We start from the raw sequence: 112,205 nt of genomic DNA on the forward strand, positions 1-112,205 counted from the left end.
TATTTTGATCAATGGTTGGCGCAAGGGTTAATTAATTAACTAAATATGTAGCAGCATATCTTCAACAATCTCGGAGCTTATCTGTAGCAAAGATAAGCTCCCTTATTTGTGAAAAGGGATTTAGTTCCTGGATAATATATGAAATAATTGTAATTATGTATGTGGTAATAGTATCGATTTACACACTCCCATTAACTACTTAAGGAGGTATTATGAAGAATATTTTATTAAGTATATCAGTAATTATTAATCTGTTTTATTTAATCAATGTACTTGCTGGTTTCGGAATTAGGCTGTCTAATCTAATGAATGTCATATTGGGGCTCATATTTGTAGTAAGTATTTTGGGATCTATAATTTTCCTAATACGATCTAAACAAAATACTGATTATCACCCTTTTTTGTCACTAACAGTACTTACATTAAGTTTAGCTTCTTTTGGATGGTTTGCTTTTATTAATTATTTTTCATTAATAATGGGAGTGTAAGATTTTATAAGGTTGGTATTTTGAAGTTGAGTCTTCAAGAAACTCGGAGCGAACACAGAATATAATATAAGCGTTCAATGGTGGTATTGAGGAAGAAAATGAAAGGGGGATGTGATTATTTCACGTATTATTCTATCAACAAAAACATTGTTCAATAGTAAAATTCGCATTGCCCTTATCTGTTATTGTATAGCAATATTCTTTCTCTCTATGTTTTTAATGGGGAGTTACACGAACTTTAGTTTGTTGTTACTCGCTATGTTTATCGTGATGTTCTACGATTTAGTGAGAGAAGAAAAACACCCAGGATTGGTTTTTCTATTTTCCTTTATTAAATTGTTACTAATTAATGTGGTTGGTTATATTATTTTAGATCATAATTCAAGTGGCATTCTCCCCTTAAGTTTTAGTTCGTACGATTCAAATGTCTTTTATCCTTCTATTTTTTTATATTTAATCGGTATCCCGTTACTTGTATCCTACGCTGTTAAAAAAAATCTTGTTATTTAGACAGATGTTATTGCGTTATAGAGAGCTATTCATAAACAATGGTGTGTAACTATGCGGATGAAAGAATTGAACTAACGGAGCAGTTTCGGTTAAATAACCCTACAAAATGGTGCACAGAATGTCGGATGATTAGAGTAAACTCCTGTTATTCTATTGATGAAAGGAGGTCATATTAATGGATTTGCTTAAGGACATGAATACTGCAATGAAGTATATTGAAGATAACCTTACTAACGAAATAGACTACAAAGTAGTGGCAAGTTTAGCTTATTGTTCCGAATATCATTTTAAGAGAATGTTTTCTTTTCTTGCAGGAATGACGTTATCAGAATATATACGCCGTAGACGACTTAGTTTGGCAGCATTTGAGCTTCAAAATAGTAATGTAAAAGTAATTGATGTTGCGATGAAATATGGATACAAATCACCGGACTCCTTCACGAGAGCTTTTCTCAATTTACATGGCGTCACACCAACAGAAGCAAGAAACAAAGGTCAGCATTTAAAAGCATATCCATTTATGACCTTCCAATTATCAATTAGAGGAGGAACTGAAATGAACTATCGAATCGAACAACAAGAAGCATTTAACATCGTTGGTATTATGAAACGAGTTCCAATTGTTTTTGAAGGAGAAAATCCGGAAATAGCTGGGATGTGGCAATCCTTGACTATGGATAAAATAGAACTATTAAAAAAACTATCAAATGTTGAACCTAAAGGGATGATTCAAGCATCAAGTAACTTTTCAGAAGGGCGTATGGAAGAAAAAGGGGAACTTGATCAATATATAGGAGTAGCAACAACCCAAGAATGCCCCGGAAATTTTACTAAACTTGAAGTACCTGCATTAACCTGGGCGATATTTGAATCAACCGGACCATTCCCTAATACATTACAAGAAACATGGGGAAAGATTTATTCAGACTGGTTTCCATCTTCCACCTATCAAGTAACAGAAGGACCCGAAATCGTGTCGATTAAAAGCAAAGATTTAACTTCTACCTCTGTAAAAAGTGAGATTTGGATTCCCGTTAAGAAGAATAATTAATAAAACATTACTGAGCTGTTTTAGACAGCTCTTTTTCTGATGAAAAAATGCAAAAGTTCTCGTAGTGATTTTTGTATTTATGTCTTTAAAGGTTTTTGGAATATTGGTAGCAACGTTTATCTAAAAAATATATTTTGATATCAAGACTTCCACAATCTCGGAGCGGATTGTTGAATAACTCTAGCATAAACTTCCTATTTCCTGGACATAATAAAATCAAGATTACTAGATTCGTAACTTGGGGGAGTGAAGAGAATGTTGTTATCGCTTGTTTGGGAAAAGTATAATCTTGATAAGAAAATTGAAGGATATTCTCCATTAACGCTCAAGACTTACTATTTTCAGTACAATCAGCTCTTATGTCACTTTGGTAATGTTGATATGAATGTGATTACGACAGATCAGCTTAAATCATATTTATTGAAAATGGGGAGTCATTTAAAGCCTTCTAGCTTAGGGCATCGTATCCGGTGTATACGATCGTTGTTTAAATGGACTTATGATGAGGGATTTATTCAGAAAAATCCAGCTGCTAAATTGAAAGAACCTAAGCTTGGTAAAAGGATACCAAAGTTTCTTACTGAAATAGAAATTGAACTCTTGAGAGAGGGTTGTCAGAACACGATGGAAAAAGCTTTGTTTGAATTCTTTTACTCAACTGGTTGTCGTATTGGTGAAGTTGTGAAGCTCAATCGCGAAGATATTAACCTTCATACTAATTCAGTCATTGTTCATGGAAAAGGGGATAAGGAGAGAGAAGTGTATTTTAACACTCGCTGCTCAATCTGGTTGAAACGCTATCTTGATGAGCGTGATGATTTTGAACCTTGCTTATTTATAACTGAGAGAAGGCCAAAAAGACGGATGAGTATTGACCTTATTCGTTATATCATTAAACGAATTTCTAGAAATGCAGGGTTAAAAAAAGAGATTCACCCTCATCAATTGAGACATAGCTACGCGACGCATATGATTAACAACGGTGCTCCTCTTGAGGTAATCCAGAGTTTGATGGGGCACGAGAAAAGTGAAACAACCAAATTGTACGCCCAGCTTAGTGGGAAATTACGGTACGATTTCTATACGAAGTATTTCTGAGAAGCTCATTCCATTTGGAAGGGATTTTTATTAGGAAAAACAATTCTGATTGAAAATCAATATCTTGATAACGTAGCACCAGAAGGTCATCTAAAAGAGCTTACTTAATATTGAGCGAATGGGCATAAGTGCCATTATAATGATTTTTCAAGTTAGCATTTTCGTCTTAAAAGCAATGATTCATTTCTTCTTTTATTCAGCAATATATAAATATAATGACATCAAACCAGCCTTCTTTCATACAATACTTTTGGGGTGGGAAAAATGCCAAGAGTGAAATACACAAGTAAAGACATTGACTTAATGGCAAGGATGATGAGAGCAGAAGCCGAGGGTGAAGGAAAGCAAGGCATGCTATATGTAGGGAATGTCATTGTGAATCGTGCAAAAGCGAATTGTTTAGATTTCCAAGATGTGAGAACTATTCCTCAAGTTATTTATCAAGTCCAGGGAGGGAATTATTCTTTTGAAGCAGTTCAAAAGGGGAATGTCTTCTATAACAGAGCAAGATCGGCTGAGAAAAGGTTAGCGAAAAAGAATTTGGATTATTGGAGAGAACACCCAGGGAAATATTCTCTATGGTATTTCAATCCATATGGTCCATGTCCTCCTACATGGTACGGTCAGCCTTTCGCTGGTCAATATAAAAATCATTGTTATTATGAACCAGCACCTGGAACATGTGGCAGCGTTTATATTGGAGGGTAATTTAATTGGTTCGGAAGTTAAGCAAAAAGTATTATTATAGAAATTCTAAAAAAGCGGGTGCCGATGGCATCCGCTTTTATCACTCGTTTTTCATAGAAGGTGCTGTAAAGACCCATGTGTTCAAAAGACTATAGTTAATTCCCATACCGAATAGAGTAGCAATCAATTTGGCGTTGAAGAGGGACAAGTTTAGCTGTTGCAGTCCAATTTTTATAACGAGCGTTGAAAATACGATCGTTATAAGGTTCACCGCTACAAAACGACTGAATTCCTTTCTATTTCTTTTACCAGTTTGTTGAAAAGTCCACTTGCGATTAACCATATAGCTGTTCACGACACCTGAACTGTATGAAATGCTTTGAGCAATCCAATAAGTCATTCCGATACTTGAGAATAAGAAAAAAACAATTAGATCGACGAAAGTGTTGATGATCCCAGTAATTCCAAATTTCACGAGTTTATTTGACTTATTTTTGGGTAATAACGGCTTGATCAGCATTTCGAAGCTGTTCCTTTCTTCCGTACATTTCACGTACGATGTAAACCGGGCGATCTTTTGCTTCTTCATATATACGCCCAATGTATTCTCCCATCACACCTAATATCATGAGAACGAATCCGAAGAAGATTAACTGGATCACGATTAAGGAGGACCATCCCATAACCGTAGACTCAGTAAATAGCTTTTGATAGATAACAAGGAACATATAGAGGAAACCAGTAATGGATAGAAGAACACCAGCATATGTGGCTAATTTCAATGGCTTATAAGAAAAGGACGTGATCCCGTCTAATGAAAGCTTTAACATCTTTTTTAGAGGGTACTTTGATTCTCCGTATACCCGTTCATCCCGTTCATACTCAACAGCTGTTTGTTTAAACCCCACCCAGCTAACAAGTCCCCTAACAAATCGATTTTTTTCATGGAGCTGATTCATTTGGTCGCATACCCTACGATCAATTAAACGAAAATCTCCTGTATCTACTGGAATATCAACGTCCGTTAAACTACGTAACGTACGATAGAATAGAGAAGCTGTTACTCGTTTAAAGAACGTTTCGCCTTTCCGTTTTGTTCTTTTTGCATAGACGACTTCATATCCTTCTTTCCATTTATGAATCATCTGCTTAATAAGCTCAGGTGGATCCTGTAAATCCGCATCAATGACGACAACTGCGTCACCGCTAGCATAATCCATGCCAGCAGTAATTGCTATTTGATGACCAAAGTTACGAGAAAGATCGATTACTTTCACCTTTTTATCCCACTCACTATAATCTTTCACAATCTCAAGACTACGATCCTGACTCCCATCATTTACAAATATAAGCTCGTAAGATTCTCCAATCTCATTCATTACTTTCTTCAGTCTTCTGTAGGCCTCGACGATGACTTCTTCTTCGTTATACATCGGAATAATAATCGAATATCTTATACGTTTATTCATTTGTATTTCCTCCTTCAGAAGCTGTTAGTTTATACAACTTTGTTGAGCCACCCCGAGGACCGCTGTTTGTGTTCTCATCGTTCGAAACAGTTGAATTCCATTCTTCTTCAGGAATCTCTTCTCCATTCGTAGTAATCCATTCTGCGAGTTCAGAACTTCCGCCTCTTCCTCCTTGATCTGATAGTAAGAAGAAGCTGACTTCTCCGTTTGAGATTAATTCTTTCATTTCATCGACAGAATATACAGGATCTGTTCCAGAGAATCCGCCTGTAGTAATGACGGCTTCTTCTTCGTCAATAATGTAAGGAGCTGCCACTTGATAACTAGTTGTAGCAAATAAATATGTTTCACTTGTATTTTCTGACCTTAAATAAGTAAGAGTTTTTTCGTCAATCTCGATGTCCTCCATTCCTCCAGGAGAGCCCATTTGGGGAGGATTATCCTGTGCCGAATCTTGGAGAGACTCATCAAGCTGAATGTGACTCTGAGCGGCTACTCCATCTCCAACACTTTGCTCTGTGTTAGGTCCAGCTTCGGGTAGCGCGCTATTTCCACCATATACAATTGGTGTTGTTGCCCAATACAATGGACCAATGAATAATATAAGCAACATGGCAATACTGATAGCTGATGTATGAAGCGATTTACGGTATTTCAAAATGGTTAATAGGAGGGTGGAAAGTATGCCTAAGATAAGAACACTTAATGACCATCCTGCACCAATAACCTCATCATAAGGCTTCATAATAACCCATTGGAATAGTGAGGTGAGTCCAATAGAAATTGGTAGAAGCCAAGCTTTCCAGTTGCTTTCATTGCGATAATATTCAAAGAGTTGAACCCCGCCAGTACCGAAGAGAGCTGCAATCGGTGGAGCTAACATTATGAGATAATACTGGTGGAAAAAGCCTGCTATGCTAAAGAAAATACCGACTGGGATGAGCCATGATAACCAAAAGATTGTTTCAATCTGCTTCATAGTTGTCTCTCTCAATCGGAAACCAATCAATAAACCGATGCTAGATAGAATTGCAAACGGTAGTAGCCAACTAGCTTGACCAGACAGTTCAGATTGGAAGAGTCGTAGTGGACCTTCTTCACCAGTTCCAAACATATTTCCTTGTGAGCCTCCGGGTTGACCACCTTGTGTTGCTTGCGCAGCATCTCCTTGATTTCCATTCTGGTTAGATGGAGGGCCTTGTTGGATTCTACCATTGTTGACGATAACCTGATCACTAGCACCCTCTGGAGCATTCAATCCTGTAGGCGTATTATTTCCGGTGGTGCCACCATCGCCAGGCGTCCCATTCTGGTCACCTGTTAGTCTAGAGAGCCCGTTATATCCAAATGCCAGTTCTAGTACAGAGTTTGTATCACTACTTCCAATGTAAGGTCGCTCATCTTCGGGAATCGCATCAACAATGACGGCCCATGAGAGCGAAACAGCAAGTAATATGGCTGTTGCACTTGCAAGAACTTTTGCTTTTTTCTTCCAATTGGTTTTGGCTGCTAGGAGATAGAAGAGGTAAAAAGCAGGCAATACCATATAAGCTTGAAGCATTTTCATATTAAAACCGATACCAATAATTGCAAATGCACCGATCAAGCTCCATGTGCTATTATTTTTCACCCCTTTAAATAAGAAATAAGTTGCAAGTAAAAGAGTAAAAACAAGCATGCTATCAATATTGTTTGTTCGACTAACAGCAACTGCAATAGGGGTTGTTGCCATCGCTAGGGCTGATAGTCGAGCTGCTGTCGTTCCATAAGAAGGTTTAATGAGAAAATAAAGCAGAAGGACTGATCCAACCCCAGCAAGCGCCTGTGGAAGAATCACGCTCCAACCATGTAATCCAAAAATCTCCGCGCTCACCGTTTGGATCCAGAATGTCAATGGTGGTTTATCTACGGTTACTGATCCGGCAGAATCAAGTGAAGCAAAGAAGAAATTATGGAAGCTTTCCATCATACTTCCCACAGTCATAGTGTAATAGGTATTAACATATTCATCCTTCCAAATATTAAAAGCGTTTAGAAATGCCGATAGTATGAAGATAAAGACAAGGGGGACATCCAATCGAGATCTTAATTTGTTTATCAACGTTTATCACTCCATTTTTTATTCATTCGTTGTTTGTAGCTATAAATGTATTGTGCATGATGAAACTGATGTAGACTTTAAAACTAGCTGAAAGTTAGCTGAAAGCTGTATTTCTTTTTAAGTAAAGACCTTATAATGAAAAACAAAGAATGAGTTCTATGATTTCTGTCTAGAAAGTAGGTAACAAAATGAATGTAACTGCCATTAGAGTCTTATTAGTTGATGATGAAAAACATATTTTGCAGTTTTTAGAAATGGGTCTTACGAACGAAGGATATGAGGTGAAGACAGCTGCCGAAGGAATGAGTGCGGTGACGTTGGTGAAGGAGTTCAAACCACATATCACGATTCTTGATGTCATGATGCCAGGTATCGGTGGATTCGAGGTATGCAAGATGATTCGCAAAAGCGGTGTTCAAACGTCAGTTATTATGTTAACTGCAAAAGATGAAGTGGAAGATCGTGTGAAAGGTTTAAGTCTAGGCGCAGATGATTACGTAGTTAAACCATTTAGTTTCGAAGAGCTATTGGCGAGAATTCAGGCACGACTTCGTAATCAGTTTCCTGATCTATTTGGCGAAGTGGTTTATGGTTCTTTTAAGATTGATGATCGTCGTAAGGAATTATTTTATCAGAACACACTTTTGGGGCTTTCACCCACTGAATATGAATTACTAAAATACCTTATTCTTAATCATGGCATGGTTCTTAGTAAACTTATGATTCTAGATAAAGTATGGGGATATACTTTTCAAGGCGAGGATAATATTGTAGAAGTTTATATTAGAGCACTAAGAGATAAGCTTCAAGATAAAGAACACAAGCTGATTCGGACGATAAGAGGGTCAGGGTATAGGTTGGATATCCAATGAAGAAGGTTAATGGCCAATTTTTTAAACGATTATTTGCGCCGCAATCGTTAAGGTATCAGCTATTAATAAGAATGTTGTTTATACTATCGTTTATTTTAATGGTCATTGGTTTACTCCAGTTTATTATCATGAAGGATTTTCTCTATGAAAATGAAGCGGCAAGTTTACGATCAAAGCTAATGACCATACCTATTGAAGCCCTATTAACAGAAGATATTCTTACAAAACCCCCTAATGCTGGTGATCCTGGTTTCCTTTCAAGAGAAGAGTTTTCATTAGCTATATTAGATGAGGAATATACCAATTTGTTATCAGAAGAGGGACTAGCGGTACCAGAAATCTCAGAAAGTGAGCGTATGAAGCTCCGGAACGATTTTGATAGTCATCTGCCAAGTGACCCGCTTCTCGTTGAGGATTCGAATGGAACAGAGCAGATAGTCGTATTTAGACCAATTCCTCCTGATTTTCCTACTAATAAGGATGGATTTTTGCAAATGGGGATTAGTACTGCTTCACTTCAACTAATCTTGTGGAGGCAGCTTCTAACGTTTATGGTGCTTTCATTAGTTGCATTACTTGCGGGGCTCGGTATTTACTTATCTGTCATTCGTAAAACACTTAACCCTCTTTCGACAATTGTTGATCAAGTGAAGAGTATTAGTGCGTCAAATCTTACGAATAGAGTCCCTGATTATCAAGGGCAAGAAGAAATAGATCGCTTAAGTAGGTCTTTTAATGAGATGTTAGAGCGATTAGACATCTCTTTTGAACATGAGAAAGAATTAAAAGACCAAATGAGACAATTTATTGCGGACGCTTCCCATGAATTAAGAACCCCTCTAACATCCATTTATGGTTACATTGAAGTTCTTTTAAGAGGAGCTTCTGAGAAGCCTGAACAGTTAGCTATAATTCTAAATAGCATGCATGGTGAAACGAAAAGAGTGATTACTCTTGTTGAAGAACTTTTATTATTAGCCAAGTTAGATCGAGCTCCTGAACTTCACTTAAAAGAGACCAATTTAACAAAGCTCGTGCGGAATATGATTCCTAACCTAACTTTACTAGCTGACAAGCGAACCGTTCATTTCGATCTTACAGAAGGGTTAAAAGTAATGGCGGACCCTGATAAAATCAAGCAGGTTATATTAAATATCTTTCATAACGCCGTTCATCATACAGATCATAGTGATGGAAGCATTCAGTTATCACTAATAGTAGAAAAAGATAAAGCTCTTATAAGTATAAAAGATAACGGACCAGGAATAAATAAAGATAATCTTGCCCATGTATTTGATCGTTTCTATCGTGTAGATGACTCTAGAACGCGGAAATATGGTGGAGCCGGATTAGGTCTTTCTATTACGAAATCAATAGTGGAATCTCATAAAGGCTCAGTTGAAGTGGAGAGTTCAGTCGGCGAAGGAGCTACTTTTAAAGTGTATTTAAATATAAAAAAATAAAAAGGGTGATCAAGCATTGTAAAAAGCGCTTGATCACCTTTTCAGTTTTTATGGATGGAGATAAATAGGAAGGTTATTTAATATGTTGAAGGTCATCATTTAATTTCTTTGATTCATGCTTGAAGTAGAGATAGAAAGCTATCCACATCACGCTATAAAAAACGGATGATATAATGAGGAATATAAGAATGTTTATTGCTCCACCTTCGATCCAACCGATTCCATACGCTAGAATAAAGTAAACGACCGTTACTGTGCAAAAATGTAAAGCCGTTTGCTGTGGAAGTTTTAGTGAACGAATTTCAAAGTATAGGGGTGTCACGGTAAATAACCATCCACAGAAAATGGCACCTAAGGAGTTTGTCACAAAAAGACTTGAATCAAGTGTCGTTTGTTCTCCGAAAAAGATCACAGCGTACGTCAGCAAAACAGCCAGGAATCCCCCGAAAAATAGCCCTATCATACTTCTAAATAGAAATGTTTTCATTTATTTGTTCCTCCTATTCATTTTTAGAACGTCTTTCAATTTTCCTACATAGTGTCTTGAAGCATATTCTTTTTTGCCAGAGTGGAAGTGTACAGCAAGTGTTCCGTTAAAAGATGGCTCAAAATGATTGATTTCGTGCAGATTAGCAATAACGGATTTGGAGAGGCGTATAAATGTATTAAATGGAAGACTCTCTTCTAGCTTATATAATTTCTCCTTTACTTTAAAAACACCATCGGAAGTTGTCGCCATGACCTGATCCCCCTCTGAATGGAAGTAGTGCACATCGTTTGGTTTTATAATGTGCTGCTGCTCGCCTTTTTTACCTACAATGAACTCTGTTCTTTGTGCATTAAGATAATCGAGAATCTCTTTAATTGAATCATCCACTTCTTTGCAGTGAATCGTAACGCTAGTTTCTCGATACTTCCCGTCAACGTCGAGTGAAATTTTCACTTATTCACATCCTTTCTTTCGCGTCCTTCTTATGGTTTAGTATAGATCTGGAAAAGATGAATGTCATTAGAATGAAGGTAAGTGGTCATATCTTCAGGATAAGATGCATCTGGCGACGTTTCTGTTACGTAGCAATGACGGAGGTGACAAAGAAAAATTCATGCTGCTAAAAAAATGATTGCCAGCAAGATACTGTTTTGAAATAATTGGGAGTGAGGACAAAATGTGCGGAGGTTATATCATAGTGGGACATATTGTAGCAGCGATTTATGTAACGTTAGGGTTTTTATTATTTTCGTTTGCTTATTTTGATGGGTTTTATGTGACTTGGTTTGACGAGCTAGGTATTAGCATTATTGTATTTGGTATCGCGTTGCACCTAGTTATTTTTATAAGAGAAGATGAAAAGAAGAGAACTTACAATCAAAACCCAGAACAGGAAGTAGAAGATGATGAAGAATTTTAACCGTTTTACAGTTAACGAGCAAGGAGGAGATCGTTGAGGAGACCTATAGGCGTTTCACTCATAAGTTATTTCTATTTATTTGGAGCTGTTGTTTTACTGTTAACGTCAGTTTTTTATGATCCGAATGCGAATTCTATCGGAATAGCAGATCGATTTGGACTGCCGGATGCACCGGAAAGGTTAGTGAGAGTATGTACCGCTTTTCTTACTTTAGGGATGATTTATGGATATATGAGGCTGAAAAAGTGGGGATTCTGGATGATGATCACTTATTCCGTTGTTTTCGGATTCATTAGTTCAATCCTTGTTTCGAATCAATTTCAGCAACCCTTTTTGGGGAATATGCTTTTTTCAGTGGTTGTATTCGTTTATACCATATATGTAAGAAAAGATTTTCTACAACCGTTTAATCAGGGCGAGCAAGTTATGGAACAATAAAACTGAGGTAAATAAGCTAAAGAGAGTGGGCGGAAAGAGCCATGATTGTTTTTAATTTCATTTCACACTGGTCCTTACCGAACAATTTAGAAAAAGTTGGGACGAAAATAACGGATCAACTACAGGTGCAAAACGGGTTATTAAGAGAGATTAAAAACAAAATAAAAGAAGTAGATTAGCAGATTTTAATCTTATCTTGAGTAGTTCATTTATAGCTTAACAAGGGTAGATGATGCTATAAATGAATGTTAAATAGAGAAGGAATGGAGCATGCCGAAATGTAAAAATTGAGGTTACCAATCTGAGTGGATGGTGATGACAAAGAAAACAATTGGAATGAAACAGTTTATTTCAGGAATAACATGTCCAAACTGTCAGGAACCTCATTATTCTCAATTAAGAAAATCTCGCTATATTCCTTTCTTTATTCTTTTTCACATTTATTTAATCTTCTTTATTTTTTATAGTGAGAAATTCACGGTGTCTTTGTTTATTGGAGGTTGTGTCGTTTTCTTACTATTATTGTTCTTCCTCTTTCCGTATATGATTACTTTGATGTATCGGAAGCAACCGGATTAATATAGAATGCGTTTATAGGGTTGCAACAATAGCCTGTTTTTGATGGAGGAGTAATAAAAATACGCTTGTGATGGGCCCATTCAAAGGTGAATAGAAACGTACATAAAATACAGAACTCTTTTTAAAAAGAAAGGGGTCACCTTCTAATTTGATAAGATGCCCCCTTTCTAATCAGTTCTTCGCTTTTTTGTTCGCTCGATCTTCTTCCTCTGTTTCGAGCATGCCGTAATCGCCATTCATCGCCTGTTCATCTAAATCCGCACCATATTCATTCGTGAATTTGTTCCTATTGTTTTGATTTATTTCTTCTTTGCTTGGTGTCTTTTTGTCCATGATATTCACCTCCACTGAATAGGTTGGCTAATCATGGAAAAAGTATACCTCTTAAATGAGCCGGATAACCACTATTTCTGAAAAACAAAGGTACGTTCATTTGTGAGACTTGTTTTATAAACAACTAAGATTAAAAAAGTGCCTCGCCCTTATAGAAAAGGGTGAGGCGCTTTTGGGGAGATCCATTATTGATAATTAATGATTGCTGGATTTGGATCAAGTTGCAACACTTCGGATGGAGTTAGAACCGGTTTATCTTTGTTATAGAAAATTTTAAATCCGCCGTATTGAACAGGCTCATTTCGAACAAATTTACGGTAAAGCGACATTTTCGTTCCATAGTCGCCATATCCGTCAAAGTTTAGAGCAACCTCTACGTTATCTGTTGGCTTGATTGCCTGTTTGTTCGTCACAGCGTGATCAGTGAACTGGTGGACGAGAACAATCTTATCGGGTAAATCATTATCTTCAACAAATTTAGATACATAGTCGACAACTTCCTGTACTTCTGAGCCATCCACACTACCTAGATCGATACCTGGTGTTTGACCTTCTTCTACATGGAACTCCGTATCAATAGCAACGTGAACGTAAGGAAGCTTAAGCCATTTTTCAAGAAGCTTCACTTGATGAAGAGCAGTGTCACGACCCAGCTGAACATCTAGCATTAAAATGGCATTATGTTTCTTAGCAAGCTCTGCGTATTCGTCAATATCCTCTTCTGAGGTCATGTGATAATATTTACCATTCGGTCCTGGATCGCGCTGAGCAATCGTTGTGATTAACTCAATTGTTGGAATCGCTGGGCGGTTTGGATCAGCATCGGAATAAGCTTGTGTTTGTTCTTTTAATTTCTTCATCAGGGCTTCAGGTTCCATCTCACCGAGAATACCCATTTGAGTGGAGTTCGGTTGACCATAGTAAGCAACAAGGCGGTAATCTTTTAGAATACCATCCGTTTCATCAGTTGTGCCTTCCATTAATGTTTCTCCAACAGGTGTTTTTCTTGTGCGATCTTCACCGTGGGCTTCAACGACAGGCATTTTCGCTAATTCTTCTTCAGTCATGGTTTCCTCAAGCGGTTTAGCGTTCTCAGAAGGCTCCATGGCTTCGAAAGGTTGAGTGGTCTCTTCTTTTTGTTCCGTCTTGTCTTCGTTTTCTTTGCTTTCATCTTCATTCGTTGCTTGCTGATCAGTTTTTTCGTCAGTTTGCTCGTTTGTTGATGCGGTGTTCGAACAAGCGGCAACTAAAGCCACTAAAGCAACGAGAAGGAAAAGGAATAGCTTCCTCATGATGTTCACTTCCTTATGTAAGTTAATGAGATTCATAGTTTTGTCAAAACGACCCTCTCATTCTAACACATCCCGAGTAAAACCGAACGAATAGACGGGTAATAAGGTAAAATGAGGTAATCAGTACTATATTTCATTTCAAAAGCGATCGTCTACAAAGAAAAGCTGCCGTCCTTTTAAAGAGATGGCAGCTTTAAAGTAATATTGGCAGGTGAAACAATTTTACATGTAGAGGTTCATTCAATTTAGTCAATGGAACGGACGTACTCAGCGATTGCGGCAACTTCGCCTTCTTCGAATTGAGGCTTTGCTTCATATTCATGGCGCTCAATGGCGTCGTCGATGGTTTCAGCACTTCCATCGTGTAAATAAGGTGCTGTCGCAAAGACGCCAAGTAGCGTCGGAACATCAAACTGAGAAGGTGTTCTAGGATTTTGGAAGTGAGCTCTTGCATCGCCATCAGATGGTTGATCTGTTTCATTCGCTGTTCCAATATCATAGAGGAAATCGGTGTTATCAGTTGATAACTTTCCGTTTGCATCTAGAGCATTCGCACTATTTGTAAATTGCGATCCGCCATGGCAAGAAAGACAGTTACCAGCACCTTCAAAAAGTTCTTTCCCGAGTTCAGCTTGATCCGTTAAACTACCATCATCAGCTCGATAAGGACTTTCTGGAACGGGAAATGATTCTGGCTGATCCAGGTAAGCGAAGAGCGCATCATACATATGCTGCACGTCGTCAGGAAGCTCTTCTCCAGCATCGTAATCAAGCATACCGCCCATTTCTCCCTGAATCGTTAAGATATAATCCGTGAAATCATCTCGACTTCCATCCCATAGGAACAAACCGGTTTCGGTTGCTTTCACATTACTGGGCACGTTACGAGGTCCTTTCGGTGTCGTTAATGTTAACCCATTAATATCGCCATCAGCATGACAAGAAGCGCAGCTCATCCAGTTGTTTCCTGTGATATCTGTCGCATAATCATCGCTATTCCCACTATAAAAAATTTGTTTTCCTTCTCTCTCAAGAGGGGAGAGGGGGTCCTCTTTGATTAGTGCTAGATTATCACCAGATAGTTTCGCACGAGCATAAGCGCTATCGCCACCAGTATTGATTGTTGTGAGATCATGGCTCATCGCATTGTGAACGTAAAGCTCACTTCCATCCGGGGAGATGGCGATTCCTCTTGGATTATCACCAGGAATTCTTCTTAATACTTGAGTCGCATTACCGCCACGCGTAAGATCAAATACAACGAGGTCCTCACTACCTGCCATAACGACGTATGCTTTTTTACCTTCTGGGTCAAATGCAACATCGTATGGATTAGATACAATTAACGTTTCATTATCCACGTCTAACACATTTATTTCATCAAAAAGCTCTTTCCGTTGATCCACAAGCTCTTTATCTTCTTCGAGATCAATGACCGAGATCGCTGGAAAGACGGTTTCTTCAAAATTGATCGGTGTATCCACATTTGTCACAAGATGGGGAACCCATGCGGTTTTGCCGTCTGGCGCTATGACAAACTGTTCTAACTTGTTTGGGATTCCTTGACTCACTTTAGGATCGTTCTGATCTGGTGAATCTACTAGTTTGATGATGGAAGTAACGGCATCTTCATTCGTTTCAATCACACTTATTTTTCCTGACAAATAGTGAGGAACGTAAATTTTCTGCCCGTCTTTTGTCATTGTGAGCGTACGAGGACGTTCATCCACTTGAATGGTCTTTGTTGTTTTCTCTTCCTGTAAATCAATGACAGAGACAGAAGAAGAGCGGTAATTTGCAACATACAATGTTGTGCCGTCAGGACTTGTAACTAATCCAAATGGCTCATTAGCTGTTGGAATCGAGTCTGTCACTTTCTTTTTCTTCAGATCAATGACATCGATCTGATTGCTGTACATCGTACTAACATAGAGCGTTTTTCCATCAGGACTTAATGCGAGCTGTCTTGGTTCTTTCCCAACAGGAATTTCGTCCATGACTTCCTTCGTTGATGGATCGACAATCGAAACGGTATTGACATCTATGTTGGCAATATAAAGAACTTCGCCACTTTCATCAAGAAGCGTATTTGTACTTGTACTTGTTTGCTCCCTTATCACTTCAGGATCCTCACTGCACGCAGTGAGGATCAGAAGGAGGATAAATGAGAGTGGGAAGAAGAGCTTTTTCATCATCACATACACCCTAATTTGATTTGCTAATTTCCACCGGTACTAGGACTGGGGAAATGCCGTATTCTCCGTGACCTGCTTGAATTTGTGGAACCATGTCACCATCTGTATTTCCTGAATCATCATCCTTCTTATAGAAGTCTCCAGTATCCCAGAACTCACTTGCCTGCATTCCTTGATCAAGGGCTGGACCGTCAATGACTTGATTGTAGAAATCAGTATAGCGCTGGGTGATAATTTCACGTTCGAGATTTTCAGGAGCATCCTGATCAGATCCTGTATTATTTAGAGTTAATAAAGCGTTTCTCAAGACTGCTGATACGGCGCCGGCTGTTTTTGGGTTATATGACATAGCGTCATCAGATGTATAGTACGCTTTTGCTTCGTCATTCCATAGTTCATTATCCATTGTGACGTATAGCTGTCTCGCTGCGTCACGGTATTTCGCATCATCTGTTGCAAGGTAGGCCGCTGTTAAGCCGCGAATCGCACCAAGGTTAGCTTCAAGAGTCGTGTTGTTACTTGCTTTCTTTTCATTGAGGTCATAACTTGCTGCTGCAAGTCCTGAGTCCAGGATAAGCTCTTTCATAATGAAGTCTGCTTGCTTCGTAATCATCTCAATCGCACGTTTTCCTTCATCTGTTCCTAAACCTTCCGCGTCTTCTCCGCTTGCATAGCCGACTGGAAGACCATCAATTGCTCTTTGGAAAATACGCAGGGATTCAACTGTATAGCCTGCATCGAAAGTGTTCATCGTCTTTCCTTGGTCTTGACCGTTGTTTTCACTTACAAAGGTACCGACTTCTTGATTAAAATGCATGGCGTCAATATTATGAAAGACTGCAAGCATAATATCGCGATTCACGGTATAAGCATCATTCGAATCCTCATCATTAGCTGGATCGGCATCAAGGTTTGCTTCAGGTGCAGATGTAAATGGTTCTCCGTCAAACAGTGCCTGGAAAGATGGAGCAACCTGCTTGTTTTCTGAACGCTGATCGGTCATACCAAAGAATTCAGAAGTTGGCCATAGCATCGCCCATTGGTCTTCCAATAGAGAGTTTGTATCGGTTACTTCAAGGCTCTCTGCATCAGGAGCAACACCTTCAGTGTTTTCAGTTACGCTAACTTCGTGAGGTAAGTATACAAAACCATTTGTTGGATCGTAGTTACTGATATCTGAAGATGCTTCGTTATTAGTAGAATCATAGAATAAATCGTCATGGATAAAATTGATCTTATTCCAGATTTCTTCTGTTAAGATCATCCCCTGCATGCCATCAGCGGAACTTACACCAAGAGCAATATTCTCATCATCGTCATCCTTCGCTGTTTCACCAGCAAGTTCTTCATCACCATCAACTGTGTGGAATCCACCAAGAAAATCACCGGCCCATAGAGTCTGCTTCAGGAAAGTAGCGCCGTATGCAGAAGGAGTCAAGACTTTATCCATTCCATCGCGAGCCCAGCGGAGAGAGTCAAAGTTCACCTGATAGTTTGGAACATACGTATCATCATCGCCAGATGCGTATTCTTCTGTATCCACTTGTTCAACATAATGCGGATCTCCGCTAGAGTATTCAATCGTAGTCGGATACATATTGCGGAAAATTTCATCCTGTGGATAGCCTACTGAGTCTGCTAGAGAAAGGAATCTTTCTGAAAGCCATTCTTCAGGTTTTTGATTCGTTTCCTTTGAGGCTGATTTTACGACTGGACCATTTATCAGGTGGAGACCAAGCCCGGATTTTTCAACCACTTCATACATCGCTTCCTCAGAATACTCATATGATTCAATTCCGGCTGTATAATCGAAGGGAGTGGGACTATCGATATTCTTAGAGTCAAGAACATCAAGATCAAGTCCCAGGCTTTCAGCTAGCGGTTCACCTGAAAGTTCAAACTCCGCATAAGCAAACATATTTCCGAATGTATCAAAATGATAATCAGCTACTTCAACATTATAAGCTAATTTCTTTTCTTCTTCTTTCTTTGAGCTACTTGATTCTTCACTCGTAGTAGAAGAACAGCCAGCAATTAAAAGCGTTGAAGCTAATATAGCAGAAATCGTCTTTTTTTTATGTATCAATTCGAGCAACCCCTTTTGGATAGTAATGATAATCATTATCACTCATTAAGTATAAGAAAAGGTACATATTATGTAAACCCTTTATTAACAATTGATTGAAAAGTCAGTGCTGTTTTGGAAAATGCGTTGAAATGTCAAAAAGCAGTGGAACGAGTTCCACTGCTTTTTGGGTATTTATTGTGTTTTATTTCTAATATAATCTCGTATCATTCGTCTGTGGCTTCCAACCATCAGCTCTGGAAGATGGTCTGAAGAAAAGTATCCCAAAGCTATACTTTCTTCTGTGTGGGTGAGATCTCCAGCATACTCGTTTGTAACATAAGCCGTTGTGACAGAGTAGAATTCATCACCGTTATCTGCTTTCGTGAAAAATTCTTCACCAGAATAGAGTTTAAAAAGAGTGAGCTTTTGGATTGTTAAACCCGTTTCTTCAAAAGACTCTCTTACGGCTGTTTCTTCCGTTGATTCTCCTGGTTCCATCAATCCACCAGGTAACCCCCAGCGTTTTTGTTTTTCGTTACGTTGTTGGAGTAGAATTTCTCCATTTTCGTTTAAGATTATTGCGACGGCCCCGACTAAGATCAGTGGCCGATGACCAACAACGTCACGCAATTCCTTCACATAATTCATGCCTATCGCTCCTTTTCTTCTTATTATAAAGGAAGATCTCTTTTAGCGAAGATCATGATGGCAAGGGCATAAAGGACGGTACCCAGTAAGAAAAGGAACGTCATTGATGGCCAGATTTCTACAGAACCTCTGGCAATCTCAACTGGCCGAAATGTTGAAAAGAGAGAGAGATTTACCATCCAATCGAGTTTATCGCTCATTTTCCCGATTAAATCCATTCCATAGAAGACGATGGTGAGTAATCCAGAAAGTCCAAGTGCTTGTCGCTCATCATTTAATAAGGAAGAGAATAGAAACGAGTAGGCTGAGATGACGTAGAACAAAAGAATACCGACGAGATTAACCTTCATAAACGTCATGGCTTCAAACGGCTTATCATCAATTAATATTTCTGTTCCAATGACTCCTGCAAGAGCAGTTGTTAATCCGATAATAAGAAGTCCGGTGAGCAGCACAAGAGCTTGAGTGAAGGCAATTTTTTTTCGTGAGTTTGGTGTTGCGAGAATGTAAGCCATTGAGCCTCTTTCAATGTGACGAGCCATTAGCTGTGAAGCTGTCATTAAGCAAAAAATCGATAAAATGACTATATACAGCAATCCATAATATTCCCCTGCAATAAAGTCACTTACATGCTGAAATCCACCTTCCATTCCAAATGCAGCTAGAAAGCTTTCGGGCATAGACTCCATTAATTCATTCAAACCAGGTGCATCTGCAATCGAAGGATAGATGCCGATGATAAGAAGCAGGTAAAGTGCAGAGCCAATTGCATAGCTAGAGATGGACTTGGCATGGACTTTTAGCATCCTAGCATAGAGTGTCATATTCATGATTTCTCTGCCTCCCTGTCGTAATAAGTAAGAAAGACTTCTTCAAGGTTTTGTTCATGAATATCAATGTTCCGAATCTGATAATCTCCTAAAGCAGTAATAAATTGATTGTAGTCACCTTGAACCGCTATTTCTGCGCGGTTATCTATGACTGATATGACCTCGAGGTTACTTTCTTTGATACGCTTTGCTTCCGCTTCAGTAGCAAACGTAACATCAAAAAGACGACGCTGCTTTTGCTGCAGATCATGAATATTCTCGACGACAACAATTTTTCCATCTTTAATGATTGCAGCTCTGTCACACGTTCGTTCAATTTCAGAGAAGCTATGAGAAGACATTAGGAATGTAGTGCCTTTCTCTTTCTGCTCCATTACAATTTCAATGAATATTCGTTGCATGAGCGGGTCAAGACCAGAGGTTGGTTCGTCTAATATTATAACTTCAGGTTCATGCATAAAAGCAGCTACGATCCCCACTTTTTGTTTCATTCCTTTGGACATTTTACGAATAGGAGTTTTTGCATCGAATTGAAGCCTATCAATTAGCTGATCACGGTATGCGGTGTTTTTTAGATCTCTCATTCCGCCAACTAATTGAAGGAAACCGATGCCATCCATTCCATCAAGAAAGGCTATTTCACCAGGGAGGTATCCGATCTTCCTCTGGATTTTGGCAGCATCTTTCCACGTATCCATTCCATCTATCATTGCCGTGCCTTTTGAAGGCTTCATGAATCCCATTAAGTGACGTATCGTTGTCGATTTACCAGCACCGTTCGGGCCGAGAAATCCAAATACTTCCCCTCTAGGAATGGAGAACGTAACATCGAAAATCCCTTTTCCGTTTGGAAATTGTTTTGTTAACCCGTTTAATTCGATCATTGAGGTGTCCCCCTCAGTTAATTTTTGAACTATATCTTATTATATATTTCATTATTATCATAAATGACTCTATGATAATAAGCAACATTTATTGAACTCATATTTAATAAAAAGTTCAATAAATGATATACTAATGATGGTGATGAGAATGAATGGATTTGAATTACGTAAACAACAGAAGCGTAAAGATATAATGGCGTCAGCTTTTACGTTATTTAACAAAGAAGGTATAAAAAAGGTGAAGATTAGTGACATTGCTCGATTTGCTAATGTCTCTCAGGTCACGATTTATAATCATTTTACGAGTAAGGAAGTGCTTGTAAGAGCAGTGCTAAAAGACTATATGAACAATCAATTTAAAGCCTTTAAAGAGATTGTTCAACAGGATCATTCTTTCGCTGAAGTGATTGAATTGATTATTTTTGAAAAGCATAAGGCAGTCCAAAGCCTTAATCCATCGCTTCTAGCAGAAATGTTAACGACAGATGAAGAGCTAAAGGATTACGTAGAACGTTTTTATCGAACTCAGACACTTCCATTGTTTGTACAACTCTTAGAAAAGGCACGTGAACGAGGAGAAATTAATGCTTCACTTTCGATGGAGTCGATTATGCTATATCTCAATGCCTTAAAGACAGAGGTGCAGCGTATTCCAGCCGAAACATGGTCAGAGCGAAAGGACTTTCTCGACGATGTTCTTCAACTATTCTTTTATGGTTTAAGTGGTGGTCCAGTTTCTAGTAGGAATGAATCTGAATAATCATTCATAAACTGAAATGTGTGTAAATTTTCACAAAATTTTAATAGTTTGTTAATTTATCTAACACACACCTGTTGTATAATGAAGCCATACAGAGGGAAAGTTGGTGAATTTTGTTGAAAAAGCTGAAAAAGTTAACCTTTAAACAGCTCGTTGATCAAAATAAAGCAGAACTACTTAAAAATGAAAAAGAACTAGCTGAAATAGAAAAACGTATTGATAACAGACACGTTTAATTCAAAGGAAACAGTCGTCAAGCGACTGTTTTTTTTGCATAAATTAGGCTCATATTTGTTGTTTCTCCCTGTGCTAAACTATAGAAAGGAGGCGATCGAATGTCGAAATTAGTAAGTTTGAATGTAGGGAAACCTATTGAAACGAGCTACAAAGGGAAGTTGATCTCTACAGGTATCTACAAACAACCAGTGATTGAATCAGTTTATGTATCTAAATTACAAGTAGAAGGAGATGGACAAGCGGATCTTGTTCATCACGGAGGATCAGAGAAAGCCATTTGTGTTTACCCAATGGAGCATTATGCCTATTGGGAAGAACGTTTAAGATGTGAACTGAAGGCTGGTGCATTTGGTGAGAATTTTACAGTAGCTGGAATGGATGAGACAGAAGCACGTATCGGTGATATTTATCGAATTGGTGAGATTCAAGTACAGGTTAGCTTACCAAGGCAGCCATGCTTTAAACTTGCAAAGAAATTTGAAGTTGATAACATGCACTTATTTGTGATGGAAAATGGGTATAGTGGTTATTATCTCCGAGTGTTAGAAGAGGGAGAAGTTAAAGCTGGGGATGAAATAACCCTTGAGAGTCGTCCAGATCATGATGTAACTGTTGCTTTAGTCAATCGCGTTACGTACAATGATCGAAAAGATCGCGCTGGTCTCGAAAAGGTATTACTTGCAAAAGAACTGAATGAAAACTGGTATAACAAGCTAAGTAAACAGTTGAGCGCGCTTTAAGTTGCGCGCCATTATTTTTTAGCCATACGATAATAAAAGACGATCAGCATAATGATTGTAACGAATGTAACGGTGTATTTAACAATCTGCATCAGTTCCATTGATTTCTCCTAAAATAAAAGCTGGAACCGAGGGGATCCAGCTTATCTGAATGTTAAACAACTTTTTCTTTTAATGCTTTCCCAGGTTTAAAAGCGGGTGTCTTTGAAGCTTGGATGAGAATTTCTTCACCAGTTTGCGGGTTTCGTCCTTTTCTGGCAGAGCGTTCCCTTACTTCAAAATTACCAAATCCCACAAGCTGTACTTTTTCCCCTTTCGCAAGTGCCTCAGCAATCGTATCCATTAACGTGTCTACCACTCTCGCAGTATCTTTCTTTGACATTTCCGATCTTTCCGCAACTGTCGTTAGAAGTTCCGCTTTATTCATTATGTTTCATCCTTTCTAAATTTGCTAGTTTCAATGCTATGGCACTATTTTCGCCAGTACATCAGTGATTTATACATCATGAATAAAAGAATATAAAAAAGAGACTCTTAACGAATCTCCGTTGATTATAGGATATTAATAGTTGGATAGTTGTTTGTACTCTTTCTGAAGGTCCGTCAGTGTACATTGATACAGATGGTGGTCAGCGGTGGAATAGGCTCCTGCCTCAATAAGCTTCGAAATGTAGTAATTTCTACGTTGCTCTAGTGCTTTTCTGAGCTGATTGGTTTCCATGAGCACACCCTCCTTAACGATTTTTTATTCCCAGTATGTCCTGGGGCTATGCATTTTAATCAAAATTAGATGTGACAGATTGGACAAAGGACCAGTAGGATTCGTAGAGCGCCTTATACAGAAGTGAAGCTTTTTATAGAAATGAGGTGATGAGCAATGAATAAGGAGCAAATTATTTGTGCAATTGAAGCCATTCAATGGGATTACGAAGAAGCTCTTGTACCTGAATCTATTCACTATATTCAAAAAGATGACCTAGTGATGATCAAAAATGATAAATCAGCAAGTGTCTATGCGAATAAGGTTGTTCGCTTCAGTCAAACTCTTAACAAGGTTGAAGAAGCGATAGCGTATTTTCAAAACAGCCCCTTCTCCTGGTGGATTCAAACAAATTCTGAGTCTAGTGAACTTGAAAAACAGCTTATTAAATTGGGGATGAAGCACGCAGATACATACGTTGGATTAGCAAAGGAAGTAACAGAAGAAATTCCGTCATCATCAGAATATATCCATAAAGAAGTGACAACGAAAGAAGACGTTCTTGAGCATGTAGAGATCGCAGGGAAGGTTTGGGGTTATGACAATCAGGCGATGAAAGCTGCTATTAATGAAAGAGCTTCTTATCTTCAGTTCTCTGAGCGAAGAGGAGGCTATACGCTCTTGCTAGACGGAAAGTATCCAATCGGTTATTCGAATTATCGCTATAGTAAGGATGGGAAAACTCTTTATTTAAATGGAGCAGCGGTTCTGCCTGAATATAGAGGGAAAGGGATTTACAAAAACATGCTGAAGGCACGTTTATATAAAGCGAGTCAAAGAGGATGCGAGATAGCGGTGACGCAAGCGAGAGTCGGTACTTCTGAACCTATTTTACGAAAACTGGGGTTTAGGGAGTATGCGGAGTATAAGCAATATATCCGAGAATAGAAGCGCAAACAGTAGCCAATCTTTTATGAAGATGCTGTAAATCTCATTGTGTTTCTGTAAAAAGGTAGGATTGCGAATATAGAATCTGGAACACTCCAAGGTGAAGGGTTAATCCTTCACCTTCTTAAACTTTTGTTAAAAAGGAGCTGTTCTGTTGTTGAAAACCTTTGTTCTAGACACCAATATTCTCTTGCATGATGCTCACTTCCTTTTTCGATTTGGTGACAATCACGTTGTGGTTCCAGCGATTGTGATTGAAGAAATCGATTCTAAGAAGCGGTTGATGAATGAGGTAGGTCGTAATGCACGAGAATTTAGCAGAATGTACAAAAAACTGCGAGATAAAAACAAAGTCAAGCTCGATGAACCAATTCCACTTGAATCTGGAGGAACATTTCGAATTGAGTTAAATCATCGCTCTTTTGATAAACTAAGAAATGAGTTTAGTGAAGATTCCAATGATAACCGCATTATTGCAGTATCGATTAATTTAAGCACGGATGATACAGGAGATGTCGTTCTTGTTTCAAATGATATGTTAATGATTGCGAAAGCAGATGCCTTAAAAAAATCACTTGAGTTACCAGCTTTTTTTCCTGAACTATATGAGAATGATCGTCTTATTGAGCACGTCGATCGTCTTCACAGAGGCTATCATGAAATTCTAGTGCCTCCTGAAATCATTGACTCTCTTTATAAGAGCGGCGAACTCTCTATGAATATTCTGCGTGAGTATATGAACACAGAAGTTTATAGTCAGGATTTTATCCTGTTAAAAGATATTTTTGGAAGTAGTCATTCTGGGATTGGAAGAGTACTATTTCGAAATCAGAAAGTAGTAATCCAAGGGCTGAACCGAGAGAGTGAACATATTTGGGGAGTCCTACCGAAAAACGTCCAGCAGCGTATGTTAATGGAGCTGTTGATGGATAAAAGTGTTTCACTTGTTTGTGCAACTGGAAAGGCGGGAACGGGGAAAACGCTTCTTGCGCTTGCTGCAGGACTTAGTCAGACGGAAGACGAGCAACATTATCAAAAACTACTTGTTTCAAAGCCTGTGGTACCAGTTGGAAATGATATCGGCTTTTTGCCTGGAGAGAAAGAAGAGAAGATTAGACCCTGGATTCAACCAATCTATGATAATCTAGAATTTTTATTTGATGCCAGTAATGAAGAAGAGTTAACAAACATTTTAACTGGCTTGAGGACGCTAAAAGTCGAAGCGTTAACGTACATAAGAGGGAGGAGTATACCTCGTCAATTTGTGATTATTGATGAAGTTCAAAACTTATCTCCTCATGAAGTGAAAACGATTATAACAAGAGTAGGCGAGGGAACGAAGATTGTTCTAATCGGGGACCCCGAACAGATTGACCATCCTTACCTTGATTCAGTGAACAATGGTTTAACGTACGCTGTTGAACGGTTAAAGCAGGAAGATGAGGTAGGGATTGTCCACTTAACGAGTACAGAGCGAAGTAAGCTTGCTGAAAAAGCTGCTCGATTTCTTTAAGTAGTACGAAGGGACGATATTCTCATGAAATAAAATGGGAAATTAGACCATATGGAACTAGACAAACTGATCTTTTTTATCAGATAATTCAGTTAAAAGAGAGGGGCGCTAAACATGAGTGATGTTAGATTAATACCATTCGAGGTTAATGCAGTCGTTCAAGAAGCAGGAATTCTTCCAGATGGGATTGAAATGATTCAAGCACCAGCGGTATGGGAAGAATCTGAAAAAGGGAAAGGACGAATCATTGCGGTAATAGACACAGGTTGTCAAATTGATCATCCTGATCTTCAATCACGTATTATTGGAGGTAAGAACTTTACGCAAGATTTCGGTGGAGATGCAGATCGTTATGATGATAATAATGGCCACGGTACGCATGTCGCCGGAACGATTGCAGCAACGAACGGAGAAAAAGGGGTTCAAGGTGTTGCCCCAGATTCAAAGCTCTTGATCGTTAAAGTACTGAATGAATCCGGAAGTGGTTCATATCAATCTATCATCAATGGGATTCGGTATGCCATCGATTGGAAGGGGACAGAAGGCGAACGGGTAAATGTGATCTCGATGTCGCTCGGTGGACCATCTGATGTACCAGAACTTCACGATGTTATTAAAGATGCCGTGAATCAAAATATTTCAGTTGTGTGCGCCGCTGGTAATGAAGGAGACGATAGAGAAGACACATCTGAATTCGCTTATCCTGGTGCCTATAATGAGGTAATTGAAGTAGGAGCGGCCTCTTTCCAACGCACGCTCGCTCCATTTTCCAATACCAATAATGAGATTGACTTAATTGCACCAGGTGTAGATATTCTTTCAACTTATCCGGGTAGTGAATATGCTGTTCTTTCTGGAACCTCAATGGCTGCTCCGCACGTATCGGGGGCACTGGCGCTTCTCATGAATGTTTCTGAGAAGGAATTTAAGCGCACGCTTAGTGAAGCTGAAATTTATTCACAGCTTATCAAGAGAACCGTGCCAATCGGTTGTACAAAGCAAGCTGAAGGAAATGGCCTTCTCGCTTTAAATTTTATGAATCAGCTCGAATCGCTCTTTAATATTTATACAACCGCGTGGGATCAAACAGAAGTGAAATCAGAAAAAGTAACGAAATAACTTCACAAGTAAAGTGAAATCAATATTATCATTTACATCAAAAATCGTAGTGCGAATTAAGATTCGCACTACGATTTTTGTGTTATATAAATATGTTGATGCATGACAAAACCAATCTAAAGTGGTGAATCAGGTTCAAAAGAAGTGGACTTGAGAAAAAGTATGTAAAAGGATTCACTATGCAACAAAGCATTCATTTTTAATGTGAGCTGGGAGGATCTTCATAAGGTTAGGTGTTATTTACTTAATACATTTTAAGTACACACCCATGATAGATGCATAGGATAATTTATACATTGTGAAGGGATTGAGAAACTATGTACTATGATCCTTCTATGCATCCTTATCATCACTATCAACGTCCGCCAACTTATAACGAGGAGAGACAGCCTGGATACGAACCTTTGCCTCAAGTGACAAAGCAGGGGTTTACATCTCGATCTTCCAATAATGCTGGAAGTAGGGAATTTAAAGATTATGGACCGAAACCATTTGTCGCTAATATTAATGAAGCAACGAAGCAAAACGATACTTTTCGTACAGCTTTATGGACAGGTGAACATTTACAATTAACGTTAATGAGTATCGATGTTGGTGAAGACATTGGATTGGAAATGCACCCAAACGTTGACCAATTTTTGCGAATTGAACAAGGACAGGGAAAGGTGCAAATGGGGAAACGCAAAGATTCCTTGAATTATGAACGAGAGGTTTATGATGATTATGCTGTATTTATACCCGCTGGTACATGGCACAATCTAACAAATACTGGAGATGTACCGATTAAGCTTTACTCGATCTATGCTCCACCTAATCATCCTTTTGGAACGGTTCATGAGACAAAAGAGGAGGCTATAGCGGCGGAAGAAGGTGAGCATAATCGAAACTCAACTGTGTTTGGCAAAACGCCAGATGAATGGGTGAAATACACGGAATTCTTAGTAAATGAAGGGTTGGAAGATGTCGACAGAGGCATAAATGCAACACACATTCTTCAAGAGTTTATTCTAATGGGAGTGCTTGTTGGAAAGGGTTACTCTCCTGAAAAAGCCTATGAAATAGTGGAAGATTGGGAGCGAACTGGACAGTCCAAACTTCTTCAACAAAGCAACAATATGTAGAAATAGCTTAAAAAAATGAACAAGGTGCTCTACGGTCGTAGTTTGGTTAGGGTTCGAATTGGTTAACAGAAATTTTTCACCTCAGAAGAGCTTAAAAAACATTAGCTCTTCTGAGGTGAAATCATATTTGTGCTAATTGTATGTATAACTTCAAAAGAAATCATCATTTTCTTCCGTGTTTTGTGCGTCAGTCGTTCTATTTGCTTCTTGTATCTTTATTTTTTCAAGTTGTTCGATCATATGCTTGTAATCTAGCTGGCTAATATTAGGGTAATGATTGATTTTTCTTTTAATGTCATCTAACTCAGTTGGGAGTTTATTTCGATTGTTATTTGAAAACATAGCCGCAACGGTTCCTGTAATAACACCGATCGTTCCAATCCCGACCATCATTAATACCGCGGCAACCAGTTTGCCTGCAGCTGTTTCAGGATAGAGATCTCCATACCCCACCGTAGTGGTAGTCACAACTGCCCACCAAAGGGCATCACCATATGTCTCAAATTCTGGTTCAATCCATTTCATCGAAAGCGCTGAAATGAAGAGGAGTGAAATAACATAGATAAACGCACGATCAATTTTATATTTCGTTAGAAAGAGTTCAAAAACAGACGTGCGGTGATTAATGAGTGCGACTAATCGTATCACCCGTATAAAGCGGACAAGTCTTGCGGTCCGAAACAATTGATCGAGCGGAATAATAGCAATCAAATCCAGCGGATGCTGTTTGATAAAAGTCCATTTGTGATCACTTAAAAAAAGTCGCGTAGCATAATCAAGTAAGAATAAGAGCCAAATAAAAAAATCGAGCGCAGTGCCTTCGCGATCGGGTAAATCAATGACGAGTGAAAAAATAAGGAGAAGGGCGAGTACAAATTCATAAATCATTCCTAGAGATTGCTTTTGCAATGGATCACCTTCTTTGTCTATTTATCACTATTTCGCTATCAAGAAGAATCACCCTGCAAAAAAAAGAAGTCCTCCATAAATTGGGGGACTGAAGTTAAGCTTCTTTGATAAAAGCGAAAGAACTTTAGATTGGGATGAGGTCTCCATCCCAGGATTTCTTGCGAATGAAGTAGGCATCTTCAATGGTTGCTTCCGTTTCATGAAAATGATCGAAGGGTTTTGTGATATCAATGTATTTAATCATGTACTGTTTATTTAATCGTTTCATGTGAATAATCCGCTCCTGCTCAAGTTGAGCGATTTCGTTAAGAAGGATTTTCCCTTGCCACACACGTAAAGGAAGCTCTCTTTTCCAAAGAGAAATGGACCCATGAAAAAGAACTTCTCCTTCATGAAGCCAGATTAAATCGTCAGCAATATCTTCCCATTCATTTAACTCATGTGTCGCAATAAGAACAAGTCTTTTTTCGGCATATCTTGATAGAAGGGAGACGACGTTTTTTCGTTCACGACTATCGAGGTAGTTTAATGGTTCATCAAGTAACAAAATAGGAGGACAGTCAAGAATGGCTTGTGCAATACCGACACGCTGCTTCACTCCTTGAGAGAGAGCTTTTATTTTCTTTCTTTTACATTTGTGAATATGAAGGGCTTCCATCGTTTGATCAACGGCATCTTGATAAATGACCCCTTTTAATTCACACATATACCTAAGAAACCTCTTCATTCTCATCTCTTCATATAATTCGATACCTGTTGGAAGAAAGCCGATATTCTTACGAATAAAGGGGAGGGAGGTTTCCACTGTTCTCCCACCATATTCAATGATGCCTCTTTGGGGCCTTATTGCTGTCGCTAGAAGTTGAAGCAAGGTAGATTTACCAGCGCCGTTCTTACCAACTAGAATGGTGATCCCAGAACCAAGTGTTAATTCGGGAATAGCAAGTGTGAACTGTTTTCGAGTATATTTGATGTTTTGTAGTTGAATCATCGCCTAATCTCACAAATATTGAAGATGCAAACTCTTCCGATACGATAAGAAGAGCATGGCAACTCCAAGTCCAAGTATAATAAGGTAGGAGACAACAAAGAGTAAGTCTTGTTGAAGTGCTTCACCAGATAGTTCGAAAACAGTATAAGGTAACACAAGAAAAGTAAGCGCCCATCCAGCAAGTGAGGCGATAAATCCGGCAATTACCCCTTTATGGAACATGACAAAGGCAAGCAAACCTGTCAGAAAGAGAAGTGGCGCAAACCAATGCAAAAGAAACGTAGCGGGGTTAACCATCGTATTATCTTTCACAATATATAAGGTAGATAACAGGGCCAAACCAATGTTTACGACTAAGACAACAAGCAATTTACTTAAGAGAAGAAGTGCTGGAGGGAAAGGTGTAATCGATTCGACCATCCGCATTTCTTTGTTCCAAGTTTTATAACTATAAAGCACACCAAATAATAGATAAATGGGAACAACGATAGGAAATAAACTGTCTGCTTCCATGCTTCCAGCCGAAATCATCGTTAACATTGCAAAAATCAATACGCTAATCAGCCAGTAGGCCCAGTGATAAGAACGGAACTGATTAAGGCATTGCTTTGTTAGTGACGGTCTTGCAGGCTCAGGTTTTTCATCGAAATCAAATTCGATTTGAGAAGGTTTAAGTTCATCGAAAGAATCCTGTAACGAAAGAAGCAGCTTCTGTGTATCCTCTGAACGGGGTGACGTTGCCAGATATGACTTGATCGGCTGCTCTAGATCTTCTTCTAACTTTTCTAATTCAAGATCGATGTCTTGCATGGCTAACTTCCTCCTTTCGTTCTATTGAAGCTTTTAGTTTCTTCAAGGCGTGAAATAAGTTCGACTTTACTGTACCGAGTGGAAGTTCCAGAGCTTCGGCAATTTCTTGATACTTTAATTCCTGGTAAAACCGTAAATACACAATTTCTCTTTGCGTCTCAGAAAGCGTATCGAGCTGCTTGAGAAACTCCACACGTGATTCTTGCCTTTCAAATAGTTCCACTACTGATGGTTCTTGATCAGCTTGATCTGGAATGAAGTCGAGAATTTGCTTTTCTGACCTAAATCCTGCACTTTTCCAATAATCTCGGCATTGATTTGTGGCCACCTGGTAAAGCCAGGGCTTGATCTTTTCTGGGGTTTTCTTTGTTTTTAGTTGTTTAATTAATTTCAGGAAGGTTTCTTGGACAACATCTTCGGCCTTTCTTCTATCACGTAACATCCGTTCTAGATAACCAAGAAGCGGAGCATGATAACGATGAATAAGGGCTTCGAAAGCAGCCTGATTTCCACGTGCCATAGCGACTACTAGTTCCTCATCTGTCATAAACCATCCTCCTTTCTAGTCTGATGATCTTGCATCACTTCATCCCATATTTTCTGCCATTCTTCGTAAAGAATGAGAGTAGAAGGTTCTCGAAATAAGGTGAAATCTGCTGCGAATCCCGGGTCTACCCAGCGTTCACTATATATTCGATCTAGGACTTCTTTCACTTGCTTACTATCTCCATCAGCGATGGCTTCGTTGATCATTGTGAAAATCTGGTTAGCTTTGATTTCTTCCTCACTGTAGTCTTCCAGTGGGATATCATCTTGAATCGGGATAACAAGGTCGCGGATTTGACTGGCCTTTTTTTTATTTCCATTTTCTAATTCATAAATGTACGTATAAGCACTTTGGATGGCACTTGTTACTAGCTCGCCTTCCTCATACCCATAAATCTCAGTTCCATCATGGAATAGACTCACTTGAAAGAGCAATTTCATAAGATAAGTTTCATCCATTTGATAGAAAGTGGATTCGCTTAGGATATAGTTTTGATCAATAAAACCTTGTTGTCTCACGTAATTGGCCCAGCGAATATTCTCTACAGGAACGATAAAAAAATGACGCATAGGCTCTATTTTTTTCGCTAAATAGTGGTTGGTGTATAGAAGGCGTTTGTCCAATTCCTTCATGAGCTCAACAGCGCGATCCCGATTGTAACTGTCCGTTACGATTGACATTGGATAATAAGTAGAATCAACTTCAGTCAGATCTCCAGCATAAAGGTCTAATTTAGAAGTTTCCCCTTGAAGTTTATAGGTTTCAACATTTGTATTACGTTCGTCGATTGTGCCATATAAGGGTAGTGCCATACCTGAAACTTCGACATTAAAAGTGGCTCTATTCGAAATTCCAATATTCGTTTGTGATTCTCCGTTCATGTCATATAAATATTGATGCCCTGGCAATGGATACCAGGCTGTTTGAGAAGGCATAATCATTTGATCATTTCCTACATGGCCCGGATAGTATTCCTGACCATTATTAGATGCCCATAGTTTGTATGGTCCTTCATATTGAATACGAATAACAGGTTCTTTCATATTTTCAGGTAAAGTAACGGTCAGAAAATCATTCTCTTGAGTAAATGGAATTGGATGTTGATCAATCGTGACCTGGTTAACTGAAAATGTCTGATTCAATGTGAATTTCATAAACTCTTTTGTTTGAAATTCTGCTGATGGTAGAGTGAGAGATGCATCAATGAAAAGTGATTGATCTTCATGCTGAATGGATAAGTCAAACTGTTTTATTTCAAATCGTTCTGGTTGATAGAGCTCTTCTTCCTCTTTCATAAGAGTATTAGGAGAAGAAAGGGAAGGGAAAGACATGTAACTAGCTTGACCGTTTTGTTCGTCTGTTATCAATGGAGATTCTTGTTTAATCTTACTAAATTCATCAGTTCGCTCCTTCCAGAAAGAAGCATATGGAAGATACGAGATCACGACAATTCCTATACTGATCATGAGTGCAACCTTCCACAGCCACGTATATGGATGAGGTCTGCGTTTATTGAGAATGAAAATGATGAGTACCAGGAGAAAGGAAGAAACCGTTAAAACAAAAATGCGCTGTAACTGTAGTTCTTCTTTCATTAATTCAATTCCCCAGGTGCCATTAACAAGAACAGAATCGACAAATAAGTAGGTTAGATGGAACGCTTTAAGATAAAAGTGTCCGCCTTGATCAATAATGAAAATTTCCATGAATAGCGTACCAAACATCCAGGCGCAGAAGGCGATTAAGTAAACAAAGCGATTTTTAATAAGTACCGATAAAAGCATGCCAAGAGTTAAACTAATAAAGAACGCTACTTCGTATTGAGTCCCATAGAAACGCAGAATTGTGAACGTTTCTTCCACCGGAATGTTATCTCTCATAGCAAAGATAAAGTAGGTTCCACTCATCAGGACCGTATATATCGTCATATAGATGAGCGCGGACATCAATTTTGCTGATATGAATACGAAATTGGACACGGGAAATGATTGGTGCCACTCAAATGATTCATTCCCAACGTCTCGTCGTATTAAATAAACGCCAATCAGAATACTTAAGCCAATAACGAGAATAAATATAAGAGAGTGCGTTGTTTCATATGTTGTTCTGTAGAGGTTGCCATGTCCTCCTTTTTGATCTGCACTCATGCTAAAAAGTAACCAGATTAAATAAAAGAAAGGAAGAGGTGCGAAAACCCAGTTTTTATACAAAAAAGAAAGTTCAAGCTTAAACTGGATAAGCCATTTTCTCATAGTCCATCACGCCCAATCAGTGCCATGTACCCTTCTTCAAGGGTAGGATCCACGGCTTCGGCAAATTCAAATGGTGCTACTGGAGATATTGCTCGACACCTTAATCCTGTTGCTTTTCGTTTTGTAAGCGTCATTTGCAATCCATTTAATTGGTCCCAGTTAGTATCAAAGAGGTCGAACTCCCAAATAAGTCCATTCCCCTTACGTTGAAGCTCATCTGGTGTGCCTTGAAAAAGAATGCGCCCTTTATTTAGAACGATCAGTGTATCACAGCTTCCTTCAATGTCTTCTACAATATGCGTAGAAAGAATGACGGTTTTTCGGCTAGAAACATCAGCTAGTAAGTTGCGAAAGCGTAAGCGTTCTTCAGGATCAAGTCCAGCAGAAGGTTCGTCGAATATCATCACAGCGGGTTCTCCATAAAGCGCCTGGGCAATGCCAAGACGTTGCTGCATTCCATTTGAGAACGTCTTGATTTTTTGATTCCGTTGCTTTTCTAAATTAAGGGCATGAAGCAATCGTTTTTTTTCTCGCTCATGATCATAATGGTGGTCTCGTTTTAACTTCCCAACATAGTCCAAAAACTGTGATGCAGTAAGCTGTGGATACAGCTTGAAATGTTGAGGGAGGTAACCGATTTCTTTTCGAACATTTGAAGCTTCTCGGTTAAGTGAATAACCTTTAAGATAGATTTCTCCGGAAGAAGGCTTTGAGACCGCAGCTAGCATTCTCATAAATGTTGTTTTTCCAGCACCATTTGGGCCAATAAGCCCTACCATGCCTCCTTCGATGGACAAAGTGAGGTTATGTAGAATCTTCTCTTTTTTGAACTGTTTAGTTAGATGAGATACTTCAATCAAAATCGTTCATCCTTTTACTAGTATTCTATGGCTAAGACGATTATAGTCGATAAAAGGTTTTGTTAGGGTAAACAAAAATCCTCTGCACGATGCGTGCAGAGGATTGGTTTTAAAGAGGTAATACATAGAAGAGAACACAGAAGAAATGAGCAAGTGTTCCAGCTACCACGAAAAGATGCCAAACTGCATGATGGTATTTAAAAGCTCTCCAGACATAGAATACCGCTCCGATTGTGTAGAGAACACCCCCAACAATGAGAAGCATCATTCCGTTTGGAGCCAAGTTCTGCGTGAGTGGATTCCAGGCAAGAACGATCAGCCAGCCCATTAAGACGTAGAGAATGGTTGAGATAAATAGAAACTTTTTTACAAAATAAGCTTTGAATACTGTTCCAATAATTGCGAGTCCCCACACGATGCCAAATAGTGTCCAACCTAGCCAACCTTCAATTACAATAAACAAGAAGGGAGTGTAAGTACCAGCGATAAAGAAATAGATAGAAGAGTGATCAAGTATTTCGAAAAAGTCTTTCGCTTTCCCAGGTGGAAAGCTGTGAACGAGTGTAGAGGCCGTATAAAGCATCAGCATCGTTGTACCGAAAAGTGTAAAACTTACAATATGCCAGGCAGTTCCATAGAGAGACGCAAACACAATTAAGATGACTAGAGCGGCAACGCTTATGATAGCTCCAATTCCGTGAGTAATATAATTTGCTCGCTCCTCGCCAACTGTAAACGTATGAGTTGTCATGATTCGCATCATTCCTTTAGATCAATTACTAGAAGTATACTACATGATTCCCCGAACGTCATTTCTGATCGAACCTTATTTCTTAAGATTACGTAGTTTTTCTGCTTCTTTTAAGAGATGATAAGTGTAAAAATCTTTCTCTTCTACTTGTTCTGTGGCAGCTTCCATAACGAGAAACTCTTCCGCAATTTCTTCTCGCATTGAAGTAAGTAACTTTTCACTGTCAGTAGTAACTAATTTATTCTTTTGATCCACGGTTGCTTCGCTCCTTCAACATTAAATGATAGTCTCATTGTGCCTTAAGGAAGCGATTTTATTCTAAAATGACTTATTTTATTTTCACCATTTCTTTAGTGATAGAGCGATAGACATGATATCCACTAGTAGATACCCCAATAGTACCTGCTCCAGGGAAAACGCTGTCGCCACAAAGCCATAATCCCTTGAGACCAGTACGGTGAGAAAGACTGTTGAACAAGCTATATTCATTCGTTTGTGGGAAACCTCCAACCATGCCTTTAGGTCTTTTCGTAAATCTTTCCCATGCTCGTGGTGCACCTGTCATTTGCAATTCGATTCCACTTCTTACATTAGGTATCACTCTTTCAATACCTGTGAGCATTTTCTCAGTTAGCTCCTTTTTATATTGATCGTATTTCTCTTTCGTATCCCAATGGTGAAGCTCTGTATGTGTACTGACTGTTAATGTGCGAAAGCCCTCTGGCCCACGAAAGAGATCATTGGATTTTGAAAGTGACAAGAAGAGATGATTTCCTTCGGTCATTTTTCCATTATCCGAAAAGACTTGACTAAAGAGGGACGTATATTCAGGGATGATTTTTTCATCTAAAGCAAGATACATCGTAAAAGCTCCCCACTGAGTCATTTGACTTCGTTTTCTTAACTTAGTGGGGAGTTGTTCTTGAAGTGGTTCTGGAAGAAGTGGAACAAAGCCCTGTACAGGTAAGTTATTAATAAGGTGATCAGCTCTCCAACTCTCCCCTTTTTGATCGACAGCTACCCAACGATTGTTTTCACGCCGAATCGATTGAATTTGCTTTCTCAGGTAAGTTCGCCCACCGTTCTGTTCAATATATTGCTGTAGTGTTTCAGCGATGCGATACAATCCACCTTCAGAGTAATATGCCCCTTCGTGATAAATATCGAGAGCAAGAGCACCCATAAGTGCTGAGCACTCTTCACTAGTTGTTTGCATGCTATCAATTAATTGGCCATCAATAAAATGTTGAAAGTCTAGTGCATCATTAAGATGATGTTTTTTTAGAAGATCTCCCATTGTTTTCCGAAGGTAGGGAACCAGTCCGGGAGTTCCTGGTTTGAGAGATAGGAGAAGCCCTTTCCATTCTGATAGGGTGACTGGAGGTACAACAGGGAGAGGTCCAATTAACTTACGTACTTCGGCTCCAATTTTCCATATTTCTCGATAGAAAGAAACAATTTGTTTGGAGTGTTCTGGAAACTGGGTAGCGCATTCTGATAAATGTCGATTTCGATCTGTATAGTAAGGCATGACGCGATTGCCATCGTATATTCTCATAATTTCATCGAGCGAAAAAACAGGGAAGGTTAAACCGAGTTCTTGGAAAATGCGATAGTGTAATCCACCTTCTTCGAACCCCATCCCCATTGTCGCTCCAACAGGGAAGAGAAAATTACCTCGCTTAAATTTTCCTGCTGATCCACCCCATTCATTCGATGCTTCAAGTATTGTTACGTTGTAGCCTTCTTTCGTCAGTAATGCTCCAGCAGTCAGTCCGCCAATGCCACCGCCAATAACCACAATATCCATAATGATCCCTCCAAGATGGTCAGAGCTTGATACCATCTATTATAATAGGTATGATGGTGCAAATCATGTATGAGTGTGTCGAGAAGTAGCTTAATAAATGATAAATTTCCATGTTTGTACCGGGGTACTTGTCCAGCCATAAAGTTAAAAGAAACATAAGATAAATTAAAGAGTGAGGTCAGGTCCCCCCTCTGTATATACTCACTCTTTGTGACCCATTTTAGAGTCAGAATTTATTCTGACTCTTTTTTTTTTGGCTATGTTAGATAATGCATGTATATTAGCCTATTAATTCGGATCAAAGCGCATGAAATGAGTGCATTCCAATTTCGGCCCTCTATCAGAGCAGTTTGCTTTCGAATCTTGTAAAGAAGGGGGAATCAACCTTGCTTGAAATTATCGAAATAGGTACAAATGAGCATGGACGAGAGTTGACGATTCGAGAGCTGATTAAGAAACTTGAAGAACATCCTCTTGATCCTGCATTTGAACAAAGTGGAAATTTTATTTTTCCTTATCAGCCAGTCCGTGATGCAAAACGATATGCTGGTTGCAGAGCATTTTTTGGCGACTTCGCGATGATATCATGCCGTTTCTTTATTGTGACGGATGAAAAGGTACTTATAGAAGAGTTGATAAAGGCAATTAAAGAAAATCAAGAACGCATTGATTATGGAAGGTTAAGAGAAGTTCAGGTGAATGGTCGAGTATCCCATTAATTATGCTATAATCAGGATATTCTGCTAGTGATTGGAGTGAATGAAATGAGTCTTGAAACACTTCAGGAACAAGTCGATGGATTGATGGATAAATACACCGAGCTACTCCTTGGAGATACGAGCCCTGAGCTGAAGGAAAAAGTGAAGCTATGGGCGATGTACACGCATCTTTCAAAAACGATGCCACCTCTTGCGAAACATTGGAATCAAACGTATCCTGATGCGAAGGATGCCATGAAAGAGCTAGTGACCGAAATCAAAACTATGAACGAAGAGCATCGTAAAGCCCAACAGGATAGCCAGAAAGAATCAGATAAGTGAAACCAGGACTTCCCTGGTTTCTTTTTTTTTGCCTACATTAACAAGTGTTTTTGATTATAGCTTATTCGAGAATCGACCATTTAAGCTAATATAGAATTTAGTATCATTTCAGAAGCTTATCCATTGAGAAATGAGATGGTTGTTAAGAAAAAAGGTTGTGAAAATAGATGAGAAGAGAAGTATCCGATTTTGTAACATTTAAATATACTATTTTAAATTCCAGTTTTTTTCGTGAAGAGCGGGGTATAGAATACTAATTCAAGTAAATATTTAACAAAATTTATTACAGAGAAAATCTATCAAAAATAGACTAAACGACAGCATATCATGGTAGAATAGCATTAAAGGCGAAATATGGCGGTATTTGATACTATATGCCGGTTTTCTCCAATATATATTTTTTTGTGCGTTTTGTATGCGTTTACATGGAGGGGTTATGATGGAACAAGTAATGCGTAATTTCTTTTTATACATGGGGAAGAATAAAGTAGCTACAAAAGTAGCGAAACGGTATGGTATGCGCTTTGGAGCTAGCCGGTTTGTAGCCGGTGCGTCTCTTAATAGCTCTGTAAATGCTATTAAGAAACTAAATGAAAAGGGACTTTCTGTTACAATCGATCATCTTGGTGAGTTTGTAGATAACGCCGCTGAAGCTGACGAAATGACAAACCACTGTATTGAAGCAATTGAGCGAATTGCAGCAGAAAATCTTGATTCTCAGCTTTCTCTTAAACTCACATCAATGGGGTTAGACATTGATTACGATCTGACGATGAAAAATATGCGCCGAATTCTTGAAGCTGCTGATCAGCACAATGTCTTTGTAACGATTGATATGGAAGATTTCGAGAGGTGCGGAAAAACAATACAGATTTTTACTAACTTAAAGAGGGAGTATACGAACATTGGTACAGTTCTTCAAGCCTACTTATACCGTGTAGCTGAAGATGTAGAAAAGCTGAACGATTTATCTCCAAATCTTAGACTTGTTAAAGGTGCTTATAAAGAGTCACCAAAAGTCGCATTTCCGGATAAAAAGGATGTCGACGAGAATTTCAAAAAAATCATTAAAATGCACTTATTGAATGGAAATTACACAGCCATTGCTACCCATGATGATCGCATCATTGAATACACAAAGAAGCTCGTAGAAGAATACAATATCCCGCGTTCTCAATTTGAATTTCAAATGCTATATGGTATTTGTGTAGATAAACAAGATGAGCTCCTTAAAGAAGGTTTCAAAATGCGTGTCTACGTACCCTATGGAAAAGACTGGTATGGATATTTTATGAGAAGACTTGCTGAGAGGCCTGCAAACGTAGCTTTCGTCCTTAAAGGGATAATGAAATAGTGAAAAGCGGACGAATGTCCGCTTTAAAATAAGCTTTGTTTAAATTTATAAAATTTCGTCAAAGAAATCCGTGTGATATATTGCTAAATTTCAGAATATATTTTATAGTATAGACAGAGGAAATGATCTCGCTCTTTTTTTTGAATAAAAAATGAATGAGCATTCATTCAACAGGGGAGGTTCGCTATGACACGTAGCATTCATAAAGTAGCTGTATTAGGAGCAGGAGTAATGGGATCAGGCATTGCCGCCCACCTGGCGAATGTAGGAATTCCAAGTTTGCTATTGGATATTGCACCAAAGGAACCGAATGAAAAGGAAAAAGCCAAAGGGCTTACACTCGCTGACCGTTCTGTCAGAAATAGACTTGCGGCTGAAGCGATTGAGAAACTTAAGAAACAAAAACCGGCACCGCTTTCTAAGAAAGATCACATTCAATTAATTGAAGCAGGAAATATGGAAGACGATATGGAGCGCTTGCAAGAAGTTGACTGGATTATTGAAGTTGTTGTCGAAAACCTGGAGATCAAGAAAAAAGTATATGAAAAAGTAGATGAATATAGACGACCTGGAACCATTGTTAGTTCCAATACTTCCGGTATTTCCGTAGAAGCAATGGCTGAAGGTAGATCAGAAGATTTTAGGAAGCACTTCCTTGGTACGCACTTTTTTAACCCACCAAGATATTTAAAGCTTCTTGAAGTGATTCCAACGAAAGACACGGATCCAGACGTCCTTTCTTATATGAAAACATTTGGTGAAGATATTCTCGGCAAAGGTGTCGTAGAAACGAAAGACACGCCAAACTTCATTGCCAATCGAATTGGAACGTATGGCCTGCTTGTCACAGTTAGAGAAATGATGAATCGCGGCTTTTCAGTTGGAGAAGTAGATTCTGTAACTGGCCCAGCAATCGGCCGTCCAAAAAGTGCAACGTTTCGAACACTTGATGTAGTTGGACTTGATACGTTTATTCACGTAGCGAACAACGTTTTTGAACAGGTTGAAGGTGATGAGAAAGAAGTTTTCCGGATTCCTAAATTTATGCAACAGATGAAAGAAAAAGGCTGGATTGGAGCAAAGGCAGGTCAGGGCTTTTTCATAAAACAAAAAGGGGCAAAAGGAAGCGAAATTCTAGAGTTAAATCCATCTACGCTTGAATATGAACCACGACAGAAATTAAAAACAGCTTCTGTTGAGGCAAGTAAACAAGCGAAGTCAAAAGCGGATAAACTGAAAGCGCTTGCTTATGCGAATGACCGCGCAGGTGAATTAATTTGGAACATCATGAAGCCTGTTTTGCTTTATTCTGCTAAGAAAACCTACGAAATTGCTGATGATATCGACGCCGTCGATCGTGCCATGAAATGGGGCTTTGGATGGGAAATGGGTCCTTTTGAAACGTGGGATGCTCTTGGAGTTGAGAAATCAGTGGCTCGAATGAAGGAAGAAGGCGAAACGATTCCTGAATGGGTTGATCAAATGCTTGCCTCAGGGCAAACGTCTTTCTATAAGCAGGAAGGTGCCACTCAATCTTTCTACCATAATGGTGAGCAAAGAGTAGTGGAGGAAAGTAAGAAAGTTATCCACCTTAAAGGATTAAAAGCGCAAAATCGCGTGATTAAGAAAAATACCGGGGCAACGCTTCTTGATCTTGGAGATGGGGTTGCAGGACTTGAATTCCATTCCCCAAACAATGCAATTGGAATGGATATTCTCCAGATGATTAATGAAGCCGTTGATGAAACGGAGAAAAACTTCGAAGGACTCGTGATTGGAAACCAGGGCAAAAACTTCTGTGTTGGTGCCAACGTCGCGTATATGTTAATGGAAGCTCAAGATGATAATTTTTTTGAAATCGAAATGGTTGCAAGGAAGTTCCAACAGTCCATGGCACGTATTCGCTACTCTCAAAAACCAGTCGTAGCAGCGCCGTTTCAGATGACGCTTGGTGGTGGGGCAGAAGTGTGTATGCCAGCAGCTTCCATTCAAGCTTCTTCAGAAACATATATGGGCCTCGTAGAAGTAGGTGTTGGCTTGATTCCGGGTGGAGGCGGAAATAAAGAACTTTATATGCGTCAGCTAGAGCAAACGCCTCCAGGAGTTAATGTTAACTTAACTGATATTGCCGCCAACGTTTTTGAAACGATTGCGATGGCGAAAGTTTCAACATCAGCACATGAAGCAATGGAACGAGGATTCATTCGACCTCAAGATGGTATTAGTGCTAACGCGGATCACGTTCTTCATGATGCAAAAGAAAAAGTACTCTTCCTTGCTGAACAAGGCTATCAGCCACCTGTTGCTAAAAAGATCCCAGTTGCTGGAGAAGCAGGTTATGCTGCAATGCTAATGGGAGCGAAAACGATGAAATGGAGCGGTTACCTTTCCGATCACGATTTAACAATTGCGACCAAACTTGCTCACGTCATTGCAGGCGGAAAAGTAAAAGAAGGAACATTAGTCGATGAGCAGTATCTTCTGGATCTTGAGCGTGAAGCGTTCCTCAGCCTGCTAGGAGAGCCAAAAACGCAAGCAAGAATGCAGCATATGTTACTTAAAGGAAAACCGCTGCGCAACTAGTATGGAGGAGGGAAGTTTGATGAAAGAAGCAGTTATTGTATCCGGTGCTAGAACACCTGTTGGAAAAGCAAATCGTGGAACGCTTGCCAATATGCGTCCAGATGATCTTGGAGCACTTACCGTTAAGGAAACGTTAAAGCGTGCCGGCGGTTATGATGGTGCAATAGATGATGTGATTATGGGGTGCGCTATTCCTGAAGCAGAACAAGGACTGAATGTAGCTAGAATGATTGGAGCTAGAGCAGGTCTTGCTGAGACGGTTCCAGCCATTACAATCAACCGATATTGTTCTTCAGGTTTACAGAGTATCGCTTATGCTTCAGAACGCATAATGCTTGGCCAATCTGGTGCCATATTGGCTGGTGGAGTGGAATCTATGAGCCTTGTGCCGATGGGCGGTCATGTGATAAAGCCCAACCCTACTCTTGTAGAAGAAAAACCTGAATATATTATGGGAATGGGACACACAGCGGAAGAAGTCGCACGTCGCTTTGAGATTAGCAGAGCAGATCAGGATGCTTTTGCGCTAAGGAGTCATCAGCGTGCAGCTCAGGCAATCAAAGATGGGAAGTTTCAGGATGAAATTGTTCCGATCGAAGTGACGAAAAGATGGATTGATGAGAAAAACAAATTACAGGAAAAGAAAGTCCTTTTCTCACAAGATGAAGGTGTTCGGGCAGATACGTCACTTGATGTTCTCGGTAAGTTACGTCCAGTATTCAATGTTAGAGGCTCTGTTACCGCCGGAAATTCATCACAAACAAGTGACGGAGCAGCAAGTGTTCTCGTCATGGATCGAGAAAAAGCTGAAAGTGAAGGCTTAGCGCCTATGGCTAAGTTCAGATCATTTGCTGTTGCTGGTGTAGCACCCGAAATAATGGGAGTCGGACCGATTGAAGCGATTCCTAAAGCTCTTCGACTCGCTGGACTTGAGCTATCTGATATTGGGTTATTCGAATTAAATGAAGCTTTTGCATCGCAATCTCTTCGCGTCATTAGAAAGCTTGGACTTGATGAAGACAAAGTGAATGTAAATGGTGGAGCAATTGCACTTGGTCATCCACTTGGATGTACAGGGACGAAGTTAACCTTAAGCTTAATTCATGAGATGAAACGCCGCGGAGAACAATTTGGTGTTGTGACGATGTGTATTGGCGGAGGAATGGGCGCTGCCGGAGTGTTTGAAATTCTTTAAAGGCAACGAAAACAAGGGAGGAAAACAAGCATGTCTAATACAATGAACAAAACGGTTAAAGGTGCAAGCTTCTTGATTGAGGATCAAAAGGCAGAAGATATTTTCACACCGGAGGATTTTTCAGATGAGCATGTCATGATGGGGAAAACGACGGAAGACTTTGTAGTAAAGGAAGTCGTTCCAGCACTTGATAAAATTGAGAATCATGAATTTGAAATTTCACGGAAGCTTCTCGAAAAAGCTGGTGATCTCGGACTTCTTGGAGCGGACGTTCCAGAAGAATACGGCGGTCTTGGCCTTGATAAAATCAGTTCATCTGTTATTACTGAGAAATTCGCTCGTGCTCGTTCGTTTTCCCTAAGTTATGGCGCCCATGTTGGAATCGGCTCTCTACCTATCGTCTTTTTTGGAAACGAAGAGCAGAAGAAAAAGTATCTTCCAGGTCTTGCGTCAGGAGCTACAATTGCTGCTTATGCTTTGACTGAGCCTGGTTCAGGTTCTGATGCTCTTGGGGCTAAAACCACAGCTAAGCTTAATGCTGAAGGAACACATTATCTTCTAAGCGGTGAAAAGCAGTGGATCACGAACTCCGCTTTCGCAGATGTATTCATTGTCTATGCGAAAATTGATGGCGAACATTTCTCTGCTTTCATTGTTGAGAGGGATTCCAAAGGTCTTTCAACTGGTCCTGAAGAAAAGAAAATGGGAATCAAAGGCTCTTCTACAAGAACATTGATTCTTGAAGATGTTGCCGTGCCAAAAGAAAATTTACTTGGAGAAGCAGGTAAAGGGCACATCATTGCATTTAACATCTTGAACGTTGGTCGCTATAAGCTAGCGGTAGGTACAATTGGTGGAATGAAGCGTTCGATCGAACTTTCCGCTAAGTATGCGTTAGAGCGTAAGCAATTTAACACGCCAATTGCAAAGTTCTCTCTCATACAAGAGAAACTGGCGAATATGGCAGTAGCAACATACGCAACAGAAAGTTCTACTTACCGCACAGGAGGTCTTTTTGAGCAGAAGTTAGGAAAGCTTTCGGATGAAGAACAAAAAGACGGAGCGAAAGTCGCAGAAGCAATTGCAGAGTATGCGATTGAGTGTTCACTAAATAAAGTGTTTGCTTCAGAAGCGCTAGATTATGTTGTAGATGAGGCAGTACAAATTCACGGTGGATACGGCTTTATGTCTGAATATGAAGTTGAGAAAATGTACCGTGATTCTCGTATCAATCGTATTTTTGAAGGAACGAATGAAATCAATCGCCTTCTAGTTCCAGGCACGCTTGTCCGTAAAACAATGAAAGGCGAGCTTCCATTCCTTGAAAAGGCTACTGCACTTCAAGAAGAGCTCATGATGTTAACGCCACAAGAAATTGGTGATGCACCACTTGAACAGGAAAAGCATCTCGTTAAGATGGCAAAGAAGATTATGCTTATGACTGCAGGTACAGCTGTTCAAAAATATGGCAAGGCTCTTGATAAAGAACAAGAAGTTTTATCAAACATGGCAGATATCGTAAGCGAAATTTACTCTATGGAATCAGCCGTACTTCGCACAGAGAAAGCGATTAATAAAACTGGTGCAGAAAAGCAACAAAATAGACTTCTTCTAACACAAGTTTTCTGTCAGGAAGCTTTCAACCGTATTGAAGCTCATGCTAAAGAGACTTTGGTTGCCGTCGAAACAGGCGATTCACTTCGCATGATGATATCTGCTCTTCGTAAACTCTCACGTTATACTCCTATTAATGTTATTGCGAAGAAACGTGAAATCGCTGCAAGCATTCTTGAACAACAGCGTTTTACGGTTTAATAAACTATCATTGCTATACTAATGTAAAATAACAATTTGAATTGGTCATAACCGACAGGATCAAAACTAACTTCCAAACCATGATCTCTATTGTCCCTCCATAAACGGGGGGATTTTTTTCTCTTAATTAGGAAAAATAGTGAGTGGAATAATGAAAGGATTTTGTTAATAGTTGACGAAATTTACTTTTAGGTGCATCTGTATTTGTCCAACTCCTCTCATGTGGTAAACTAACGTTATAATCACTTGAGTGTCTTTAAGGAGGAACAGATTTGCCCATTACATTTTATGCATATCCCAAATGTGGTACATGCCGTAAAGCGAAGAAATGGTTCGAGCAAAACGATATTGAAGTAAATGAAGTACACATCGTCGAAAATCCGCCCTCAAAAGATGAGTTAGCTGTCCTGCTTAATCATAGCGGCTTACCAATTAAGAAATTCTTTAATACGAGTGGGCAGAAATATCGAGAGCTTGGATTAAAAGATAAGGTCGCTACATCGACTCAAGACGAATTGCTTGAAATCCTTGCTTCTGATGGGATGTTAATCAAACGTCCAATCGTAACTGACGGAGAAAAAGTTACTGTTGGGTTTAAAGAGGATGTATTTGAGGAAACATGGAAACGATAAAATAGTTGCTTAATTAATAATAACTATTATACGATAGTTATTGTAAATAATATTAACTACTAACCTTTATTAAGAGGAATTATTTCAGGGAGGAATTACTAATGAACTTACCAAAAGATTTTCGCTACTCAGAAGAACACGAATGGGTGCAAGTACAAGAAGACGGAAACATCCGCATCGGTATTACAGACTTCGCACAATCAGAACTTGGAGATATCGTTTTTGTTGAGCTTCCAGAAGAAGGCGACACGATTGAATCTGACGAGCCTTTCGGTAGCGTGGAATCTGTAAAAACTGTTTCTGAGCTATACGCACCAATCTCAGGAAAAGTTCTTTCTGTCAATGAAGATTTAGAAGACAGCCCTGAATTCGTTAATGATTCACCATACGAAAAAGCATGGATGGTTGTTGTAGAACCTTCTGAGCCTTCTCAAGTAGAAGAACTAATGACAGCTGAAGCATACGAAAAAATGGTAAGCGAAGACGAATAACTCAGTCATCCATTTTATAGCTCTCCATTGCTAGTCGAATTTTGAGCGTAAAAGTCCACTCATCATCGTAAACTCTTATTAATGAATGTGTTTCCTAATTTCAGTCATATAATGAACCAATGATGGCTTTACGGAGTGAAACAATAAAGAGGGGATGATACCAATGATTGAGACACCTCGCCAAATGCAAAGAATCGACGTTACTCGAAAGGTATATGGTAAATTTGATCAACAAGCAATGAACTTGTTTATGGACAAGGAAAAAATTGGCCGTATCTTATTCTCAGATCAAGGAAATCAATATGAGTTTCTTGAAGGATTTGAGATGGAGAAGAACAAAATTTATCATTACGAACAAGTAATCGAGCAAAATGGAAGGTATGTAGAAGACTGCGACCTCGGCTGGTGTTAATAAGAAAAGCGAATACGCTCGTTAAGGCCCGACAAGCACTTCTCTTCTAACGCCAACGACTTTATTACTGCATAAAAAACCGGCCATTTGGCCGGTTTTTTTATGCTTTGTTTTTGCGAATATATTTAATCGTTTTGATTAAACCATCAGCTGATGGTCTTCCAAATGGGCTCGACTGTAAATATTGTGCCATTAATTTGCCGTTCTCATCGATAAGAAAGATGGCAGGCTCTCCATGCTCACCGTGATCTTCATAGGGGTCATCTTCTCGATGCATCATAACACCATAGGAATCAATTGCCGCATTCTCTTTGTCACTTATTACTGGGAACTCGAGGTTATGCTTTTCTTTCATTTTTCTAAGAGATTCTAAGCTATCTTTTGCAATGGCAATTGGATGGACGTCTAACTTTCTAAAAGCACCTAGATGCTCTTGAAGCTCTTCTAATTGCTCATTACATACAGGGCACCATTCTCCTCTGAAAAATAAGAGCATATGCCAACGCTTGTCTTCCTTAAGGTGCTGTTCAAATTGAAACAGTTCACCTTCAGTATTAATTAACGAAAAGGATGGTACTTCCTGTCCAAGGTTTAACTTTGCCATTATGACCACTCCAATCTTTAATCTTATTGATTTATTTCCACCAGTTGAGCATGATAAAACATAATTGTGTGGTTTAGTGTGAGTAGGGTTAAGGGAAAATAGGTACTGGAAAAGAAAATGACCTATGGAGGGAATTACTATGGCTTTGTCGAAACAAGAATTACAGCAATTTAAAAAACAATTATTAGATCAAAAGAAAGATCTTTTAGATGGTGGTGCAAGTCACCGAGATGAAAATGCTGCTCTATCTGAGGAAACAGGAGAATTAACATCGTACGACAATCATTTCGCTGATATGGCTTCTGAATTGGATCAGCGTGAGAAAGATATTACACTGGAAGATGCAGCTAGAGAACGATTAAGCTTAATAAATACAGCACTTGATCGTATTCGAGAAGGTAATTACGGAATTTGTGTAGATACTGGTGAAGAAATTGATAAAGAACGTCTTGAAGCCATTCCTTATGCGATACGCACCAAAGAAGCACAAGATCAATTGGAAGAGGCCAAAGAAAGTAATAGACCGGATGATGAGGCTACATTTGAAACGTCAGGCAATAGAGTCGATGATCGCCTTCGCACAGTGGATGACCTCCAGAATGAACACGGTAATTCAACATCTGAAACATATTTAGAAGAGGACGATCCTGATCAAGGCAATGATTAACAAAGCTTTCATTCATCTGGCTCAATGAGTAGCTGTTGTATCTAACACTTCAAAATGAATAAATTAAATCATATGCCTTGAAACGAAATGCTTCAACCACCATATGCTATAGTAAATGAATTGATACGACAGCTTGAAATGGAGCGTTGTGCCATGACTGATAAAGTAATTATTGTAGAAGGAAAGACAGATAAGGAACAGTTAATGAGAGTGTTAGATGAGCAAGTGGAGATTATCTGCACTTATGGAACGATTAGTTTTGACAGGCTAGAAGAACTTAGTGAAGAGCTTGAGGAGAAGGATGTATATGTTCTTGTAGATGCTGATGATGCCGGAGAGAAATTAAGACGGCAGCTTACACAAGAAATTCCACATGCCGAACATCTCTACATTACAATGCTTCATCGTGAAGTAGCAGAAACACCTCTAAATTATTTAAATAGGATTTTAAGGGCGGCGAAATTTAAAGTAGTGACCGTCCAATAATCAAGAAATGAGCGAAAAGGAAGCTTAACTAAGCTTCCTTTTCGCTCTTACATAGAATGGGGTATAAACATGCAAGACATAACCGATGAATCCATGGTTAGTGAACTATTACAAAAGGAAGGCACTGTTTTTTTCTTTTACACGCCTTTTTGTCAGACGTGCAAAATTGCAGAGCGAATGTTACAAATTGTTTCGAGCACTAAAGGGGTTGAATCACATATCTACTCATGTAATTTAAATTATTTTCCTTGGGTAGCGGAAGCACTTAAAATACAAAGTGTACCTGCATTAACAGTTATTAGGGAGAAGGGCGGGAATAACACCCTTTTTGCCTTCGAATCAGTCGTAACTGTGGATGCATTTCTTAGTGAACACAAATTCGTTTGATGAAATTTGACCAATTTATCGTTATTTTCTGGATTTAGAAAATCGCTTCAAGACGGGCTTGAATGAATACGCAATTCGCTGAAAATTAAGCAAGATTAATAATGATAAATTAATATAACAGGAAGTAAAGAAACAGTAACATTGTCATAAAATTGTATTTTCGTTCATGCTGATTGAATGGTATAACTGAATAGAGTCACCTTTCCGATGTTTGATACGAATGGTGACGCATTTTTATTTTAATTACTAATTTAGAATTCTCAAACTAAAAACATCTAAGAATCCAACCCGAGAAGCAATCAATTAGAAATTGACTGCAAGATGAGAGGTGTATAACATGACAACCATTTCAATCAGCACAATGGGAAATTTCGCAAATCATAAAGAAAATAAAAAAGATAGTATTACATTAGAAGATAAAATTGATAGTATACAAAACGGAAACCAGTTATTAAGAAACCAGCTATTAGAAGATTACCAACCGTTTATTAAGAAAATCACGTCCAAAGTTTGCAATCGTTATATCAATCATTCGATGGATGAGTTCAGTATTGGACTTTCAGCTTTTAACGAAGCGATGGATCAGTTTCGAAAAGGACAAGGAAGTAGATTTTTAACCTTTGCTGATATGGTGATTAGAAGAAGAGTCATCGACCATATCCGTAAAGAAGCAAGACAAAATAAGTATATTTATCTTGAGCCTGAGGAACTTGATGAGGAAGGCCGACTAGAAGATAGTTTTGCAGAACAGAAAGCTGCACTTGATGTATACGAAATGGACAGACAGCGTGAAGTAAGAATGTATGAAATTGAGGAATACGAACAATTGTTAAAGAAATTTAGCATTACGTTTAAAGTTCTGAGCAAAAACTGTCCTAAACATATTGATGCAAGAGAAAATGCAAAGATGATTGCGCAATTGATTGCTCAAGATGACATTCTTTCAAGTTATTTGTTAGAAAAAAAGCAGCTCCCTATAAAAGATTTGCTAGCGCTCGTTACATGCAGTCGAAAAACGATTGAACGTAATCGAAAGTATATAATAGCAGTGGCGTTAATTCATCTGGGTGGATTTAATGCGCTGAAATCTTATATACAGTAGTTGAATTAAGGGGGCCAGGGGATGAAAAATGGGGTCATTATGGACATTCGTGGACGTAAAGCGGTTGTATTAACACCCGATGGGGAGTTTACTACGATCAATTTGAAGCGAAATCATACGTTAACAATCGGCTCTGAAATTAAACTTACACCAAAACCATTAAACAAGAAAAAAGGTTATTTTACCCCCTCTATGCCCACCCTGGCCGGTATGGCAGCAATTTTGTTATTAGTTGTAATCGTGACAGGTGTGATTCCTGTTAGACAAAATGACGCAGTTGCGGCCTATGTAAGCTTTGATATCAATCCAAGTATTGAGGTTGGAGTCAACTCCGACCTTGAAGTTGTTCAATATCAAGCGTGGAATTCGGACGGTGAAGGGTTAAACTTAGATCAAGAGGTAACGAACATGCCTCTAAGCGAATTTGGAGGGCTCCTAGTCTCGAAACTCGACAAAGAGGGGTATCTAACAGAAGATAGAAAACTGCTTATTGTCGCCTCAAATGTAGAGAAGAAAGAGCGTTATCAGGCGATCAAGGATCAGCTTGAGAATACGATTCAAGGAATAGAACAGAATCAAGCATTAGTCAATCAAGCAGTTGCTATTACAACGATATTTGATACTGACTATAGTACTCGAGCAAAAGCTATAGAAAATGGGATAACACCAGGAAAATATATGACTTATCTTGCTGCTGTTGATCGGGGAGCTACGTTATCAATAGAGGAAGTACGGAATTTGTCTGTCAAAAACATGGATGAATTAGAGACCGAAAGCATGACCGCAGTGGAATCAAAGTCGAAAGATCGCTCTTTGGAACTAGAAGATTCTGTCGTCCAGTTGAACGATAAGACGGTACCTAATCAGAATCAAGAAGATAGTGATTTAGTTCTTCAGGAGCCTGAGCAAAGCTCTTCTGATAAGGTTGAAAATGTGGAGAAAGAACAAAAGGACACGACTTCAGAACCAGAAATTAGCCCGTCAGATCAAACTGAAGCATCTAAAGATAACAACAAAGTGCAAAAAGATAAAATAGAGAAAAACGAAGACGAAGCTAATTCTAAAATAGCTAAAGAACAAGACAAAGAAAAAAAGAAGGCTGAAAAAGCAAACGAGAAAATAGAGAAATCTCAGGAAAAATCGGATAAAAAAATAGAAAAAGCTCAAGAAAAAGAGGATAAAAAGGACAAAAAGAAAGACGAAAAGCAGGATAAAGACAAGAAGGACAAGAAGGACAAGAAGGACAAGAAGGACAAGAAAGATAAGAAAGATAAGAAAGATAAGAAAGATAAAAAAGACAAATAACGCAACATGCTATTATTTATTTTATTTTCATTATTTTAAGCCAGAGGGATTCCTCTGGCTTTTTTTATGGTGTGGTTATTTTGATGTCATGATGTCGGGCAGTGCCTTTGCGATATCAAGAAATGATGATTTGTCATCGAACACATGTACGATTTGGTGATCTTGATTAAGCAATACAGTTGTTGGGACACCTGTACAACCAAATTTGTCGTAAGTTTCTCGTCCACTGTCTTGTAAAACGAGGAAAGGAAGATTGTTTTTGATCGTGAAATCTTTACCGGCTTCTTCTGACCGTTCACGACCTGTCACGTTAATTGTTAAGAATGCTAATGTATCAGCATCTGCATGCTGGTAGAACTGTTCTTTCATCGGTAAATCTTTCATACAATCGGGGCACCAAGAAGCCCAGAATGTAATCATAACTGGTTTCCCCCTGAAGTCCGTTAAGCTGATGATTTCTCCGCTTTGTACTTCTTCTAACGCAAAGGACGGCGCTTGCACTATCAATCACCTCTTCAAAATTATTCTAAGGCTACTTTATCAAAAATTCGATTCTAATCAAACTTAATACACTGTAGGCTCTGTTTCACGATAATTTGGATTAACATAGGCATTCTTTAAAAAAATGAAAAGAATGATAATTCCGAAAAAGTGTTTGACACTAATGCGCCACCTTGCTAAAATAAACTCAATTAAACAAAAACAAAATATTCTTACTTATCTAGAGAGGCGGAGGGACTGGCCCTATGAAGCCCGGCAACCGTCAAACCAATTCTGGTTTGAAAAGGTGCCAAATCCTGCAGGAGAAATCCTGAAAGATAAGCGGAGCTGATGAATAAATCAATCCTCTCTGTCTTTCAGAGAGGATTTTTTATATTGAGGCGACGTTTTCTTATAGCATTGGTTCTAGATTTATGGCTCATTATTATAGCCTTAATGAAGAAAGACGGATTGGTCGAAAGGAGTGATAGGGGTTTGGAAAGAGAGACGAGATACGAAGCTCAGAACGTATTGATTGGCTCGTTCACACTTGAGTCTGGCGAGACGCTACATGAAGTAGAACTCGCTTATGAACGCGTTGGACCAGAAGACGCTCCGGTTATTCTTGTCTGTCATGCATTAACTGGAAATCAATATACAATTGGTGATTCTGAGCCTGGCTGGTGGAAAGGATTAATTAGAAAGGATGGCTATATCGATACTTCTGAATTTCAAGTTATAACGTTTAACGTTCTTGGAGGATGTAACGGTTCTACAGGACCGCTATCGATTAATCCAGTCACGAGAGAACGGTATAAAGCGGACTTCCCGTTTGTTTCAGTGAGAGATATGGTCCACTCACAGAAAAAGGCACTTGAAGTGTTAGGTATCGATCACCTTCATGCTGTGATTGGTGGATCACTTGGAGGAATGCAGGTTCTTGAATGGGGTGTCCTTTACCCAGATGGAATGGAGCATCTGATTCCACTTGCGGTAACCCCAAGCTTAAATACGTATGGAATAGCTTATAACGCGATTTCTAGATTTGCTATTACAAACGATCCTGATTGGAAGGATGGATACTACGATCCTCATCAACAGCCAACATCGGGGCTTGCAACTGCAAGAATGATCGGTATGATCTCTTATCGAACAGATGAAATGTTTCAAAAAAAATTCGGTCGAGCGGCGATCGAAACTTCAGAAGAAAATCATAAAGTAGCACAGTACGAAGTGGAATCTTATTTACACTATCAAGGAAATAAGCTTGTAAGCCGATTTGATGCAAATAGTTATTTGTATTTATTACGGGCAATGGACACACATGATATTAGTAAAGGCCGAGGTAATCTTACATCTATTATCAAGGACATTAAAGCGAGCATTCTTGCTATAGGTTTTAAAGGGGATTTAATCTATCCTCCAGAGGATTTAGAAAAATTGTTTGCTCAAGTTCATTCTTCTCCGTTTTATCTAATCAACACAAAATTTGGTCATGATGGTTTTCTCGTTGAGTTTGATAAATGGGGACCGCTTATAAAGGAACAAGTAACATTAACTAAAAATATCGAAGGAGTGAAGTGAAATGGCAGAGAAAAAATATAATTTGGAGACAATTGGAATTCATGGAGGTTTACAAGCTGATCCAGCTACAGGCGCAAGGGCTTTACCGATTTATCAATCGAATGCTTATCGATTTAATAATACTGATCACGCAGCCGATTTATTTGCCTTAAAGGAAGAAGGGTTTATCTATTCGCGCATAGGCAACCCTACAGTGGGTACACTTGAAGAACGTATTGCTCAACTAGAAGGTGGTGTTGGAGCTCTTGCTCTTGCAAGTGGCATGGCTGCCATTACAACTGCCATTCTAAATGTAGCCAATAGCGGGGACGAAATTGTTTCTGCTTCGACTTTATACGGTGGAACGTATAACCTCTTTTCTGCTACACTTCCGAAATACGGAATAAAGACCAACTTTGTTGATCCTGAAGATCTGGAATCTTTTAAATCAGCCATTACTCCAAATACGAAAGCTATTTTTGCAGAAACGATTGGTAACCCGGGTCTCCATGTATTAGATATTGAAAAAGTAGCAGATATTGCACATGAAGCTGGAATCCCACTTATTATAGACAATACATTTGCTACTCCATATCTTTGTAGACCAATTGAGCATGGGGCAGATATCGTCGTTCATTCCGCCACAAAATGGCTTGGCGGAAACGGGTCCACAATGGGAGGAATTATTGTCGATGGTGGCAAATTTGATTGGAATTCACCTAAGTTTCCGGGCTTCACAGAACCCGATGACACGTACCATGGCATAGTATTCGCAGAAGCACTACCCGAAGCGGCGTATATCGTGAAAGCAAGGGTACAGCTCCTAAGAGATACAGGTGCTGCGCTTAGTCCATTTAACGCTTTTCAAATTGCTCTAGGTGTAGAAACACTCCATGTTCGCATGAAAGAGCACGTTGCAAATACTCGGAAAATCGTTTCTTACTTAAAAAATCATCAGGCAGTTGAGTGGGTGAGCTATCCTGAAGATGAGAATCATGTATCGAATCAATTGGTGCCAAAGTATCTACCTAAAGGTGCTGGAGCTGTCGTCGTATTCGGAATAAAGGGAGGACGCGAAACCGGAGCAGGAATCATTAATTCAGTTGAACTTTGGTCTCATGTAGCAAACGTAGGAGACGCGAAAAGTTTAATTATTCATCCTGCCAGCACAACCCACCAGCAGCTAAGTGCGGAAGAGCTAACAGCTTCCGGCGTGCGTGATGACCTCATTCGTTTATCTGTTGGAATTGAACATATTGATGATTTAATCGCTGACCTGGATCAGGCCATTGCCAAAGCAAAAGTTGAAGCCAACGTATAATTCAGCACTAAAGCTCTCTTCCATTTGAAGAGAGCTTTTTTTAGTTTAGCAGTTTCTGACTTCATTACGTCAAATATTGAATGAGAGACTAAGATGACTAGTCTTCAAAGCTCATCATATATACACATGACAACTGTAAATAAACATACAGAAAGAATGCTTACCCTTTTGGTGATGCAATGGTCAATTACGTAAGAGGACTGAGCCGTTTGGTTGTTCCTTGTTTAATCTTTTTCTTTTCAATAAGTAAATCGAGTTGTAATTTTCTTCTATGCTTTTTCATAAAAACGAGAGCTTCGCTATGATGCTACTCATTGAGATAGGTTTGTTGTTTAATTCAGTTTTTATCAAATCGGCTAAAATAATTAGAAAAATCCAGGTATATACTTGAAAGCGTTGTAGCTCAGTATAGGAATTCTAACAGAAGATAGCACTGCGGATGGCGTTGGCAGGTGTAAAGTATATAAGATATGTTTACAATTTTTTTTGGAATGGTTTATAGATCTGGAGAGGACTTGCCCAAGAAAAGGTACAGATGGATCCAGCTCTTTCTTTTAAATTTCCTTGGCATAAAACAAAAAAATGTAAGCGTTTTATTGAATTTATAATTAAAAATTTTTCGTGTGATTAAATCTCACGCATACCAACGTTGTAAGCGTTTCCAAATAGATTGATATATCAAAATTATCAAAAAACTTATATTTTAGGTGTTGACCTTAAGTCCAAACCGGCGTAATATAATCCTCAATTAAACAAAGTATTCAAATAACTCAAACACACAATTAGGACCCCGGATTACGTTGGTCCTATCATTAAACACTAACGCTTTACTGCGTCTACTTAACAAACAGAAAGGAGTGAACAAGGTGAGTGAACAGTGGATCTACCTTAACGGAGAATTTGTGAAGAAAGAAGATGCCAAAGTATCTGTATACGATCATGGTTTTCTCTATGGCGATGGGGTGTTCGAAGGAATTCGCATGTATGACGGAAATGTTTTTCGATTAGAACATCATTTACAACGGCTTTATGATTCAGCTCATTCAATTATGCTTAAAATAACGCACACTATGGAGGAAATGACCGCCATTATTGTGGAAACGCTGAAGAAAAACAACCTTCAGGATGCCTATATCCGTATTGTTGTATCACGCGGAGTTGGGAACCTGGGACTTGATCCTTTCACATGTAAGGAACCTCAAGTGATCGTTATTGCAGAATCACTAGCCTTGTTCCCTAAGCGATTATATGAAACAGGAATTGATATTGTAACGGTAGCAAGTAGAAGAAACCGATCGGATGTCTTAAGTCCGAAGGTTAAATCGCTCAACTATTTAAATAACATTCTTGTAAAAATTGAAGCGAATTTAGCTGGTGTCAGCGAAGCTCTAATGTTAAATGATCAGGGATATGTCGCTGAAGGATCAGCTGATAATATATTCATCGTAAAAGGCAATGTGATCAAAACACCGCCTGGATATGTTGGTGCATTAGAAGGAATTACGCGAAATGCCATTATGGAATTGGCAAGACAAAAGGGATATGACATGAGAGAAGAAACTTTCACACGTCATGATGTCTATGTTGCAGATGAAGTGTTCCTAACTGGAACAGCTGCTGAAGTTATTGCGGTCGTAAAAGTAGATGGTCGAGAAATTGGTGAAGCAAAACCGGGTAAAACGACGAACGAGTTGCTTGAAGCATTTCGAGATATCGTCACTGTCGATGGTGTCAGTGTTTACCCTTCAAAACGAGACGTTCAAGCAGGATAATTCTTACAAAAAAATAAATATCAATAATCGATGACGAGGCAAAAGAAACAGGAATTGGTATTAACCAGAGAGCCGGTAGTGGTGGAAGCCGGTATTACCCCCTGTATCGACATCCCCTCCGAGTGTTGATCTGAATTAAGTAACATAGGATCAGCCAAGTGTTCTAAAAACACTTGTTATCAAAACGAGCAGTTTGCTCATGAGGCGGCATCTTTTTGTCGCAAAGTAGGGTGGTACCGTGAAGTCTTTTCGCCCCTATGGACCGTAAAAAAAGCGGCGTAGGGATGAGAAGGCTTTTTTTTATTAGTAATAAACAGTAAAATACGCAAACCCGTTATCGAACGGAGGCGTGCAACACAATAAAGCATTGGAGGGTATGAATATGCGGGCGAAGGCTAAACCAGAAGCCGAAGCGGTAACAGCGGAAATGACCGGGGCAGACGTATTGATTGACTCTTTAAAAAAAGAAAATGTTGAAGTTCTCTTCGGATATCCGGGAGGAGCAGTTCTTCCAATCTATGATGCACTTTATCGATCGCCAATTAAACACATTCTCTCAAAGCATGAACAAGGTTCCATTCATGCGGCTGAAGGATATGCGAGGGTTAGTGGGAAACCAGGTGTAGTTATTGCAACATCAGGTCCAGGAGCAACAAACCTCGTAACGGGGATAACAGATGCCATGATGGATTCATTACCACTGGTTATCTTCACTGGGCAAGTTGCAAGTACGGTGATTGGTACAGATGCCTTTCAAGAAGCGGATATTATGGGAATTACAGCACCAATTACAAAACATAATTATCAGGTTCGTGACGTTCAGGATCTACCAAGAATTATTAAAGAAGCGTTCCATATTGCAACAACAGGACGTCCCGGTCCAGTTCTAGTTGATATCCCTAAGGATGTGGCGAACAAAACCATTGCACCCGGCTATGATTCTACTATTCATCTACCCGGCTATCAGCCAACTTTCTCGCCAAACATTTTGCAGATCAAGAAGCTCGCGGATGCGGTTGGTGCAGCAAAGAAACCGGTGATTTTAGCTGGAGCTGGCGTTCTCCATGCGAATGCAGGAAAAGAACTCGTCGCTTTTTCTGAGAAGCATCGCATTCCAGTCATCAATACATTACTTGGTTTAGGAAGCTACCCTGGCAATCATCCTCTATTCCTTGGAATGGGAGGAATGCACGGAACGTACACAGCGAATATGGCACTGTATGAATGTGACTTGTTAATTAGCATTGGTGCACGATTTGATGATCGATTAACGGGTAACCTTGACCATTTTGCCATTCATGCAACGGTTGCTCACATCGACGTTGATCCTGCAGAAATTGGGAAAAACGTTCCTACTCAGATTCCAATCGTATCTGATGCAAGAGAGGCATTGAAGAAGCTTCTAGATATTGATTCACCAGTTCCAGATACAGAGGATTGGCGTAAGGTGCTTACTCAAAATAGTGAAGATTTCCCACTTTGGAAGAAAACATCTTCAACGGAATTTCTGCCACAGCGAGTAGTTGAACTCGTGCATGAATACACGAAGGGAGACGCTATTGTTACGACGGACGTTGGTCAACATCAAATGTGGGCGGCTCAGTACTACGCATTTGCAGATGCCAACCGATGGGTAACATCTGGTGGACTTGGCACGATGGGCTTTGGTTTCCCTTCCGCGATTGGAGCACAGCTCGCATTCCCAGAACAAACGGTTGTGGCTCTTACAGGAGACGGGGGATTTCAGATGACATTACAGGAGCTATCGACTCTGCAAGAGTTAAACCTTCCTGTGAAAGTAGTCATCATGAACAATCAGACGCTTGGAATGGTGAGGCAGTGGCAGGAAGCTTTCTATGAAGAACGCTATTCTCAATCCCTTATACCTGTACAGCCAGATTTTGTGAAGCTTGGTGAAGCTTACGGTATCCAATCTTTTAAAGTAACCAATGAAGAAGAAGCAAAAGTTGTTTTTGAAGAAGCCTTTTCTCACCGAGATCCAGTTTTGATCGACTGTAGAGTAGCTGGAAAGGAAAATGTATATCCAATGATTGCACCTGGTAAAGGGCTTCATCAGATGATTGGGGTGAAACCATGAAACGAATCGTAACTGCAACAGTGATTAACCAAAGTGGTGTTCTAAACCGCATTACGGGGTTGATGACCAAGCGGCAATTTAATATCGAAAGCATAACGGTTGGTCATACCGAGACAGAAGGAGTATCCAAAATGACCTTTGTCGTTAATGTGGACGGTGATGCGAAGATTGAGCAGCTGATCAAACAGCTCAATAAGCAGATTGATGTTTTGAAAGTAACTGATATAACGGATCAAGCTATCGTTGTCCGAGAATTAGCGTTAATTAAGGTTATAAGTAACGCCCAAATTAGAAGTGAGATTTCAGGAATTATTGAGCCGTTTAGGGCTTCTATCATCGATGTCAGTCGAGAGAGCATTACCGTACAAGTAACGGGTAACTCCGACAAAATTGAAGCGATTCTAGACCTTCTCAGGCCATATGGCATTAAGGAAATGGTTCGAACTGGTATAACTGCTTTTCCAAGAGGAAGTCAAAAGTCAGTAACAGATTTGAAGCAGTATTCCATTTTAAATTAACTAATAAACCTAAATATGAAGGGATGAATGAAAATGGCAAAAGTATACTATAACGGTGATATCAACGAGGGAATGCTAAAAGGAAAGAAAATCGCAGTAGTTGGTTACGGATCTCAAGGTCATGCGCATGCACTAAATCTTCGCGAGAGTGGTTTTGATGTAACAGTCGGCTTACGTAAAGGGCGTTCATGGAATCAAGCAGAGGAAGATGGTTTTGATGTAAAAACAGTAAAGGAAGCAAGTGATGAAGCAGATGTTATCATGATTCTTCTTCCAGATGAGTATCAGCCTGAAGTGTACAAAGAGGAAATCGAACCAGGTCTTCGTGCTGGAAATGCGCTAGTCTTTGCTCACGGCTTTAACGTTCACTTCAATCAAGTTGTACCCCCATCAGATGTGGATGTTTTCCTTGTTGCTCCAAAAGGACCAGGACACCTTGTAAGAAGAACATTTGAAGATGGTGCAGGAGTTCCGGCGCTATTCGGTGTTTATCAGGACGTATCGGGTAACGCAAAAGAGCTTGCGCTAGCTTATGCAAAAGGAATCGGCGGTGCTCGTGCGGGGGTACTTGAAACATCCTTTAAAGAAGAAACCGAAACAGATCTTTTTGGTGAACAGGCAGTTCTATGTGGTGGACTGTCATCACTAGTGAAAGCTGGATTTGAAACGCTCACGGAAGCGGGATATCAACCAGAAGTCGCTTACTTCGAATGTTTGCACGAGCTAAAGCTCATTGTTGACTTGATGTATGAAGATGGTATTGCTGGTATGCGTTATTCGATTTCTGATACAGCTCAGTGGGGCGATTTCGTATCTGGACCACGTGTTGTCGATGCAGATACAAAAGCGCGTATGAAAGATATCCTTGAAGATATTCAAACAGGCAAGTTCGCAAAAGGTTGGATCCTAGAAAATAAACTAAATCGTCCAGAATTCCATGCGATCAATGAGAAAGAAAAGCATCATCCAATCGAGCAAGTAGGAAAAGAGCTTCGTGCGATGATGCCATTTGTGAAACCAAAATCAAAGAAGGAAGTGGTTACCAGTGCGAAAGATTAATGTATTCGATACAACGCTTCGTGACGGAGAACAGTCAGCCGGAGTCAATCTGAATGCATTAGAGAAGCTGGAAATCGCTAAGCAGCTTGAGAGACTTGGAGTCGACATTATGGAAGCAGGCTTTCCTGCTGCTTCCAAAGGTGACTTCCAGGGTGTGAAGAACATTGCTGATACTGTAAGGGATGTATCCGTAACTGGCCTTGCGAGAGCGAATATGAAAGATATTGATGCGGCATGGGATGCGTTAAAAGGTGGCGCTGATCCAAGACTTCATGTTTTTCTTGCAACGTCTCCCATTCATATGACTCACAAGCTAAAGAAGACGCCTGATGAAGTAGTTGAAACAGCAGTTGAAGCAGTGAAGTATGCCAAGAAATTTTTTCCGAAAGTCCAGTGGTCAGCAGAAGATGCTTGCCGCTCCGACCGCTCCTTTCTTGCAAAGATTATTAAAGAAGTGATTGATGCAGGAGCATCTGTCATTAATATTCCAGATACAGTTGGATACAGAAGTCCACAGGAATACGGAGAACTGTTCACTTATTTGCGAAACAATGTTCCGAACATTGAAGGCGTTGATCTTTCTGCCCATTGCCATAATGACCTAGGGATGGCGGTAGCGAATTCCTTAGCTGCGATTGAATGTGGTGCGACTCAAATAGAAGGAACGATTAATGGTATTGGAGAACGCGCTGGTAATGCAGCGATTGAGGAAGTTGCCGTTGCGCTTCGAATTCGCAATGACTTCTACCAAGCAGAAACAGGATTGAAGCTTGATGAAATTAAACGAACAAGTAACCTTGTCAGCAAGCTTACTGGCATGGCGGTTCCTGGTAATAAAGCAGTGGTTGGAGCGAATGCTTTTGCTCATGAATCAGGCATTCACCAGGATGGAGTATTAAAAGAAAAAACAACCTATGAAATTATTAGTCCACAGCTTATCGGTGTTCAGTCGAATAGTCTTGTTCTTGGAAAGCACTCTGGGCGTCACGCCTTCAGAGATAAAGTGAAGGATTTAGGCTTTGAACTTGACGAAGCGAAGATAAATGAGGCATTTGCAGACTTTAAAGATCTTGCTGATAAGAAGAAGCAGGTTACGGAAGATGACCTTTTTGCATTGTTAACTGATATTCAAACAGATGAATTTGTTAATAAATATGAGATTCATAGTATTCAAGTACAGTATGGAACTGCAAACATTCCGACGGCTACTATTTCAATTGAGAAGCCTGATGGAACCATGATTCAACAAGCTGGAACAGGGTCGGGTAGTGTAGAAGCGATCTATAACACGCTTGAAGCAATGATTCCTGGCACACTTCAGCTTCAGGACTATCGAATTAATTCCGTCGGTGGTGGAAGAGATGCTCTTGCTGAAGTTCATGTGCGAGTCATGTATAACGGGGTTGAGTCGAATGGTCGCGGCACAGCGCAGGATGTTCTTGAATCTTCCGCTATTGCTTACTTGAATGCAGTGAATCGCGTTCTTGCTCGTGAAAGCTATCAAGTTAATAAAAAAGCGCACGTCTAACAGGGAGGTTAGAAGGATGAAGAGAAAAGTTGCGGTATTACCCGGTGATGGAATTGGTAAAGAAGTAATGGAAGGAACGATGAAAGTTCTAAATGCCGTGGCAGATCGATTTGGCCATACGTTTGAATTTCAACAGGGAAGAATTGGAGGGGCTGCTATTGATGAGGATGGCTCGCCACTACCAGATGAAACGCTGCGCATCTGTAGGGAAAGCGATGCTGTTCTACTAGGTGCTGTCGGTGGTCCTAAGTGGGAAACTCTTCCTGGCCATCTTCGTCCTGAACGAGGTCTTCTTGGTATTCGAAAAGAACTAGGCTTGTTTGCAAACCTTCGTCCTGTGACGGCATTTGAGAGTCTATTAGATGCATCTCCACTTAAACCGGATCGGATTAAAGGTGTGGATATGTTAATTGTTCGCGAATTAACGGGTGGTTTGTACTTCGGTACTCCGAGTGAGCGTCGTCAAAATGGGAAAGAAGTTGTTGATACGCTTCATTACACAAGAGAAGAAATCGAACGTATTGTGGATCAGGGATTTGAAGCTGCAAGTAAGCGAAACAAGAAATTAACGAGCGTAGATAAAGCGAACGTTCTGGAATCAAGCCGAATGTGGAGAGAAATCGTTGAAGAAAAAGCGAAGAATTATCCTGAGGTAGAAGTGGAGCATATGCTTGTCGATGCGGCAGCAATGAAACTGGTTCAAAACCCGGCTCACTTTGATGTTATTGTAACGGAGAATTTATTTGGAGATATTTTGAGCGATGAAGCCTCGATGATCACAGGATCACTTGGAATGTTGCCTTCCGCAAGTCTTCGTAGCGACGGTTTTGGAATGTATGAACCAGTACACGGTTCAGCGCCAGACATCGCAGGGAAAAACCTTGCGAATCCACTGGCAATGATTTTATCAAGTGCAATGATGCTGAAGTATTCATTCGATATGAATGAAGAAGCGGAGTCAATCGAAAAGGCTGTGAAAGAAGTACTTGATGCTGGATATTATACGAATGATCTTGCAAATGGCTCGCCGAAAGCACTTGGGACAGACGCTATGATCAAGAAAGTGATTTATCAATTAGAAGAAGCGGATGCCACAGCAGGCATCATGGAAGCATACGCTTAATGACAAACAGGTAAGAGGAGGATGGGTGTGGAGCCGAAAACGATTATTGAAAAGATTTGGGATAAACACGTTGTGCATGAAGAAGAAGGTAGCCCGGATCTCCTATATATAGACTTGCATCTTGTTCATGAAGTGACTTCTCCGCAGGCCTTTGAGGGTCTGCGGATGAATAATAGAAGTGTAAGAAGGCCAGATTTAACCTTTGCTACTATGGACCACAACGTTCCAACCATTGCACGTCATATTATTAATGATCCGGTATCAAAAGTGCAAATGGAGAAGCTTGAAGAGAACTGTCATGAATTTGGAGTTGAAATCGCCGATATTAATCATCCAGATCAAGGGATTGTTCACGTTATTGGTCCTGAGCTAGGCTTAACGCAGCCAGGAAAAACGATCGTTTGTGGTGACAGTCATACCTCAACACATGGGGCGTTTGGGGCCCTAGCCTTTGGGATTGGAACGAGTGAAGTAGAGCATGTTCTTTCTACTCAAACGCTATGGCAATCAAGACCCAAAACAATTGAAATACGTGTGAACGGACGCCTTGGTTCTGGGGTGACTGCTAAAGATTTAATTCTTGCTGTTATTGCCAAATTTGGTGTTAATGCAGGTACTGGAGCAGTTGTGGAGTACACAGGCGAAGCGATTCGAAATATGACAATGGAAGAACGTATGACTGTTTGTAATATGTCAATTGAAGCTGGCGCAAAAGCAGGGCTTATTAGCCCAGATGAGACTACCTTTTCCTATTTAAAAGGAAAAAGACATGTTCCAGAAGATTTTGATCGAGCTGTTGCTGAGTGGAAAGAACTCGCATCTGATCCAGGAGCAAAGTATGATGAAGTGCTCGAAATTGGAGCTGACGAAATCGAGCCACAAGTAACATGGGGCACTAATCCTTCAATGGGATCTTCTGTCTATGCTCGCGTTCCTTTCCCTGAGGATTATGCAGATCCAGGTGACCAAAAAGCAATTAAGCAAGCCCTTGCCTATATGGATCTTAAACCGGGAACGCCTATTCAAAATATAGATATTCAATATGTTTTCATCGGATCGTGTACGAATTCGCGATTAAGTGATCTGCGTTCGGCCGCTGATATTGTTCGTGGTCGAAAAGTTCACGAAGGTGTGACTGCTCTCGTAGTACCAGGATCTAAATCAGTGAAGGATGCAGCTGAAGCAGAAGGGTTAGATACGATCTTTAAAGAAGCTGGGTTTGAGTGGCGAGAAGCAGGATGTAGCATGTGTCTTGCGATGAATGATGACATTGTTCCACCAGGCGAGCGCTGCGCGTCTACATCTAACCGTAATTTTGAAGGGCGTCAGGGGAATGGCGCTAGAACACATCTTGTCAGCCCAGCTATGGCTGCAGCTGCTGCCATTGAAGGCCGATTTACAGACGCTAGAAAAATAAAACCTCTTGTAGTGTAAAAGGAGTGAGACGTCCTGGAACCGATTAATAAATACAAAGGGATCGTTTATCCCCTTGAGCAGGTTAACGTAGATACAGACCAAATTATTCCGAAGCAGTTTTTAAAGAGAATTGAACGGCAAGGCTTTGGTCAGTTTCTTTTTTACAATTGGCGGTTTGATGATGATGGTCATCCGCGTGAAGATTTTAATTTGAACGAACAACAATACCAGCATGCTTCTATTCTAGTGTCGGGTAAAAACTTTGGGTGTGGTTCATCAAGAGAACATGCTCCATGGGCCCTTCTGGATTATGGGTTTCGAATTGTCATTGCGACAAGCTTTGCTGATATCTTTTATAACAACTGTGTAAAAAACGGTATACTTCCTATCGCTCTTGATCAAGAAACGATCTCGGAGCTTTTTCAAAAAGCGAAGGATGGATACGAACTTAGCGTAGACCTAAGTAAACAGCAAGTAATTGATGGAGAAGGACTAAATGCGTCGTTCGAGATCGATCCTTATTGGAAAGAAATGCTGTTAAATGGATGGGATGAAGTATCTCGAACTTTATCTCTCGAAGATAAAATTAAATTATATGAAGAAAAACAACTTGTAGGAGAGTGAATGACGTTGGGAATTACCAGGAGAAATATAACGTTCATGTCGTAAAAGCAATGGAGAATTTGCTGGAAGCCGTCCACAGGACCCCGCTTCAGCAGTCGACAACGCTTAATGATTATACAAATAGAGATGTCTTCATGAAGATGGAAAACCTTCAACGAACGGGTTCCTTCAAACTTCGAGGTGCTTATAACAAAGTTGCGTCGCTAACGGATATTGAGGCAGCGCGAGGGATTGTTGCTGCATCGGCTGGAAACCATGCTCAGGGAGTGGCGCTTTCTGCTAGAGAGCGTGGAATTAAAGCTAAGATTTATATGCCCGTCCATACACCGACAAGCAAAATTGATGCGACGCGATCTTATGGAGCAGAGGTTGTTCTTGAAGGAGAATCGTATAACGAAGCGTTTAGTGGAGCGGATCGTGAGCGTGTTGAGAAAGGGGCCACATTCGTTCATGCTTTCGATGATCCTGAAGTAATGGCAGGACAGGGAACGGTTGCACTCGAAATGATGCAACAGTGTCCTGACTTAGATGCGATTCTCGTGCCTGTTGGAGGTGGAGGATTGTTAGCTGGAATGGCGATGGCGATTAAGTCGTTCTTTCCTCACGTGAAAATCATCGGGGTCCAGGCTTCTGAAGCATCTGCGACATGGAATCGATTTAAAGGTACTGGTCCTCTTGTCCTTCAATCTGTCAAATCGATTGCAGACGGTATTTCTGTGAAAGAAGCTGGAAAATTAACCTTTCCAATTATTGAAGAGCTTGTTGATGATATGCTAACCGTGTCAGAAGAAGAAATTGCTGCAGCGATTGTCTTTATGCTTGAAAGACACAAAACACTTGTAGAAGGTGCAGGTGCTGCATCGGTAGCTGCTGTCTTATGCAAGTCTAATCGTTTAGAAGGTAAGAGAATTGGTGTTGTTGTTAGTGGAGGGAATGCGGATCTTGCGAAAATATCCCTTTATAAACAACTTTCTCAACGAGCGAAAACCATCAGGCGAATAAGCTGATGGTTTTCTAATGGGGTTCAACGTATATATTTTAGATTATTCCGACTTTTTGCTCAGTAATTGACACTCATAAAGTACCATGCTAGAATTCATTTAGCACTTAACCACAGTAAAGTAATAACAACTATATATCTCTTATTCAGAGAGGTGGAGGGACTGGCCCTATGAAGCCCGGCAACCGTCAAACGACTCGTTTGAAAAGGTGCCAATTCCTGCAAAGCGATTGCTTTGAGAAATGAGAGGAAGACATCGATTTATCAAATGCCTTTCTGCTCAAAGCAGAAGGGCATTTTTTTACTTTACTATACAAAGTGATAAGCGAATTAGGTTTCTAAGTGCATAGAAATAAAGAACAAAGGCATGGGACTTAAGTCCTGTTTCAGGTAGCTGATCATGCAAATGCATAAAGGATGTGAGACATGTGATTGAGCTTAAAGGCATTAATAAGACCTTCTTTTCGAAATCCGGGAAGGTGGAAGCCGTTAAGGATGTTAACCTTGAAGTCAAAAAAGGCGAAATATTTGGTGTTATTGGCTACAGTGGTGCTGGGAAAAGTACGCTAATTCGAATGCTTAACCTTCTTGAGAGACCTACTGATGGGACAGTCACAGTGGCTGGTAATAATCTATCTTCTCTTAAGGGAAAAGATCTTCGTGCAGCAAGACAGGAAATTGGAATGATTTTCCAGCATTTTAATATTCTCTGGTCAAGAACGGTACGTGATAACATCGCGTTCCCTCTTGAAATATCAGGTGTTCCGAAAGAAAAGAGAATGAAGCGTGTTGATGAATTAATTAAACTTGTTGGACTCGAAGGTAGAGAAGGAGCTTATCCTTCACAACTAAGTGGTGGACAAAAGCAGCGAGTGGGTATTGCGAGAGCACTTGCTAATAATCCAAAGGTTTTGCTTTGTGATGAAGCTACTTCTGCTTTAGATCCTAAAACGACGGATAGCATTCTGGAACTTCTGACTGAAATTAATCACAAGCTTGGCCTTACGATTGTCCTTATCACGCATGAAATGCACGTCATACGAAAAATTTGCCATCGTGTAGCCGTGATGGAGAATGGACGAGTAGTGGAGAATGGTTCTGTCCTTGAAGTTTTCCACCATCCGCAGGAAGAGATTACGAAAGACTTTGTTAATCAGCTAAGCGAGCCTGAAGAAATGAAGGAATCGATTGCACATCTGGCAACGAGTCAGGATGGAGAACTTGTTCAGTTTACCTTTGTGAAAGGAAAAACAGGTTCACCACTTGTGACAGAGTTGATTCGTAAATTTGATGTAGAAGTCAACATTATTCAAGGGAAGATTTCTCATACACAGGATGGTCCTTATGGAAAACTTTCTGTGTTCCTTAAAGGGGAACCAGCTGTGGTAGAAATGGCCTTGAATTATGTGCAAGCCCAAGGTGTTAAAGCGGAGGTGATTACGAATGACTGAATCGTTATTTCCTAACGTCAGGTGGGAATCTATGTGGGAAGCCACTCTACAAACAGCGTACATGACGGCAATTTCGGTGCTGGCAACGTTTATTCTCGGAATCCTCCTTGGATTATTGTTGTTTCTAACAGGTAGAGGGAACATATGGGAAAACAAATTTGTGAATAGTATTATTGCCGGAGTCGTGAACTTATTTCGCTCCATACCATTTATTATTTTGATTATCTTGCTTATCCCTCTTTCGGTTTACATTATAGGGACAATGCTAGGTGCTAATGCTGCCCTTCCAGCCCTTATTGCAGGAGCGGCGCCATTTTATGCGAGAATGGTTGAAATTGCTTTACGTGAAGTGGATAAAGGGGTCATTGAAGCTTCTCAGTCAATGGGAGCATCCAATGGTTCGATTATTTTTAAAGTGCTTCTACCAGAAGCAATGCCAGCCCTTATTTCAGGGATTACTGTGACGGCGATAGCTCTTGTAAGCTACACCGCTATGGCTGGTGTCGTAGGCGCAGGGGGTCTCGGAAACCTCGCTTATCTTGAAGGTTTCCAACGGAACAATCCTGACGTGACACTTGTTGCAACAGTATTGATATTAGTAATTGTTGCGATTCTTCAGGTTTGTGGAGACGTTGCAACACGAGTAATAGATAAAAGATAATAAGGAGAAAAGGAGAGGTTATGATGAAAAAGTTTTTATCGCTAATAACAGTTCTTGCTCTTGCGGTTCTTGCTGCATGTGGCAACAATGGCGGAAACAGCGAAGGTTCTGGTGACGGTGGAGATTCGAAGAAAATCGTAGTAGGTGCATCAAACATTCCCCATGCTGAAATTCTTGAAGAAGCTAAGCCGATGTTAGAGGAAAAAGGAATAGAGCTTGAAATTAAAACATTCCAGGATTACATTCTACCTAATAAGACGCTTGCAAATGGTGAATTAGATGCAAACTACTTCCAAACAATACCTTATATGGACTTGCAAATGGAAGAAAACGATAATTATGACTTCGTGAACGCTGGAGGCATTCATATCGAGCCAATCGGTGTTTACTCTCAGGATTACAAGAGCTTAGATGAGCTTCCTGATGGTGCTCAAATCATAATGAGTAACTCTGTTTCTGACCATGGACGTATGCTGTCATTACTTGAAGCACAGGGCCTTATCACATTAAAAGAAGGTGTAAAGGCTTCAGATGCAACAGTTGAAGATATTGCTGAAAACCCTAAGAATATTGATTTCAAAACAGATGTTGAGGCTTCACTGCTTCCACAGATTTACCAGCAAGGTGAAGGTGATGCAGTGATGATCAATACAAACTATGCGATTGATGCAGGACTTAATCCTCAAGAGGATGCCATTGCACTTGAAAATTCAGACTCACCATATGTGAATGTGATTACAGTAAACAAAGGTGACGAAGACAATGAAGCGATCCAGGCGTTAGTAGAAGTTCTTCATTCTGATGAAATTCAAAGCTTTATTGAAGAAGAATACGATGGCGCTGTTGTACCAGTAGACAAATAAGAAAGAAAAAAGGTTCTCCGTCATTTCGCGGAGAACCTTTTTTTACTCATTTTAATGTTGGAAAACTGGCTTCATCGCTTCTTTTAACGTTTTTGCAGAATGGTGCAATTGATCTAGCTCGGTTTGATCAAGGTCAAGTTCAATAATTTCACGAATGCCGTTGTTATTCACAATTGCGGGAACTCCGATATACAAATCATCTAAACCATACTCGCCTTCAAGTAACGTAGAGATGGTAAGAATAGAGTTTTCATTTCGTATAATCGCTCTTGTTAACCGTACGAGGCCCATTGCGATACCGTAGTATGTTGCTCCCTTACGATTAATGATATGATAAGCAGCATCGCGAACATTGACGAAAAGCGCATCAAGATCTTCTTTAGCCTCTGGTCTATCTTTAATAAGAGACATGATTGGTCGACTACCGATTGTAGCATGACTCCAGACAGGAAGTTCAGTATCACCATGTTCTCCAAGAATATAACCATGTACATTTCTAGAATCTACATTGAAATAGTCGCTCAGTAAATAACGGAATCGTGCAGTATCGAGAATCGTACCTGAGCCGATAACCCGTTCTTTAGGCAAGCCTGAGAACTTCCATGTCGCATAAGTAAGTACGTCTACAGGATTCGTTGCAACGATAAAAATACCATCAAATCCGCTTCCCATAACGCTTGAAACGATTTTTTTAAAGATCGCTGTGTTTTTATCAATAAGGTCTAAGCGTGTTTCACCTGGTGCCTGATTTGCACCCGCTGCGATAACGACAATATCTGCGTCTTTGCAATCGGTATAGTCCCCCGCCCAAATTTTCATTGGAGCGCCAAAAGGAAGGCCGTGATTTAAGTCTCTTGCTTCCCCTTCCGCTTTTTCTTTATTTACATCGATAAGTACAAGTTCGTTTACTAGTTCTTGATTCAATAACGAGAAGGCATAGCTTGTCCCTACGAATCCAGTGCCAATTAATGCTACGCGCGTTGTTTTTCCTTCATACATCATCTTCACCTCTGCTAGTAGATATTGTCTTCATAAGCATCATACCGTATCCCTTTACTTATTATTGTGACATACATCACATGTAAACGCACTCATCCAAAAACAATTTAAAGAAAATGATGGATAGCTTTGTTACCCAATTCTCATACTAGTACGGATGATATCGAATAAAGGAGGCCTGTGTCTTGAAACAGGAACAGGAATTTAACAACTTCGCAGAAGCGGCGCTACATGATTATAAAGAAGGATTAGGAATGTTTACAGAGAAAATGCCGCAGTTAGCTAAGAAGTATTCGGCATTTACTGAAGCGTGTTTTAAAGATGGGGAAGTGAGTCAAAAAGAGAAACAAATGATTGCTCTCGGAATATCTATTTTTTCACAAGATGAATATTGCATTATCTACCATACGAAAGGGTGTCTTGACCAAGGATGTTCTGAACAAGAAATACTTGAAACGGTAGGGGTGACAGCTGCATTTGGTGGTGGCGCAGCGATGAGTCAGGCCGTTACTCTCGTACAGGAGTGTATGAAGGATTTGAACCAACCGAAGCATTAATGAAATCGTGTTTCTACTATTTAAATAGTGTATTGTGTCGAAGGGGTGAAATAGAGTGGATATGGGAGGAAAAGTAAGAATGAATGTTTTTTAACTATTCAGAACTTCTTTCACCACTCCGGAAACCCCCTCAACCCTTAAAATGCTGTTTGTAGCTACTAATGTAACGTGGTAAAGTAATTTTTGTAAGTAAAACGATATTGAAAGGATTGATTCATTATTAGCCCCATGCGGTTAAACCACACACCTGAAATGGAAAAGGCGATGTACCAGTCTCACGGAGTTGGCTATGCGGAGTATAGTCGTAATTTCAATAAACGAATGCAAGTCGAGCGAGAGCGTGAGCTGGATCACCGTCGGAGTCTCAAAATGGTTAGTGAATTCGACCGTAAACTATCTAGATGAATCAGCATCCAAAATAACCATGATATACGAAAAACCAGTCTTACGACTGGTTTTTTTGTATGAAGATAATCACGTGTATTCGTTGTAGCTGTGGTGATTAAATGGTAGGCTTAGAAAGGTATGCAACGAAAAAATAAACGATTCATTCTCAATTTGAATAGCAAGCTATACCTTGGCTAACGCTAGAAAGTATGAGTCTTGCGTTCCTTGATATTAGTTTGGATTTGTTATAAAATAAGAATGAAAATAGATTGAGAATGACTCAGCACACATTCCTTGACATACACCTTATAGGTACTACAATAAGGAAGGAATAGTATAAACGTTATTGGAGGTATTCACAAATGGCAGCATCAACTCTAAAGATTGAGAATCTTCATGTTTCCATTGAGGGAAAAGAGATTATCAAAGGATTGAACCTTGAAATAAATGGTGGAGAAATTCACGCAGTAATGGGGCCGAACGGTACAGGTAAATCTACCCTTGCTTCAGCAATTATGGGCCATCCGAAATACGAAATCACTGAAGGCAGTGTCTTCCTTGATAATGAAGATGTACTTGAAATGGAAGTTGATGAGCGTGCAAAAGCTGGACTCTTCCTTGCAATGCAGTATCCAAGTGAAGTAAGTGGCGTAACAAACGCTGATTTCCTTCGTTCTGCAATCAATGCTCGTCGCGAAGAAGGCGATGAAATTTCTCTAATGAAATTCATCAAAAAGCTAGACGGTAAAATGGCTGAACTTGATATGGGTGAAGAATTTGCACAGCGTTACCTTAACGAAGGTTTCTCTGGTGGTGAAAAGAAACGTAACGAAATTCTTCAGCTTATGATGCTTGAACCAAAAATCGCTGTTCTGGATGAAATTGACTCCGGTCTAGATATCGATGCGCTTAAAGTTGTTTCTAAAGGTGTTAATGCTATGCGCAATGAGAGTTTCGGTTGCTTAATTATCACTCACTATCAGCGTCTATTGAATTACATTACACCTGACAAAGTACACGTTATGATGCAGGGTCGTATTGTGAAATCTGGCGGCGCAGAACTAGCACAGCGTCTTGAAGAAGAAGGTTATGATTGGATTAAAGAAGAACTCGGTATTAAAGACGAAACAGTTGGTCAAGAAGCGTAAGCAGTAAGGAGGATGACAATGTCAGTGGATACGAAAATTGCATTCGATCAAGAATACATTAAAGCTTATTCAGAAAAGCGTCAGGAGCCGAAATGGATGGCTTCCCTTCGTTTAAAGGCGTTAGAGAAGTCAGAAAGTCTTCCAATGCCAAAACCTGATAAAACAAAAATTGATAAGTGGAATTTCACTTCATTTAAACATGATGTAGCAGGAGAAGCGATTTCATCACTTGATGATCTTCCTGAAGATGTGCGCGATCTTGTTGCTAAAGATCAACAGTCAGGGAATCTTCTTGTGCACCGTAACTCAACACCCGTTTTCAGTCAGCTATCGAATGAGCTGAAAGAACAAGGTGTGATTTTCACAGATATTCAAACTGCTCTACAAAATCACGGAGATCTTGTAGAGAAGTATTTCATGAAAGACGTTATGAAGGTTGACGAGAACCGTTTAACGGCCGTTCACGCAGCTCTTCTTAATAGCGGTACTTTCTTATATGTACCTCGCAATGTAGAAGTTGAAGTGCCAATTCAAGCACTATATTGGCAAGAAGACCCTGAAGCTGGGCTATTCAACCACGTGATTATCGTAGCAGAGGACAATAGCTCTGTGACATATGTTGAGAACTTCTTATCTTATAGTCACGATGTGGAGTCTGTTGCGAACATTATTGCTGAAGTTCATGTAGGACAGAATGCTCGCGTTACGTTTGGTTCTGTTGATAACCTTGCAAAAGGTGTCACTACTTACGTAAACCGCCGTGCTAATGTGGCACGCGACGGTAAAGTTGATTGGGCACTTGCTCAAATGAACGACGGTAACACGGTTTCTACAAATACAACGCACCTTATTGGTGATGGTTCTTATGCTGACTCTAAAACCGTAACGATCGGTCGCGGAAGCCAGAGCCAGAACTTCACTAATCAGATCTTCCATCACGGTCAAAACTCTGAGGGTGTTCTTCTCGTGCACGGTGTTCAAAAAGATAGTGCTAGTGCCATCTTTAACGGTGTTACGAAGATTGAACACGGTGCTAAGAAATCAAACGGTGAGCAAACACAGCGTGTTCTTATGATGAATGAGAAAGCGCGTGGGGATGCAAACCCGATCCTTCTTATTGACGAAGATGATGTTATGGCAGGCCACGCTGCATCAGTTGGTAAAGTTGATCCAATTCAGCTTTATTACTTGCAAAGCCGCGGGATTTCCCGTCATGAAGCTGAACGTTTGATCATCCATGGTTTCCTCGCTCCAGTTATTAACGAACTTCCGATCGAAGGCGTTCGTAAACGTGCGGTTGAGGTAACTGAAGGGAAAGTTAATTAAATGATGAATGTCCAGGACATTCGCAAGCAGTTTCCCATTTTACATCAAGAGGTAAATGGGAAACCTCTTGTTTACCTTGATAGTGCAGCAACGTCTCAGAAACCTACTCAAGTAATTGACGCAGTAGAGCGTTACTACAAGGAAATTAACTCAAACGTTCACCGTGGTGTTCATACGCTTGGGACACACGCAACAGATGCTTATGAAGGCGCTCGTGAAAAGGTTCGTGAATTTATTCATGCTTCTTCAACGGAAGAAGTGATTTTTACTCGCGGAACAACCACAGCCCTTAATATGGTCGCTTCAAGCTATGGACGTGCAAATCTTCAAGAAGGTGATGAAGTTGTCATCACACCGATGGAGCATCACAGCAACATTATTCCCTGGCAACAGGTTGTAAAAGCAACTGGAGCCACTCTAAAATATATTCCTCTTCAACCAGACGGAACAATTGCGCTGGAAGACGTTGAGAAAACGGTAACAGCAAACACAAAAATTGTTTCTGTTATGCAGGTTTCGAATGTGCTTGGGACAATTAACCCGATTAAAGAGATTGCCGCGATTGCGCACCGAAATGGCGCTGTTATGGTTGTTGATGGGGCTCAAAGCACCCCTCACATGAACATTGATGTTCAGGATCTTGACTGCGATTTCTTTGCATTTTCTGGTCATAAAATGTGCGGACCTACTGGAATAGGCGTTCTTTACGGGAAGAAGAAGCTGCTTGAAAACATGGAGCCGTTTGAATTCGGGGGAGAAATGATTGATTTTGTTGGTCTCTACGATTCGACGTGGAAAGATCTACCTTGGAAATTTGAAGGTGGTACTCCAATCATTGCCGGCGCCGTTGGTCTAGGAGCTGCGATTGATTTCTTAAATGAAATTGGGATGGATAACATTCAGCAGCATGAGACCCACCTCGCTAAATATGCGATGCAGCAGCTATCGACGATCGAAGGCGTATCCATTTACGGACCAGAAAAACGTGCTGGAGTTGTCACTTTCAATAGTGATGAAGTACACCCACACGATGTGGCCACCGTACTTGACACAGAAGGCATCGCTGTTCGTGCTGGACACCATTGTGCTCAGCCGCTAATGAAGTGGCTTGAAGTATCGGCTACCGCGCGTGCTAGCTTCTATTTATACAATACTGAAGAAGACGTAGATACTTTTGTAGCCGGATTACGAAAAGCAAAGGAGTTTTTCGGTAATGTCTTTTAATAATCTAGACCAGTTATACAGACAGGTCATTATGGATCATTATAAAAACCCAAGAAACAAAGGGGAGCTTGAAGAAGGCGACCTTAAGATTAATATGAACAACCCTACATGCGGTGACGCCATTCAGCTTCAGCTGAAAGTAGATGATGGGAAGATTTCGGATGCGAAGTTTATTGGAGAAGGTTGCTCTATAAGCCTGGCATCAGCGTCGATGATGACACAGTCAGTCAAAGGACTTGAAGTTGATCAGGCCTTGAAGCTATCCGGGATTTTCTCTGATATGATGCAGGGGAAAGAATATGAAGAAGAAGATTTCGATCTAGGCGACATTGAAGCACTTCAAGGCGTTTCGAAGTTCCCTGCTCGTATCAAATGTGCAACACTCTCCTGGAAGGCAATGGAGAAGGGTTTCAAGGAACAGGATGAAGCTTAACCCGCTTCCAGGTGTTGTCACCGCTTCTTTTTCATACTAGAATGATGGAAAGAGAACATCAGCCAAACACTGACATGTGTAATGTCAAGGAGGGAAATAGAATGGCTAAAAAAATGCCTGAAGTTGGCGAATACCAATATGGTTTTAGTGATAAAGACGTTTCGATCTTCCGTTCAGAGCGTGGATTAACTCCTGAAATTGTAAAAGAAATTTCTCGCATGAAGGATGAACCACAGTGGATGCTTGATTTCCGCTTGAAATCGCTTGAACATTTCTACAGCATGCCAATGCCTCAATGGGGTGGAAACCTTGCTGATCTAGATTTTGATGAAATTACGTACTACGTAAAGCCTTCTGAGAAGTCCGAAAGATCATGGGATGAAGTACCAGAAGAAATCAAAGCGACATTTGATAAGTTAGGTATTCCTGAAGCTGAGCAAAAATACCTTGCGGGTGTTTCTGCACAGTACGAATCTGAAGTAGTTTACCATAACATGCAAGAAGACCTTGAGAACATGGGGATTGTGTTTAAAGATACAGATACTGCACTTAAAGAGAACGAAGATCTTTTTAAAGAGTATTTTGCGAAAACAATTCCTCCAACGGATAACAAGTTCTCAGCTCTTAACTCTGCTGTATGGTCAGGTGGTTCATTCATCTACGTTCCTAAAGGTGTGAAAGTCGATACGCCTCTACAAGCATACTTCCGTATTAACTCTGAGAACATGGGTCAATTCGAGCGTACGCTTATCATCGCTGATGAAGGTTCTTCTGTCCATTATGTTGAAGGTTGTACTGCACCGGTTTATACAACTAACTCTCTACACAGTGCTGTAGTTGAGATCATTGTTAAGAAGGATGCATACTGCCGTTATACGACGATTCAGAACTGGGCTAACAACGTGTTTAACCTTGTTACGAAGCGTGCAGTTGCGGAAGAAAATGCTACGATGGAATGGATCGATGGTAACATTGGTTCCAAACTTACAATGAAGTATCCAGCTGTTATCTTAAAGGGTGAAGGCGCTCGTGGTATGACGCTTTCCATCGCTCTTGCTGGTAAAGGACAGCACCAGGATGCTGGCGCTAAGATGATTCATTTAGCACCTAACACTTCTTCGACAATTGTTTCGAAATCTATTTCAAAACAAGGCGGTAAAGTAACATACCGTGGTATCGTTCACTTTGGCCGTAAAGCGGAAGGTGCTCGCTCAAACGTTGAGTGTGATACGCTTATCATGGATAATGAGTCTACTTCTGATACAATTCCTTACAATGAAATCCTAAACGATAACATTTCACTTGAACACGAAGCGAAAGTATCGAAGGTTTCTGAAGAGCAGCTCTTCTATCTGATGAGCCGTGGCGTATCTGAAGAAGAAGCAACTGAAATGATCGTAATGGGCTTCATCGAGCCATTTACGAAAGAACTTCCTATGGAATATGCGGTTGAAATGAACCGTCTCATTAAATTTGAGATGGAAGGTTCAATCGGTTAAGCTTCCATTTTAAACGAACCGGATCTTCCGGTTCGTTTTTTATATGTGGAAGTGTAAAGGGCGAAATCCTAATTGTTATTTCAAAATAGTATGAGGGATTTTCACTTGCTATTTTCGGGTAATGGTATGAGAATAGAGAAAGAGAATCGAGATGAGAGGAAGAATTGCATGATTTACATAGGCGTAACAGGGTGGGGAGACCATGATGATCTTTATCCACCAGGTGTAAAAAGCAATGAAAAACTTTCGATATATGGTTCGCACTTTCCTACTGTTGAAGTTGATTCGTCCTTCTATGCTGTGCAACCAGAACGTAATTTTCAGAAATGGATAGATGAGACACCAGAGGGGTTTCGGTTTGTCGTTAAGGCTTACCAGGGTATGACTGGCCATCAACGTGGGGATATTCCCTTTGAAACAAGAGATGAAATGTTTCAAGCTTTCAAGGAATCGGTTCGTCCCCTGCGAAATGCAGGAAAGCTTGCGATGGTGCTTTTTCAATTTCCTCCCTGGTTTGATGTGAATAAAGATAATGTTAACATCTTGAGAGACTGTAAACAGCGGATGGGAGATATTCCATGTGCGGTAGAATTTCGACATCAGTCCTGGTATCATGAAGCTTTTCGTGATAAAACGCTCTCGTTTCTAGAGGAACAGGATTTTATCCATACGATTTGCGATGAGCCACAAGCTGGCGAGGGATCGGTTCCTTTAGTGATGGAAACTCTAAATCAGGATCAGGTCCTTGTCAGATTACATGGTCGAAATACGAATGGATGGACGAATCCAGGTAATCGCCATAACTGGAGGGAAGTTCGGTATTTATATGATTATAATCAAGAAGAACTCTTACAATGGAAAGAACAAATATTAGAATTAGAACAACAATGTAAAGATGTATTTATTTTATTTAACAATAATTCAGGAGGTCATGCTGCTAATAATGCTAAGGAAATGATTCAAATGCTTGATATTGAGTACACGAATTTAAACCCGAAGCAACTTGATCTCTTTGATTTATAAGGAGTATACCCTATGGTGACGTGGATCTTATTATTTATCATTGGTCTATTAGCAGGTACGATCGGAAGCCTTGTCGGTCTTGGGGGAGGCATTATTATCGTTCCTGTTCTTCTCATTATCGATCAATATACGAACTGGCTCTCTGATTTAACGCCTCAGAAAATTGTAGGTAGCTCGATCGTTGTCCTCGTCGTGATCGGTCTTTCCTCTACACTTGCTTACATGAAAAAGAAAAGCGTTGATTATAAAAGTGGAGCGCTTTTTTTTCTAGGAAGTGGACCAGGGGCTATTCTAGGGGCGTGGCTAAATAAATTTATTCAGGTTGATTATTTTTCCATTTATTTTGGGGTATTTATGGTGCTTGTTTCCATATTATTAATGGTAAGGAGCCGTTTACGCCCTATGAAACTAAATGGTCAATTTGAACGAACGTATACGGATCCGAATGGGACTGAGATGAATTATAACTTTTCTGCCGTAGCAGCTGTTATTGTTTCATTTATCGTTGGGGTCATTTCAGGTCTATTCGGAATTGGTGGCGGCTCACTTATGGTTCCTGCCATGATTCTACTATTTGGTTTTCCAACATCGGTTGCTGTTGCAACCTCCATGTTTATGATTTTTCTTTCAAGTATAACGGGTACCCTGACGCATTTAGCACTTGGTAACATTCAGTGGTTTTTACTAATCGGTCTCATTCCAGGTGCGTGGATTGGAGCAAAATGCGGTTCATTTATTAATCAGAAACTTTCGGACAAATCAGTGGTTGTTATTTTACGATGGATGTTAATCATTGTAGGTGTCCGATTAATCTGGCAGGGAACGATGGGATAAGAAAGGAAGAGTGTCTTGACTTCTAGAACATTACAATTTTATTATACAAACGATCTTCACAGTCATTTCGCAAATTGGTCAAAAGTCTCTTCATATTTGAAAGAGAAGAAGCGAATGCATGAGCTTCAAGGGACACCTTATCTCCTTCTTGATTTAGGAGATCACTCTGATAAGGTGCATCCAATGACAGAAGGAACTGTCGGGAAAGGTAACGTTCAGTTACTGAATGAGCTGGAATATGATTATGCCACTATCGGTAACAATGAGGGTATTACCTTTTCAAAAAAAGAACTAGAAGAACTTTATTCAGACGCGAAGTTCGAGGTAATTGTTGCCAATCTCTACCACCAAAATGGTACAAGGCCTTCCTGGGCTGTACCTTATAAGATCCATGAGTTAAATGGCATTAAAGTAGGAATTATTGGTGTTACCATCCCTTATGAACAATTCTACTCACTACTTGGATGGCAGATAGATTCTCCTTTCCATTTCTTACAGTCCCTCATTGATGAAGTACGCAGTCAATCAGATGTTGTCGTATTGATGTCTCATATGGGTTTAGGTAATGATGAACAGCTAGCAAGGGAAATGAAGGGGCTTGACGTTATTATTGGAGCCCATACCCATCATGTGCTGAAGCATGGCATCCTTGTAGAAGATACGCTTATTACTCAGTCTGGTAAAAACGGGAATTACGTTGGAGAAGTTTCGATTTGTTTTGATATGGAAACAAAGAAAGTGATTGAGAAGGAAGCATATTCAATAACCGTCCGGAATCGGAAAGAAGACGAGGAAGCGAAGGCGATGATTCAACAACTAAGTATCGATGCACATAAGATGCTTGAAGAGGTCGTATGTCGTCTTGAACAGCCTCTTGAATCTGAATGGTTTCAACGCTCGGTTCTAGCTGATGAGTTAGCTGCCGCTCTTAGAGAGTGGTGTGGAGCGGATATTGGCATGATTAATGCTGGTATGTTGCTTGATGGGTTACCAGAAGGAAATGTATCAAGAGAAGATCTTCATCGCATTTGCCCTCATCCTGTTAATCCTTGCAAAGTGGTGTTAAAAGGAAGTGAGTTACGAGAAATCATCTCTTATTCTATGTCAGATGAAATAGTGAATTTAAGTTTTAAAGGTCTCGGTTTCAGAGGTGAGGTAATGGGGATTATGGCATTTGATGGACTTGAGGTTACCTCTGTCAAAATGGACGACGGCCTCTATCATGTAACAGATGTTTTTCACAACGGAAAGAAGCTTGTTTCTGATGAAGAATATGCCGTTGCGACGGCTGATATGTTCACATTTGGGAAATTCTATCCTCAAATGAAGCATGCTAAAAAGAAATACTTTTTACCTGAAATGCTTCGAGATCTCCTTGCATGGCGTTTAGAAAATAGACATTAAAATTTTCAGCGTTTGATTGTCAAACATGCTCTTTGTCTCATATAGATATAGTGATATTCATTCAGGTCAGGAGGCGGGAATGACGTGATCACTATGTCACCAATCTTGATTGACGGTCATCCTTTTATAGCGGTAAGTATGCAGCTTCCGAAAACGAATTTTCTAGCGGTCATGAATGACAATGGGTATATCATGTGCGGCGCACTCGATGTAGCCTTACTTAATGAAAAGTTAAGCGACCGAAAGATTATCGCAGGAAGAGCTGTTGGTGTACGGTCTATTGAACAACTGCTTGATGCACCGCTCGAATCTGTTACGCTTGAAGCAGAAGCGCGAGGCATTACGATTGGAACTAAGGGTAGAGACGCGATGCTTAAGATGATGTGAAGAAAGCCGTAGCACTTGCTACGGCTTTCTTTTCGATTATGACACATCTAGTAGCTTGATTTTGGCTCTTTCTAGGAAATTGTCCATACTTCTCTTCTCCATGGCATATACATGAAGAAGAGAAGGGAGGGTTCACGTTGTTTCGAACTCGCAGAAAATTCTTTAGAAAGGGACCGCTTCCCTTTCGATATGTTTTTGTCATCTCCTTTATTATTTTTATCTTTACTACGGTTCAAGGATTATGGATTGTTAATAAAGGAATTGAACCAAGCTTAATCAGTATTGCTGAAACAAAAACACGTCAAGTTGCTGCGCAAGCAATAAATGATGCCATTTCAAAGAAGATCGCAGACGGTATTGACGTTGAGAATTTAATTATCGTTCATGGTAATGATTCCGAAAAAGTACCAAGTTATAGCTTTAACTCGCAAGTTTATAATCGATTGATTTCAGAGGCCACAGAACGAGTTCAAACTTATTTAGATTATGTTGAAGCTGGTGATTTAGATAAGCTGGAAACCTTTAAGAATGATATAGATATCGATTACGAAGGTACCGAAAATCAACAAGGAATCGTATACTCTATACCTTTAGGGATGGCTACAAATAATGTTCTTCTCTCAAATTTTGGACCGAGGATTCCAGTGCGGTTTGAAATGATTGGAGATGTGGTTTCTAATATTGATACAAAGGTGAAAGAAACGGGAATTAACAACACGTATCTTGAGGTGTATATCAATATTAAAGTTGAGATGAACGTAATTATCCCTTTCTCTACAAAGAATACTGAGGTGTCGAACTCCGTAAAAATCGGGGATCTATTTATTCAGGGAGACGTTCCTTATTATTATAATGGTGATAATGGAAATGGTGGGAATCCATCGATCGTTTTGCCAAAGCCCGATTAAGACAAGGAACCCCATTATTCATCGTCATTGTTAAATGTCGATAGATAAGAAAATAGTTCCTTTCTAATAGAAATATCTCTGGAACAATCTACAATTGCACAAACAACGAAAGTAAGGTATACTTTAAAACTGAACTTAATATTGTTCCTTATCTTATACGATGAGGTAGAGGAGCAGATCCTCATGAGTACGTGTTGGGAGAATGACACCAATGATCAGCATCGAAAGGGAGATCTGCCGAAGCATAAATAACGGTCACATTATTTATGTTGGGGCGACATTGAAGAAGTGTCGAACTGTCATTATGAGTCTAACTTGTAATGGAGAACTACTGATCGGGGTGGACACTTAACATTGACTCGGTGAAGCGAGCAATGATAGGACCAATCCTATCATTGCTCGCTTTTTTGCATACAAACACGACAAGAAGGTTGAGGGATAGGCGTCCATTCCGGTTATGATGACCAATCATTTATTAGGAGGATATTCATGGAGAATTCAGTTCTATCCATTATTCCACCACTCGTAGCTTTGCTAATGGTAGTGGTGACTAGAAAAGTGCTTCCTTCTCTAGGAGTAGGCATTATTCTTGGTGCGCTAATGATCAACAATTGGAGTGTACCAAATTCATTAGAAGAAATTTATACAATCGTAAAAGGGATCTTCATTGATTCCGAGAGCGGTGGTTTAAATACTTGGAACATGTACATTATTTTCTTCCTACTTTTATTAGGTATGATGACGGCCTTTATTTCGATCTCAGGTGGAAGTCGCGCATTTGGCGAGTGGGCCATGAAACGCGTGAAAACAAGAGTAGGCGCCCAGATTGTCACAGCGGTATTTGGTATTATTATTTTTATTGATGATTACTTTAATTCGCTCGCAGTTGGAAACGTTAGTAGACCGATTACGGACAGGCACAATGTTTCAAGGGCAAAGCTTGCCTATATCATTGATTCAACTGCAGCACCAATGTGTATTATTTCCCCTATTTCAAGCTGGGGGGCTTATATCATCGCGTTAATTGGTGGTGTATTAGCAACGCATAGCATTACAGGTGTTGGCGCGTTAGAAGCTTTTATCAGAATGATTCCAATGAATTTGTATGCTCTCTTCGCACTGGCGATGGTGTTCTTTGTTAGTTATTTTGACATTAATCTTAAGGCGATGAGAGTACATGAAGACCGTGCACAGAAAACAGGAGAAGTGCTTGATCCGAATCAAGGTGCCGTACCTGGTCAAACATCTGGACTACCTGAAAGTGAGAAGGGGAAAGTAGCTGATCTTGCATGGCCCATTATTATGCTAATTACTGGTACTGTTACGTTTATGATCATTACAGGAATCCAGGCTGTTAGCGGAACGGATACAGCCGTGACAGCTTTGTCTGTCTTTGAAAATACAGACGTTGCTGCTTCTCTCCTTTATGGTGGAATTATTGGACTTATAACTTCTCTCCTCTTCTTCTTTCCAAAAAGAATGGGTGGAGCGGTTCTTGGAAAAGGAATTTGGGAAGGCATTAAATCAATGCTTCCAGCCGTATACATTCTTTTCTTTGCATGGACATTGATTGAAATTATCGGCTCGCTAGGAACTGGTAAGTATCTTGCAGGACTTGTTAATGACCATATTGTGATTGGCTTCTTACCAGCTATTTTGTTCCTACTTGCAGGTGTTATGGCGTTTGCAACGGGAACTTCGTGGGGAACATTTGGCATTATGCTTCCGATCGCAGGAGAGATTGCCGCTGCTACGGATCCTACCTACATGCTTCCTGTACTTGCCGCTGTTCTTGCAGGAGCTGTATTTGGAGATCACTGCTCACCAATTTCGGATACAACGATTCTTTCTTCCACAGGCGCAGGTAGTCACCATATCGATCATGTGATGACCCAGTTGCCTTATGCATTGCTCGTTGCAGGTATTTCTATACTAGGATATTTGGTTCTTGGCTTTACTGGTAGTTCCATTCTTGGTCTTGTGGCAACAGCGATTCTATTCGGATTATTAATTTTCATGCTAAAAGGAAAATATGCCAACAGACCAGTTGAAATGGCAAATCATTAATCAAACAGGAGGATATTCCTCCTGTTTTTTTATGTATTTTCACAAAAAAGGAGAGATTTATATAGAAAATTGAACGATTCATACGAAAAATGTAAAAAGATTGTTTTGACAAGGACATACGTACTAGATATACTATAAACAAAATAATCTGAATTTACTTAAAAGTCTTAACCTTTTTCTGGAAGGGGGCTTATGGTGAAAAAGGTTAACATTTGTCTAAGGGGGTAATTTATTTGGAAAATCGTGCGCAATGGGGGACAAGGGCTGGTTTTATTTTAGCCGCAGTTGGTTCAGCAATAGGTCTAGGGAACATTTGGAGATTTCCGGCCGTAGCCTATGACAACGGTGGTGGGGCATTTTTTATTCCTTATTTATTTGCATTATTAACAGCCGGAATTCCAATTCTTATTCTTGAATTTACATTGGGTCATAAATTCCGTGGGTCCGCACCACTTTCATTCTTTAGAATGAATAAGAAAATGGAATGGCTAGGGTGGTGGGGCGTTATCGTTGCATTCGTCATCTCCACATACTACGCGGTAATTATTGCGTGGGCCATCTCTTATAGCTATTTTGCATTTAATCAAAGTTGGGGTTCTGATACAGAAGCATTCCTCTTCAATGATTATTTGAAATTAACGGTTGATCCTGGACAAACAGGTAGTATCGTACCAGGCGTATTCCTTCCATTAATTGCCGTATGGATCATTACACTTGGCGTACTTCTTGCTGGAGTTAAAAAGGGCATTGAGCGTGCTAATAAAATTTTCATTCCTACATTAATTGTTCTTTTCTTAATCATTGTGATTCGAGCAGTGACACTGCCTGGTGCTGCTGAAGGTCTAAATGCTTTCTTTACACCGAATTTTGATAGCATTACTTCAGGAAGTGTTTGGGTTGCTGCATACGGGCAAATTTTCTTCAGTTTATCCATTGCTTTTGCTATTATGATTACTTATTCTAGTTACTTACCTAAGAAATCAGATATTACGAATAACGCGTTTATTACTGGTTTTGGTAACTCGGCGTTTGAGCTTCTAGCAGGTATTGGGGTATTCTCAGCGCTTGGATTTATGGCTCAGCAGCAAGGACTTAGCGTTGGCGAAGTAGTGAGCGGTGGCGTAGGACTAGCCTTCGTTGTCTTCCCTCAAATTATCAATGAGTTCCCAGCTTTGAACGGTTTGTTCGGATTCTTATTCTTTGCTTCACTTGTACTTGCAGGTTTGTCTTCACTCATTTCCATTTCCGAAACATATGTTGCAGGTGTTTCTGAGAAGTTCGGAATTTCTCGTACGAAAGCTGTTCTAATTGGTGGAGGGATTTCCTCTATTATCTCAATTCTGTTTGCAACGCAAGGCGGATTGTTCTTCCTTGACGCAGCTGACTACTTTATTAACCAGTTCGGAATTGCCTTTGTAGGACTAATGGAAGTCGTTGTTGTAGCATGGGTACTTCGTGAGCTTAATACGCTTGAGTCACATGCAAACGGCATTTCAGACATTTCACTGAAGTACTGGTGGAAAGCTTGTCTTGGAGTCATTACTCCTCTCGTACTTGGTTATATGATGTTCGATCTCTTTAAGACAAATCTTCTTCGTCAGTTTGATACACCGACTGGGAACTATGAAGGCTACTCAAACGGCTTTATTCTTTATAGTGGCTGGGCTGTCGCAGGATTCGCCCTTCTGGTTGGAATTCTATTCAGCCTAAAGAAATGGGACGCGAAAGCTGAACAGCAAAAGTATAAGGAGGTAAGCTAATATGGGTGGTAGCGCGATTTTCATGATGGTAGTTGGAATGGTTATTATATGGGGTGGTCTTGCGGCTAGCATTTTGAATGCTGTGAGAGTATCGAAAAAACAATAGAACATAAAAAGAAGAACTAGCGAGCTAGTTCTTCTTTTTTGCTTACTTTTTGTTGCGTATTCGTTCCTGTCGTTCCCAGAGCCTCAACGAAGGATAGGGATCATACGACCATTCTGTTCTTCCGTTGTCTTTATAGATGCCATAGTGAAGATGTGGCGGGAACTTTCCAGCCGTTCCTTTTGGTCCATATCCAGAGCTACCAACATACCCAATGATTTCACCTGGCTGTACAACATGACCTTTCTCAATGCCTTTTTCAAACCCATTTAGGTGAGCATAGTAGTGGTAATTGCCATCGATATCCCGAATCCCGATCCGCCAACCACCGTATTCATTCCATCCTTTCGTTTCGACAGTTCCATAACTTGTCGCTTTCACTCCAACACCATAAGAAGCGAAAATATCCGTTCCTTCGTGAATTCGAAGTCCGCCCCACCCACGTCGATCGCCCCAGGTGCTTCGGTAACTATAGTTTGCGTGAAGTGGTACGGGAAAAGCATGCTTATCGAGTTTAAGCGTTTTGAATGTATGATAAACAGCACTATTACTTGTAATCGTCCTTACTGCTTGGTCACGATGATAATAATCCCAAAGACCAATCTGAATATCTTCTAAAGAACTTCCATACTGTTGTATGAAAGACCCAATTGTATAAAGTAGATCTTCGTCATTAGTACGCTCGGCTTTGCCATCTCCATTGCCATCGAGGCCAATTCCATTAAAGAACGATATCGAGATAGGATCGTGATCTTCTTTATTTGGATTCGTACTCCCAGACCATTTTTCAGGCGTAATATAGATAGCTATTGCACCTTTTTCACGAGGAATATCTTTTTGTGAGCGCCTAATGCTTCGTTCATATTGATCAATACCAGCATAGATGTACCAGGGGACCTGTGTGACGGCTTCCATCTTATGAAATAACATCTTCCGTTCGTTTCTTAGTTTATCTTCGTCTATATCAGCAGCTCGAACGTTTATAGGGATGAGGAAGAAAAGAATAAGGATAAGAAAACTATATTTTCTCAAGTGTTTCTTCTCCTTTCGTAATTTGTCATTACCCTTAGTTTGGTTTTCCGTGCGTAAATCATTAGAACTAAATAATGGAAGGTCTAAAGTCTTAATCCTCAATAGATTCACACTTTTTATAGAAATGAATGAGTTACCTATGGTATTCTTTATTACAGAAAAGTAATAGGTGAGGTGAGTGTAGTGAGTAAGAAAGAAGAATATTTAAGAAAACCAGAGTGGTTGAAAATAAAACTAAATACAAACCAAAATTATAAAGGCTTAAAAAAGATGATGCGCGAGAAAAAGTTACATACGGTCTGTGAGGAAGCGCGTTGTCCGAATATCCATGAATGTTGGGCTGTTCGTAAGACGGCAACTTTTATGATTCTTGGTGATGTTTGTACTCGTGCATGCCGTTTTTGTGCAGTAAAAACTGGTCTTCCAACTGAGCTTGATTGGGCAGAGCCTGAACGCGTTGCGGATTCCGTTGAACAGATGGGACTAAAACACGTGGTCATTACCGCTGTAGCGCGAGATGATTTAAAAGATGGTGGTGCTGCTGTTTTTGCTGAAACCGTACGTGCTATTCGTCGTAAAAATCCGTTCTGTTCGATCGAAGTTCTTCCATCAGACATGGGTGGACAATATGAAGCGCTTGAAACACTCATGGATGCGAAACCGGATATTATGAACCACAATATCGAAACAGTGGAGCGCCTAACGCCAAGAGTGAGAGCACGCGCAAAATATCGTCGTACACTAGAGTTTCTTCAGCGTGCAAAAGAAATGAATCCTGAGATTCCGACTAAATCCAGCATCATGCTAGGGTTAGGTGAAACAAAAGAGGAAATCATTCAAACACTTGATGATCTTCGCGCACATGATGTTGATATTGTTACACTTGGACAATACTTACAACCATCGAAAAAGCATTTAAAAGTAGAAAAATACTGGACGCCTCAAGAGTTTCTTGAGCTCAAAGATATCGCGCTGGAAAAAGGCTTTAAACACTGTGAATCTGGTCCAATGGTTCGTTCGTCTTATCATGCTGATGAGCAAGTCAATGCAGCTAAGCAGGCTTCGAAGTAATGGATAAGTAATAGGAAAGATAAAAAAATCGGCCTTTATCGGGCCGATTTTTTTACTTCGACATCATTTCTTTTCCATCTGTATCATTTAAGTCTTCATTCATTTCGCCCTTCATCTCACCGTTCTCATTCTCTCCATCACTTACTTTTTTCCCTTGTGGCGCTTTCTTCATTTTGGCAATCGTTTCTTCTATGCTCTTCTCGAGTTCTCCATTTGCAGTGGAGGCATTTTGATATCGCTCGACCTCAGCAATCATTCCTTCTTCGTCAGAAACATAGACGTGATAATATCTTGGAATGACAGAAAGAGCCGTTTTCTTTACTTGATCCGCAGTGGCATCACGATCTTTTGTTGTTGTTTTATAGCCAATGAGAACTTCTTCATCTGTTACTAGCGTTGCGACATCATTGACATAAGGTAAAACAATTGCCATTGAACCGATCATATCTGACATACGATCACGATCAAGGTAGGCAATGTTCTCGGGTTGTTTTTGAGAATTCATGTTGTTTGTATTTCGTGTATGACGCACATATCCAAAGCCACCCTTTTTGGACTTTTCCTGAGAGTTAGCGGTGTTCATACCGTATTCATCGGGATCCGTTTTAACAGGTGTTAAATCTGCGTGGTCAAAGGAATCTGTTGCATTTTCTCCCTGGCATGCCCCAAGTCCTAATACGAGTGGCAGTATGAGCAGAATTTGTTTTTTCAATAACCTTCACCTCCATACTGTTATCATGACCGAACTCTGTTCCTTTTTTACTGGTATTACTTGGACAAATCGAATAAAAAAGGTATCATAAGACTAATGAGCCCATTTTGAAATGAGGGATAAAGAATGATAAAAGTAAATCAACATACGTTTGAGTTGATGAAGGATGAAAGAGAAGGTTGGAACGAAGAAGCTTTTCTTGCTCGATATAGTGAGATTCTGGATAAATATGATTACATTGTTGGGGATTGGGGATATGGTCAGCTTAGATTAAAAGGATTCTTTGAGGACCGTAACCAAAAAGCAACTTTCGATACAAAATTCAGCACGGTGCTTGATTATTTATATGAATACTGCAACTTCGGCTGCCCTTATTTTGTATTAAAGAAGCAGAAGAAGGAAAAACCGAAGAAACAACAACAAGAAGCATAAGCCCTAAGGGCTTATGCTTTGTATGGTTTTTCGGAGTCTTTTTCTGGATCATCGTGTGGTGGATGTGAGCCAGGGTCCTGACGAGGTAAATGTTGGTGAAGATTTTTATTTTCGTAATTAAATGCACTATAGGAACGCTGCCCTTCTCGCCAAGGTGAGGTTTTACCGAGCTTTTTATTCACCGGTGAACCGTATGGACCTTCTGGCGTATCTTCAGGGAGGACGTAATTTCGCCCTTTCTCTACGTTAGCAAAGTCTTGATAATCTTCTTCATCAAACATGAATAAACACCACCTTTAGGAGGTAGTGTATTCATTGTCTGATAAAATATTAGTGACTTAAGACTTCTCTCAAGAAGGTACGAAGTTCTTCAGCATCTTCCTCATTGAGAGAGTAGGCATGCTCGAGATTTCCAGGCTCATTTAGATCATCGTGGCCGATAATTGCAAATTTGCCTCCTTGAATATCGAGGACTAACGATTTTCCATAAAAGCGATCTGATTTTACAATACAAAGGTCAAACCGATGATTGCTTCCCATAAAGCAGACGAACCTGGCTTCAGTGGCCTCCTGTTCGTCGTAGATGAGTCGTTCATCTTCCATCATAGCACCCTCCTTTTCTAGTTAACGCTATCATACCATCTTATGAGGCGTTCTCATACAAGCTTTCATTAGAAAATGTAAGCCGTTGCATTTTAAGATATGATAAAATGTAGAGAAGTATTTAATACCGTTTCAGAAAATGGTGATTGAATCATAAGTGTTAGAGGTAGGTGCATGAGTATGTATTTTGTGGATCGTAAGAAAATAGAAGAACAGCTGGTTTATTTCGATAAAATGATTGTTCTTATGAAGGAAAGTTCTTTTCAAACAGAACTTCATTTTCTCGGATTAGAGCGAATTCATCACGTTGTCATTGAGAGCATGATTGACGTAGGGAACAGCATCATTGATGGGTTCATTATGCGAGATCCCGGGAGCTATGAAGATATTATTGAAATCCTAGCTGATGAAAAAGTAATTTCAACTGAAAATACTATTATGTTAAAAGAAGTCGTGGGCATGAGAAAACCACTAATGCAGCAATATGTTATGCTTGATCATGAAGCATTGGAGCAAAATCTTCGGAATAACCTCAGTGCACTAGAGCAGTTTCCTACTGATATAAGAACATACTTAAATCAAGAATTAGGGGCTGTTTCAGCTTTTCTTCCAGATAATGAAGATTGATGTTAAGGTAAACACACATTGTAAAGAAAGTAAGGTGTTTTTGATGAAAAGAGTAAGAAACGATCAGCTGACATTTTTTATTCAAAAACCCGAATATATGAACCGCTTTCATTAATGAAAGCGGTTTTCTTATGGATTGGATAAGTAGAAGGAGGATAATAAGTACATGAAAAACTATAAAGGCTATTTAATTGATCTAGATGGTACAATGTATCGAGGCACTGAAAAAATTCACGAAGCAGTCGAGTTTGTGAAGCGTTTAAAGGAAGCAAATATTCCCTATTTATTTGTGACGAACAATTCATCAAAACGGAAAGAACAAGTTTCTGATAAGCTAGAGGCGTTTGGTGTACCATGTACGCCAGATCACGTGTTTACAACAAGCATGGCAACAGCAAGTTATATCTCTAATGAAAAGCAAGATGCTTCGGTTTATGTGATTGGAGAAGAAGGCATTCGTGATGCCTTAACGGATGAAGGTTTAATGATTCAAGACGACAATCCAGACTATGTTGTCGTTGGGATTGACCGTTCAATCACATACGAAAAATTTGCGAAGGCGTGCATTGCCGTTCGAAACGGAGCTACTTTTATATCGACAAATGGAGATATTGCGATTCCAACTGAACGAGGATTGTTACCCGGTAATGGTTCATTGACGGCAGTCGTGACTGTTTCAACGGAAGTAGACCCTATTTTTATTGGGAAGCCTGAACCGATTATTATGGAACAAGCTCTTGCTCAACTTGGTACACCGAAAGAAGAGACGTTGATGGTTGGGGATAATTATCGCACCGATATTCTTGCAGGTATCAATGCCGGTTTGGATACATTGCTTGTTCATACAGGCGTAACAACGAAAGAGCACTTGTTATCAGTCGAAAAGCAACCCGAGTATACGGCTCTTACGCTAGATGAATGGCAAATATAAAAACGCCCATTGGGCGTTTTTATATTTGCCGTTATTCTGTTTTTTGAGCTCTATGGGCAAGTCGACTAGATGCAGCTGCCGCAATAGCTCCCACAATATCGTCAAGGTAGGTATGGCATGCACCACTGGATTTATCATTTAACTTTTCGAGAATACCAGGCTTTTGTTTATCGATAAAACCATAGTTCGTAAGGCCAATCGATCCGTATACATTTACAATTGAAAGAGCGATGATTTCGTCTACTCCATATAGACCTTCATCTTTCATTAATATATCTTGTAGAGGCTGATCAAGCAGTTTTCTTTCCGTAAGTTCGTCAAGCTGAATTCCCGTGAGCACTGCATTTTGCACTTCTCTTTTTGAAAGTACACGTTCTACATTTTGTATGCAAGTTTCCATTTCAAGGTTAGGGTGATATTTTTCTTGGAGATAGAAAACAAGGTCTGCGATATCTTTGATCTCGACACCACGTTCTTTTAATTTACTTCTCGCTGCTTGTTCTACAAGGTCCATAGGTTCTTGGCCCATTCTTGTCCCACCTAACTTTATAGTAAATTGGTATTGGATGTTATTGATTATATTAGTATATGGTAAGTCAGGAAGAAATATGACACTAAACTTCTGTGACTACTTTACACCGATTGGGCGCGCGGGGCATATAGTACGGTATTAAGACGAATTGCCGGAGGGTTAATATGCTTGAACGAGAGGTTTTTCATCAATATGGCATCGTTATAGATCAACATAATGTTAAAAATAGTGGATATTTGCTTCGTACATCTGATCAATCTGAATTTATTTTGAGACGTGCACTAAGTGAACAAGAGAGTGAATTTCCCTGGTATGTAATGGTTGCAAACTTTCTTAATCAACAGAATGAACCTACAATGTTACCGATTTCTTCAAGAAGAGGGAAGTATATAGAGACAATTCAAAATGAGGCGTATGTTCTTTATCAAAAACCGTATGATCGAAATAATCGCATTCATCACAGTGATGGGAGTCGGCTAGCGCTATTTCATAGGAAAGCAGGTAATCTCCTTGCAGCTTATAATGAATTACCAGAAATTCAACCGTGGCAGATGAGGTGGCAGTACAGGATAGACCAACTTGAATCTTTTCGTGAGGAATTGAAGAATCAGACTCAGCCTCTCAGAGAATTTGATGAATGGTTTATAGAAACATTCCCCTATTATTCTGGCTTATCAGAGAATGCGATTCAGTACATTGTGGACTGTGGCATCGACATGGGAATGAATCCATTTCAGATTAGAACTCTTGCGTTTAATCGGTATACGGCCAATTATCACCGTACATCTGAAGGGCTATTTCCGAATGATCTCATCCTTGACCATCCAGCGAGAGATCTTGCTGAGTGGATTAGATATGAGCTAGTGGAGGGCGAAGGGAATTTTGAAGGCATCAGGCAATTTATGTGGGATTATCATGAGAGGCGTACGTTAACTCAAATGGATTGGAATCTACTGTATGCTCGTTTGTTATTCCCTCTTCCATATGTAGAGACAGTCGAGCATTACTATAGTGATGGCAATTTGAAGGAGAAAGAAAAGAGCTTTGTGAATTTAAAGGAACTTGTGAGAAGAGAAGGCGAAAGGGAGGAAATGTACCGTTTGTTGTTTCAGGAATTGATGGGTGAATATGGTAAGCAAATGAGAAGAGTAGATTGGTTAAGTTAAAAATAAAAACCCCCTCCATGACAGAGGGGGTGGATGTGTTTGGTTTAAAATACTTGCTCGAGTTCAGTTACGCCAGGAACTTCTTCAAGAAGTGCGCGTTCAATACCTGCTTTAAGTGTGATAGTGGAACTAGGGCAACTGCCGCATGCTCCCATTAAACGTACTTTAACTACGCCTTCTTCGATGTCTACAAGCTCTACGTCTCCACCGTCACGCAGAAGGAATGGACGTAGTTTATTCAATACATCTTGTACTTGCTCTTGCATCATTCATCGACTCCCTTCATACTTCCATTATACTAATGATTATGTTAAAAATCTATGTGCTAATGTAGAATGATTATAATTCTCATCCTAACTTTATCATGGTATGAATCCATATTCAAGATTGGAACATGAAAAAGGCCAATGCTTCTTTTCTACATGATAGGAATAGGGTACAATGAAGGTAAATTGATTGAATAGAAAGGACGTTTTCACCATGGAAGAAGTACTCGTCTATGGAGCAGGTGAGCGCTGTGCGAGCTGTGTTAACTTACCTTCTTCAGAGGAAACGGCTGAATGGCTTAAAGCGGCCCTCGACCGCAAGTATCCAGATCGCCAAATAGTCGTTCGATATATTGATATTCATAGTAAACTTTCCGGATATGAGGCGGCTTTCGCTTCAAAAGTGATTGATGAAGATCTGTTCTATCCAGTTGTTGTCGTCCGAAATGAAATTGTGTCAGAAGGTAACCCTAAATTAAAAGACTTATATGCTGTTCTAGAAGACCGTTCTGCAACGGCTTAAATGATAAAACCCGTGAACAAATTTGTTCACGGGTTTTATATTACGAAAAAGTATATTTGCTTCTTATAAAGTTCAACTTTATTAACCGTTATGGTTCTTATACATCCATAATATACCTGACTTAAGTAGGCGAGGAACTCGGCCAGTAAGTGGACGATTGGCCATGACACCAAAGCCGTGCTTGCTTCCGAGTGAACCAAGCGTTCCTTTAATTTTAATTGGTGGAAGCGCAGGTGGTGTTTCTTTTTTCCATTGTTTCTGCAATACGAGAGCAATTTGTTCTGCTTGTTCCTCAGCAAGCTGAGCACTTGGTGCGTGTGGCAAGCTTGCACAGTCTCCTACAACAAAAACATTCTCATGACTTGGAACAGAATGATAGTCATTTAAGACGATTCGCTTCTGGGCATCTTTTTCAACGTCAAGATCTCTTACGATTTTGTTAGGTTGGATGCCAGCTGTCCAAACAATCGAATCACAGTGGACAGGCTCTCCATGATTAAAGAGCGTATTAGGTTCCACCTTTGTAATATTCGATTCACTAACAACTTCTACGTTACGCTCCTCAAACCAGGATTGAACGTATTTTCCAAGTCGTTCTGGGAAGGCAGAAAGAATAGTGTGTCCTCGATCAAATAGCTTAATTTGAAGATCTGGCCTACTTTCATGAAGTTCACTTGCTAGCTCCACTCCGCTAAGTCCTGCACCAACAATACCAACGACAGATTTAGCGCCGAGATTGTTCAATACTTCATACGTTCTTCGAGATGAATCAATCGTTTGAATGCTTAGCGTATGAACATCTGCACCTGGTACGTTATGATACTTATCTTCACATCCTAGTCCAATGACGAGCGTGTCATATGCAAGGTCATCATCGTCATTTAGGTGAATAACATTTGAGTCAAGATTAATACTAGTGATTTCGCCGTATTTGATTTCTAGCTTCTTATGAACAGGGAATTGAACACGTATGTGATGATCACTTGCTGTTCCGGCAGCAAGTGCATAATACTCGGTTTTCATACTGTGATAAGGGTTTCGGTCAACAAGCGTAATTGTGAGGTCTTCTGGTAGATCAGATGCAAATAATTTCTGTAGGATACGCATACCGCCGTATCCTCCGCCTAATAGCACTAGCCTTTTCATGATAAGAGGTCCCCTTTAATAAAATTACATAACGCTGTCTCCCTATAATTAAGTAGAAAAGATGTAGAAGAAATGATGAATAAGGAAGAAAAAAGGAAGCGACACGCGCTATAATATAGTTATACGATTCATTATGTTATGACAGTTAAAAGTATAGCGAAACTGTGACTTATGTACAATAACATTTCTTAAATGCTTAACTGGGGAGTGCTTTACTTTGAAGACAATCGAATTTTGTGCGGGAAACTTGAGAGAGAATAAGCGCGTATGGGAGGCCCTGGAGAAGATCCACGATATTGAATTAATTGACTACGGCTGTCTTGGTTATTGTGGGAACTGCTACTCTGAGTCTTTTGCTATCGTAGATGGACGTTTAGTAAATGCAGATACATCTGAAGCTTTAATAGAAAAAATAATGCGAAAATTAAACGAAGAAAATTAAGGGCTTTCACTGCTCAGTTTCTGTGTTATAATGACAAAGGTCCATTGAAGTCTAATAGAGAGAGAACGGACTTTTTATTTTCCGCGTACGCGCGAAAAATGTCGAATATTCAGATAACAAAACACTGTTTGTAAGCGCTGTATTTAGCTAATTGCTATAATATTTCTATTTAAAATCTGGTAATGGGGTAGGCTATGCTTATAAACGGGTTCAATAATTAACAAGGGGTGTAAAATATGCAAATTTTATGGGGATTCGGTGGTATGGCTGTGTTATTTGCCATCGCACTAATCTTTTCTACAAATCGCAAAGCGATTAACCTTCGTACGGTACTGGGTGCACTTGCCATTCAGGTTGCATTTGCATTTGTAGTATTAAAATGGGAAGCAGGTAAGACTGCTTTAAAGCAACTATCATTATTCGTTCAGGATATTATTGGATATGCTAATGAGGGAATTGGCTTTCTTTTCGGTGGCTTAATTGGAAATGAAGACATTGGAATGATCTTTGCATTTCAAGTACTAACGATCATTATTTTCTTCTCTTCTCTTATTTCTGTTCTTTATTACCTTGGGATTATGCAGTGGGTTATCCGTCTACTTGGTGGAGCGATTTCATGGGCGCTTGGAACAAGTAAAGCGGAGTCACTATCAGCTACTGCAAATATCTTTGTTGGTCAAACGGAAGCGCCACTTGTCATCAAACCTTATTTAGATAAAATGACGAAATCAGAACTTTTTGCAGTTATGACAGGAGGACTTGCTTCGGTAGCTGGTTCTGTCCTGATTGGTTATTCTTTATTAGGTGTACCGCTTGAGTATTTACTAGCGGCAAGTTTCATGGCAGCACCAGGTGGTTTGTTAATGGCTAAGCTCATCATGCCAGAGACAGAAACACCAGAAACAGCGAAAGAAATTAAGATGGAAAGAAACGAAGATCACGTAAACGTGATTGACGCTGCTGCACATGGTGCATCAGACGGTCTGAAACTTGCTTTAAACGTTGGAGCGATGCTTCTTGCGTTTATCGCATTGATTGCCTTGCTAAACGGTTTACTTGGAGCAGTTGGTGGATGGTTTGGCGCAGGAAGCATAACGATTCAGCAGATTCTTGGGTATATCTTCTCACCACTTGCCTTTGTTATTGGTGTTCCGTGGCAAGATGCTGTTCAAGCAGGTAACTACATTGGACAGAAGTTGATTCTTAATGAATTTGTAGCTTTCTCTTCTTTCGGTCCAGAAATTAGTGCTGGAAACCTAACTGACAAATCAGTTGCGATTATCAGTTTTGCTCTTTGTGGATTTGCGAATTTCTCTTCTCTTGCTATTTTACTTGGAGGCCTTGGAGGTCTGGCGCCTAAACGTCGCCCTGAAATTGCAAAGCTTGGAATGCGCGCAATCCTTGCAGGTACGCTTGCGAACCTTTTAAATGCTGCAATCGCAGGTATGCTTATTTTCTAAATTTGAAAGCCTCTTTTATAGAGGCTTTTTTTTATACCTTTCTGATTGATTGTGTTGAAAACGGAAGGCGAAGCGGTGTTGTTTTTTACCTGTTTTACGGTATACTTGTCTAAATAATAGACAGGGGGGATCACTCGTGAGTAGCTTTGAACATACATTGCCATATGATCGTATGATGGGGGACGTCTATGTTCCGCATTGTCCATTTTGTCATAGTGAGAATGTTTTAACGCCTATGACAGAACGAGATTACCAACAAGGTTGTGAAGAAATCAAAACAAGACTCGTGATGCCTTGCTGTAACGGCAAGCTCATGATTGAGAAAATTGATAGTGATTATTTCTGGACGACAGAAGCTGTTCGAAAGAGCCATTAAAATATAGAAAGAGTGAAAGCATTGCAAGAGATAACATATACAAAAATGCACGGTCTTGGTAACAATTACATTTACATCAACTTATTTGAGCAAAAGTTAGAAGAAAAGAATCTTCCTCATTACGCAAGAGAAGTATCGGATGTCTACACGGGTATAGGATCGGATGGAATGATTTTGATTTGCCCTTCCGATCAAGCAGAAGTGAAGATGAGAATTTTTAATAAAGATGGTTCTGAAGGGAAAAACTGTGGTAATGGCCTCCGCTGTGTAGCTAAGTATGCATATGAAAACAAGCTGGTTTCTTCAACGAAATTTGCAATTGAAACGCTAGCAGGACTTGTACAGGCAGAAGTTCATTTAGCGGGTGATCGTGTGGAAACTGTTACGATTGATATGGGCAGACCAGAGTGGACAAGAGGAAGTCTTCCTATGAAAGGAAATTCAGAAGACGAAGTGATTGATGAAACGGTGTTTTTTGAAGAAGAACCGCTTCAAATGACGGGAGTATCGATGGGGAATCCTCACATGGTGATGTTTGTCGATAATATAGAAAAGGCTCCTCTCACAACAGCGGGACCTTATTTTACAGATCATCAGCTATTTCCAGAAAGTATTAATGTTGAATTTGTTGAAGTAGTCTCTAGCAGTGAATACCATTTTCGGGTATGGGAGAGAGGCTCTGGTATTACTCAAGCTTGTGGAACAGGCGCGTGTGCAGCAGTAGTAGCAGGTGTATTAAATAACAAAACATTAAAGGGTACAGAGGTGACAGTTCACCTTGCAGGCGGCGATCTGAAAATTACGTGGGATGAAGATGATCACATCTGGATGACAGGTCCAGCAGTGACGATATCAACTGGAGTTTATTATATGGTGAAATAACTGGATATTTGTAAATGATAGGATACTGATATAGAATAATAAGTGGTTATAAATAGAAGGACCATTCAAGACTCCGACTGTGAAAAGATACGGCGTGAAATTCTATGCGCAAAAATGACTCAAGCCGATATAGTACTTGCCTTGAATTACCTGGAACTATTGGCATATGGTCAAAAACCTGATAAGAAGCATAATCTGATATTACAGTTGAAATACAATCATTAGGCTAGCGAAGTGAGTATTTCTGTTTGATAGTGTTCAATTGTTGAGCTTAGTTCTATAGCACGATATACTAATAGTAGCATTACGGTGATTGGAGGGATTTAAATGATCCATTTATCTGAAGCTGCAGCAGCACAGGTAAAAGAAATGATGAAGCAAGAAGAAGGCGACAATCTTTATTTGCGCGTAGGTGTTAAAGGTGGCGGCTGTACCGGTTTAAGCTATGGCATGGGCTTTGACACAGAAATGAAGGAAGATGATCAAGCTCTCGACGCTCAGCATGGCGTAACGATTATTATGGATAACGAAAGCGCACCCGTTTTAAACGGTGTAAATATTGATTATAAACAAAACATGATGGGCGGCGGATTCACCATCGATAATCCGAACGCGATCGCATCATGCGGCTGTGGTTCTTCTTTTAAGACAGCGACAAACGCTGGTACGCCGGAGAATTGTTAAGAATTTAATATCGGATAGGGTGAGTCATTACCCTTAGTTTAAAGCTTCTCCAACGTTCAATTATTTATTGAACGTGTGGGGGAGCTTTTTTATTACTCTCTTTCCATTATAGGTTCTGCTTTAAACTCTCTGAACAATTTATGAGCTTTTTAAATGTAATTTTAATCGAGAGCACATAATGAAAAATTTCTTTTTTTATGTCTAAAAAAAGGGATTATAGTCGTTCCATCGAACACAGTGATGGTGAAGAAAATTTATCTTCTATGAGAGTCAACATTCAAACGATCAATTTGTAAATTTACAAATTGATCGACTTTGCCAGGAAGAATGGAATGTTTATTCTAATTATGAAAAGGAGTGTCACATATGACTGAAATTGGAGTTGGGTTACAACTTTACACATTGCGAAACGAATGTGAGAAGGATTTATTCGGAACATTAATAAGAGTAGAGGGCATTGGCTACGAAGGTGTTGAACTTGCAGGATTACATGGCCATGAACCATCAGTGGTGAAAAACAAATTAGATGAACTTGGGTTAAGCGTCATTGGACATCATATCCCAATTGAGCGAATTGAAAACGAATTGGAAGCTGTTATAGAGGAGCAAAAAGTACTTGGAAACAGCCGAATTATTTGCCCATGGCTTCCACCTGAAAGAAGAAGTCATGAGGACTTTTTAAAGATAGCTAAAATCATGAAGAATGCAGCGGAAGTTTGTACTGAGCATCAAATGGAATTAGGATATCACCATCATGATTTTGAACTTGGTCGAAGTATTGAAGGGAGTGAGCTGTTCAGAATTTTAGATGCGCATTCTTCCATTCAGGCTGAATTTGATATTTACTGGCTTAACCAGGTTGGTCATGATCCAGTTGAGTGGATGCAAAAGTTCTCAGGTAGAACACCAATCATACATTTAAAGGACCGATCGGATGATGAAAGAGAAGCAACGGCTATACTTGGCACTGGTAACATTGCGATTCAGGAAGTAGTGGAGCAGGGGCAGGCATGCGACGTAAAATGGTGGGTTGTTGAGCAGGACGAATGTGATGTTGATCCGATTGAAAGTGTGACTCAGAGTTATAAGTATTTAAGAGAAATACAGCTAAAAAAATAAAATGGTTAAAATATTCAAAAAATAATGTTGAAGATTCTGTGAACTTACGTTATGCTATTTGTAATCGATTTCATGAAATCGATTACAAACGAAGGGAGGGTCTTTTGTACTTTCTGAGGAGGATGAAACATGGCAACAATTGCTGATGTCGCACACTATACAGGTCTATCACGAGCGACTGTGTCACGTGTCATCAATGATTATCCACACGTAACTAAAGACAAGCGGGAATTAGTTCATAAGGCAATGAGGGAACTAGGTTACTTTCCTAATACATCAGCTAGAAACTTGCGAAATCGAAGAACAAATCTAGTAGCTGTGTTAATTCCAAGATTAACAAATCCGTTTTTTACACTGGTTCTTAATGGAATTGAAAGCGTAGCTGAAGCGAATGGGTTTCAATTGATCATTTGTCAGACGAAATCTAGTAAGAAGAAGGAACTCGAATACTTGAATTTGTTACAGACGAAGCAAGTTGATGGTGTTATTTTCACTTCGATTGAAAATAATTGGGAAGAAATTCAGCCCTACACGGCACATGGACCGATTATACTTTGTAATGAATATCATCATGATGCGACGGTACCAATGGTTCGATTGAATCAAGTTCAGGGGAGTTATTTAGGGACAAAGCATTTAATTGAGCGAGGACATAAGCGGATTGCTTATTGTATGGGCTCAACAAGCGGGTTGTCTAATGATCGCCGCAAAGGAGTCTTTCAAGCGATTGAAGAAGCTGGCCTAGAAATAAAACCAGAATGGATCTTCCAAGATACATATACAATGGAAGACGGCGTAAGAACGTTTAACAAAATTCTTGAATTAACTGAACGACCAACGGCTATCTTTACAGGTGGAGATGAAGTTGCAGCTGCAATGGTGAAGGAAGCAAAGCGAAATGGATTAGATGTTCCGAAAGATATTGCGATACTCGGATTTGACGATCAGCCAATTGCTAGCTTAATTGAGCCAGAGCTAACAACCATATATCAACCTGGGGCTGAAATTGGCGGACAAGCTATGACTATTTTTATTGACTGTTTAAAAGGGCAGTGTGAACGTACTACTCAAAGTGTTAAAGAATTACCACTATCGCTTGTTATTCGTAACTCTACATAACTTGCGATAAATGTAAGCGTTAACTTTTTTATTGAAATCGATTTCAACCAAATTTAAGGGGGATTTATTATTATGCGAATTATGAAGAATAGTAAACTACTTTTTATCGTTTTGGCTCTTATTCTAGTTCTATCGGCATGTAGTTCTTCAAACAATTCTTCAAGTAATAACAACAGCTCTGGTGATGAAAATGCAAGTTCGGGTGACGAAGAGAAAGTAACACTTGTTTATGCGCGTGGTAAAGATGCTACTGGATCAACTGATGTAATGGTTGAGGAATTTATGAAGCAAAACCCGAATATCGAAATCGAATTCCGCGAGATGCCGACCGACACAGGAGCACAACATGATGCTTATGTCACAATGTTGAACGCTGAATCATCAGAAATTGATGTATTCGATATCGATGTAATCTGGCCAGCTGAATTCGCTCAAGCAGGATATGTTCTTCCATTAGACCGTTTCATTGAAAAAGACGGTATTAATATGGACGACTACAACCAGGGACCAGTTACGGCAGCAACATTTAACGGAAAGCAGTGGGCGATGCCTAAATTCATTGATACTGGTATGCTATTCTATCGCTCTGACTTAGTAACTGAAGCTCCAAAAACATGGGATGACTTGATGACTCAAGCTTCTGAGCTAAAAGGTGAAGACGGTACGAAGTTTGGTTACCTCATGCAAGCGAAGCAATACGAAGGTCTTGTAACAAACGCAGTTGAATTTGTCGGTTCTTACGGCGGTGCGTTTATTGATGAGAATGGAGAAGTTGTTATCAATAGCCCTGAAGCGATCAAAGGTATTTCAAAAATGGTTGAAATCGCAAACTCTGATTTCGTTCCAGGTAACATCAATACGTTTACTGAAGTCGAATCTCATACTGCATTTATTGAAGGTCAATCTCCGTTTATCCGTAACTGGCCATATCAATTCGCACTTGCGAATGATGAAGAACAGTCTAAGATTGTTGGAAACGTAGAAGTAGCTCCACTTCCTGAAGGTGACGCTGGTTCTGCTTCAGCCCTTGGCGGTTGGATGGCAGCCATCAATAATTTCTCTGAACATCCTCAAGAAGCATGGGAGTTCTTGAAGTTTATGACTGGTAAAGAAGGACAAAAAATTGATGCAATTAAAGGTTCACACGCTCCAACAATCCCTGCTCTGTTCGAAGATGAAGAAATTATCGAAGCGAACCCATTCTTTGGAGAAGAAGGATTCCAAACAGCACTTGAAGCAGCGGTTTCACGTCCTGTAGCACCAAACTACCCTGAAATCTCTGAAATCATTCAAATTCACATTTCTAAAGCGATCGCAGGAGAAGAAACTCCTGAAGAAGCAGCGGCTGCAATGGAAAAAGAAATGAATGAAAAGCTAGAAAAATAATAGAGAAGGTCATTAGCCTTCAATACGAAGGCTAATCTCTTTCCTACATATTCTCTGCAAGAAATTTCGTAGTATCAAAAAGCGGTGTCTTGTAGCGATCGTAACTAAGTGAGCAACAAGACACTTTTTCCTAAAGAGAGGAGCGTTGGTATGCAGACAGATATCGATCCAAAAGAGCCTATTAAAGTGGACAACCAGCCCAAAAAGAAGAAAAAAAACGATGCGGTTGTAGGTTATTTACTTCTTGCCCCAGCACTAATTCTTATTCTAGCGATTTCTATTTGGCCAGTTTTCCAGTCATTTTATTTTAGTCTTTTCGACCTTCGTCTTAATGAACCAACGAAATCAGAAGTTCATCTTGATTACCAAATTGATCTTGATCGGTATTTGCAAAACTATCCATTTCTAGTTGGTGCAATTAACTCTGAAATTGACAATGGAAATTCAAATGAAGAGCTTACTGAGATGAAGGCAACACTTGAGGATCTTGATGCAAGTATTAAAGAAAATCCTCAAGCTGCAAAAAACTATGATGTGATTAATGAAAAGCTTGATAAGTTTGAAAATATTCCTGACGACATGAAATACGTTGAAATCAACGAAAGTGTAGCAGAAGATTTTACGACTTCCGTTAAAGAAATCAATAGTGATTTAATGACAATCAATGAAGAAGGAAGTTTGGAAAAAGGCGATAAAATTGTTGGTTTGTCATCGGCTTTAACTGAAATTGTTGTTGAACCAAATTTCATTGGATTTCAACACTACAAAGAAAATTTAACTGATACACGGATGTGGAAATCTCTTTGGAATACGAGTGTATTTACATTTATTTCTGTTCTAGCAGAGTTAATTCTAGGCCTGGCGATTGCCCTTCTTATTAACAAAGCTTTCTTAGGACGAGGATTAATTCGAGCAAGTATTCTTATCCCGTGGGCTATTCCAACAGCTGTTGCAGCCCTCATGTGGAAGTTCCTTTATGATGGACAAAACGGTATTGTAGCGAAGCTCTTTGAAGATGTAGGATTGATAGATCGTATGTCGATGCTTCTCACTACGGATACAGGTGCAATGTTCTCTGTTATCTTCGCTGATGTGTGGAAAACGACACCTTATATGGCTTTACTTCTTCTAGCGGGACTGCAAACGATCCCATCCTCCCTCTATGAAGCCGCATCAATTGATGGAGCGAATAAATGGAAGCAGTTTGTAACGATTACATTACCACTTTTGAAAACAAGTCTTCTCGTTGCTCTCTTATTCCGGACTCTAGATGCATTCCGAGTGTTTGACTTAATATACGTATTAACTGGCGGAGGTCCAGCGAATTCAACCGAAACGATCTCGATGCTCGCTTATACATTGATGTTTACACAGACAAACTTTGGTGAAGGTTCAGCTATTTCAGTAGTTGTATTCATCTGTGTTGCCATAATTTCTGGAATCTTTATTAAATTACTCGGTGCAGAACTAATAAACGATGGAACTGGAAAGAAATGAGAATGTATTTTATCATGAATAAGGAGGGACAGCCAGATGAATAAGAAAGCGGGACCGATGTTTTACGTTTTCCTAGTTGTGTTTGTTTTTGTTGTCATGTTTCCGTTCTTATGGATGCTTGCAAGTTCGATTAAACCACTAACAGAGCTCTTTGGTGAAAAAGCGTTCAATCCTTTTACCAATAACCCAACTCTACAAAACTATGTATCCGTTTTCGTAGATTATCCTTTCCCACGCTATCTTTGGAACAGTACCGTTGTGGCGACGATTACGACTGTGTACACCGTTCTAGTCGCTTCATTCGCTGCTTATTCCATCGCGCGTCTGAATTTTAAAGGAAAACCGATTATATTGGGGATTGTCTTATCTGTATCCATGTTCCCACAAGTAGCGACGATTTCACCAATCTATATTTTTCTGAAAAACTTAGGTCTTACAAATAGTTATCTTGGCTTAATCATCCCGTACACAACGATCACGCTGCCATTATCGATCTGGCTTCTCGTTACGTTCTTCCGTAAAATTCCTTTCGATCTTGAAGAAGCAGCGAAGATCGATGGAGCATCATTATGGCAAACGTATTGGAAAGTGATTATGCCACTTGCTGTACCAGGTATTTTTACAACAGCCATTCTCGTATTTATTGCAGCCTGGAATGAGTTCTTGTTTGCCCTTACGATTAACACGGCTGATAAGTTTAAAACGGTGCCGGTCGGAATTGCCCTATTTCAGGGTCAGTATACGATCCCTTGGGGAGAAATTTCAGCAGCAACCGTTGTTGTAACCGTTCCTCTTGTTATTATGGTTTTGATTTTCCAAAGAAGAATCGTGTCAGGATTAACATCAGGTTCAGTTAAAGAATAGATAAAAATAGGAGTGGATTTTAATGCTAAACGTAACCGTATGGAATGAAAATCGTCATGAGCAGAGTAGTGAAGAAGTGCGAAGCGTCTATCCAAATGGGATTCATGGTGCTATTGCAGAATTTCTAAAAGAAGATTTTGAAGTGAAAACGGCAACGCTGGACGAACATGAACATGGTTTATCTGAAGATGTCCTGAACAACACGGACGTACTTCTCTGGTGGGGACATATCGCGCATGAAGAAGTATCTGATGAAATTGTGAATCGCGTTCATCAACGAGTTCTTGATGGAATGGGGCTTATCGTTCTTCATTCTGGTCACTTCTCTAAAATTTTCAAGAAGCTAATGGGGACAGGCTGCGATTTAAAATGGCGTGAAGCGGATGAGAAAGAGAGAATGTGGATTGTAGATCCAACCCATCCGATTGCGGAGGGACTTGGTGAGAAAATTGAGCTTGAGAGAGAAGAAATGTATGGCGAGCATTTTGATATCCCTGCACCAGATGAACTTGTGTTTGTAAGCTGGTTTGAAGGCGGAGAGGTCTTTAGAAGCGGTTGTACATATAAGAGAGGACAAGGAAAGGTTTTCTATTTCAGACCTGGTCATGAGACATATCCAACCTATTACAATAAAGAGATCCAACAGGTTATGAAAAATGCTGTAGCCTGGGCTAAACCCACGACGATACCAAAACCAGTCTATGGAAATGCAAAACCGTTAGAAACCATCGCGTCTAAATAAGAGATTGATTGAGGAGGAGAAACCATGAATGAATTAAAAATTGGTGTTATCGGATGTGGGAGTATTGCGAAACACCGCCATTTACCAGAATACGCGGCAAATACACAAATAAAAATTGCTGCGGTATGCGATATTGTGAAAACAAGAGCAGATGAAACAGCGGTTCTTTACGGAGCAAAGTCCTATGAAAGCTATGAGGAACTACTGCAAAATAGTGAGATTGATGCTGTAAGTGTTTGTACGCCAAACTACCTCCATGCCCCGATTTCTATTGCTGCATTAAAAGCAGGAAAGCATGTTCTTTGCGAAAAGCCGATGGCAACGTCACGTGCAGATGCGGAAGAAATGATTGAAGAAGCTCGCGCAAGTGGGAAGAAGTTAATGATTGCTCACAATCAACGCTTCGTTCCTTCCCACGCAAAGGCGAGAGACATTCTAGCAAGCGGTGAAATTGGCAAAGTGTATAGTTTTAGAACAGCTTTTGGACATCCTGGACCTGAAGGTTGGAGTGTGGATGGGAAAGATAGTTGGTTCTTCGAGAAAGAGAAAGCATTTATTGGAGCAATGGGAGATCTTGGTGTGCATAAGACCGATCTTATCCGCTATTTATTAAATGAAGAGATCGTAGAGGTAGGCTCGTTTGTTGAAACAAGTGCGAAGGAGTTTGCTACTGTTGATGATAGTGCAGTGTGTATCTTAAAATCTGAAAGCGGTATTATTGGAACGCTAGCAGCAAGCTGGGCTTATACAGCGAGTGAAGATAATTCAACGATTATCTATGGCGAAAAAGCGATTCTTAGACTTGAAGACGATCCAGTAAATTCGCTTGTTGTTCAGTACCAGACTGGTGAAGTAGTGAAATATGAGCTTGGTGGTATTCAAACAAATGATAGCGACGGCCAATCGAGTTCACAAGTTATCGACAAGTTCGTAGATAGCATTGTGTCAGATAAAGACGTTCCTGTAAGCGGTATGGAAGGTATGAATTCTCTTCAAGTTGTTCTCGCGGCACTAGAATCAAATGAAACGAAGAAAATCGTTAACCTGAGGTGATCAAGTGAATAAATTACGTATGGGGATTATCGGGTCTGGCGGCATCGCCCAGTCCCGACATATCCCAGCATACCAGCAGCTCTCTGAACAAGTAGAGTTGTTTGGTGTTTATGATGTTGATTATGAAAAAGCGCAGCAGGTAGGGCTTTCTTGTCATATTCCTAATGTGTACGAGCATGTACAGGATATGCTAAATGAAGTAGATGCCGTTACGATTTGCACACCGAATAAATTTCATGCTGATCTAGCTGAGCAAGCTCTACTCGCAGGCGTTCATGTTCTCTGTGAAAAGCCAATGGCGATGACAGTTACCGAATGTGATCGGATGATTGCAGCAGAGAAAAAGTCTGGCAAAATCTTATCCATCGCTTATCATTATCGCTTCATGAAGGAACCGCGTGCGGCACGTCAACTTATTCAAGAGAATGAAATCGGTGATCCAATGGTTGCAAGAGTTCAAGCTCTTCGTCGCCGAAAGGTTCCGGGCTGGGGCGTGTTTACGAATAAACAGCTTCAAGGCGGCGGTAGCTTAATAGATTATGGATGCCACTTTCTTGATTTAAGTATGTGGCTGATGGGAAACGCGAAGCCTGTTGAAGTGTCAGGAACAACATACAATCGTTTAAGCAAAACGCCTGAACAAGTGAACCAGTGGGGAGCATTTGATCACGAGACGTTTAATGTGGATGATCATGTCACGGCATATATCCGTTTTGATAATAATATTTCTATGCTCTTTGAAACATCCTGGTCAGCCAACATTGCAGAGGACAAAGAGTCTGTTAGTATCTCCGGTAGTAATGGGGGTCTCGATGTTTTTCCATTTCAATTAAATAAAGCTCAGCACGGCATGCTTTTTAATACGAGCAGTCAATGGGTACCAGGAGATGAGGACCCAGGATTGCCTCAAGCTGCGAATTTTGTGAACAGCTGTCTTGGACTAGAGGAACCGATCGTAAAATCGGAAGAGGCGAGACGGGTGTCACAAGTAATTGAAGCAATTTATGAAAGCTGTACAACTGGGAGAAGCATTCGACTTGATTAAAAACATAAGAGGAGTGGTCCTATGAAACTAGGTGTATTTACTGTACTATTCTCAGATAAGTCATTCGAAGAGATGCTCGATCATGCGAAAGAATCTGGACTTAAAGCGGTGGAAATCGGAACGGGAGGTTATCCAGGTAATGCTCATTGCAATCTGGATGAATTGCTCGAAAGTGAAGAGAAGCGCTCGGAATATCTTGATAAAGTTCATTCAAGAGGACTCGAAATTAGTGCGTTTAGCTGTCACGGAAATCCTATTTCTCCTGATAAGAAATTTGCTGAGGAGTGCCACGACACTTTCGTTAAGACTGTGAAATTAGCATCGGCAATGAATGTTCCGGTAGTGAATACATTCTCAGGAACGCCCGGTGATAGCGAAGAAGCGAAAAACCCAAATTGGCCAGTAACGCCATGGCCAGCGGAGTACTCAGATATTTTGAAGTGGCAATGGGAAGAGAAACTAGTTCCTTATTGGAAAGAGTGGGGGCAATTTGCTAAGGATCATAATGTGAAAATAGGTCTTGAGCTTCATGGCGGGTTTCTTGTACATACACCTTACACGATGCTTAAGCTTCGTGAGCTAACGTGTGACGCAATCGGTGCAAATCTCGATCCAAGTCACATGTGGTGGCAAGGAATTGACCCTGTCGCAGCCATTAAAATTCTTGGAAAAGAAAATGCGATCCATCATTTCCATGCGAAAGACACGTATATCGATCAAGATAATGTCAACATGCATGGATTAACAGACATGCAGCCTTATGGAGAAGTGAAGACACGAGCATGGACGTTCCGTTCTGTTGGTTGTGGACATAGTAATCAAGAATGGTCTCACATGATGAGCGCACTTCGTACATATGGCTATGACCATGTTGTAAGCATTGAACACGAAGATCCAATCATGTCTATTAACGAAGGCTTCCAAACGGCTGTTAAGAACCTTCAATCTGTTTTAATTGTTGAACAGCCAACGGAAATGTGGTGGGCTTAAGTTTATTCATAAAGAAACCCCGATGCTCGTTGCATCGGGGTTTTGCTTCCTTGTCTTACTCTGTTTCCTTTTGCCATTGCTCATCGATTAACATCTTACCAGGCCAAGTATACGCCATAATACCACCATCAGCTGTAATATCCTCACCTGTCACATAAGAACTATCATCAGATGCTAAGAAAAGAGCGACCTTCGCCATTTCATCCGGGCGGCCAAGTCTACCAAGTGGTGTAACCCACTTATTCGCATCTCTAAATTTCTGACCCATTTCTTCTTCTTTTGAACCGGCAAGCTCATCAATTAGTGGTGTTTCAATCGTACCAGGAGAAAGAGAGTTTACTCGAATTCCCTGCCTTGCATAGTCGATTGCCATGGCTTTCGTAAAGTTAGTAATACCGCCTTTTGCTGCGTTGTAGCCTGAACGATCAAGATCAGCTGCTCGACCTGACATCGAAGACGTATTAATAATTGATCCGCCGTTCTCCATCATAAGGGGAAGTAAGTATTTGCTTGTTAAGAAAGTACCGCGCAAGTCAACTGAAATAATGCGATCGAACAATTCGACTGGGTATTCGTGGACTTTTCCACCTTCCTGGTCAACCCCTGCGTTATTAAAGAGGACATCAATCGTGCCATATTCCTCTTTTATTTTGTTAGCAAAACTCGTTACGCTTTCCTCACTTGATACATCAACGTGAAATGTTTCTACATTCCCTCCATTGTTATTCAGCTTCTCAGCTGTTTTATTCATCTCTTCTGTATTAACATCAGCACATAAAACCGTAGCACCTTCTTTTGCGAAAAGCTCAACAGTGGCTTGTCCAATTCCAGTTGCAGCACCAGTAATTACCGCTGTTTTATTTTGTAATCTACTCATTGATAAGTCCTCCTGTAAACAGATTATTTAAGTCTATTTTGGGTTTACCCGCTTCAAAAATAAAATAATCACAAGGAATGTGCTGTAAAGAAAATATTTTTCATGGAAAAATACGGTACTAGTGTAAACTATTTGTCATATCTCATGAATTCTTACGGTGATAAAATGACTGTATAAGGAGGGGATTTTGTTGTTTACATTAAAGATACATGAAGAGGGATCGGGAGATTTAGAGACGGAGAATTTTGAAGTGCGCTATCAAGCTAATGTTGCTTTTAAAGAAAAAACACTCGCATACTCTAATCGTTCAGGGCGTTATGAAATTACGTTGAATGGTTCAGGTGGAGAAATTCTAGCAACCAAAGTAGGGCTTGGATGGTAAAAAACATACATATTAAAAACCCCGTACAAGTGTACGGGGTTTTTAACGTCTTAGTGAGAAGAATGGAAAAGGTTTTGTTTTACGATTTTCCAGTTCGGCTTTGGCGTATCTTTAAGACTTTTATAAAGAGAGAAGCCAAGACCTGCTATCATCACGATGATAAAGAGAATCTCATCCATGTTTATCCTTACCTTTCGTAGAACTTACTTTTTTTTGTCGAAAAGGCTAGTACTATGAAGCGGCTGTACCTTTGCATCAGGATCCATATAGGATTTGGCATTGTTAACAGCTGTTGGTGCTTCACCAAATCCAGAGGCGATAAGCTTCACTTTGCCGTCATATGTAGCAACGTCACCAGCTGCATAAATACCAGGAATGTTTGTTTCCATTTTGGAATTAACAACAATGGAGTTCTTTTCAATCTCAAGACCCCATTCTTTAATTGGTCCAAGAGAAGAAATGAAGCCGTAATTCACAATAACTGCATCCACGTCTTTCGTAATTTTCTCCTCACCTTTAACTTGCTCGAGAACAACCTGGTTAATGCGTCCTCCATCACCAATGAACTCAGTAATGTTATACGGCGTTTGAATGTTCACCGAAGAATTCATGAGCTGTTCAACGCTGTGTTCGTGAGCTCTGAATTTATCACGACGGTGAATGAGCGTTACTTCCTCAGCAATTGGCTCAAGCATATTAGCCCAATCCACTGCTGAATCTCCTCCACCAGCAATAAGGACTTTTTGTCCTGCAAATGCTGTGAGATCATTTACGAAGTAGTGAAGGTTCTTTCCTTCATAAAGATCAGCACCTTCTACTTTCAAGCGACGAGGTTGGAAGGCCCCAACACCAGCAGTAATGATAACCGCTCGAGTATAATGCTCTTCTCCCGTGTTTGAACGAAGGTAAAGAGTGCCGTCTTCTTGTTTTGTTACTTCTTCCACAGACTGCTCCAAAGCAACCTCTGGTTGAAATTGATTCGCCTGTTCGACAAGATTATCGACAAGATCTTGTGCGAGAACTTTTGGAAAACCAGCAACGTCATAAATGTATTTTTCAGGATAGAGTGCAGAGAGCTGCCCTCCAAGCTGTGGCATACTTTCAATAATCTTTACTTTAAGTTGGCGCATACCACCGTAGAATGCGGTAAATAAGCCAACAGGACCTCCACCAATAATCGTTATATCATAAAGTTCATGTTGGTCAGTCATAAGTCAGTCCCCCTATAATTTATTCAATGTGCTTTCATTATTATAATCATAATAAAAACGGAACTAAACCCCTAAGGTGAAAACACCTCTAGAACTTTCATTATAAAGGTTGAAAAAGGAAAAAAAAAAGAATATGATTAGAATGGAGCGTCAGATTTGATAATTTTATGACAAAGTGCGGGCTGGATCACCATTTTTTTCGATCTAGAACGTGAAATACTTAACAATGTCTCTTGATCCTATTTATTTTTGTTTATTTTGAGAAAGAGATTCCTTATATTTAGCGTTTATTGACGTTTCACGATGGGGCAATGCAGGGAAATCTACAATATGTCCTAAAAAAATACCGATAAAAGGTGGATGTGATTCAAGTGAGTAGGCCAAAAATCGCAATTTTAGGTGCAGGGTACGGCGGTATTATGACAGCAGCTCGTCTTCAGAAAGAAATGGGAACAAATGAAGTGGAAGTTACGCTTGTGAATAAGCATGACTATCATTACCAAACAACATGGCTTCATGAACCAGCTGCAGGAACAATGCACCATGACAAAACAAGAATTATGATCAAAGATGTCATTGATATGAACAAAATCAAATTTATTAAAGACACAGTCGTAGAAGTAAAGCCGGATGAAAAGCGCGTCATTCTTTCTAACGGTGAACTTGAATACGATTACCTTGTGCTAGCACTTGGTTTTGAACCAGCTACGTTTGGTATTAAGGGTCTTAAAGAAAATGCTTTCAGTATTCGTAGCGTAAACTCCGTTCGAAAAATTCGTGAACACATTGAATACCAGTTCGCAAGCTACAATAATGAGTCTAAGCGTCGCGATGATCTTCTAACTATTATTGTCGGAGGTGCAGGATTCACTGGAATTGAATTTGTTGGTGAACTTGCTGAACGTGTTCCTGAACTGTGCAAAGAGTTCGATATCCCTCGTGATCGCGTTAAAATCATTAATGTGGAAGCGTCCCCAACTGTTCTTCCTGGTTTTGATGAGGAGCTTGTAGAATACGGAATGAATCTACTTGAACGTAAAGGTGTGGAATTCCGTACGAGCACAATGATCAAAGAAGTAACAGAAGACGGCGTTATTTTGGGTGAGGATGAAGAAGTAAAAGCGGCGACAGTTGTTTGGACTGGTGGCGTGCAAGGTAACTCCATCGTTGCAAATTCTGGCTTCGAAACAAACCGCGGCCGTGTTCCTGTTCGTAAAGATCAGCGTACACCGGATTACGATAATGTTTTCGTTGTTGGAGATTGTGCTCTTCTTATTAACGAAGAAATCAATCGTCCATTCCCTCCGACGGCTCAGGTTGCGATCCAGGCTGCTGGAGCTGTATCTAAGAACTTATTAAGCCTTGTGCGTGGGAAAGAGCTAGAAAGCTTTACTCCTGACATCAAAGGTACGGTTGCTTCACTTGGTAAAGGCGAAGCGATTGGTAAAGTTGGGAATAAAAAGCTTTATGGTAGCACAGCGTCTGCTATGAAAAAAGTGATTGATAATCGCTATCTCTTCATGCTTGGTGGGCCAGGGCTTGTCTGGAAAAAAGGTAAGCTTAAGCTATTTTAAGATCATTCGATAAAGAGGGCAAAGACGTCATGTCTTTGCCTTTTTTTGCTCTTATGGAATGATTCATTTGTGATCAGCGTAATAAGAAAAACGAAGGCGATCGTCATAAAGGAGATGACGATCAGCCAAGTTTTTCTAATCTATTCAATAGAATAGGGGCTATAGTAAAGTCTATGAACGTACTACTTTATTTATTCCAGGGGGAGGATTTCGATTTGACCGAAAGAGGAAAAGTATGGTTGGCAGCAGCAGGCATTGTGGAATTTGAGGGGAAGTATCTCGTCGTGATGAAGAAGTATGGTGGTTTAAAAGAGAAATGGTCTTTTCCTGCTGGATTTGTGGATCCGGGTGAAACGGTTGATGAAGCAGCTGTCCGAGAAATTTTTGAAGAAACGGGTATTGTTGCGGAAACGACTGGAATAGCAGGAATTCGTTCAGGTGTCATTAACAAAGAGGTAAGTGATAACCTAGTGGTTTTTTATATGAGAAGAACCGGAGGCACGCTAACGTCCGAAACGAATGAAATTGAAAAGTGCCGATTTTTAACAAAGGAGGAACTGCTTACTGATCCACGTACGTCGTCTATGATTCCTTCTTTTCTGAATGAAATGGATCAGTTTATAACGGAGATGAATCCTGGAAATCAATTTCAGTACACGTCTTACAAATTGTTATATTCGAGCTTCAATAAAAAGTGAAAAATTCAAGACGAATCGAGACACCTCTGTTATAGGTGGAAAGGTCCGATTTGTTCACATCACCTACTAATGGTTGAAATGGTTTGATAAATGACGAAATAATCTGATAACTAATGATGTATTCGCTTACACGGGCTGTCAATGTGAAATTTGGTGTTTTTCTTTTTCGGCGATTCTTGATATATTATCAGAAAATTACAACTAAGGAGTGGTTGATGTGAGAAGACAACAAAATAAGGCGAAAGCAACTGATTGCCCTTATTGCCAGGGAAAGGGGTACTTTCAACTACTTCTTGGTGGATCGGAAACATGTGATAACTGTGGAGGAAGTGGAGCAAAACAAAATCCAACTAACTAAGCGTTTGAGAGCGCTTAGTTTTTCTTTTGGTTCAATATAAGAATGGATAAAATGGGTTGAGGTCTAGCTCCAGCGCCCAGGTCCTCGAGTCGCTTCAGCCTTTCAATTGAACACAAAGACCGTGTTCAATTGAAAAGCTTCCAGCGCTTGTCGGACCTACCGGGCGCTTGCGCTTTGCTTTGATCTAGCTCCAGCGTCCAGGTCCTCGAGTCGCTTCAGCCTTTCAGTTGAACACAAAGACCGTGTTCAATTGAAAAGCTTCCAGCGCTTGTCGGACCTACCGGGCGCTTGCGCTTTGCTTTGATCTAGCTCC

At 40.0% G+C, this 112,205-nt stretch carries 119 protein-coding genes and 3 riboswitches; of the genes, 83 read left to right on the plus strand and 36 right to left on the minus strand.

Going from position 1 to position 112,205, the window contains the following annotated elements; translation table 11 throughout:
- Positions 1–1,173: 1,173 nt before the first annotated feature.
- From Q4550_RS19730 to Q4550_RS19740, 3 genes are all read left to right on the plus strand, one after another.
- A complete protein-coding gene (locus Q4550_RS19730) occupies positions 1,174–2,049 on the plus strand; it encodes an AraC family transcriptional regulator (protein WP_303535435.1) in 876 nt (291 codons plus the stop codon).
- Between the two features lie 255 nt (positions 2,050–2,304).
- Positions 2,305–3,147, plus strand: a complete 843-nt coding sequence (locus Q4550_RS19735) for a tyrosine-type recombinase/integrase (protein ID WP_303535438.1) — start codon at positions 2,305–2,307, stop codon at positions 3,145–3,147.
- A gap of 264 nt (positions 3,148–3,411) precedes the next feature.
- The gene (locus tag Q4550_RS19740; protein ID WP_194218924.1) at positions 3,412–3,855 is read left to right on the plus strand and encodes a cell wall hydrolase; all 444 of its coding nucleotides are present in this window, start codon (positions 3,412–3,414) and stop codon (positions 3,853–3,855) included.
- Between the two features lie 79 nt (positions 3,856–3,934).
- On the opposite strand, the gene Q4550_RS19745 is transcribed toward Q4550_RS19740, so the two are convergent.
- From Q4550_RS19745 to Q4550_RS19755, 3 genes are read right to left on the minus strand one after another with little or no spacing between them, the layout of a single operon-like run.
- Complete coding sequence (locus tag Q4550_RS19745) at positions 3,935–4,354, minus strand: GtrA family protein (protein ID WP_303535440.1); 420 nt, start codon at positions 4,352–4,354, stop codon at positions 3,935–3,937.
- The gene (locus Q4550_RS19750; protein ID WP_303535441.1) at positions 4,323–5,303 is read right to left on the minus strand and encodes a glycosyltransferase family 2 protein; all 981 of its coding nucleotides are present in this window, start codon (positions 5,301–5,303) and stop codon (positions 4,323–4,325) included. Before Q4550_RS19750 ends, Q4550_RS19745 begins: the two co-directional genes overlap by 32 nt.
- Entirely contained in the window at positions 5,296–7,404 is a 2,109-nt protein-coding gene (locus Q4550_RS19755) for a glycosyltransferase family 39 protein (RefSeq protein ID WP_303535442.1), read from the minus strand. Before Q4550_RS19755 ends, Q4550_RS19750 begins: the two co-directional genes overlap by 8 nt.
- 188 nt (positions 7,405–7,592) lie before the next feature.
- Here Q4550_RS19755 and Q4550_RS19760 point away from each other — a divergent pair, with 188 nt between their 5' ends.
- Together Q4550_RS19760 and Q4550_RS19765 are read left to right on the plus strand one after the other, a co-directional pair.
- The gene (locus tag Q4550_RS19760; protein WP_303535443.1) at positions 7,593–8,276 is read left to right on the plus strand and encodes a response regulator transcription factor; all 684 of its coding nucleotides are present in this window, start codon (positions 7,593–7,595) and stop codon (positions 8,274–8,276) included.
- Positions 8,273–9,739 (plus strand): sensor histidine kinase, encoded by a 1,467-nt coding sequence (locus tag Q4550_RS19765; RefSeq protein WP_303535444.1) that lies wholly within the window; start codon positions 8,273–8,275, stop codon positions 9,737–9,739. Before Q4550_RS19760 ends, Q4550_RS19765 begins: the two co-directional genes overlap by 4 nt.
- A 73-nt stretch (positions 9,740–9,812) precedes the next feature.
- Here the strand turns inward: Q4550_RS19765 and Q4550_RS19770 are convergent, their stop codons facing one another.
- Complete coding sequence (locus Q4550_RS19770) at positions 9,813–10,226, minus strand: DUF3021 domain-containing protein (protein ID WP_303535445.1); 414 nt, start codon at positions 10,224–10,226, stop codon at positions 9,813–9,815.
- Positions 10,227–10,682 (minus strand): LytTR family DNA-binding domain-containing protein, encoded by a 456-nt coding sequence (locus Q4550_RS19775; protein ID WP_303535447.1) that lies wholly within the window; start codon positions 10,680–10,682, stop codon positions 10,227–10,229.
- A gap of 244 nt (positions 10,683–10,926) precedes the next feature.
- Between Q4550_RS19775 and Q4550_RS19780 the strand changes: the two genes are divergently transcribed.
- The 4 genes from Q4550_RS19780 to Q4550_RS19795 all read left to right on the plus strand — a co-directional run bounded on the left by Q4550_RS19780 (position 10,927) and on the right by Q4550_RS19795 (position 12,165).
- The gene (locus tag Q4550_RS19780) at positions 10,927–11,148 is read left to right on the plus strand and encodes a hypothetical protein (RefSeq protein WP_303535449.1); all 222 of its coding nucleotides are present in this window, start codon (positions 10,927–10,929) and stop codon (positions 11,146–11,148) included.
- A gap of 33 nt (positions 11,149–11,181) precedes the next feature.
- A complete protein-coding gene (locus Q4550_RS19785) occupies positions 11,182–11,586 on the plus strand; it encodes a hypothetical protein (protein WP_303535451.1) in 405 nt (134 codons plus the stop codon).
- Between the two features lie 41 nt (positions 11,587–11,627).
- Positions 11,628–11,765 (plus strand): hypothetical protein, encoded by a 138-nt coding sequence (locus Q4550_RS19790; protein WP_303535452.1) that lies wholly within the window; start codon positions 11,628–11,630, stop codon positions 11,763–11,765.
- A gap of 136 nt (positions 11,766–11,901) precedes the next feature.
- Complete coding sequence (locus Q4550_RS19795) at positions 11,902–12,165, plus strand: hypothetical protein (protein WP_303535454.1); 264 nt, start codon at positions 11,902–11,904, stop codon at positions 12,163–12,165.
- Positions 12,166–12,336: 171 nt separating this feature from the next.
- On the opposite strand, the gene Q4550_RS19800 is transcribed toward Q4550_RS19795, so the two are convergent.
- The 7 genes from Q4550_RS19800 to Q4550_RS19830 all read right to left on the minus strand — a co-directional run bounded on the left by Q4550_RS19800 (position 12,337) and on the right by Q4550_RS19830 (position 20,415).
- Positions 12,337–12,498: a DUF4021 domain-containing protein gene (locus Q4550_RS19800; RefSeq protein ID WP_303535455.1), complete on the minus strand. Its 162-nt coding sequence runs from the start codon at positions 12,496–12,498 to the stop codon at positions 12,337–12,339.
- Positions 12,499–12,683: 185 nt separating this feature from the next.
- The gene (locus Q4550_RS19805) at positions 12,684–13,790 is read right to left on the minus strand and encodes a hypothetical protein (protein ID WP_303535456.1); all 1,107 of its coding nucleotides are present in this window, start codon (positions 13,788–13,790) and stop codon (positions 12,684–12,686) included.
- A 245-nt stretch (positions 13,791–14,035) separates the two neighbouring features.
- A complete protein-coding gene (locus Q4550_RS19810) occupies positions 14,036–15,982 on the minus strand; it encodes a beta-propeller fold lactonase family protein (protein ID WP_303535562.1) in 1,947 nt (648 codons plus the stop codon).
- Between the two features lie 13 nt (positions 15,983–15,995).
- Positions 15,996–18,107, minus strand: a complete 2,112-nt coding sequence (locus Q4550_RS19815) for a hypothetical protein (RefSeq protein WP_371018670.1) — start codon at positions 18,105–18,107, stop codon at positions 15,996–15,998.
- Between the two features lie 138 nt (positions 18,108–18,245).
- Positions 18,246–18,701 (minus strand): NUDIX hydrolase, encoded by a 456-nt coding sequence (locus Q4550_RS19820; protein WP_226615137.1) that lies wholly within the window; start codon positions 18,699–18,701, stop codon positions 18,246–18,248.
- 23 nt (positions 18,702–18,724) lie between these two features.
- A complete protein-coding gene (locus Q4550_RS19825) occupies positions 18,725–19,531 on the minus strand; it encodes an ABC transporter permease subunit (protein ID WP_303535458.1) in 807 nt (268 codons plus the stop codon).
- Positions 19,528–20,415 carry an ABC transporter ATP-binding protein gene (locus Q4550_RS19830; RefSeq protein ID WP_303535459.1) on the minus strand — a complete coding sequence of 296 codons (888 nt, stop codon included), beginning with the start codon at positions 20,413–20,415 and terminating at the stop codon, positions 19,528–19,530. The genes Q4550_RS19825 and Q4550_RS19830 overlap by 4 nt, the downstream gene beginning before the upstream one ends.
- Positions 20,416–20,563: 148 nt before the next feature.
- Between Q4550_RS19830 and Q4550_RS19835 the strand changes: the two genes are divergently transcribed.
- The 3 genes from Q4550_RS19835 to Q4550_RS19845 all read left to right on the plus strand — a co-directional run bounded on the left by Q4550_RS19835 (position 20,564) and on the right by Q4550_RS19845 (position 22,152).
- Positions 20,564–21,175 (plus strand): TetR/AcrR family transcriptional regulator, encoded by a 612-nt coding sequence (locus Q4550_RS19835; protein ID WP_303535460.1) that lies wholly within the window; start codon positions 20,564–20,566, stop codon positions 21,173–21,175.
- A 116-nt stretch (positions 21,176–21,291) separates the two neighbouring features.
- Positions 21,292–21,411, plus strand: coding sequence for an FbpB family small basic protein (locus Q4550_RS19840; protein ID WP_370314259.1), 120 nt, complete (start codon positions 21,292–21,294; stop codon positions 21,409–21,411).
- A gap of 99 nt (positions 21,412–21,510) precedes the next feature.
- Positions 21,511–22,152 (plus strand): MOSC domain-containing protein, encoded by a 642-nt coding sequence (locus Q4550_RS19845; RefSeq protein WP_303535461.1) that lies wholly within the window; start codon positions 21,511–21,513, stop codon positions 22,150–22,152.
- A gap of 154 nt (positions 22,153–22,306) precedes the next feature.
- On the opposite strand, the gene Q4550_RS19850 is transcribed toward Q4550_RS19845, so the two are convergent.
- Both Q4550_RS19850 and Q4550_RS19855 read right to left on the minus strand, forming a co-directional pair.
- The gene (locus Q4550_RS19850) at positions 22,307–22,579 is read right to left on the minus strand and encodes an HU family DNA-binding protein (protein ID WP_226615133.1); all 273 of its coding nucleotides are present in this window, start codon (positions 22,577–22,579) and stop codon (positions 22,307–22,309) included.
- A 135-nt stretch (positions 22,580–22,714) separates the two neighbouring features.
- The gene (locus tag Q4550_RS19855) at positions 22,715–22,873 is read right to left on the minus strand and encodes a Fur-regulated basic protein FbpA (protein ID WP_194218945.1); all 159 of its coding nucleotides are present in this window, start codon (positions 22,871–22,873) and stop codon (positions 22,715–22,717) included.
- A 156-nt stretch (positions 22,874–23,029) separates the two neighbouring features.
- Between Q4550_RS19855 and Q4550_RS19860 the strand changes: the two genes are divergently transcribed.
- From Q4550_RS19860 to Q4550_RS19875, 4 genes are all read left to right on the plus strand, one after another.
- Positions 23,030–23,800, plus strand: a complete 771-nt coding sequence (locus Q4550_RS19860) for a GNAT family N-acetyltransferase (protein WP_303535463.1) — start codon at positions 23,030–23,032, stop codon at positions 23,798–23,800.
- Between the two features lie 151 nt (positions 23,801–23,951).
- On the plus strand, positions 23,952–25,313 hold the full coding sequence (locus Q4550_RS19865) for a PhoH family protein (protein WP_303535563.1): 1,362 nt from the start codon (positions 23,952–23,954) through the stop codon (positions 25,311–25,313).
- A gap of 114 nt (positions 25,314–25,427) precedes the next feature.
- Positions 25,428–26,432 (plus strand): S8 family peptidase, encoded by a 1,005-nt coding sequence (locus tag Q4550_RS19870; protein WP_303535465.1) that lies wholly within the window; start codon positions 25,428–25,430, stop codon positions 26,430–26,432.
- A gap of 317 nt (positions 26,433–26,749) precedes the next feature.
- Positions 26,750–27,553, plus strand: coding sequence for a cupin domain-containing protein (locus Q4550_RS19875; RefSeq protein ID WP_303535467.1), 804 nt, complete (start codon positions 26,750–26,752; stop codon positions 27,551–27,553).
- 150 nt (positions 27,554–27,703) lie between these two features.
- Here Q4550_RS19875 and Q4550_RS19880 read toward each other — a convergent pair whose 3' ends face one another.
- The 9 genes from Q4550_RS19880 to Q4550_RS19920 form a co-directional block, all read right to left on the minus strand.
- Positions 27,704–28,462 (minus strand): potassium channel family protein, encoded by a 759-nt coding sequence (locus Q4550_RS19880; protein WP_303535468.1) that lies wholly within the window; start codon positions 28,460–28,462, stop codon positions 27,704–27,706.
- A 124-nt stretch (positions 28,463–28,586) separates the two neighbouring features.
- Entirely contained in the window at positions 28,587–29,453 is an 867-nt protein-coding gene (locus tag Q4550_RS19885; protein WP_303535470.1) for an ATP-binding cassette domain-containing protein, read from the minus strand.
- A 9-nt stretch (positions 29,454–29,462) separates the two neighbouring features.
- Positions 29,463–30,263 (minus strand): hypothetical protein, encoded by an 801-nt coding sequence (locus tag Q4550_RS19890; RefSeq protein WP_303535472.1) that lies wholly within the window; start codon positions 30,261–30,263, stop codon positions 29,463–29,465.
- Positions 30,244–30,810: an RNA polymerase sigma factor gene (locus Q4550_RS19895; protein WP_303535474.1), complete on the minus strand. Its 567-nt coding sequence runs from the start codon at positions 30,808–30,810 to the stop codon at positions 30,244–30,246. Before Q4550_RS19895 ends, Q4550_RS19890 begins: the two co-directional genes overlap by 20 nt.
- Positions 30,807–33,062, minus strand: coding sequence for an ABC transporter permease/M1 family aminopeptidase (locus tag Q4550_RS19900; RefSeq protein WP_303535475.1), 2,256 nt, complete (start codon positions 33,060–33,062; stop codon positions 30,807–30,809). The genes Q4550_RS19895 and Q4550_RS19900 overlap by 4 nt, the downstream gene beginning before the upstream one ends.
- A complete protein-coding gene (locus Q4550_RS19905) occupies positions 33,059–33,922 on the minus strand; it encodes an ATP-binding cassette domain-containing protein (RefSeq protein WP_303535477.1) in 864 nt (287 codons plus the stop codon). Before Q4550_RS19905 ends, Q4550_RS19900 begins: the two co-directional genes overlap by 4 nt.
- 109 nt (positions 33,923–34,031) lie before the next feature.
- Positions 34,032–34,676 (minus strand): PAQR family membrane homeostasis protein TrhA, encoded by a 645-nt coding sequence (gene trhA / locus Q4550_RS19910; protein WP_194219595.1) that lies wholly within the window; start codon positions 34,674–34,676, stop codon positions 34,032–34,034.
- A 72-nt stretch (positions 34,677–34,748) separates the two neighbouring features.
- Positions 34,749–34,928 carry a hypothetical protein gene (locus Q4550_RS19915; RefSeq protein ID WP_194218954.1) on the minus strand — a complete coding sequence of 60 codons (180 nt, stop codon included), beginning with the start codon at positions 34,926–34,928 and terminating at the stop codon, positions 34,749–34,751.
- 73 nt (positions 34,929–35,001) lie between these two features.
- Positions 35,002–36,483 carry an FAD-dependent oxidoreductase gene (locus Q4550_RS19920; RefSeq protein ID WP_303535478.1) on the minus strand — a complete coding sequence of 494 codons (1,482 nt, stop codon included), beginning with the start codon at positions 36,481–36,483 and terminating at the stop codon, positions 35,002–35,004.
- 386 nt (positions 36,484–36,869) lie between these two features.
- Between Q4550_RS19920 and Q4550_RS19925 the strand changes: the two genes are divergently transcribed.
- From Q4550_RS19925 to Q4550_RS19965, 9 genes are all read left to right on the plus strand, one after another.
- Positions 36,870–37,202, plus strand: a complete 333-nt coding sequence (locus Q4550_RS19925) for a hypothetical protein (RefSeq protein ID WP_194218955.1) — start codon at positions 36,870–36,872, stop codon at positions 37,200–37,202.
- A gap of 45 nt (positions 37,203–37,247) precedes the next feature.
- Entirely contained in the window at positions 37,248–37,523 is a 276-nt protein-coding gene (locus Q4550_RS19930) for a YusU family protein (RefSeq protein ID WP_303535480.1), read from the plus strand.
- Between the two features lie 439 nt (positions 37,524–37,962).
- Positions 37,963–38,877 (plus strand): proline dehydrogenase family protein, encoded by a 915-nt coding sequence (locus tag Q4550_RS19935; protein ID WP_303535482.1) that lies wholly within the window; start codon positions 37,963–37,965, stop codon positions 38,875–38,877.
- A 186-nt stretch (positions 38,878–39,063) separates the two neighbouring features.
- Positions 39,064–41,460, plus strand: coding sequence for a 3-hydroxyacyl-CoA dehydrogenase/enoyl-CoA hydratase family protein (locus Q4550_RS19940; RefSeq protein ID WP_303535483.1), 2,397 nt, complete (start codon positions 39,064–39,066; stop codon positions 41,458–41,460).
- A 19-nt stretch (positions 41,461–41,479) separates the two neighbouring features.
- On the plus strand, positions 41,480–42,655 hold the full coding sequence (locus Q4550_RS19945) for an acetyl-CoA C-acetyltransferase (RefSeq protein ID WP_303535484.1): 1,176 nt from the start codon (positions 41,480–41,482) through the stop codon (positions 42,653–42,655).
- A gap of 30 nt (positions 42,656–42,685) precedes the next feature.
- The gene (locus Q4550_RS19950; protein WP_303535486.1) at positions 42,686–44,470 is read left to right on the plus strand and encodes an acyl-CoA dehydrogenase family protein; all 1,785 of its coding nucleotides are present in this window, start codon (positions 42,686–42,688) and stop codon (positions 44,468–44,470) included.
- 272 nt (positions 44,471–44,742) lie between these two features.
- Complete coding sequence (locus Q4550_RS19955) at positions 44,743–45,102, plus strand: arsenate reductase family protein (RefSeq protein ID WP_194218961.1); 360 nt, start codon at positions 44,743–44,745, stop codon at positions 45,100–45,102.
- A 101-nt stretch (positions 45,103–45,203) separates the two neighbouring features.
- Positions 45,204–45,593 (plus strand): glycine cleavage system protein GcvH, encoded by a 390-nt coding sequence (gcvH, locus tag Q4550_RS19960; RefSeq protein ID WP_194218962.1) that lies wholly within the window; start codon positions 45,204–45,206, stop codon positions 45,591–45,593.
- 163 nt (positions 45,594–45,756) lie between these two features.
- On the plus strand, positions 45,757–46,005 hold the full coding sequence (locus tag Q4550_RS19965; protein ID WP_303535489.1) for a YusG family protein: 249 nt from the start codon (positions 45,757–45,759) through the stop codon (positions 46,003–46,005).
- Positions 46,006–46,105: 100 nt separating this feature from the next.
- Here the strand turns inward: Q4550_RS19965 and Q4550_RS19970 are convergent, their stop codons facing one another.
- Entirely contained in the window at positions 46,106–46,609 is a 504-nt protein-coding gene (locus Q4550_RS19970) for a peroxiredoxin family protein (RefSeq protein WP_303535490.1), read from the minus strand.
- A gap of 139 nt (positions 46,610–46,748) precedes the next feature.
- Between Q4550_RS19970 and Q4550_RS19975 the strand changes: the two genes are divergently transcribed.
- The 5 genes from Q4550_RS19975 to Q4550_RS19995 all read left to right on the plus strand — a co-directional run bounded on the left by Q4550_RS19975 (position 46,749) and on the right by Q4550_RS19995 (position 50,556).
- A complete protein-coding gene (locus tag Q4550_RS19975; protein ID WP_303535492.1) occupies positions 46,749–47,276 on the plus strand; it encodes a TraR/DksA C4-type zinc finger protein in 528 nt (175 codons plus the stop codon).
- A gap of 153 nt (positions 47,277–47,429) precedes the next feature.
- On the plus strand, positions 47,430–47,762 hold the full coding sequence (locus Q4550_RS19980; protein WP_303535493.1) for a toprim domain-containing protein: 333 nt from the start codon (positions 47,430–47,432) through the stop codon (positions 47,760–47,762).
- 69 nt (positions 47,763–47,831) lie between these two features.
- On the plus strand, positions 47,832–48,149 hold the full coding sequence (locus Q4550_RS19985; protein ID WP_303535494.1) for a thioredoxin family protein: 318 nt from the start codon (positions 47,832–47,834) through the stop codon (positions 48,147–48,149).
- Positions 48,150–48,486: 337 nt separating this feature from the next.
- On the plus strand, positions 48,487–49,251 hold the full coding sequence (gene sigI, locus Q4550_RS19990) for an RNA polymerase sigma-I factor (RefSeq protein ID WP_303535496.1): 765 nt from the start codon (positions 48,487–48,489) through the stop codon (positions 49,249–49,251).
- Between the two features lie 21 nt (positions 49,252–49,272).
- Positions 49,273–50,556 (plus strand): anti-sigma factor domain-containing protein, encoded by a 1,284-nt coding sequence (locus Q4550_RS19995; RefSeq protein WP_303535498.1) that lies wholly within the window; start codon positions 49,273–49,275, stop codon positions 50,554–50,556.
- 75 nt (positions 50,557–50,631) lie between these two features.
- Here the strand turns inward: Q4550_RS19995 and Q4550_RS20000 are convergent, their stop codons facing one another.
- Positions 50,632–51,057 carry a TlpA disulfide reductase family protein gene (locus Q4550_RS20000; RefSeq protein ID WP_303535500.1) on the minus strand — a complete coding sequence of 142 codons (426 nt, stop codon included), beginning with the start codon at positions 51,055–51,057 and terminating at the stop codon, positions 50,632–50,634.
- 213 nt (positions 51,058–51,270) lie between these two features.
- Positions 51,271–51,381: riboswitch (SAM riboswitch) on the plus strand.
- 150 nt (positions 51,382–51,531) lie between these two features.
- On the opposite strand from Q4550_RS20000, the gene metX reads away from it, so the two are divergent.
- The 14 genes from metX (at position 51,532) to Q4550_RS20070 (ending at position 68,033) form a co-directional block, all read left to right on the plus strand.
- Positions 51,532–52,620 (plus strand): homoserine O-acetyltransferase MetX, encoded by a 1,089-nt coding sequence (gene metX, locus Q4550_RS20005; protein WP_303535502.1) that lies wholly within the window; start codon positions 51,532–51,534, stop codon positions 52,618–52,620.
- A 1-nt stretch (position 52,621) separates the two neighbouring features.
- Entirely contained in the window at positions 52,622–53,920 is a 1,299-nt protein-coding gene (locus Q4550_RS20010; RefSeq protein ID WP_303535504.1) for an O-acetylhomoserine aminocarboxypropyltransferase/cysteine synthase family protein, read from the plus strand.
- A gap of 866 nt (positions 53,921–54,786) precedes the next feature.
- Entirely contained in the window at positions 54,787–55,692 is a 906-nt protein-coding gene (gene ilvE / locus Q4550_RS20015; protein WP_194218970.1) for a branched-chain-amino-acid transaminase, read from the plus strand.
- A gap of 376 nt (positions 55,693–56,068) precedes the next feature.
- Positions 56,069–57,790 (plus strand): acetolactate synthase large subunit, encoded by a 1,722-nt coding sequence (ilvB, locus tag Q4550_RS20020; protein WP_371018700.1) that lies wholly within the window; start codon positions 56,069–56,071, stop codon positions 57,788–57,790.
- Positions 57,787–58,308, plus strand: coding sequence for an acetolactate synthase small subunit (gene ilvN / locus Q4550_RS20025; RefSeq protein WP_194218971.1), 522 nt, complete (start codon positions 57,787–57,789; stop codon positions 58,306–58,308). The genes ilvB and ilvN overlap by 4 nt, the downstream gene beginning before the upstream one ends.
- A 33-nt stretch (positions 58,309–58,341) precedes the next feature.
- Positions 58,342–59,367 carry a ketol-acid reductoisomerase gene (gene ilvC, locus Q4550_RS20030; RefSeq protein ID WP_303535507.1) on the plus strand — a complete coding sequence of 342 codons (1,026 nt, stop codon included), beginning with the start codon at positions 58,342–58,344 and terminating at the stop codon, positions 59,365–59,367.
- The gene (locus Q4550_RS20035; RefSeq protein ID WP_303535509.1) at positions 59,354–60,895 is read left to right on the plus strand and encodes a 2-isopropylmalate synthase; all 1,542 of its coding nucleotides are present in this window, start codon (positions 59,354–59,356) and stop codon (positions 60,893–60,895) included. The genes ilvC and Q4550_RS20035 overlap by 14 nt, the downstream gene beginning before the upstream one ends.
- A 16-nt stretch (positions 60,896–60,911) precedes the next feature.
- Complete coding sequence (gene leuB / locus Q4550_RS20040) at positions 60,912–62,018, plus strand: 3-isopropylmalate dehydrogenase (RefSeq protein ID WP_303535511.1); 1,107 nt, start codon at positions 60,912–60,914, stop codon at positions 62,016–62,018.
- 27 nt (positions 62,019–62,045) lie between these two features.
- The gene (gene leuC, locus Q4550_RS20045; RefSeq protein WP_371018680.1) at positions 62,046–63,452 is read left to right on the plus strand and encodes a 3-isopropylmalate dehydratase large subunit; all 1,407 of its coding nucleotides are present in this window, start codon (positions 62,046–62,048) and stop codon (positions 63,450–63,452) included.
- A 15-nt stretch (positions 63,453–63,467) separates the two neighbouring features.
- On the plus strand, positions 63,468–64,058 hold the full coding sequence (leuD, locus tag Q4550_RS20050) for a 3-isopropylmalate dehydratase small subunit (protein WP_226615476.1): 591 nt from the start codon (positions 63,468–63,470) through the stop codon (positions 64,056–64,058).
- The gene (ilvA, locus tag Q4550_RS20055) at positions 64,055–65,065 is read left to right on the plus strand and encodes a threonine ammonia-lyase (RefSeq protein WP_283153726.1); all 1,011 of its coding nucleotides are present in this window, start codon (positions 64,055–64,057) and stop codon (positions 65,063–65,065) included. Before leuD ends, ilvA begins: the two co-directional genes overlap by 4 nt.
- Before the next feature lie 132 nt (positions 65,066–65,197).
- Positions 65,198–65,307: riboswitch (SAM riboswitch) on the plus strand.
- A 179-nt stretch (positions 65,308–65,486) separates the two neighbouring features.
- Positions 65,487–66,509 carry a methionine ABC transporter ATP-binding protein gene (locus Q4550_RS20060; RefSeq protein WP_303535514.1) on the plus strand — a complete coding sequence of 341 codons (1,023 nt, stop codon included), beginning with the start codon at positions 65,487–65,489 and terminating at the stop codon, positions 66,507–66,509.
- Positions 66,502–67,170 carry a methionine ABC transporter permease gene (locus Q4550_RS20065; RefSeq protein ID WP_194218977.1) on the plus strand — a complete coding sequence of 223 codons (669 nt, stop codon included), beginning with the start codon at positions 66,502–66,504 and terminating at the stop codon, positions 67,168–67,170. The genes Q4550_RS20060 and Q4550_RS20065 overlap by 8 nt, the downstream gene beginning before the upstream one ends.
- Before the next feature lie 23 nt (positions 67,171–67,193).
- Complete coding sequence (locus Q4550_RS20070) at positions 67,194–68,033, plus strand: MetQ/NlpA family ABC transporter substrate-binding protein (RefSeq protein ID WP_303535515.1); 840 nt, start codon at positions 67,194–67,196, stop codon at positions 68,031–68,033.
- Positions 68,034–68,084: 51 nt separating this feature from the next.
- On the opposite strand, the gene Q4550_RS20075 is transcribed toward Q4550_RS20070, so the two are convergent.
- Positions 68,085–69,035 (minus strand): L-lactate dehydrogenase, encoded by a 951-nt coding sequence (locus Q4550_RS20075; protein WP_303535516.1) that lies wholly within the window; start codon positions 69,033–69,035, stop codon positions 68,085–68,087.
- 251 nt (positions 69,036–69,286) lie between these two features.
- Between Q4550_RS20075 and Q4550_RS20080 the strand changes: the two genes are divergently transcribed.
- The 15 genes from Q4550_RS20080 to Q4550_RS20145 all read left to right on the plus strand — a co-directional run bounded on the left by Q4550_RS20080 (position 69,287) and on the right by Q4550_RS20145 (position 84,095).
- On the plus strand, positions 69,287–69,589 hold the full coding sequence (locus Q4550_RS20080) for a carboxymuconolactone decarboxylase family protein (RefSeq protein WP_194219604.1): 303 nt from the start codon (positions 69,287–69,289) through the stop codon (positions 69,587–69,589).
- 264 nt (positions 69,590–69,853) lie between these two features.
- The gene (locus tag Q4550_RS25205; RefSeq protein ID WP_483298574.1) at positions 69,854–69,994 is read left to right on the plus strand and encodes a YuzK family famiily protein; all 141 of its coding nucleotides are present in this window, start codon (positions 69,854–69,856) and stop codon (positions 69,992–69,994) included.
- A gap of 344 nt (positions 69,995–70,338) precedes the next feature.
- Positions 70,339–71,124, plus strand: coding sequence for a Fe-S cluster assembly ATPase SufC (gene sufC, locus Q4550_RS20085; protein WP_194218980.1), 786 nt, complete (start codon positions 70,339–70,341; stop codon positions 71,122–71,124).
- A gap of 18 nt (positions 71,125–71,142) precedes the next feature.
- Positions 71,143–72,450, plus strand: a complete 1,308-nt coding sequence (gene sufD, locus Q4550_RS20090; protein ID WP_194218981.1) for a Fe-S cluster assembly protein SufD — start codon at positions 71,143–71,145, stop codon at positions 72,448–72,450.
- Positions 72,451–72,453: 3 nt separating this feature from the next.
- On the plus strand, positions 72,454–73,674 hold the full coding sequence (locus tag Q4550_RS20095; protein ID WP_303535565.1) for a cysteine desulfurase: 1,221 nt from the start codon (positions 72,454–72,456) through the stop codon (positions 73,672–73,674).
- Positions 73,664–74,107, plus strand: coding sequence for a Fe-S cluster assembly sulfur transfer protein SufU (gene sufU / locus Q4550_RS20100; protein WP_194218982.1), 444 nt, complete (start codon positions 73,664–73,666; stop codon positions 74,105–74,107). Before Q4550_RS20095 ends, sufU begins: the two co-directional genes overlap by 11 nt.
- A 101-nt stretch (positions 74,108–74,208) precedes the next feature.
- Positions 74,209–75,606, plus strand: coding sequence for a Fe-S cluster assembly protein SufB (gene sufB, locus Q4550_RS20105; protein ID WP_194218983.1), 1,398 nt, complete (start codon positions 74,209–74,211; stop codon positions 75,604–75,606).
- Between the two features lie 168 nt (positions 75,607–75,774).
- A complete protein-coding gene (locus tag Q4550_RS20110; RefSeq protein WP_303535518.1) occupies positions 75,775–76,629 on the plus strand; it encodes a DUF72 domain-containing protein in 855 nt (284 codons plus the stop codon).
- A gap of 12 nt (positions 76,630–76,641) precedes the next feature.
- Positions 76,642–77,463: a sulfite exporter TauE/SafE family protein gene (locus Q4550_RS20115; RefSeq protein ID WP_306558529.1), complete on the plus strand. Its 822-nt coding sequence runs from the start codon at positions 76,642–76,644 to the stop codon at positions 77,461–77,463.
- 15 nt (positions 77,464–77,478) lie between these two features.
- A complete protein-coding gene (locus Q4550_RS20120; RefSeq protein ID WP_303535519.1) occupies positions 77,479–78,867 on the plus strand; it encodes a bifunctional metallophosphatase/5'-nucleotidase in 1,389 nt (462 codons plus the stop codon).
- Between the two features lie 93 nt (positions 78,868–78,960).
- Positions 78,961–79,254: a YunC family protein gene (locus tag Q4550_RS20125; RefSeq protein ID WP_306558532.1), complete on the plus strand. Its 294-nt coding sequence runs from the start codon at positions 78,961–78,963 to the stop codon at positions 79,252–79,254.
- A gap of 137 nt (positions 79,255–79,391) precedes the next feature.
- A complete protein-coding gene (yunB, locus tag Q4550_RS20130) occupies positions 79,392–80,162 on the plus strand; it encodes a sporulation protein YunB (RefSeq protein ID WP_194218987.1) in 771 nt (256 codons plus the stop codon).
- 158 nt (positions 80,163–80,320) lie between these two features.
- Positions 80,321–80,501: riboswitch (Lysine riboswitch) on the plus strand.
- Positions 80,502–80,651: 150 nt separating this feature from the next.
- On the plus strand, positions 80,652–82,229 hold the full coding sequence (locus Q4550_RS20135) for a Na+/H+ antiporter NhaC family protein (protein ID WP_303535521.1): 1,578 nt from the start codon (positions 80,652–80,654) through the stop codon (positions 82,227–82,229).
- 233 nt (positions 82,230–82,462) lie between these two features.
- Complete coding sequence (locus Q4550_RS20140) at positions 82,463–83,989, plus strand: sodium-dependent transporter (RefSeq protein ID WP_303535523.1); 1,527 nt, start codon at positions 82,463–82,465, stop codon at positions 83,987–83,989.
- A 1-nt stretch (position 83,990) separates the two neighbouring features.
- Complete coding sequence (locus Q4550_RS20145; RefSeq protein ID WP_194218990.1) at positions 83,991–84,095, plus strand: methionine/alanine import family NSS transporter small subunit; 105 nt, start codon at positions 83,991–83,993, stop codon at positions 84,093–84,095.
- A gap of 42 nt (positions 84,096–84,137) precedes the next feature.
- On the opposite strand, the gene Q4550_RS20150 is transcribed toward Q4550_RS20145, so the two are convergent.
- Positions 84,138–85,124 (minus strand): M23 family metallopeptidase, encoded by a 987-nt coding sequence (locus tag Q4550_RS20150; RefSeq protein WP_303535524.1) that lies wholly within the window; start codon positions 85,122–85,124, stop codon positions 84,138–84,140.
- Positions 85,125–85,307: 183 nt separating this feature from the next.
- Between Q4550_RS20150 and lipA the strand changes: the two genes are divergently transcribed.
- A complete protein-coding gene (gene lipA / locus Q4550_RS20155) occupies positions 85,308–86,195 on the plus strand; it encodes a lipoyl synthase (protein ID WP_303535526.1) in 888 nt (295 codons plus the stop codon).
- Positions 86,196–86,247: 52 nt separating this feature from the next.
- Here the strand turns inward: lipA and Q4550_RS20160 are convergent, their stop codons facing one another.
- On the minus strand, positions 86,248–86,907 hold the full coding sequence (locus Q4550_RS20160; protein ID WP_303535528.1) for a YhcN/YlaJ family sporulation lipoprotein: 660 nt from the start codon (positions 86,905–86,907) through the stop codon (positions 86,248–86,250).
- A gap of 126 nt (positions 86,908–87,033) precedes the next feature.
- Here Q4550_RS20160 and Q4550_RS20165 point away from each other — a divergent pair, with 126 nt between their 5' ends.
- On the plus strand, positions 87,034–87,339 hold the full coding sequence (locus Q4550_RS20165) for a YutD family protein (RefSeq protein ID WP_194218993.1): 306 nt from the start codon (positions 87,034–87,036) through the stop codon (positions 87,337–87,339).
- Between the two features lie 11 nt (positions 87,340–87,350).
- Here Q4550_RS20165 and Q4550_RS20170 read toward each other — a convergent pair whose 3' ends face one another.
- Positions 87,351–87,620, minus strand: coding sequence for a hypothetical protein (locus Q4550_RS20170; protein ID WP_226615082.1), 270 nt, complete (start codon positions 87,618–87,620; stop codon positions 87,351–87,353).
- 49 nt (positions 87,621–87,669) lie between these two features.
- A complete protein-coding gene (locus Q4550_RS20175; RefSeq protein WP_303535532.1) occupies positions 87,670–87,942 on the minus strand; it encodes a DUF3055 domain-containing protein in 273 nt (90 codons plus the stop codon).
- Positions 87,943–88,122: 180 nt separating this feature from the next.
- Here Q4550_RS20175 and Q4550_RS20180 point away from each other — a divergent pair, with 180 nt between their 5' ends.
- Positions 88,123–88,569, plus strand: coding sequence for a DUF86 domain-containing protein (locus Q4550_RS20180; protein ID WP_303535569.1), 447 nt, complete (start codon positions 88,123–88,125; stop codon positions 88,567–88,569).
- 166 nt (positions 88,570–88,735) lie between these two features.
- A complete protein-coding gene (locus Q4550_RS20185; RefSeq protein WP_303535534.1) occupies positions 88,736–89,500 on the plus strand; it encodes a TIGR01457 family HAD-type hydrolase in 765 nt (254 codons plus the stop codon).
- 31 nt (positions 89,501–89,531) lie between these two features.
- On the opposite strand, the gene Q4550_RS20190 is transcribed toward Q4550_RS20185, so the two are convergent.
- Positions 89,532–90,029 (minus strand): phosphatidylglycerophosphatase A family protein, encoded by a 498-nt coding sequence (locus Q4550_RS20190; protein WP_194218996.1) that lies wholly within the window; start codon positions 90,027–90,029, stop codon positions 89,532–89,534.
- A gap of 167 nt (positions 90,030–90,196) precedes the next feature.
- Between Q4550_RS20190 and Q4550_RS20195 the strand changes: the two genes are divergently transcribed.
- Positions 90,197–91,198, plus strand: coding sequence for a protein kinase family protein (locus Q4550_RS20195; protein WP_194218997.1), 1,002 nt, complete (start codon positions 90,197–90,199; stop codon positions 91,196–91,198).
- Between the two features lie 44 nt (positions 91,199–91,242).
- On the opposite strand, the gene Q4550_RS20200 is transcribed toward Q4550_RS20195, so the two are convergent.
- Positions 91,243–91,467 carry a NifU family protein gene (locus Q4550_RS20200; RefSeq protein WP_194218998.1) on the minus strand — a complete coding sequence of 75 codons (225 nt, stop codon included), beginning with the start codon at positions 91,465–91,467 and terminating at the stop codon, positions 91,243–91,245.
- Between the two features lie 211 nt (positions 91,468–91,678).
- Between Q4550_RS20200 and Q4550_RS20205 the strand changes: the two genes are divergently transcribed.
- Positions 91,679–91,987, plus strand: coding sequence for a DUF1462 family protein (locus Q4550_RS20205; protein ID WP_194218999.1), 309 nt, complete (start codon positions 91,679–91,681; stop codon positions 91,985–91,987).
- 81 nt (positions 91,988–92,068) lie between these two features.
- Here the strand turns inward: Q4550_RS20205 and Q4550_RS20210 are convergent, their stop codons facing one another.
- The gene (locus tag Q4550_RS20210; protein WP_283153730.1) at positions 92,069–93,133 is read right to left on the minus strand and encodes an NAD(P)/FAD-dependent oxidoreductase; all 1,065 of its coding nucleotides are present in this window, start codon (positions 93,131–93,133) and stop codon (positions 92,069–92,071) included.
- A 217-nt stretch (positions 93,134–93,350) separates the two neighbouring features.
- Between Q4550_RS20210 and Q4550_RS20215 the strand changes: the two genes are divergently transcribed.
- The 14 genes from Q4550_RS20215 (at position 93,351) to Q4550_RS20280 (ending at position 106,792) form a co-directional block, all read left to right on the plus strand.
- Positions 93,351–93,575: a YuzB family protein gene (locus Q4550_RS20215; RefSeq protein WP_283153731.1), complete on the plus strand. Its 225-nt coding sequence runs from the start codon at positions 93,351–93,353 to the stop codon at positions 93,573–93,575.
- Between the two features lie 236 nt (positions 93,576–93,811).
- Positions 93,812–95,035 (plus strand): NupC/NupG family nucleoside CNT transporter, encoded by a 1,224-nt coding sequence (locus Q4550_RS20220; protein WP_194219002.1) that lies wholly within the window; start codon positions 93,812–93,814, stop codon positions 95,033–95,035.
- A 136-nt stretch (positions 95,036–95,171) separates the two neighbouring features.
- Positions 95,172–95,411 (plus strand): hypothetical protein, encoded by a 240-nt coding sequence (locus Q4550_RS20225; protein WP_226615075.1) that lies wholly within the window; start codon positions 95,172–95,174, stop codon positions 95,409–95,411.
- A 21-nt stretch (positions 95,412–95,432) separates the two neighbouring features.
- Positions 95,433–96,293 carry a diaminopimelate epimerase gene (dapF, locus tag Q4550_RS20230; RefSeq protein WP_303535538.1) on the plus strand — a complete coding sequence of 287 codons (861 nt, stop codon included), beginning with the start codon at positions 95,433–95,435 and terminating at the stop codon, positions 96,291–96,293.
- Positions 96,294–96,620: 327 nt separating this feature from the next.
- Entirely contained in the window at positions 96,621–96,977 is a 357-nt protein-coding gene (locus tag Q4550_RS20235) for a HesB/IscA family protein (protein ID WP_283153732.1), read from the plus strand.
- Positions 96,978–97,343: 366 nt separating this feature from the next.
- Positions 97,344–98,096, plus strand: coding sequence for a sugar phosphate isomerase/epimerase family protein (locus tag Q4550_RS20240; protein WP_303535540.1), 753 nt, complete (start codon positions 97,344–97,346; stop codon positions 98,094–98,096).
- Between the two features lie 129 nt (positions 98,097–98,225).
- Positions 98,226–99,215, plus strand: coding sequence for a LacI family DNA-binding transcriptional regulator (locus Q4550_RS20245; RefSeq protein WP_303535541.1), 990 nt, complete (start codon positions 98,226–98,228; stop codon positions 99,213–99,215).
- A 72-nt stretch (positions 99,216–99,287) separates the two neighbouring features.
- Positions 99,288–100,601, plus strand: coding sequence for an ABC transporter substrate-binding protein (locus Q4550_RS20250; RefSeq protein ID WP_303535542.1), 1,314 nt, complete (start codon positions 99,288–99,290; stop codon positions 100,599–100,601).
- Positions 100,602–100,751: 150 nt separating this feature from the next.
- Entirely contained in the window at positions 100,752–102,098 is a 1,347-nt protein-coding gene (locus tag Q4550_RS20255) for a carbohydrate ABC transporter permease (RefSeq protein ID WP_303535544.1), read from the plus strand.
- Positions 102,099–102,134: 36 nt separating this feature from the next.
- A complete protein-coding gene (locus tag Q4550_RS20260) occupies positions 102,135–102,962 on the plus strand; it encodes a carbohydrate ABC transporter permease (protein WP_098444829.1) in 828 nt (275 codons plus the stop codon).
- A 22-nt stretch (positions 102,963–102,984) separates the two neighbouring features.
- On the plus strand, positions 102,985–103,704 hold the full coding sequence (locus tag Q4550_RS20265; RefSeq protein WP_303535547.1) for a ThuA domain-containing protein: 720 nt from the start codon (positions 102,985–102,987) through the stop codon (positions 103,702–103,704).
- Positions 103,705–103,728: 24 nt separating this feature from the next.
- A complete protein-coding gene (locus tag Q4550_RS20270) occupies positions 103,729–104,757 on the plus strand; it encodes a Gfo/Idh/MocA family protein (protein WP_303535549.1) in 1,029 nt (342 codons plus the stop codon).
- A 4-nt stretch (positions 104,758–104,761) separates the two neighbouring features.
- Positions 104,762–105,802, plus strand: coding sequence for a Gfo/Idh/MocA family protein (locus tag Q4550_RS20275; RefSeq protein WP_303535550.1), 1,041 nt, complete (start codon positions 104,762–104,764; stop codon positions 105,800–105,802).
- Between the two features lie 21 nt (positions 105,803–105,823).
- Positions 105,824–106,792, plus strand: coding sequence for a sugar phosphate isomerase/epimerase family protein (locus Q4550_RS20280; RefSeq protein ID WP_303535552.1), 969 nt, complete (start codon positions 105,824–105,826; stop codon positions 106,790–106,792).
- 55 nt (positions 106,793–106,847) lie between these two features.
- Here the strand turns inward: Q4550_RS20280 and Q4550_RS20285 are convergent, their stop codons facing one another.
- Positions 106,848–107,669 (minus strand): SDR family oxidoreductase, encoded by an 822-nt coding sequence (locus Q4550_RS20285; protein ID WP_303535553.1) that lies wholly within the window; start codon positions 107,667–107,669, stop codon positions 106,848–106,850.
- A 190-nt stretch (positions 107,670–107,859) separates the two neighbouring features.
- On the opposite strand from Q4550_RS20285, the gene Q4550_RS20290 reads away from it, so the two are divergent.
- The gene (locus Q4550_RS20290) at positions 107,860–108,051 is read left to right on the plus strand and encodes a hypothetical protein (RefSeq protein ID WP_303535555.1); all 192 of its coding nucleotides are present in this window, start codon (positions 107,860–107,862) and stop codon (positions 108,049–108,051) included.
- A 50-nt stretch (positions 108,052–108,101) separates the two neighbouring features.
- Here Q4550_RS20290 and Q4550_RS20295 read toward each other — a convergent pair whose 3' ends face one another.
- Positions 108,102–108,230, minus strand: coding sequence for a hypothetical protein (locus Q4550_RS20295; protein WP_303535556.1), 129 nt, complete (start codon positions 108,228–108,230; stop codon positions 108,102–108,104).
- A gap of 24 nt (positions 108,231–108,254) precedes the next feature.
- Positions 108,255–109,262, minus strand: a complete 1,008-nt coding sequence (locus Q4550_RS20300; protein ID WP_303535558.1) for an NAD(P)/FAD-dependent oxidoreductase — start codon at positions 109,260–109,262, stop codon at positions 108,255–108,257.
- Positions 109,263–109,633: 371 nt separating this feature from the next.
- Between Q4550_RS20300 and Q4550_RS20305 the strand changes: the two genes are divergently transcribed.
- From Q4550_RS20305 to Q4550_RS20315, 3 genes are all read left to right on the plus strand, one after another.
- Entirely contained in the window at positions 109,634–110,836 is a 1,203-nt protein-coding gene (locus Q4550_RS20305; RefSeq protein WP_194219018.1) for an NAD(P)/FAD-dependent oxidoreductase, read from the plus strand.
- Between the two features lie 215 nt (positions 110,837–111,051).
- Complete coding sequence (locus tag Q4550_RS20310; RefSeq protein WP_303535560.1) at positions 111,052–111,534, plus strand: NUDIX domain-containing protein; 483 nt, start codon at positions 111,052–111,054, stop codon at positions 111,532–111,534.
- Positions 111,535–111,751: 217 nt separating this feature from the next.
- Entirely contained in the window at positions 111,752–111,892 is a 141-nt protein-coding gene (locus Q4550_RS20315) for a YuiA family protein (protein ID WP_194219020.1), read from the plus strand.
- The last annotated feature ends 313 nt before the right edge of the window (positions 111,893–112,205 follow it).

It is taken from the genome of Anaerobacillus sp. 1_MG-2023 (genome assembly GCF_030547345.1).
Lineage (GTDB): Bacteria > Bacillota > Bacilli > Bacillales > Guptibacillaceae > Guptibacillus > Guptibacillus hwajinpoensis_B.

What these genes read in the sequence shown, in the direction of transcription:
- Q4550_RS19730 (WP_303535435.1), top strand. Translation starts at nt 1,174, where the DNA reads ATGGATTTGCTTAAGGACATGAATACTGCAATGAAGTATATTGAAGAT.
- Q4550_RS19735 (WP_303535438.1), top strand. Translation starts at nt 2,305, where the DNA reads ATGTTGTTATCGCTTGTTTGGGAAAAGTATAATCTTGATAAGAAAATT.
- Q4550_RS19740 (WP_194218924.1), top strand. Translation starts at nt 3,412, where the DNA reads ATGCCAAGAGTGAAATACACAAGTAAAGACATTGACTTAATGGCAAGG.
- Q4550_RS19745 (WP_303535440.1), bottom strand. Translation starts at nt 4,354, where the DNA reads ATGCTGATCAAGCCGTTATTACCCAAAAATAAGTCAAATAAACTCGTG.
- Q4550_RS19750 (WP_303535441.1), bottom strand. Translation starts at nt 5,303, where the DNA reads ATGAATAAACGTATAAGATATTCGATTATTATTCCGATGTATAACGAA.
- Q4550_RS19760 (WP_303535443.1), top strand. Translation starts at nt 7,593, where the DNA reads ATGAATGTAACTGCCATTAGAGTCTTATTAGTTGATGATGAAAAACAT.
- Q4550_RS19765 (WP_303535444.1), top strand. Translation starts at nt 8,273, where the DNA reads ATGAAGAAGGTTAATGGCCAATTTTTTAAACGATTATTTGCGCCGCAA.
- Q4550_RS19770 (WP_303535445.1), bottom strand. Translation starts at nt 10,226, where the DNA reads ATGAAAACATTTCTATTTAGAAGTATGATAGGGCTATTTTTCGGGGGA.
- Q4550_RS19790 (WP_303535452.1), top strand. Translation starts at nt 11,628, where the DNA reads ATGATTGTTTTTAATTTCATTTCACACTGGTCCTTACCGAACAATTTA.
- Q4550_RS19795 (WP_303535454.1), top strand. Translation starts at nt 11,902, where the DNA reads ATGACAAAGAAAACAATTGGAATGAAACAGTTTATTTCAGGAATAACA.
- Q4550_RS19800 (WP_303535455.1), bottom strand. Translation starts at nt 12,498, where the DNA reads ATGGACAAAAAGACACCAAGCAAAGAAGAAATAAATCAAAACAATAGG.
- Q4550_RS19805 (WP_303535456.1), bottom strand. Translation starts at nt 13,790, where the DNA reads ATGAGGAAGCTATTCCTTTTCCTTCTCGTTGCTTTAGTGGCTTTAGTT.
- Q4550_RS19810 (WP_303535562.1), bottom strand. Translation starts at nt 15,982, where the DNA reads ATGAAAAAGCTCTTCTTCCCACTCTCATTTATCCTCCTTCTGATCCTC.
- Q4550_RS19815 (WP_371018670.1), bottom strand. Translation starts at nt 18,107, where the DNA reads ATGATTATCATTACTATCCAAAAGGGGTTGCTCGAATTGATACATAAA.
- Q4550_RS19820 (WP_226615137.1), bottom strand. Translation starts at nt 18,701, where the DNA reads ATGAATTATGTGAAGGAATTGCGTGACGTTGTTGGTCATCGGCCACTG.
- Q4550_RS19825 (WP_303535458.1), bottom strand. Translation starts at nt 19,531, where the DNA reads ATGAATATGACACTCTATGCTAGGATGCTAAAAGTCCATGCCAAGTCC.
- Q4550_RS19830 (WP_303535459.1), bottom strand. Translation starts at nt 20,415, where the DNA reads ATGATCGAATTAAACGGGTTAACAAAACAATTTCCAAACGGAAAAGGG.
- Q4550_RS19835 (WP_303535460.1), top strand. Translation starts at nt 20,564, where the DNA reads ATGAATGGATTTGAATTACGTAAACAACAGAAGCGTAAAGATATAATG.
- Q4550_RS19845 (WP_303535461.1), top strand. Translation starts at nt 21,511, where the DNA reads ATGTCGAAATTAGTAAGTTTGAATGTAGGGAAACCTATTGAAACGAGC.
- Q4550_RS19850 (WP_226615133.1), bottom strand. Translation starts at nt 22,579, where the DNA reads ATGAATAAAGCGGAACTTCTAACGACAGTTGCGGAAAGATCGGAAATG.
- Q4550_RS19855 (WP_194218945.1), bottom strand. Translation starts at nt 22,873, where the DNA reads ATGGAAACCAATCAGCTCAGAAAAGCACTAGAGCAACGTAGAAATTAC.
- Q4550_RS19860 (WP_303535463.1), top strand. Translation starts at nt 23,030, where the DNA reads ATGAATAAGGAGCAAATTATTTGTGCAATTGAAGCCATTCAATGGGAT.
- Q4550_RS19870 (WP_303535465.1), top strand. Translation starts at nt 25,428, where the DNA reads ATGAGTGATGTTAGATTAATACCATTCGAGGTTAATGCAGTCGTTCAA.
- Q4550_RS19875 (WP_303535467.1), top strand. Translation starts at nt 26,750, where the DNA reads ATGTACTATGATCCTTCTATGCATCCTTATCATCACTATCAACGTCCG.
- Q4550_RS19885 (WP_303535470.1), bottom strand. Translation starts at nt 29,453, where the DNA reads ATGATTCAACTACAAAACATCAAATATACTCGAAAACAGTTCACACTT.
- Q4550_RS19890 (WP_303535472.1), bottom strand. Translation starts at nt 30,263, where the DNA reads ATGCAAGACATCGATCTTGAATTAGAAAAGTTAGAAGAAGATCTAGAG.
- Q4550_RS19895 (WP_303535474.1), bottom strand. Translation starts at nt 30,810, where the DNA reads ATGACAGATGAGGAACTAGTAGTCGCTATGGCACGTGGAAATCAGGCT.
- Q4550_RS19900 (WP_303535475.1), bottom strand. Translation starts at nt 33,062, where the DNA reads ATGAGAAAATGGCTTATCCAGTTTAAGCTTGAACTTTCTTTTTTGTAT.
- Q4550_RS19920 (WP_303535478.1), bottom strand. Translation starts at nt 36,483, where the DNA reads ATGGATATTGTGGTTATTGGCGGTGGCATTGGCGGACTGACTGCTGGA.
- Q4550_RS19930 (WP_303535480.1), top strand. Translation starts at nt 37,248, where the DNA reads ATGAGTCTTGAAACACTTCAGGAACAAGTCGATGGATTGATGGATAAA.
- Q4550_RS19935 (WP_303535482.1), top strand. Translation starts at nt 37,963, where the DNA reads ATGGAACAAGTAATGCGTAATTTCTTTTTATACATGGGGAAGAATAAA.
- Q4550_RS19940 (WP_303535483.1), top strand. Translation starts at nt 39,064, where the DNA reads ATGACACGTAGCATTCATAAAGTAGCTGTATTAGGAGCAGGAGTAATG.
- Q4550_RS19945 (WP_303535484.1), top strand. Translation starts at nt 41,480, where the DNA reads ATGAAAGAAGCAGTTATTGTATCCGGTGCTAGAACACCTGTTGGAAAA.
- Q4550_RS19950 (WP_303535486.1), top strand. Translation starts at nt 42,686, where the DNA reads ATGTCTAATACAATGAACAAAACGGTTAAAGGTGCAAGCTTCTTGATT.
- gcvH (WP_194218962.1), top strand. Translation starts at nt 45,204, where the DNA reads ATGAACTTACCAAAAGATTTTCGCTACTCAGAAGAACACGAATGGGTG.
- Q4550_RS19965 (WP_303535489.1), top strand. Translation starts at nt 45,757, where the DNA reads ATGATTGAGACACCTCGCCAAATGCAAAGAATCGACGTTACTCGAAAG.
- Q4550_RS19970 (WP_303535490.1), bottom strand. Translation starts at nt 46,609, where the DNA reads ATGGCAAAGTTAAACCTTGGACAGGAAGTACCATCCTTTTCGTTAATT.
- Q4550_RS19975 (WP_303535492.1), top strand. Translation starts at nt 46,749, where the DNA reads ATGGCTTTGTCGAAACAAGAATTACAGCAATTTAAAAAACAATTATTA.
- Q4550_RS19980 (WP_303535493.1), top strand. Translation starts at nt 47,430, where the DNA reads ATGACTGATAAAGTAATTATTGTAGAAGGAAAGACAGATAAGGAACAG.
- Q4550_RS19985 (WP_303535494.1), top strand. Translation starts at nt 47,832, where the DNA reads ATGCAAGACATAACCGATGAATCCATGGTTAGTGAACTATTACAAAAG.
- sigI (WP_303535496.1), top strand. Translation starts at nt 48,487, where the DNA reads ATGACAACCATTTCAATCAGCACAATGGGAAATTTCGCAAATCATAAA.
- Q4550_RS19995 (WP_303535498.1), top strand. Translation starts at nt 49,273, where the DNA reads ATGAAAAATGGGGTCATTATGGACATTCGTGGACGTAAAGCGGTTGTA.
- Q4550_RS20010 (WP_303535504.1), top strand. Translation starts at nt 52,622, where the DNA reads ATGGCAGAGAAAAAATATAATTTGGAGACAATTGGAATTCATGGAGGT.
- ilvB (WP_371018700.1), top strand. Translation starts at nt 56,069, where the DNA reads ATGAATATGCGGGCGAAGGCTAAACCAGAAGCCGAAGCGGTAACAGCG.
- ilvN (WP_194218971.1), top strand. Translation starts at nt 57,787, where the DNA reads ATGAAACGAATCGTAACTGCAACAGTGATTAACCAAAGTGGTGTTCTA.
- ilvC (WP_303535507.1), top strand. Translation starts at nt 58,342, where the DNA reads ATGGCAAAAGTATACTATAACGGTGATATCAACGAGGGAATGCTAAAA.
- leuB (WP_303535511.1), top strand. Translation starts at nt 60,912, where the DNA reads ATGAAGAGAAAAGTTGCGGTATTACCCGGTGATGGAATTGGTAAAGAA.
- Q4550_RS20065 (WP_194218977.1), top strand. Translation starts at nt 66,502, where the DNA reads ATGACTGAATCGTTATTTCCTAACGTCAGGTGGGAATCTATGTGGGAA.
- Q4550_RS20070 (WP_303535515.1), top strand. Translation starts at nt 67,194, where the DNA reads ATGAAAAAGTTTTTATCGCTAATAACAGTTCTTGCTCTTGCGGTTCTT.
- Q4550_RS20075 (WP_303535516.1), bottom strand. Translation starts at nt 69,035, where the DNA reads ATGATGTATGAAGGAAAAACAACGCGCGTAGCATTAATTGGCACTGGA.
- Q4550_RS20080 (WP_194219604.1), top strand. Translation starts at nt 69,287, where the DNA reads ATGTTTACAGAGAAAATGCCGCAGTTAGCTAAGAAGTATTCGGCATTT.
- Q4550_RS25205 (WP_483298574.1), top strand. Translation starts at nt 69,854, where the DNA reads ATGTACCAGTCTCACGGAGTTGGCTATGCGGAGTATAGTCGTAATTTC.
- sufC (WP_194218980.1), top strand. Translation starts at nt 70,339, where the DNA reads ATGGCAGCATCAACTCTAAAGATTGAGAATCTTCATGTTTCCATTGAG.
- sufD (WP_194218981.1), top strand. Translation starts at nt 71,143, where the DNA reads ATGTCAGTGGATACGAAAATTGCATTCGATCAAGAATACATTAAAGCT.
- Q4550_RS20095 (WP_303535565.1), top strand. Translation starts at nt 72,454, where the DNA reads ATGAATGTCCAGGACATTCGCAAGCAGTTTCCCATTTTACATCAAGAG.
- sufU (WP_194218982.1), top strand. Translation starts at nt 73,664, where the DNA reads ATGTCTTTTAATAATCTAGACCAGTTATACAGACAGGTCATTATGGAT.
- sufB (WP_194218983.1), top strand. Translation starts at nt 74,209, where the DNA reads ATGGCTAAAAAAATGCCTGAAGTTGGCGAATACCAATATGGTTTTAGT.
- Q4550_RS20110 (WP_303535518.1), top strand. Translation starts at nt 75,775, where the DNA reads ATGATTTACATAGGCGTAACAGGGTGGGGAGACCATGATGATCTTTAT.
- Q4550_RS20115 (WP_306558529.1), top strand. Translation starts at nt 76,642, where the DNA reads ATGGTGACGTGGATCTTATTATTTATCATTGGTCTATTAGCAGGTACG.
- Q4550_RS20125 (WP_306558532.1), top strand. Translation starts at nt 78,961, where the DNA reads ATGTCACCAATCTTGATTGACGGTCATCCTTTTATAGCGGTAAGTATG.
- Q4550_RS20135 (WP_303535521.1), top strand. Translation starts at nt 80,652, where the DNA reads ATGGAGAATTCAGTTCTATCCATTATTCCACCACTCGTAGCTTTGCTA.
- Q4550_RS20145 (WP_194218990.1), top strand. Translation starts at nt 83,991, where the DNA reads ATGGGTGGTAGCGCGATTTTCATGATGGTAGTTGGAATGGTTATTATA.
- Q4550_RS20165 (WP_194218993.1), top strand. Translation starts at nt 87,034, where the DNA reads ATGATAAAAGTAAATCAACATACGTTTGAGTTGATGAAGGATGAAAGA.
- Q4550_RS20170 (WP_226615082.1), bottom strand. Translation starts at nt 87,620, where the DNA reads ATGTTTGATGAAGAAGATTATCAAGACTTTGCTAACGTAGAGAAAGGG.
- Q4550_RS20175 (WP_303535532.1), bottom strand. Translation starts at nt 87,942, where the DNA reads ATGGAAGATGAACGACTCATCTACGACGAACAGGAGGCCACTGAAGCC.
- Q4550_RS20180 (WP_303535569.1), top strand. Translation starts at nt 88,123, where the DNA reads ATGTATTTTGTGGATCGTAAGAAAATAGAAGAACAGCTGGTTTATTTC.
- Q4550_RS20185 (WP_303535534.1), top strand. Translation starts at nt 88,736, where the DNA reads ATGAAAAACTATAAAGGCTATTTAATTGATCTAGATGGTACAATGTAT.
- Q4550_RS20190 (WP_194218996.1), bottom strand. Translation starts at nt 90,029, where the DNA reads ATGGGCCAAGAACCTATGGACCTTGTAGAACAAGCAGCGAGAAGTAAA.
- Q4550_RS20195 (WP_194218997.1), top strand. Translation starts at nt 90,197, where the DNA reads ATGCTTGAACGAGAGGTTTTTCATCAATATGGCATCGTTATAGATCAA.
- Q4550_RS20200 (WP_194218998.1), bottom strand. Translation starts at nt 91,467, where the DNA reads ATGATGCAAGAGCAAGTACAAGATGTATTGAATAAACTACGTCCATTC.
- Q4550_RS20205 (WP_194218999.1), top strand. Translation starts at nt 91,679, where the DNA reads ATGGAAGAAGTACTCGTCTATGGAGCAGGTGAGCGCTGTGCGAGCTGT.
- Q4550_RS20210 (WP_283153730.1), bottom strand. Translation starts at nt 93,133, where the DNA reads ATGAAAAGGCTAGTGCTATTAGGCGGAGGATACGGCGGTATGCGTATC.
- Q4550_RS20220 (WP_194219002.1), top strand. Translation starts at nt 93,812, where the DNA reads ATGCAAATTTTATGGGGATTCGGTGGTATGGCTGTGTTATTTGCCATC.
- Q4550_RS20235 (WP_283153732.1), top strand. Translation starts at nt 96,621, where the DNA reads ATGATCCATTTATCTGAAGCTGCAGCAGCACAGGTAAAAGAAATGATG.
- Q4550_RS20240 (WP_303535540.1), top strand. Translation starts at nt 97,344, where the DNA reads ATGACTGAAATTGGAGTTGGGTTACAACTTTACACATTGCGAAACGAA.
- Q4550_RS20245 (WP_303535541.1), top strand. Translation starts at nt 98,226, where the DNA reads ATGGCAACAATTGCTGATGTCGCACACTATACAGGTCTATCACGAGCG.
- Q4550_RS20250 (WP_303535542.1), top strand. Translation starts at nt 99,288, where the DNA reads ATGCGAATTATGAAGAATAGTAAACTACTTTTTATCGTTTTGGCTCTT.
- Q4550_RS20255 (WP_303535544.1), top strand. Translation starts at nt 100,752, where the DNA reads ATGCAGACAGATATCGATCCAAAAGAGCCTATTAAAGTGGACAACCAG.
- Q4550_RS20260 (WP_098444829.1), top strand. Translation starts at nt 102,135, where the DNA reads ATGAATAAGAAAGCGGGACCGATGTTTTACGTTTTCCTAGTTGTGTTT.
- Q4550_RS20265 (WP_303535547.1), top strand. Translation starts at nt 102,985, where the DNA reads ATGCTAAACGTAACCGTATGGAATGAAAATCGTCATGAGCAGAGTAGT.
- Q4550_RS20270 (WP_303535549.1), top strand. Translation starts at nt 103,729, where the DNA reads ATGAATGAATTAAAAATTGGTGTTATCGGATGTGGGAGTATTGCGAAA.
- Q4550_RS20280 (WP_303535552.1), top strand. Translation starts at nt 105,824, where the DNA reads ATGAAACTAGGTGTATTTACTGTACTATTCTCAGATAAGTCATTCGAA.
- Q4550_RS20285 (WP_303535553.1), bottom strand. Translation starts at nt 107,669, where the DNA reads ATGAGTAGATTACAAAATAAAACAGCGGTAATTACTGGTGCTGCAACT.
- Q4550_RS20295 (WP_303535556.1), bottom strand. Translation starts at nt 108,230, where the DNA reads ATGGATGAGATTCTCTTTATCATCGTGATGATAGCAGGTCTTGGCTTC.
- Q4550_RS20300 (WP_303535558.1), bottom strand. Translation starts at nt 109,262, where the DNA reads ATGACTGACCAACATGAACTTTATGATATAACGATTATTGGTGGAGGT.